This window comes from Burkholderia sp. EMB26, assembly GCF_024730645.1.
Classification (GTDB): Bacteria; Pseudomonadota; Gammaproteobacteria; order Burkholderiales; family Burkholderiaceae; genus Burkholderia; species Burkholderia cenocepacia.
Map to the genome: position 1 here is coordinate 1242556 of NZ_CP078070.1, position 112631 is coordinate 1355186.

Consider the following 112631-nt stretch of genomic DNA (forward strand, 5'->3'; position numbering starts at 1 on the left):
CCGGTGACGTCATCAGCATCATCGGCGCGAGCGGCTCGGGCAAGAGCACGTTCCTGCGCTGCATCAATTTTCTCGAGCGGCCGAATGCGGGGCAGATCGTCGTTGACGGCGAGGCCGTGCGCACCAAGACCGATCGCGCCGGCGCGCTCGAAGTCGCCGATCACAAGCAGTTGCAGCGCATCCGCACGAAGCTCGCGATGGTGTTCCAGCACTTCAACCTGTGGGCGCACATGAACGTGCTCGAGAACGTGATGGAAGCGCCCGTGCACGTGCTCGGCATTTCGAAGAAGGAAGCCGAGGACCGCGCACGCGAGTATCTCGAGAAGGTCGGTTTGCCGCCGCGCGTCGAGAAGCAATATCCGTCGCATCTGTCGGGCGGCCAGCAGCAGCGCGTGGCGATCGCGCGGGCGCTGGCGATGCATCCGGACGTGATGCTGTTCGACGAACCGACGTCCGCGCTCGATCCGGAGCTCGTCGGCGAAGTGCTGAAGGTCATGCAGAAGCTGGCCGAGGAAGGGCGCACGATGATCGTCGTCACGCATGAGATGGGTTTCGCGCGCAACGTGTCGAACCACGTGATGTTCCTGCATCAGGGGCGGACCGAGGAAGAGGGCGATCCGAAGGAAGTGCTGGTGCGGCCGCAGAGCGAGCGGCTCAAGCAATTCCTGTCGGGCAGTCTCAAGTAACGCGACAGGGCAGGTTTCAGCCGTGGTACCGGTGTCTCGTCCCGCAGGCGCCACCCGCACGACGCAGGTGGCGATCGTTGCATTGCCGCCCGTGTCGATGTCGGGCGTGGGGCCGATCGTCGATGCGCTGAATCTCGCGAACGAGATCGACGGGCGGCTTCTGTACCGCTGGCAGGTGTGTTCGTGGGACGGGCGGCCGGTGCCGCTCGCGGGTGGTGCGCAGTGGCATGCCGATGCGGCGTTCAACGACGCGATCGCGTGCGACTGGTTGATCGTCGTGTCCGAGCGGTTTCAGCAGTTCGCCGATTACCGGCTGTTTCTCGCGAGTCTCGCGCGGGTCGGGCAGCGCACGCCGGTCGTGACCGGCATTCATCACGGCGTGTGGTGGCTCGCGATGGCGGGGCAGCTTTCCGGGTATCGCGTGAGCGTGAACTGGGAGACGTATCAGCAGTTCGCCGAGCAGTTCGAGCGGTCGATCGTCACGCAGCAGATCTTCGAGATCGATCGCGATCGGGCGACCTGCGCCGGCGGGCAGGCGACCGTCGATTTCATGCTGGCCATGATTGGCCGGGAACATGGGGCGGATCTCGCGGAGCGGATTGCCGATGCGCTCGGGGTCGGCACGCTGCGCAGCGGCGAGGAGCGGCAGCGGATTCCCTTTGTTACTGCTCCGGGGGAGCGGCATCCTCGGTTGAATGACGCGTTGCTTTTGATGGAAGCCAATGTCGAGGATCCGCTTACTACCGATGAGATCGCCGGGTTGGTCGGCGTGTCGCGGCGGCAGTTGGAGCGGCTCTTTCGACAGTATCTCGGTGCGATGCCCTCCAAGTATTACCTCAATCTTCGGTTGCTCAAGGCTCGCACGCAGTTGCAGCGGACTAGTAAGTCCGTCGTTCAGGTTTCTCTCGCCTGTGGGTTTTCTTCTGCTGCGCACTTTTCTAACGCTTATCGCGAAAGGTTTGGGGTTACGCCTCGGGAAGATCGGCGGGCGTGGCTCGAGAAGCAGACCGGCGGGGGCAGTGAGCCTCGGGGTGGGGCGCTCGTCGAGCGCGGGAAAGATTGAGGTTGGGTTTTGACTTGGGTTTGTTTGGTGGTCCGCCCGCGGTTGGCGTGAAGCACCTGCAATCGTGTCGGTCTATTAGCGTCGCCCCTGCGCGGGGCAGCGGTCACTTTTCTTTGTCTTGCCAAAGAAAAGTAACCAAAAGAAAGGCGCTCAGATATCGCATGACCTCCCGGTGCCATGGCGTCCCAGGTGGTCCGCACAAAAGTGTCCGCGCCAGTCAGGAATCCGGAGTGGTTCGAGCAATGGTTCTGACACCACTCGCTACCCCACGGAGTGGTATACCGTCCGCTAGCTCCATCCTCGCTGCGCTCGGCTGCAAGGTACTTCAAGGCGGGCGGTGACTTTGCAGTGGCTTGCGCCAACGCGAGCGACACATGAGCGAGGCCGGCGCACACTTGATAAGCAAGAGTAGGGCCGCAGTCAGCCAGCAAGACCTATGTACGGTACGACGTACGGCTTGCTATAGAACAGCGCGGCGAGCAGCGTTACACCGAAAAATACGCTTCCCCAGCGACGGCCCGACCAGCGCTTGTACGCAATAGCGTTTAATGCCGCGCATGTGACAGCCGGCCACAGCAGCATGATTAACATGCCCGTCAAGAACTTCGCGTGAGACGTGCAGTGCTCCATGTCGTTGCAGCCTGTCGCATGCGATTTTGCTTCGGGCCAGTGGATGTGGTTGAGGGCGTAGATGGTCGCCCATGTGACGAGCAGGCCCCATGCGAACCCCAGTACAGCCAGCGCCATACGCTTCATTTCACTTCCCAGAAGAGGATTTCTTTGGAATTGGCAAGGTCGGAGAACCAGCTGTTGTTCGTCAGTGGGTTTCGGAATCGCGACATGCCGATGCGGAAGCGTAAGAAACTCACAACGGATGGCGTAAGTGTGTCTTTGTTCCAGAGATCGATATGTCCACCGCTCAGGGAGTCGGATGAGTCGCCATCCTGACGCCAGTAGCCGAAAAAGTAGATGATACCGGTTCGACCTTTTACCTTGTCTTGCCACTCCGGGCCGGTGATGTTTTCGGGTTTGCCCAGCCCGAGGAACGGCCGAAGTTTCAACCATTCAGCCAGCTCGTAAGCGCGCGTCGCCGTTGCTTTGCCGCCGAGTATCAGGCGGCCCAGTGTTTTCTTGCCGGGCATCGGCTTCAACACGTTTTGAGAAAACGACTTCATGTCGCTTCCGATGCCGTGAAACGTGACGCTCATGCGAATGGCGCATTGATTCTCATATTCGCCAGTGGGGTCGTCATAGGGGGCTTTCTTCGGATACGCGGTCCAGAGCTCCTGAAAGGACAGCGCTCGAAGCTGAACTGGCTTCGTTGATTTCGGTGTGTTGTTCGTGCGGACCTTGATAGGCGGATTAGGCATGGCGTACCCCGCTGTCCTTTTTTGCAATGGCTTCGTCGCCCCAATAGACGGTGTAATCTGCCGATCCGTCGCCGGTATGGACGCGCGGTAGCTCGCCACTTGCATCGAGGAAGCCGGAATGGATACGTCCGTCTGCCGTCTCGATGTAATAGGGATAGCCTTGTAGATCGTCGGTAATGCCGCTACTGATTTTTGCTTCGACCTGTTCGTCAAATGCGCCTTTCTTGACCGACGCGATGCCGCCCGTTGTCGTGCGGTTCGAAACGACTTCCCCGAAACCCTTCAACCCGTCATCACACCACGCTTCACCTGCAAGTAGCGCGATAATGCTGGGCGGAGTGGAGCAGTCACACACGACAATATCGTGATCGAGTGCGACTTCGCCCTGGAACTTGAGTCGGTATGGGCCGCCCGCCTTTGCGATGACACCGGTGCTCTGGCATGCGCTGCAGAAGGCACTACCGCCAATCAAGGCGGCCTGATGTCCGCGTACCAGGAACCGTGGTCCGCCATATGGGCTGATTGTTCCGCCGCTTGACAGGCTATCGCCGACGACTGCAATTCTTCTATTCATTGGTTGACTCCTCGGAAAGTCACGATCGTAATCGCGCGGTGCAAGAGGCCATCTCAAATTGTTAGAGATGCCGAGGTGGTTGAGTCGCGCATGCTGGGTACGTTGTTTGGGCGTTGCGCCATTGCTTGCAGGGCGTTGCCGAACTTGGTGCCTGAGCTGCCCCAATGGGGCTGTCCGTGTCGGCCGAGCGAAGCGAGGACGGAGCTAGGGGGCGGTATACCGCTCCGTGGGGTAGGCAGTGGTGTCAGAACCATTGCTCGAACCACTCCGGATTCCTGACTGGCGCGGACACTTTTGTGCGGACCACCTGGGACGCCATGGCACCGGGAGGTCATGCGATATCTGAGCGCCTTTCTTTTGGTTACTTTTCTTTGGCAAGACAAAGAAAAGTGACCGCTGCCCCGCGCAGGGGCGACGCTAATAGACCGACACGATCACAGGTACTTCACGACACCGGAAGCAACCCCCAGACAAGAGAGAAAAAGCCCCAAAATACCGACACGGCGCAGCCGCCCCGCCCGGCCCTAAAGGGCAAAACCAAAACCTTCCGATAGAACCCGTCGCAATTCCGCAAGACGCTTGCGTCACCCTTACCTAAACTTGATCCTGTTGAACCCTCTTACGAAACCGAAAGGAACGACCATGACGACCTCGACCGTGACCCGCCAGACATTCGACGAAGTGATGGTGCCGGTATTTTCTCCCGCCCCGTTCGTGCCGGATCGCGCAGAGGGCTCCCGCGTGTGGGACACGGCCGGCCGCGAGTACATCGATTTCGCGTGCGGCATCGCGGTGACGTCGCTCGGCCACGGCCACCCGGAACTGCTGAAGGTGCTGGACGAACAAGGCCGCAAGCTCTGGCACATCGGCAACGGCTACACGAACGAGCCGGTGCTGCGCCTCGCGAAGCGCCTGGAAGCGCTGACCTTCGCCGACCGTGCCTTCTTCGCGAACTCGGGCGCGGAAGCGAACGAAGCCGCACTGAAGCTCGCACGCCGCGTCGCGTTCGACCACCACGGCGCCGATAAGTACGAAATCGTGTCGTTCGTGCAGTCGTTCCACGGCCGCACGTTCTTCACGGTCAGCGTCGGCGGCCAGCCGAAATACTCGGAAGGCTTCGGCCCGGTGCCGCAAGGCATCAAGCACCTGCCGTTCAACGACATCGAAGCCGCGAAGGCCGCGATCGGCCCGAAAACCTGCGCGGTGATCGTCGAACCGGTGCAAGGCGAGGGCGGCGTGATCCCCGCCGATCCGGCGTTCCTGAAAGCGCTGCGCGAAGCGTGCGACGCCAACGACGCCCTGCTGATCTTCGACGAAGTGCAAACGGGCGTCGGCCGCACGGGCCAGTTCTACGCGTACATGGACACGGGCGTCACGCCGGACATCCTGACGACCGCCAAGGCGCTCGGCAACGGCTTCCCGATCGGCGCGATGCTGACGACGAACGAACTGGCCGCGCACTTCAAGGTCGGCGTGCACGGCACGACGTACGGCGGCAACCCGCTCGCATCGGCGATCGCGGACAAGGTCGTCGAACTGATCGGCGACCCGGCACTGCTCGAAGGCGTGCGCGAACGCAGCGTGCGCCTGAAGGGCGCGCTGGAACGCATCAACGCACGCTTCGGCATCTTCAAGGACGTGCGCGGCAAGGGCCTGCTGGTCGGCGCGGAACTCACCGCCGCCTTCGACGGCCGCGCGAAGGACTTCGTCACCGCCGCCGCGGAGAACGGGCTGATCATGCTGATCGCCGGCCCGAACGTGCTGCGCTTCGTCCCGTCGCTGGTGATTCCGTTCGACCTGCTCGACGAAGGCGTGAAGCGCTTCGAGAAGGCAGTCGAGCAGGTGCTCGCGGCCCAGGAAGCCACCGCGCGCTGATCGGCGCGCCCATCGCAGACAGGAACGACGATGCTATTTGTTCGCCCCGGCAAACTCACGGATCTCGATGCGCTCGCGCACATGGCGCGCACCGCGCAGCCGGTCCTGCACTCGCTGCCGCACGACCGCGCGGCGCTCGAAGCGCGTGTGGCGCTCTCCGAGGATTCGTTTCGCGCGGACGTCGATTTCGCCGGCGAGGAGTTCTACCTCTTCGTGCTCGAGGATTCGTCGACCGGCAAGCTGCTCGGCACGGCGAGCATCGTGGCCGCGGCCGGCTACTCGGAACCGTTCTACGCGTTTCGCAACGACGCGCTGATCCACGCGTCGCGCGAGCTGCACGTGAACCGCAAGATCCACGCGCTCACGATGTCGCACGAGCTGACCGGCAAGAGCCGGCTCGCGGGCTTCTACGTCGATCCGTCGCTGCGCGGCGATGCGGCCGCGCACCTGATCTCGCGCGCCCGGATGATGTACATCGCCGCGAACCGCCGCCGCTTCACGCCGGAAGTGTTCACGCTGCTGCTCGGCGTGAGCGATGGCAACGGCGCATCACCGTTCTGGGAAGCGGTGGGCCGCAAGTTCTTCGGCCGTAATTTCACCGACGTCGACATCGCCTCGGGCGGCCGCAGCCGCACGTTCATCGCGGAAGTGATGCCGGCCTATCCGCTCTACGTGCCGCTGCTGCCCGAAGCCGCGCAGCGCGTGCTCGGCGAGCCGAACGAAACGGCCCTGCTCGCGTACGACATCCATCTCGAGGAAGGCTTCGAGCCCGACCGCTTCGTCGACATCTTCGACGCGGGCCCGGTGCTGACCGCCCAGGTCGACCGCACCGCGTGCGTGAAGCAGGCGTCGGAGCGCGTCGTGCGCGAGGCCGCGCACCAGCGGGGCGACGTCGCGTACATGGTGTCGACGGGCAGCGGCGAGTCGTTCCGCTGCGTGCTGGCCGACCTGCCGGGCGACACGGCCGACGCGCGCGGCACCGACGCGCCGCTGGCCGGCGACGTGCGCGCGGCGCTCGATGTGAAGGAAGGCGATGTCGTGCGCTGCGTGCCGCTGCACCGCCGCGACGATGAAGATTTGAAGGGAGACGCAGCATGATCGTCGTTCGGGTCGTACAAACGGGCGACGTCGACGCGCTCGTGTCGCTCGCGCAGGAAACCGGGCCGGGCCTGACCACGTTCAAGCCCGACCGCGACGCGCTCGCCGCGCGCATCGAACGCTCGCGCCGCACGCTCGAGGGCAAGGCCGCACCGGGTGAGGCCGGCTACTTCTTCGTGATGGAAGAATCGAAGACGGGCGACATCGCGGGCGTGTGCGGGATCGAAACGCAGGTCGGCCTCGAGCAGCCGTTCTACAACTACCGCGTGAGCACGGTCGTGCATGCGAGCCAGGAACTCGGCGTGTGGACGCGGATGTCGGCGCTGAACATCTCGCACGACCTGACGGGCTACGCGGAAGTGTGCTCGCTGTTCCTGAGCCCGCGCTATCGCACGGGCGGCGTCGGCGGCTTGCTGTCGCGCTCGCGCTTCATGTTCATCGCGCAATTCCGCGACCGCTTTCCGGAGCGCATCTGCGCGGAACTGCGCGGCCACTTCGACGAGGACGGCACGTCGCCGTTCTGGCGCGCGGTCGGTTCGCACTTCTACCAGATCGATTTCAACGCGGCCGATTACCTCAGCTCGCACGGCCGCAAGTCGTTCCTCGCGGAACTGATGCCGCGTTACCCGGTGTACGTCGACCTGCTGCCGCAGGACGCGCAGGACGCGGTCGGCCTCACGCACCGCGATACGCTGCCGGCCCGCAAGATGCTCGAAGCGGAGGGGCTGCGTTACCAGAATCACGTCGACATCTTCGACGCGGGCCCCGTGCTCGAATGCCACGTCAACGACCTGCGCACGGTGCGCGAGAGCGTCGTCGTACCGGTCGCGATCGGCGTGCCCGACGCGCGGGACGATGCCCCCAAGTCGCTCGTGTCGAACACGTCGCTCGGCGACTTCCGCGTCGGCGTCGCGCCGGGCGTGGTCGCGAACGGCTCGTTCGTGCTGTCGGCCGACGATGCCGTCGCGCTCGACGTGAAGGCCGGCGATCCGGTCCGCGTGCTGCCGCTCAAAGTCAAACAGGGATAAACGAATCATGACGGAACTCTTCATCGACGGCGCCTGGGTCGCAGGCTCGGGCCCCGTCTTCGCTTCGCGCAACCCGGGCACCGACGCTGTGGCCTGGCAGGGCGACAGCGCATCGGCGGCCGACGTCGACCGTGCGGTCGCGAGCGCGCGCCGCGCGTTCGCCGGCTGGTCGGCGCTCGACTTCGAGGCACGCTGCGAAATCGTCAAGCGCTTCGCCGCGTTGCTCACCGAACGCAAGGAAGCGATCGCGACCGCGATCGGCCGCGAGACGGGCAAGCCGCTGTGGGAAGCGCGCACCGAAGTCGCATCGATGGCCGCGAAGGTCGGCATCTCGATCCAGGCGTATCAGGAGCGCACCGGCGAGAAGCGCCAGGACATGGCCGACGGCGTCGCGGTGCTGCGTCACCGCCCGCACGGCGTCGTCGCGGTGTTCGGCCCGTACAACTTCCCCGGCCACTTGCCGAACGGTCATATCGTGCCGGCGCTGATCGCCGGCAACACGGTCGTGTTCAAGCCGTCCGAACTTGCGCCGGGCGTCGCGCGCGCGACGGTCGAGGTGTGGCAGGCAGCCGGGTTGCCGCCCGGCGTGCTGAACCTCGTGCAGGGCGAGAAGGACACCGGCATCGCGCTCGCGAATCATCGGCAGATCGACGGGCTGTTCTTCACCGGCAGTTCGGACACCGGCACGCTGCTGCACAAGCAGTTCGGCGGCCGTCCGGAAATCGTGCTCGCGCTCGAGATGGGCGGCAACAACCCGCTCGTGATCGGCGAGGTCGAGGACGTCGACGCGGCCGTGCATCACACGATCCAGTCGGCGTTCCTGTCGGCTGGCCAGCGCTGCACGTGCGCACGCCGCATCTTCGTGCCGCAGGGCGCGTTCGGCGACCGCTTCCTCGCGCGTTTCGCCGACGTCACGTCGAAGATCACGGCCGACGTGTTCGACGCCGATCCGCAGCCGTTCATGGGCGCAGTGATCTCGGCCCGCGCGGCCGCGAAGCTGGTCGACGCGCAGTCGCGCCTCGTCGAGCGGGGCGCGAAGCCGATCATCGCGATGACGCAGCGCGATCCGCGCCTGGGCTTCGTGAACGCGGCGATCGTCGACGTGACGGGGGTCGCGAACCTGCCCGACGAAGAACATTTCGGCCCGCTCGCGCAGGTCGTCCGCTACACGACGCTCGACGACGCGATCGAGCGCGCGAACGACACGGCGTTCGGCCTGTCCGCCGGCCTGCTGGCCGACGACCCGAAGGTGTGGGAGCACTTCCGCCGCACGATCCGCGCCGGGATCGTCAACTGGAACCGCCCCACTAACGGCGCATCGTCCGCCGCGCCGTTCGGCGGCACGGGCCGCTCCGGCAACCATCGCCCGAGCGCGTACTACGCGGCCGACTATTGCGCGTATCCGATGGCGTCGGTGGAAAGCACGCAACTGACTTTGCCCGCGAGCCTGTCGCCGGGCCTGCATTTCTGATCGAGGGAACGACGATGAACGCACAAGAAGCCAATTTCGACGGGCTCGTCGGCCCGACCCACAACTACGCCGGGCTGTCGTTCGGCAACGTGGCGTCGCTGAACAACGAGAAGTCGGCCGCGAACCCGAAGGCCGCCGCGAAGCAGGGCCTGCGCAAGATGAAGCAGCTCGCGGATCTCGGTTTCGCGCAAGGCGTGCTGCCGCCGCAGGAGCGGCCGTCGCTGCGCCTGTTGCGCGAGCTCGGCTTCTCGGGCAAGGACGCGGACGTGATCGCGAAGGCCGCGAAGCAGGCGCCCGAACTGCTCGCCGCGGCGAGCTCGGCGTCGGCGATGTGGACCGCGAACGCGGCCACCGTCAGCCCGTCGGCGGACACCAGCGACGGCCGCGTGCACTTCACGCCGGCGAACCTGTGCAGCAAGCTGCATCGCGCGATCGAGCACGAAGCGACGCGCCGCACGCTGTCGACGCTGTTTGCGGACCCCGCGCACTTCGCGGTGCATGAAGCACTGACCGGCACGCCGGCGCTCGGCGACGAAGGCGCGGCGAACCACACGCGCTTCTGCGCCGAATACGGCAAGCCGGGCATCGAATTCTTCGTGTACGGCCGTGCCGAATACCGTCGCGGCCCCGAGCCGAAGCGTTTCCCGGCCCGCCAGACCTTCGAGGCGAGCCGCGCGGTCGCGCATCGCCACGGGCTCGCGGAGGAAGCGACGGTGTACGCACAGCAGGACCCGGACGTGATCGACGCGGGCGTGTTCCACAACGACGTGATCTCGGTCGGCAACCGCGACACGCTATTCACGCACGAACGCGCGTTCGTCAACAAGCAGGCGATCTACGACACGCTGACCGCCGCGCTCGACGCACGCGGTGCGCGCCTGAACGTGATCGAAGTGCCGGACGCGGCGGTGAGCGTGAACGACGCGGTGACGTCGTACCTGTTCAACAGCCAGCTGCTGTCGCGCGCGGACGGCTCGCAGGTACTCGTCGTGCCGCAGGAGTGCCGCGAGAACGCGAACGTCGCCGCCTATCTCGACCAGCTTGCCGCCGGCAACGGCCCGATTCACGACGTGCTCGTGTTCGACCTGCGCGAAAGCATGAAGAACGGCGGCGGCCCGGCGTGCCTGCGCCTGCGCGTCGTGCTGAACGAAGCGGAGCGCGCGGCCGTCACGTCGAACGTGTGGATCAACGACACGCTGTTCGCGTCGCTCGACGCGTGGATCGACAAGCACTATCGCGATCGCCTCGCACCGGAAGACCTCGCCGATCCGGCGCTGCTCGACGAATCGCGCACGGCGCTCGACGAGCTCACGCAGATCCTGCGCGTCGGTTCGCTGTATGACTTCCAGCGCTGAGGCACGGATGCCGGCCGCCGCGCTGCTCGACGACTTTCTCGCGTTCACGCTGGCCGGTGACGCGCCAGCCGAACGGGACGGCGCCTGCGCGGGCGGCGCGGTGCGCTGGCAATGGCTCGGCGACGGGCTGCTCGCGTTCGAACCGGCGGCGGCCGACGCCGCGGCGCGCGCGAGCGTGCTCGTGTCGGCCGGCGTGCATGGCGACGAGACGGCGCCGATCGAACTGCTGTCGATGCTGGTGCGCGATCTCGCCGCGGGTGCGCTGCCGCTCGCATGCCGGCTGCTCGTCGTGCTCGGCAACGTGCCGGCGATGCGCGCGGGCGAACGCTATCTCGACGACGACCTGAACCGCCTGTTCAGCGGCCGTCACGCGCAGGTGCCCGCGAGCCGCGAAGCGCCGCGCGCCGCGCAGCTCGAAGCGGCCGCGGCCGCGTTCTTCGCGGCGGCGCCGGCGGGCAGCGCACGCTGGCACATCGACATGCATACGGCGATTCGCGCATCGGTGTTCGAGCAGTTCGCGCTGCTGCCGCACACGGGCACGCCGCCGACGCGCGCGATGATCGAATGGCTCGGCGATGCACGCATCGCGGCCGTGCTGCTGCACACGGCGAAGGGCAATACGTATTCGCATTTCACGGCCGAGCATTGCGGCGCGCTCGCGTGCACGCTGGAACTCGGCAAGGTGCGGCCGTTCGGCCAGAACGACCTGGCGCGCTTCGCGCCGGCCGACCGCGCGGTGCGCAAGCTCGTGTCGGGTGGGCGGGCGGAAGTCGACGCCGGGGGCGGCCATCCGCGGGGCGGCCATCCGTCGCTGCCGCGCGTCTTCACGGTGATCGACCAGATCACGAAGCAGAGCGACGCGCTCGAGCTGTTCGTCGCGGCCGACGTCGCGAACTTCACCGCGTTCGCGCGCGGAACGGTGCTCGCGCAGGACGGCGACTACCGCTACACGGTGACGCACGACGAGGAACGGATCGTCTTTCCGAATCCGACCGTGAAGCCGGGCCTGCGCGCGGGCCTGCTCGTCGTCGATACGACACGCGACACGCTGGCCGCACTCGTCTGATCAGGGTGCGATCGGGCGGGCTGCGGCGACTCGCAGCCCGCGCATCGTCTCGCGGCCCATTCATTTTTTGCGATAACACCTGCCCGCCGCACGGCCGGCGCACGCGCCACGCTTGCGTATTTGCGACACCGTCTTGCAAGTTCGACGGGGCGCGCGGCGGCCGCCGGGCACGCAGCGCAGCATCGCGTCGCGCCGCCCGCTTTGCCATATCGGGCCGCGCGGATTGGTACAATCGCGGCCTTGCGGCTGTTGCGCCGCATCACGGCGCGGCAGCCGCATTGTCGTGGTCATCCGACCCTGCAATGATGCAAGCGCCCGTAGTTCCGGAACATTCGAGTATCGAGGAGAACACCAGATGAAGTTGGATTGGCGTAAAGTGGCCGCGCATGCGGTGGTGGCGGCATCGGCCGTGGCGGCAGGCAGCGCGTTTGCCGCGGATCTGAAGGAGATCCGGTTCGGCGTCGAGGCCTCGTACGCACCGTTCGAATACAAGACGCCCGACGGCAAGCTGACCGGCTTCGACATCGACATCGGCAACGCGGTGTGCGCGAAGCTGAAGACCAAGTGCGTGTGGGTCGAGAACGACTTCGACGGCCTGATCCCGGCGCTGCAGGCGCGCAAGTTCGACGCGATCAACTCGGACATGACGATCACCGACCAGCGCAAGCACGCGATCGCGTTCACCGATCCGATCTACACGATTCCGAACCAGCTGATCGCGAAGCAGGGCAGCGGCCTGCTGCCGACCCCGCAATCGCTGAAGGGCAAGCGCGTCGGCGTGCTGCAGGGCACGATCCAGGAAGCGTACGCGAAGAAGAAGTGGGCGCCGGCCGGCGTTGAAGTCGTGCCGTACCAGACGCAGGATCTGGCGTATGCCGACCTGAAGTCGGGCCGTCTCGACGCGACCTTCCAGGATTCGGAAGCCGGCTCGAAGGGCTTCCTGACGAAGCCGCAAGGCCAGGGTTTCGCGTTCGCGGGCGGCACGGTCAGCGACACCGAGATCCTCGGCTCGGGCGTCGGCTTCGGCCTGCGCAAGAACGACGCGGCGCTGAAGACGGCGCTCGATCAGGCGCTGAAGGAACTGAAGGCCGACGGCACGATCGACAACCTCGCGAAGAAGTATTTCAGCGTGCCCGTCACGCTCAAGTAAGCGTTGCGTTCGCGCGCATGCTGCAAAAAAACCGGCCGCTGATTGAACTGCACCCCAAAAGTTGGACTAGATCCAACCTTTGGGGTGTTTTTCATGACGAAGTACGACGAACGTTTTCGGCGTCGAGTGGTTCAGGCGTACCTGGCTGGAGAGGCCGGCACCAAGACACTTGCTCACCGTTACGGAGTGGGCAGGACGATGGTGCGACGTTGGGTGGCGAGCTATCGCGAGCATGGTGAACAGGGGCTGCGCAAGAAGCACAGCCACTACGACGCGCGATTCAAGTTGTCAGTCCTTCAGCGGATGCGGCGCGATGAGCTGTCGTATGCGCAGGTGGCAGCGCTATTCGGCATCCGCAATGAACGAAGCATCCCGATCTGGGAGCGTCTGTATCATGAGGGCGGTATAGATGCGTTGGCGCCTCGTCGCCGAGGGCGCCCCCCGAAAATGACCACCTCACCACCACCGAAATCCCTCGACGATACCGTGCAGAAAGAGCCGAGCCGCGAGGAACTGCTCAAGGAAATCGTGTATTTGCGCGCGGAGGTGGCATACCTAAAAAAGCTCGATGCGCTGCTGCAATCCAAGAAGCAGGCAGCGCCCAGGAAAAAGCGCAAATAGTGCGTGAGCTCAGGCAGTGTCATCCGGTAGCTGCGCTCCTGAAGGCGGCAGGCCTGGCGCGCAGCACGTTCTATTACCAGCTCAAGGCATTGGCTGCCGGCGATCGGTATGCGAATCTCAAAGCGAAGATCCAGACCGTATACGACCACCACAAGGGCCGTTACGGCTATCGGCGAATCACGGCGGCGATCCGGCAGACCGGAGATGCGATCAACCACAAGACCGTGCAACGGTTGATGGGACAGCTGCAATTGAAATCTCTGGTGCGCCCAAAGAGATATCGTTCCTGGCGAGGCGAAGTCGGCCGCGTTGCCCCGAATCTACTGCGGCGTCAGTTTGATGCTGAACGCCCGAATCAGAAGTGGGTGACCGACGTGACCGAATTCAATGTAGAGGGCCAAAAGCTCTATCTATCGCCGGTGATGGACTTGTACAACGGGGAGATCGTCGCTTACCAAATGGATGAGCGCCCGAGCTTCGAGTTGGTCAGCTGCATGTTGAAGAAGGCGTTGGCCAAGCTCGATGATGAAGGACGGCCGTTACTGCATTCGGATCAAGGCTGGCAGTATCAGATGCCCGCCTACCGTCGGCTGTTGAAGCAGCATGCGCTCACCCAGAGCATGTCGCGCAGAGGCAACTGCCTTGATAACGCAGCCATGGAGAGCTTCTTCGGCACGCTGAAATCCGAGTGCTATCGGCTGACGCGCTTTGCGAGCGTGGAGCAGTTGCGAGATGCGTTGAGCCGTTACATCCACTACTACAACCACGAACGCATCAAGCTGAAATTAAATGGGCTGAGTCCCGTGCAATACAGGACTCAGCCCTTGGCCGCTTAGCTTTTAACCGTCCAACTTCGTGGGGTCAGTTCAGATGCGGCCGGTTTGCTTTTGGGGAAGCGAAAACGCCGGAGGCGCGCCGGCCGTCAGCCGGCCGGCGCGGGAAAGAACCGCCCCAGTTCGCGCGCGAGTTCGTTGAGCACCGCCATCTCCTGCTGCGAGATCTTGCGCGCGGGTTGCGCGCCGGCCCAGTCGCCGTACAGCAGCGCGACGGTCGTCGTGCCGACCCGCACGGGCAGCAGCACGAACGCGCGCGTGTCGTCGAACGCGTCGAGATACCACGCGGGCAGGCGCTTCACCATCTTCGGCTCCTGCGCCTGCTCGATGAAGATGCCGACCGAGTTCGTGATCGCGAGATGAAACACGTCCGGCTCGAAGCGCTCGTCGAAGCGTAGCCGGTCGAGCGTCGTATCGACGCCGGGGCCGAAGCCGAGGCGCGCGGCGAACGTGCCGTCGTCGTGGCGCACGAACATCACGGTGCGCGTGAACGCGAGGCCGGCCAGCAGGCTTTCCGACGCGAGCGCGAGCACCGGCGTCAGCACGTGCTCGGACGGCAGCGCGCGCAGGTCGGCCAGGCCGGCTTCGAGGCAGGCCTCGGGTTCGGCCTGCGCGCGTGCGATCGCATCGGCGTTCGCACGCAGCTCGACGATCTCGCGCATCACGGTGTCGCTCGCTTCCTCGCGCGCGAGGCGCTCGGCGATCTCGACGAGCGCCTCGGATTCCATGTCCAGCTCGGCGCCGTAGTGCAGCGCGAGCGCCGCGATGCGCGCGTCGCGCTGCGGGCTGGCGGGCATGACGAGCGCGCCGGCGACGTCGGTCGAACAGCGACTGACCGCGCGCAGCCAGCGGATGCGCTCGGCCGGGCCGTCGTCGGCGGCCGGCTCCGGGTGGCGGGCGTCATCGTCTTCGTCGTCGAACGCGTCGGCGTGCGCCGCGTGATCGTCGTCGGCCATCCCGGCACGGATCACGTCGGGCAGCCGCCAGCGCGCGGCCGCCTCGAGGCCGATCTCGTCGAAGCCGACGCCGAGCACGTCGACGCAGGCCGCCGATTCGTCGCCGTTCAGCTCGGCCGCGCGGCGCCGGATGCGGTCCCACTCGCTGTCGAGATAGCAGACCACCAGCAGCTTGCCGACCTGGCGCATCAGCGTGCAGACGACGGCTTCCTCGCCCGAGCGCAGTTCGGCGCGCTCGGTGAGCTTGCGCGCGACGCAGCCGGACAGCAGCGCGCGGTTCAGCTCCAGCTTCGCGTCGATGCGCCGCGGCGTGCTCTGGTGGAAATGGTCGACGAGCTTCAGCCCGACCACGAGATGGCCGACGGCGTCCATGCCGAGCACCATCAGGGCGCGGGTCACGGTGGTGATGTTGCCGCCGAACGCCATGTACATCGCGGAGTTCGCGAGCCGCAACACTTTCTGCGTGAGCGCGAAGTCCGACAGCACGACGCGCACGAGCGCGGTGAAGTCGAGGTCGTCGTTCTTCATCGCGGCCATCGTCGCGCGCAGCGATTCCGACAGCAGCGGGAAATCGCCCCGTTCGTTCATCCGGGCCCACAGCTTGTCGAGCAGCGCGGTGCGGGGCAGGTATTCGGTGGTTGACATACGGATCTGTCCGGTTCGCCGCGCGTCAGGCGGCGGCGTGCAGGTGCAGCTGCTGCGCCTCGAAGCGCCGCGCGAGCTCCTCGGACGGCAGCGCCTGGCAGACGAGCCAGCCCTGGATGTGATTGCAGCCCATCTCCGTCAGCAGCTCGCGCTGCGCCTCGGTCTCGACGCCTTCGGCGACGAGCTCGAGATCCAGTGTCTGCGCGAGGCCGACCACCGCCGACACGATCGCGCGATCGTTGCGCGACGTCAGCAGGTTCTCGACGAAACTGCGGTCGATCTTCAGCTTCGCGAGCGGGAAGCGCTGCAGATAGGCGAGGCTCGAATAGCCGGTGCCGAAATCGTCGATCGCGAAGCGGATGCCGAGATCGGTCAGCTCCTCGAGCAGCACCTTCGCGTGCGCGGGGTCGTGCATCAGCAGGCTTTCGGTGATTTCGAGCACGATGCGGCGCGGGTCGATGCCCGTCAGCGCGATCGCCTCGCGCACGCTCTGCGTGAAGCGCGGATCGCGGAACTGCTGCGGCGACACGTTGACCGCCACGTATTGCAGCGCGAGCCCCTGGCCGTCCCAGGCGACGAGCTGCATGCACGCGGCCTTGAGCACCCAGTTGCCGAGGTAGTTGATCAGGCCGATCGATTCGGCGAGCGGGATGAAGGTGGCCGGCGGCACGAGGCCGTGCACCGGATGGCGCCAGCGGATCAGCGCCTCGACGCCGACCACCGCGCCCGACTGGCTGCGCGTGATCGGCTGGAAATGGAGCGAAAACTCGCCGTTGCGCACGCCGTCGTACAGGTCGGCTTCGAGCTTGAGGCGTTCGGCGTCGGCCGGATCGTCGACGGGCGCATGGAACGCGAGCGCGTTGCCGCCCGACGCCTTCGCCTGCGAGAGCGCGTGGTCGGCGCGGCGCAGCAGCGGGCTGTGGTGCTGTGCCCGATGCGGCGCGGCACGTTCGTCGGGGTAGAGCGCGATGCCGATGCTCGCGGACAGGTGCACGGTCTGCCCGTGGTACACGTAGGGCTCGCGCACCGCGGCCTGCAGCCGGCGCGCGAGCGCGTCGGCGGCCTGGCTCGCCTGCGCGCGGTCCGGTGCGTTCAGCACGACCGCGAACTTGTCGCTCGCGACGCGCGCGAGCCGTTCGTTCGGCGTGACGAGCGCCTTCAGCCGCTGCGCGGTCTCGCGCAGCAGCGTGTCGCCCGCGTCGTAGCCGAGCGCGCGGTTGATCCGCTGGTAGTCGTCGAGGTCGAGCAGCAGCAGCGCCGCGCAGGTGCCGTGCTCGTCGGCGGTCTGCTGCGCGCGCATCAGCGCCGGCACGAGCGCGGACAGGTTGTCGAGGCCCGTCATCGGGTCGTGGTGCATTTCGTACGTGAGGCGTGCCTCGAGCGCGCGCCACGACGACACGTCGAACGCCGCGATCGCGAAGCCGTCGACGCCGTGGTGGCGGCTCTTGAACGCGCGGATCTCGACGTCCAGCGGGTAGGTGAGCGACTTGACGATGCACATCGTCGCCTTCTCGACCTGGCCGGAACGGGCGGCGCGTGCAAGCAACCCTTCGAGCGCCGGGGTATCCTGTTCGGCGATCAGGTCGCGCAGCGTCAGCGTGTGCAGGTAGTCGCGGTGGTAGCCGATGAAGCGCAGGCTGGCGTCGGACACATACAGAAAGCGCAGCTCGCGGTCGACATGGGCGAGGAAATCCACCGTGCCGACCGTCTGTTCCAGCCAGTTGCGCACGGAATCGTCGCGGCGCGGCGCGACGGCGCGCGCGGGCATCAGCGCGCCGCCCGACCGAGCGAAGCGGCGCAGCGTATGCAAGGCGCTGCGCCAGGAGCCCTTGCGTGACGTCTGTTTCCTGTTGGCTTCCATGTTTCTCGCTGACGTGAAGGGCTGGAACCGGTTGTCCGGAAGGAATAACGGCAGACTGTCAGAAATCTTTAACGGGCCGGCCGCGCGCGGGGCTGTCGCGGTCCGGATCAACGAGGCAGGTGTTCGTCAGGCGAACGCCTGAGGGGCCTGCATCGAGGCTGACTTTATAAGAAATGAGGACGCAGATGAAGCGAAAACTGTTGCTGGGCGCCATGGCGGCGCTGATGGCCGGCCATGCGCTGCTGGCGCAGGCGGAACTGAAGCCGGGCGCCGCGGCGCCCGATTTCACGACGCAGGCGTCGCTGGGCGGCAAGACTTACACGTACTCGCTCGCGGACGCGCTGAAGCAGGGGCCGGTCGTGCTGTATTTCTATCCGGCGGCGTTCACGAAGGGTTGCACGATCGAGGCGCATGCGTTCGCGGACGCGGTCGACCGTTACAAGGCTTACGGCGCGACGGTGATCGGCGTGTCGGCCGACAACATCGACACGCTGACGAAGTTCTCGGTGAGCGAGTGCCGGAGCAAATTCCCGGTCGCGGCCGACCCGGACGCGAAGATCATCCGCGAATACGACGCGAAGCTGCCGGCGCTCGACCGGGCGAACCGCGTGTCCTACGTGATTTCGCCGGAAGGGAAGATTCTCTACGAATACACGAGCCTGTCGCCCGACAAGCATGTCGAGAACACGCTTGCCGCCGTGAAGGCGTGGGCCGACGCGCATCCGAAGCAGTAAGCGGCTGCCCCGCGCATGAAAACGGCCCGTCGTGCGGGCCGCGGGCACGGGCATGCGCCGCCTGCCGGCGGCGCGCAACGGGCCGTCATGCGCGCAACGCCTGCTCGATCGGCACGCTGCCGCCGACGAAGCCGACGATCTTGCGCGAAATGCCGAGCTTGATCGCCTCGATCGCGGCCCATGCCACGTCCTGGCGCGACACGGGCGGCGCGGGATCGAGCCACGTATCGGTCAGCGCGATCTTGCCGACGCCCGGATCGTCGGTGAGCGGGCCCGGGCGCAGGATCACGTAGTCGACGCCCGATGCGATCACGCGGTCGTCGCCTTCGCGCTTCATCTGCGAATAGTGGTGCAGCGCGTCCGGCCCCTGCTCGGGCCGGTACGCGGACAGCGAGCTGACCACCACGAGCTTCTGTGCGTTGTAGGCGAGCGCGTAGTCGGCCGCGCGGGCCACCGCGTCGCGGTCGACCTGCTCCTCTTCGGTCGCGCCGTCCGATTCGGCCGAGCCGGCCGCGTAGATCACGTGCGTGATGCCCTGGAAAGCGTGCGAGAAATCGTTCGTCAGATCGGCCTCGACGACCCGTGCGCCCGCCAGCGCATAGCCGTGCCGGCGCACGAGCGCCGTGACCTCGAACTCCGGCTGCTTGAGCAGCAGATCCGCGCAGGCCTGGCCCGTCCGGCCGGTCGCGCCAATCAGCAGTACCTTCGTCGTCATGAAACCGCTCCTTGCTCGATGCGTCATCCATCCAGATAGGGACGGACGACCGATAACTCAAGTGTAATGTCGAATTGACCCGGCGGCGGGCGCGTAATAAGGGGCATACCGGCAGTCGGGCGTACCGGCTCCCGGCGCACCGGCATGCGCGGCCGGCGGTCATTCATTCACATGGATGCGGGAATGACGCGCCGACCGGCTATCATGTGCGCGATGCATTTTTCGCCGCCACGTGTGAATAACGCGGCGGCCCACCGGTTGGAGTACACATGGCATTACCCCTGGACAACGTCAGCATGGCCGTGTTCTGCGACTTCGAGAACGTCGCGCTCGGCGTGCGCGACGCGAAGTACGAGAAATTCGACATCAAGCCCGTGCTGGAGCGCCTGCTGCTCAAAGGCAGCATCGTCGTGAAGAAGGCCTATTGCGACTGGGATCGCTACAAGGGCTTCAAGGCGTCGATGCACGAAGCGAGCTTCGAGCTGATCGAGATTCCGCACGTGCGCCAGTCGGGCAAGAATTCGGCTGACATCCGGCTCGTCGTGGACGCGCTCGACCTCTGCTACACGAAGTCGCACGTCGATACGTTCGTGATCATCAGCGGCGATTCGGATTTTTCGCCGCTCGTGTCGAAGCTGCGCGAGAACGCGAAGAAGGTGATCGGCGTCGGCGTGAAGAAATCGACGTCGGACCTGCTGGTCGCGAACTGCGACGAATTCATCTTCTACGACGATCTGGTGCGCGAGCAGCAGCGTGCGCTCGCGAAGCGCGAACAGCAGCAGCGCGCGGGCAACGGCGGCGCGAAGCGGCCGGACGAGCCGTCGCGCAAGCACGACATGGACGCGCGCAAGGCCGAGGCGATCGCGCTGGCGGTCGAGACCTTCGACGCGCTCGCGTCGGAGCGCGACGACGTCGGCAAGATCTGGGCGTCGGTGCTCAAGAGCGCGATCAAGCGCCGCAAGCCGGATTTCAACGAGTCGTATTACGGGTTCCGCGCGTTCGGCAACCTGCTGGACGAGGCGCAGGCGCGCGGCCTGCTCGAAGTGGGGCGCGACGACAAGTCGGGCGCGTTCGTGTCGCGGGCCCGCCAGTCGGCGGCCGCCGAGCACGTTGCGGCGGGTGGTGAGGGCGGCGCGGCGCACCACGGCGGCCACCATGGCACACGGGCGGCGGAGCCGGTACCGGCCGGCCGCGAGGCGCGCCGTCGCGGGCAGCGGGCGGAATCGGTCGTTCACGAAAGCGTGCAGGTCGAGGCGGAAGACGCGGAACTTGCCGAGGTCGCCGACGCGGCGCCGGCCGACACGCCCGAGACGCCCGAAGCACCCGCGGTGGCCGACGCGCACGGCGACGCGAAGGATGGGCGCAAGCGTGCGCGCAAGAGCGCGGCGAAGAAGACCGGCGCGAAGAAGGGCGCGGCCGCGAAGGCCGCCGGTCGCCACGCGGCCGGCAAGGCGGACACCGCCGCGCAGGGCGACACGCCGCATGGCGGCGATGCGCACGCGCACGGCCAGCATGCGGACGAACCGCATCGCGACGCGGCGCATGACGAGCGGCACGCCGAGCCGGCGCCTCGCGCTTCCGGCGCTCGGGACGACGCCGCGCAACCGTCGCACGGCGTGGCGTCGGTCGAAGCAACCGTCGACGCGACTCCCGAAGCACCGGCCGCCGCGAAGCCGAAGAAGCCGGCCCGCAAGGCGGCGCCGCGCGCGCGTCGTCCGCGCAAGACGACGGCCGCCGCCGAGTAACGGCAGCCGGCGGCAGCCGGGGCAGTCGTCCGGGTTTCGTCCGCAACCGGGCGAGACCCGCGCCGCGCCGTCCGGGCCGGCGCCATGCCGGCCTGTCGCGCTAGCCGTTCAGCACGTACGGCTGCGTCATCACTTCGAGGAAGTGACCGTCCGGGTCGTCGAAGTAGACGCCGCGTCCGCCGTTGTGGCGGTAGATGTCACCGGCTTGCCGCTTCGCCGGATCGGCCCAGTGCGGCAAGCCGCGTTCGCGAAGGCGCGCGAGCACGCGATCGAAGCCGGCCTCGTCGATCAGGAACGCGTAATGCTGCGATCGGATCTCCCCCGCCTGTTCGTAAAAATCGAGCGACACGCGATTGTCGAGCGCGACGACCAGCATCGCGCCGAACGGCGTTGGCGGCGGCAATTCCAGCAGTTCGGTGAGGAAGCGGCTCGACGCATGCTTGTCGCGGCACCAGACGATCGTGTGGTTGAGCTGGACGTTCATGGCGGGTTCCCGGGAAGGGGACGGCGGTGGGCATGGACACACGATAGCCGATCGCGGCCCGTCCGCAAGCCGGGGCCGCGGCGAACCGGGCGGCACGCGCCATTCGTCGGCTGAAACGATCTGGACGAACGGCTACTTTTTCGGGAGCAAAGGTCATTGGCGCCGCTTTTTGCGCCGCCAAGAATTCCTGTCAAGCCATCGCCGTCATCCGCCGGATGACGAACGGGCGATGCGCAACAGGGAGACAGACGATGCGCTTCATGCTGAACGGCCAGCCGTTCGATTTCGACGGCGATCCCGATACGCCGCTCCTGTGGGTCATTCGCGACTCGGCCAGACTGACGGGCACCAAATACGGCTGCGGCATCGGCGCGTGCGGCGCCTGCACCGTGCATCTCGACGGCGAAGCCGCGCGCGCGTGCGTGCTGCCGGCGGCGAGCGTCGCGGGCCGCGCGATCACGACGATCGAAGGGCTGTCGCACGACCGCTCGCATCCGGTGCAGCGCGCGTGGATCGAGAAGGACGTGCCGCAATGCGGCTATTGCCAGTCGGGGATGGTGATGGCGACGGCCGCGCTGCTTGCGCGCCACCGCAAGCCGATCGACGCGCAGATCGACGCGGCCGTCACGAACCTGTGCCGCTGCGCGACCTATCAACGCATTCGCGAGGCGATCCATGTCGCGGCCGGCTGACGCGGTGCGGGCGCAGCCCGTGCCGAACGCGGCGCGACGCGTGTTCCTGAAGGGCGGCGTCGCGCTGGCGGGCAGCCTGCTGCTGCCGCTGGCATTCGGCGACGTCGTGCAGGCGGCCGGCGACGGCGCGCGCTTTCGCGAGATCAACGACTGGGTTCGCGTCGACGCGGACGGCCGGACGATCATCGGCTTGTCGCAGGCGGAAGTCGGGCAGGGCGTCCATACCGGGCTGCCGCAGGTGCTGGCCGACGAGATGGATGCCGACTGGCGCAGCGTGACGGTCGAGTTCGTCACGGGACGCGACGCGTACCGGATCGATGCCGCGAACGAGGCGCCGCAGCAATTCGTCGGCGCATCGATGTCGGCGACGATGTTCTACATGCGGTTGCGGATCGCGGGGGCGCAGGCGCGCTCGGCGTTCCTGCGGGCCGGCGCCGCGCGGCTCGGCGTGCGCGACACGCAGTGCGTGACGCGCGACGGCCGCGTCATCCATCCGCCGAGCGGGCGTTCGCTGTCGTACGGCGCGCTCGTCGACGACGCGGCCAGGCTGCCGCACGATCCGCAGCCGCGCCTGAAACCGGCTTCCGCGCACACGCTGATCGGCCGTCCGCTGCACAAGCTCGACGTGCCCGCGAAGGTCGACGGCAGCGCGATCTTCGGCATCGACGTGCAGGTGCCCGACATGCTGGTCGGCGCGCTGACGATGGCGCCGACGCTGAACGGCAAGCCGAGCGCGGTGAAGAACCGCGACGCATTGCGCGCGATGCCGGGCGTGGCGGACGTCGTGGTCGCGAAGGACGCGGTGATCGTCGTCGCGCAGACCTACTGGCAGGCGAAGAAGGCGTGCGACGCGGCGGACATCGTGTGGGACGCGGGCCCGACGCCGGCATTCGACAGCACGACGATCCTCGCGCAGCGCAAGGGCGCGCTGCAGGCGGAGCACGCGGTGGTCGCGACGCAGGTCGGCGAGCCCGGGCGCCATCTCGCCGAGTCCGGCAACGTCGTCGAAGCCGACTACCACACGCCGTACATCGCTCACGCGACGATGGAGCCCGTCAATGCGACCGTGCACGTGCGGGCCGGCGAGATCGAGGTCTGGGGGCCGATCCAGGGGCAGGACAAGGTGCGCTGGACGCTGTCGGCGCTGTTCGGCGTGCCGGCCGAGCGCGTGATCGTCAACACGACGTTTCTCGGCGGCAGCTTCGGCCGCAAGTACGTGCCCGATTTCGTCGTGCATGCGGCCGTCGCGTCGAAGGCGGTCGGGCGGCCCGTGAAGGTGATCCGCTCGCGCGAGGACGACATCCGTCACGGCTTCTACCGGCCGTGCGCGTCCGCGCGGTTTCGCGCGGCGCTCGGCCGCGACGGCCTGCCGGTCGCGCTGCATGCGCGCGTCGCCGGCCATTCGCTGTATGCGGCGATCAAGCGCGACCGCTACGACAAGGCGGGCGGCTGGGACGAGACGATGCTCGACGGCCTGTACGACCTTTGCTACGACGTGCCGAACCTGCTGGTCGATTCCGTCACGGTGATGCAGCCGATCCCGGTCAGCTTCATGCGCAGCGTCGGCAGCACGTCGACCGTGTTCTTCCTCGAAAGCTTCGTGAACGAGCTCGCGCATACGGTGCGGGCCGACCCGGTGCAATACCGGCGCGCGTTGCTGAAGCACGATGCGCTCGCGCTGCGCGTGCTCGATGCGACGGCCGCGCGCGCGAACTGGTTCGGCCGCGCGCCGGCCGGCCTGTCGCGCGGGGTCGCGTATTCGCTGTACACCGGGCGCGGCGGCGCGTTCAGCACGTACGTCGCGGCGGTCGCCGAGGTGCGCGTGACGCGCGGCAACGTGAAGCTCGAGCGGATCGTGTGCGGGATCGACTGCGGCCGCGCGATCAATCCGCTGCTGATTCGCGAGATGGTCGAGGGCGGCGTCGGCTTTGCGCTCACCAACACGTTCAGGAGCGAAATCACGTTCGAGCACGGCGCGGTCGTGCAGCGCAATTTCGCCGACTATCCGCTGCTTGGCCTGGCCGCGATGCCGAAGATCGAGGTGGTGATCGTCGACAGCGACCGCGATCCGCAGGGCTGCGGCGAGGTCGCGTTGCCGCCCGTCGCGCCGGCGGTGGCGGATGCGATCTGGCGCGCGACCGGCGAGCGGCCGCGTTCGATGCCGTTCGATACGCCGCTCGCGACCTGAACGACCCGATATCCCCCACCGGCCGGCGGCGCCCCGCGCGTCGCCGGTCAATATCAAGCATAACTACACGATTGGTCTGGAGACTTCGATGAAAACCTTTCGCACGGCCGCGACGGCCGTCTCGTTCGCGGCCGCCGCCGCATCGCCGGGCGCGCAGGCGCAGGGCAGCGTGACGCTGTACGGCATCGTCGACACCGGCGTGCAGTACTACAACCATGCGGCCGGCGGCGGCGCGGTCGCCGGCATGCCGTCGCTGACCGGCGAAGTGCCGTCGCGCTTCGGGTTGCGCGGCGTCGAGGCGCTCGGCGGCGGCTACCGCACGTTCTTCGTGCTCGAAAACGGCTTCGCGCTGAACTCGGGCGCGCTGAACTACGGCGGCCGCCTGTTCGGCCGGCAGGCGAACGTCGGCATCGATTCGCCGTACGGCACGCTCACGCTCGGGCGGCAGATGAACATGTCGATGCTCGTGCTGCTCAACGCCGACGTGATCGGCCCGTCGATTCATTCGATGGCGAGCTTCGACAGCTATCTGCCGAACGCGCGCAGCGACAGCGCGATCGGCTATCTCGGCCACTTCGGCGGCGTGACGCTCGGCGGTACGTACAGCACCGGGCGCGATGCGGCGGGCCCGGCCGGCCCGTCGGCCACGAACTGCGCGGGCAACGTGCCGGGCGACCCCGTCGCCTGCCGGCAATACACGATGATGGTCGCGTACGACGCGCCGCAGTTCGGCGTGGCCGCATCGTACGACGTGATGCACGGCGGCACGGGCGCGTCGGCGCCGCTGTCGAGCCCAGGCTATACGGACACGCGCACGATCGTCGATGCGTACGTCAAGCTCGGCATCGCGAAGCTCGGCGCGGGCTGGATCCGCCGCAACACGGCGGCCGCGGCCCACAGCCAGTCGGACCTCTTTTTCGCGGGCGGCACGGTCTACGCGACGCCGGCGCTATCATTCGACGCACAGGCCGTGCGCTATCTGCTGCGCGGCCGCTACGACTCGAACCTGTTCGTCGGGCGCGCGAATTACAGCCTGTCGAAGCGCACGCTGGTCTATACGTCCGTCGGTTACATGACGAACAGCGCGTTCGGCACGTCGGCGGTGGCGGCAGGCGGCACGGTCGGCACCGGCCGCAACCAGGTCGGCGCGATGGCGGGCATCCAGCAGCGCTTCTGACGCGGCGGCGCGCTCCACGGAGACTTCGACGATGACGACCGATCTTCTCAGCGACGTGCTGACCGACCTGCGGGCCGATGCGGTCGTCACCGGACGCTTCACGCTGAGCGCGCCGTGGGCGATCCGCAAGCCGGCCGTCGCGGGCGCGCCGTTTCGCACCTGCTCGGGCAGCCCGTTCTTCCTGGCGGTCGCGGGCGCCGCGCCCGTGCACGTCGAGCCGGGCGACTTCGTGCTGCTGCCGCACGGCGACGAGCACGTGATGGCGTCGTCGCTCGACGTGCCGCCCGTGCCGTTCGACACGCTGATGGCCGACAAGGGCATCCGGCCGCGCTTCGATACGCCGCTCGAGTTCGTCGCGGGCGGCGGCGGCGCGACCAGCGAGCTCTATACGGGGATCGTCGTGTATCGCGACATCGTGCGCAGCCCGCTGTTCTCGGTGTTGCCGACGCTGATCCACGTGCGCGCCAACGATGCGGCCGTCGCGCCGTGGCTCGCGAGCACGCTGCAGAGCTTCATCCAGGAATCGATGGCGTGCCAGCCGGGCTGGGCGGTCGCCGCGACGCGCCTGGCCGACGTGCTGTTCGTGCAGCTGCTGCGCGCGCATCTGCAATCGTCGGCGAATCACACGGGCTGGCTGCGTGGCCTCACCGATCCGCAGATCGGCCGCGCGATGGCGCTGATGCATCGCGACCCGCGGCGCAACTGGCAGCTCGCGAGCCTCGCGGCCGAGGCCGGCATGTCGCGTTCGCGCTTTTGCGCGCATTTCGCCGAACTCGTCGGCGAGACGCCGATCGGTCATCTGACCGCCTACCGGATGTATCTGGCGAGCGGCGAGCTCGCGAACGGCAAGCTGCGCCTGATCGAGATCGCCGAGCGGGTCGGCTACACGTCGGAGAAGGCGTTCGCGCGCGCGTTCCATCGCTGGTCGGGGATGGCGCCGCGCCGCTATGCGCGCAACGCACGGGACCTGTATGACCTTGCACGACATGGATGACCGCGCGTTGCGCCATCGGGTGCCGGCGCTCGCGCGCGGGCTCGCGATTCTCGAAGCGGTCGCGGCCGGGCCGTCGCTCCCGACCGCCGCGGACCTGGCGACGCGGCTCGACGTGCCGCGCAACTCGATCGCGCGGTTGCTGAGGACGCTGGTCCGGCATGCGTTTCTGGTCGTCGATCCGCACGGCCGCTATCGGCCGGGGCCGGCCGCCGCGCGGGTCGCGGCCGCGTATCTCGGCGCGCGGCCGGAGGTCGCGCACGCGCAGCCGGTGCTGGACGCGTTGTGTGCGCGCAGCGGGCTCGCCGCGCAGTTGCTCGGGCGGGATGGCGCGGAAGTCGTCGTGCTCGCGCAGGCGGCGCCCGACGGGGCCGCGTGCCTCGTCACGCGCGTCGGCGCGCGGTTCGCGGGGCGGATAGAGGACGCTGCGGACGACCAAAGCGACGCGGCCGACACGGGTGGTCGGCCCGTCCGGCGGTTTGGCCGGCAACGCGCGTCGTGGCAGGAGGCTGGCATCGTCGCGATGCCGGTGGATGCGGGCGGGGCGCTCGCGATCGGCGTCGCGCTCGATGTGCCGGGCGACGCACGATGGCGGCGGATACCGGCAATGATCGACGACGCGGCCCGGCGCCTGGCGGACGCGCTGGCCGATCCGGCCGAGGCCGAGCGCCGCTGAGCGCCGTCGGCCGTCGTCGCGGCCCACCGGCGTGGATGCCGGCTGCGCGCGACCTTCGCGGCGGCGCGGGCCGACGGCCGGAGCGGGGCGGTACGACATGCCCCGCCCCGTTCGCGTCCGGCCGCTCGTCGCTACTCGCCGCTACTTGCCGTTACTCGCCGGCGACGGCCGGCCCGCCGGTATTGCCGCGGCGGTTGCGGCGCTTCTCGGCCCATACGCGGAACCGGTCCATGTACAGGTAGACGACCGGCGTCGTATAGAGCGTCAGCACCTGCGACATGACCAGGCCGCCGGCGATCGCGATCCCGAGCGGCGCGCGCAATTCGGCGCCGTCGCCGTTGCCGAATGCGAGCGGCAGCGCGCCGAGCAGCGCCGCCATCGTCGTCATCATGATCGGGCGAAAGCGCAGCAGGCACGCCTCGTGGATCGCGTCGAACGACGACTTCCCTTGGTTGCGCGTCTGGTCGATCGCGAAGTCGACCATCATGATCGCGTTCTTCTTCACGATGCCGATCAGCAGGATCACGCCGATCAGCGCGATGATGCTGAACTCGGTCTTGAACAGCAGCAGCGCGAGCAGCGCGCCGACGCCGGCCGACGGCAGCGTCGACAGGATCGTGATCGGATGGATGTAGCTCTCGTACAGGATCCCGAGCACGATGTAGACGGCCAGCAGCGCGGCGAGGATCAGGATCGGCTGATCGTTCATCGACTGCTGGAACGCCTGCGCGGTGCCCTGGAAGCTGCCGACGATCGTCGGCGGAACCCCGACCTGCGCCATCGTCTGGTAGATCACCTGCGTCGCCTGCGACAGCGACACGCCCGGCGGCAGGTTGAACGAGATCGTCGTCGCGACGAACAGCCCCTGGTGGTTGACCGACAGCGGCGTCGTGCTCGGCCCGAAGGTCGCGATCGCCGACAGCGGGATCATCGTCGACTTCGACGTCGACACCGACGCGCCCGACGACGCGCTCGACTTGCCGCTCGCCGCGATCGAGTTGAGCGCCTGGTTGCGCGCGGAGTCGGACGCGATCGCCGCGGCGCTTTGCGCGGCCGTGCCGGCGCTCGACGTGCCGGCCGAGGTCGCGACGAAGGTGCCGGCGGCCGCGTTGGTGGTCTGCGAGCCGTTCGCGCTGCCGCCCGACGTGCTGATCCACACCTGGTTCAGCATCTCCGGGCTCTGCCAGTATTTCGGCGCGACTTCCATCACGACGTGGTACTGGTTCAGCGGGTTGTAGATCGTCGAGACCTGGCGCTGGCCGAACGCGTCGTACAGCGTGTTGTCGATCTGCGCGGGCTTGATGCCGAACCGTGCGGCCGTCGCGCGGTCGATCGTCACCATGGCCTCCATGCCGCCTTGCTGCTGGTCGGAGTTCACGTCGGTCAGCTCGGGGCGCTTCTGCAGCGCCTCGGTCAGCAGCGGCCCCCACTTGTACAGGTCGGCGGTCGAATCGCCGAGCAGCGTGAACTGGTACTGCGCGTTGCTCTGCCGGCCGCCGACGCGAATGTCCTGCGCGGCCTGCAGGAACGTGCTCGCGCCGGCCACGTCCGCCAGCCGCGGGCGCAGCTGCTGGATCACCTGGTCGGCCGACAGCTTGCGCTCGGTGCGGTCCTTCAGCGTGACGAACATGAAGCCGGAGTTGGTTTGCGTGCCGCCGGTGAAGCCCGCGACGCTCTTCACGTTCGGGTTGGCCTGCACGATCCGCATCATCTCGGAGAACTTCAGCTTCATCGCCTGGAACGACGTGGACTGGTCGGCCCGAATGCCGCCGATCATCAGCCCGGTGTCCTGCTGCGGGAAGAAGCCCTTCGGCACGACGACGTACAGGTACACGTTCAGCCCGATCGTCGCGAACAGCGTCAGCAGGATCAGGAGCGGCCGGCGCAGCGCCCACGACAGCGAGCGCTCGTAGCCGCGCTGCAGGCGCGCGAAACCGCGTTCGAGGAAACGCCCGAAGCGGCCCTCGCTTTGCGGGTCGTGCTGTTCGGGCAGCAGGCGCGCGCACATCATCGGCGTGACCGTGAGCGACACCGCGAGCGACACGGCGATCGCGAGCGACAGCGTCAGCGCGAACTCGCGGAACAACCGCCCGACGATTCCGCCCATCAGCAGGATCGGCAGGAACACCGCGACGAGCGAGATGCTCATCGACAGCACCGTGAAGCCGACTTCGCGCGCGCCGTCGAACGCGGCCTGCATCCGCGGCTTGCCGTTCTCGATGTGCCGCGAGATGTTCTCGAGCACGACGATCGCATCGTCGACGACGAAGCCGGTCGCGACGATCAGCGCCATCAGCGACAGGTTGTCGATCGAGAAGCCGAGCAGGTACATCGCGCCGAACGTGCCGATGATCGAGATCGGCACCGCGACGCTCGGGATCAGCGTCGCGCGCCAGTTGCGCAGGAACAGGAACACGACCATCACGACGAGGCTGACCGCGATCAGTAGCGTATGCTCGGTGTCCTTCAGCGATGCGCGGATGGTGGTCGAGCGGTCGAGCACCGGCGTGACCGTGATGTCGGCCGGCAGCGACGCGGTGAGCTGCGGCAGCGCCGCGCGCACGCGGTCGATCGTGTCGATGATGTTCGCGCCGGGCGAGCGATAGAGGATCACGAGCACCGCGCGCTTGCCGTTCGACAGGCCGAGGTTGCGCAGATCCTCGACCGAATCGACGACGTCCGACAGGTCGGACAGCCGCACGGCCGAGCCGTTGCGGTAGGCGACGACGAGGTCGCGGTATTGCGACGCCTGGGACGCCTGGTCGTTCGTGTAGAGCTGGTAGTGCTGCGGGCCGAATTCGATCGCGCCCTTCGGCGCGTTGGCGTTCGCGGACGCCAGCGCCGCGCGCACGTCCTCGAGGCCGATCCCGTAGTGGAACAGCGACTGCGGTTCGAGCTCGACGCGCACGGCCGGGTTCGCGGAGCCGCTCACGGTGACCTGGCCGATCCCGTCGATCTGCGACAGCGACTGCTGCAGCACCGTGGACGCGGCGTCGTACAGCTTCGCGGGCGACGACGTCTCCGACGTCAGCGACACGATCATGATCGGCGAATCGGCCGGGTTGACCTTGCGGTACGTCGGGTTGCTCTTCAGCGCGGCGGGCAGGTCGGCGCGCGCCGCGTTGATCGCGGCCTGCACGTCGCGCGCGGCGCCGTCGATGTCGCGGTTCAGGCCGAACTGCAGGATGATCCGCGCATTGCCGACCGTGCTCGTCGACGTCATTTCGGAGACGTCCGCGATCGAGCCGAGGTGCCGCTCGAGCGGGCTCGTCACGCTGGTCGCGACCGTTTCCGGGCTCGCGCCCGGCAGCGACGCCTGCACCGAGATCGTCGGGAAGTCCACCTGCGGCAGCGGCGACACCGGCAGCTTGATGAACGCGAACAGGCCCGCGAGCGCGACGCCGAGCGCGAGCAGCGTCGTCGCGACGGGGCGGGTGATGAAGGGGCGCGACAGGTTCATCGGTTACGCATCCGTGCGCGTGCCGGCCTGGGGGCCGTGCCGTTCGAACCAGCCGCGCACGCGGCGCGCGAGCGAATCGAAGCCGAGGTAGATCACGGGCGTCGTGAACAGCGTCAGCACCTGCGACACGATCAGGCCGCCGGCGATCGCGATCCCGAGCGGCTGGCGCAGCTCGGAGCCCGCGCCGGAGCCGACGATCAGCGGCACCGCGCCGAGCAGCGCGGCGAGCGTCGTCATCAGGATCGGCCGGAAGCGCAGCAGGCAGGCCTGGTAGATCGCCTCGCGCGGCGGCTTGCCTTCGACGCGTTCGGCCTCGAGCGCGAAGTCGATCATCATGATCGCGTTCTTCTTCACGATGCCGATCAGCAGCACGATGCCGATGATCCCGATGATGTCGAGGTCGTGCCCGGTGATCATCAGCGCGAGCAGCGCGCCGACGCCGGCCGACGGCAGCGTCGACAGGATCGTGATCGGGTGGATGTAGCTCTCGTACAGCACGCCAAGCACGATGTACATCGTGACGACCGCCGCGAGGATCAGGAACAGCTGGTTCGACAGCGACGCCTGGAACGCGAGCGCCGCGCCCTGGAAGCGCGTCTGGAACGAGCCGGGCAGGCCGATGTCCTTCTCGGCGGCCTCGATCGCCTTGACCGCTTCGCCGAGCGACGCGCCCGGTGCGAGGTTGAACGAGATCGTCGTCGACGGGAACTGCGATAGGTGCGCGACCAGCAGCGGCGACGGCCGCTCGTGGAACGACGCGATCGACGACAGCGGCACCTGGCCGCCGCCGGCCGACGGCAGGTAGATGTCGTTCAGCGATTGCGCGTAGTGCTGCTCCTTCGGCTCCGATTCGAGAATCACGCGGTACTGGTTCGACTGCGTGAAGATCGTCGACACGATGCGCTGGCCGAACGCGTCGTACAGCGCGTTGTCGACGGTCGCCGGCGTGATGCCGAAGCGCGCGGCGCTCGGGCGGTCGATCTCGATGTACACCGACTGGCCGTTGCTCTGCAGGTCGGTCGCGACGTCGGCGAGCGACGGCTCCTGCTGCAGCCGCGCGACGAGTTTCGGCACCCAGGTCGCGAATTCTTCCGAGTTGGGGCTCGTCAGCATGAACTGGTACTGCGTCGGGCTGACCGTCGAGTCGATCGTCAGGTCCTGCACCGGCTGCATGAACAGCGAGATGCCGGTGATGTTCGACACGCGCTGCTGCAGGTCGCGGATGATCTGCGCGGCGGTTTCGGTGCGTTCGTCGCGGGCCTTCAGGTTGATCAGCATCCGGCCGCTGTTCAGCGTGATGTTGCTGCCGTCGACGCCGATGAACGACGTGAGGCTGTCGACGTTCGGATCCTTCAGGATTGCGGCCGCGAGCGCCTGCTGGCGTTCGGCCATCGCGCCGTACGAGATCGACTGCGGCGCCTGCGTGATCGCCTGGATCACGCCGGTGTCCTGCGCGGGGAAGAAGCCCTTCGGCACGAACACATAGAGCAGGGCGGTCAGCCCGAGCGTCAGCAGCGCGACGACGAGCGTCGAGCGCTGGCGGTTCAGCACCCATTCGAGCGCGACCGCGTAGCGCGCGATCACCCAGTCGATTGCCCGGTGCACGCGCGCCTCGAAGCGGTGGCTCTCCGGCGGCGGCGAATGGCGCAGCAGCTTCGCGCACATCATCGGCACGAGCGTGAGCGACACGATCGCCGAGATCACGATCGTCACCGCGAGCGTGATCGCGAATTCGTGGAAGAGGCGCCCGACCACGTCGCCCATGAACAGCAGCGGGATCAGCACCGCGATCAGCGAGACCGTCAGCGAGATGATCGTGAAGCCGATCTGCCGCGAGCCCTTCAGCGCGGCCTCGAGTCCCGATTCGCCTTCCTCGACGTAGCGCGCGATGTTCTCGATCATCACGATCGCATCGTCGACGACGAAGCCGGTCGCGATGGTGAGCGCCATCAGCGACAGGTTGTTCAGCGAGAAGCCGGCCATGTACATCACCGCGAGCGTGCCGATCAGCGACAGCGGCACCGACAGGCTCGGGATGATCGTCGCGTAGACGTTCGCGAGGAACAGGTACATCACCAGCACGACCAGCGCGACCGCGAGCAGCAGCTCGAACTGCACGTCGCGCACGGCCGCGCGGATCATCGTCGTGCGATCGGTGACGATCTCGACGTCGAGCGCGGCCGGCAGCGTTTCCTGCAGCTTCGGCAACTGCGCCTTGATCGCGTCGACGGTCGCGATCACGTTCGCGCCCGGCTGGCGCTGCACGTTCAGGATGATCGCCGGGTCCGCATTCACCCACGCGCCGAGCTTGGTGTTCTCCGAGCCGGCGACGACCGTCGCGACGTCGGTCAGCATCACCGGGCGGCCGTTCTTGTACGCGACGACCGCGCTGTTGTACTGGTCGGCGCTCGTCAGCTGGTCGTTCGCGTTGATCGTGTACGCGCGCGTCGGGCCGTCGAAGTTGCCCTTCGGCGTGTTGACGTTCAGGTTCGAGATCGTCGTGCGCAGGTCGTCGAGGTTCATCCCGTACTGCGCGAGCGCGGTCGGGTTCGCCTGGATCCGCACGGCCGGGCGGTTGCCGCCCGACAGGCTGACGAGGCCGACGCCGGCGATCTGCGAGATCTTCATCGCGAGGCGCGTGTCGGCCAGGTCCTGCACCTGCGTGAGCGGCAGCGTCTTCGACTTGACGGCGAGCGTCAGCACCGGTGCATCGGCCGGGTTCACCTTCGCGTAGATCGGCGGAGCCGGCAGGTCGGACGGCAGCAGGTTGCCGGCCGCGTTGATCGCGGCCTGCACTTCCTGTTCGGCGATGTCGAGCGGCAGGTCGAGCGAGAACTGCAGCGTGATCACCGACGCACCGGCGGAGCTTTGCGACGACATCTGGTTCAGCGACGGCATCTGCCCGAACTGGCGTTCGAGCGGCGCGGTGACCGACGACGTCATTACCTCCGGGCTCGCGCCCGGGTAGAAGGTCTGGACCTGGATCGTCGGGTAGTCGACCTCGGGCAGCGCGGCGAGCGGCAGAAAGCGCAGCGCGACGAGGCCGGCCAGCATGATCGCCGCCATCAGGAGGGCGGTGCCGACCGGCCGGAGAATGAAGAGGCGGGATGGATTCATCGAGCGGCCCGCGCGTTACTGGGCCGCGGGGGCCGCGGCTTGCGACGCGCCGTGCCGGTGTCCGCCGCGATGGCCGGCTGCACCGGACGCAGCCGATGCGCCCGACGCCGCGCCGGCGCCGTGCACGCCCGAGGCGCCTTTCGGCTTGTCGGCCGGAATCGAGATCTTCGAGCCTTCGCGCAGGCGGTCCGAGCCGTCGGTCACCACGCGCTCGCCGAGCGTCACGCCGCTGACGATGCTCGTGCGTTCGCCGTCGACCGGGCCGATCGTGACCTTGCGCACGGTCACCGTGTTGTCGGGCTTCACGACGTACACGAACTGGCCGATCGAGCCGGTCAGCACCGCGGAGGTCGGCACGATCGTCGCGTTGCGCAGCACGTCGACGAGCAGCCGCGTGTTCACGAACTGATTCGGGAACAGCATGCCTTCCTTGTTATCGAAGTTCGCGCGCAGCTTGACCGTGCCGGTGCTCGTGTCGATCTGGTTGTCGAGCGTCGCGAGCGAACCCGTCTCGAGCGGCACCGTGTTGTTGCGGTTGTACGCGGTGACCGACAGCTTCCGGCCCGCGTTCACCTGCTTGAGGATCTGCGGCAGGTTGTCTTCCGACGTCGTGAAGATCACGCTCATCGGCTGCAACTGCGTGATCACGACGATGCCGTTGGTGTCGCCCGGCGTCACGTAGTTGCCCGGGTCGACCTGGCGCAGGCCGACGCGGCCCGACACCGGCGCCGTGATGCGCGCATACGTGAGGTTCAGTTTCGCGGAATCGATCGCGGCCTGGTCGGTCTTCACCGCGCCTTCGTACTGCTTGACGAGCGACGCCTGCGTATCGACGGTTTGCGACGCGATCGAGTCCTGCGACAGCAGCGTCTGGTAGCGCTTCAGGTCGAGGCGGGCCGTCGCGAGCAGCGCCGCGTCGCGCGCATGCGTGCCTTCGGCGTTCTCGAGCGCGACCTGGTACGGACGCGGGTCGATCTGCGCGAGCACGTCGCCCTTCTTGACGATCTGGCCTTCCTGGAACGACACCGATTGCAGATAGCCCGACAGTTGCGTCTTCACCGTCACGTTCGCGAGCGGCGTGACGGTGCCGAGCGCGGACAGCACGATCGGCATTTCGCCCTGCGTCGCGGTGGCGACCTGCACCGGCTGCGGAACGTTCGCCATCGCGGCGGGGCCGCCGCGGCCGCGATGGCTGCCAGCGGCCGCGCTGGCGCCCGCGCCTTGCGCTGAACTGCCTGCCGCGGGCGTGCGGTTCCACGGATGCCACCACAGCAGGCCGCCGATGACGACGACCGCGACGGTGCCGAGCAGCAGCGTGCGGCGCGGGCGCCGTGCGGCGGCGGGCGCGGGGTCTTTCGAAGGGGGCGTGGGCTTTTGTTCGTTATCCATCGTGTTCTGTCAGGAAGACGGCGCGGCGTGCCGGAAATCGGACTGCTGGGCTGCGCGTGGGCGTGCGGGTGACGGGACGGGGCGGCCCGGCTCGGTCCGGGGCCCCGCCGATCCGCGCGGGAAAAGAGCGGTGCGCGCCGCGAATGCGGCGCGACGATGGGCATGATCCTACGTGCCGTCCCCGTTACAGTCCAGCGGTCTATCTTTCAACGGGTTACGGTCGTTACAGAACGCGACACGGCGATGACGAAACGATTACACGCCGATGCGCCGGGCCGGCGCGCCGCCGATTTCGCGGGTGATTTTCGCGATGCATTCCTGCAGCGCGGGCACCACGTGTTCCTGCAGCCATTCGGGCGGGCACTGGTGCGACGCGCCGCCGCAATTCACCGAATAGCGTTGACCCGACGGGCCGACGAAACCGGCCGCGACCGCATTGAGGCCCTCGCGCCATTCGCCGATCGCGATCGCATGGCCGTCGCGCATCGCTTCGTCGAGCGCGGGCGTGAGGCGAGCGGACACGTGCGGCCAGTCGTCGCCGGCGGTGGTGCGCAGCGATTCGAGCAGCAGGCGACGCTCGTCGTCCTCCAGCGCGGCGAGATACGCGCGGCCGACGGCCGTACGCGCGATGTCCATCCGCGAGCCGATCTCGAGGCGCGTGACGAGCACGGCCGAGCGCGGGCGGATCACGTCGATCGCGACCATGTCGAGGCGGTCGCGCACCGCGAGGTGCACGGACAGCGACGTGCGTTCGGCCAGCTCGATCATGAACGGCCGCGAACGCGCGCGGATGTCGAAGTTGCGCAGGAAGCCGTGGCTCAGTTCGAGCACCGACGCGGTGAGCACGAAGCGCTCGCTGTCGGGCAACTGGAACAGGAAGCCGGCGCTGACGAGCGTCGCGGTGATGCGCGAGACGGTCGGCTTCGGGATGCCGGTCAATTCGGTCAGTTCGCGGTTGCTGACGGGCGCGTCGGCAGCCGCGATACGGCGCAGCACGGCGAGGCCGCGGGCGAGGGCGGTGATCTCGTCGGGTGACGATTCACGGTCCCGCGACGCGGGAGGGGTTACAGTTGTCGACACGAGGGATTCTCTCTAATTCCGAAACTCGATTTCAATTTTGTTGGTATTGTAGGAATATTGTCAAAAGATGCATGTTCCGTGGGTGAACCGGTCATTGGATGAGATTTTACGGGTTCACCCTTGGTTTATTAGGAAAACGCTCAAATGAGCGTTGCCGGAAAGTGCATGAACCGGTGCAAATACCGCTTGACTTGTCGGGCGGAAACGGAAAGAATGTCTCACGTTTTCGAAACATCGTTTCAAGAGTTTAACCGGCAACGATGTTTCGCGCAGTCTCTCAGGTTCTAGCACGGCCCTCGGAATGGCTAGAACTTTTTTAGCGCCACGGTCTCCGTGGCGCTTTTTTTTGCCTGTCTTCCGACGGTCCGCCCGGACGCGTCGGCCCGTATTATCTCCTGATCGCCACAAATGCCCGTCCGGGCCAGTTTCGCGCGTGCTGGCACGCGCGATGGGCGCCGTCTGTACGCTTCCCGCACGCAAAAAAAAGCGCGACGCCCGCAGTGGGCATCGCGCGTGAAACGGCGTGGAGCGCCGACGAATGAACGGTGATGAAGAAAGGACGCCCGGTTAGGGACGCCCGGTCAGGGACGCCCGGTCAGGGACGCCCTGCAGGGCGCAACGCCCCCTCGCGCGAGGCGGTCAGTCCTTCGCGAGCTTGATGCTGGTCTGCTCGGCCGTCAGGTAGCCGACGCTGGCGCCGAAGCGATCCTTGTAGTTCGCGCGCACGAGCGGGTCGAGCGTCGGCTTGACCTTGTCGTGCAGCGGCGCTTCCCAGTCGCCCGCATGCTGGAAGTTGCTCATGATGTAGGTCCAGCCGTTGATCTCGTCGACCGCGTGCAGGCCTGTCGATTCGGCGCCGGCCGGGCACGACAGCACGCGCGCGAGCGACTTCGTGTCGACGTTGTAGGCCCACAGGAAGTTATTCACGTGCATGCCCGAGTCTTCGCCGATGAACAGCGTGCGCAGCTTTTCGGAGAACTTCAGGTTGTCGGGGTTCGCGATCTTGTCCGGGTTCGCGAGGTTGCCGAGCGCATCGGCTGCGGCGAGGTCCTCGCCGACCAGCGCGGCCGGCGCGCCCATGTCGACCGGCACCCATTCGCTGTCGATCGCGCCGCCCGTCGTGTCGCGCTGGCCGGCCTTCAGGTTCAGCGCGTAGACGGCGCCCGCGGCGATCTTCTTGTCGACCGCGACGTCGCGCGACACCGCGTTGCCCTTGACCATCGACGTTTCGATCCGCGACATCGCCGTGTAGACGATCTTGTCCTTCGCGTTCACGGTCGTGCCTTCGAGCTTCGTGAACGCCATGCTGCCGCCGAGCAGCGCCGCGTAGCGGTGCGTCTCGAGGAACGCGGCCGCCTTTTCCATTCCCGGCTTCACGCGCATCCAGTTGAACTTGCCGCCGAAGTGGATCTTCGTGTAGCTCGCATCGTTCGGATCGGTGGTCACCAGGTCCATGATGTCCGACGCCTTCAGCGTGTTCGCGAGCGTCTCGATCTCGCTGCTGGTCGCGTGGCCGATCTTGATCCACGTCAGCGTCGCGGTACCCGCGCCGGCGGACGACGTCTGCGTCCACTTCGCGACGTACAGCGTGCCGGCCGACAGGTCGGCCGCCTTGTCGGCGACGAACATGAACAGGCCGCCGTTGGTCGCGTCGTCGCCCATCATCACGGTGCGCTGGTCGGGCATCACCTGGATCAGCTCGTGCGAGATGCGGCCGAGGCAGTAGTGCTTCTTCACGGTGCCGGTGCCGTCCGGGTTCACGGTGATCTCGGGCAGGTGGCCGTAGTGGTAGGGGTTCGCCTTCGTCTCGTCGCCGAACGTGTTCTTGCTGAACGCCTTGAACTGCGCGTCGGTCGCGGCCTTCGTCGCGTCCGGCTCGTATTCCTCGCTCGACAGGTGCGTGCCCCACGGCGACAGGCTCGCGCCGCAGGTGATCCACAGGCCGTGCGCCTTCGACGTGTCGACGTTGTGGTACTTCACGACCTTCAGCGCGCCGGTGGCCGGGTCCTGGTCGAGCGTGAGCACGGCGATTGGCGACGGCAGCTGGCCGTACTGCGACGCGCTCGCCTGGTCGCGTGTCGTGTATTCGAACTGCACGACCGCGAACACCGTGTTGCCCTTCACGCCCGGCACGTTCGCGTTCTTCAGCGTCAGGAGCGAGCTGCCGTCCGGGCAGTCGGAATAGAACTGGCGCTCCTTGCCGGCGACCGAGCGATCGATGATCGGCTGGTTGTTGATGTCGTAGTAGCCGCCCGCGAGCGTCGTGCCGCCCTTGCCGTCCGGCACCATGTCGCCCGTCACGAAGAACGGCCGGTACGCGAGCTTGAAGTTGCGCGACGAGCCGTCCGAGAACGACACCGACAGCGTCGAGCCGACCGTCGTCGTGGCCATCGCGGCCGCGTTGTCGAGCGTCGGCGCGGCCATCGCCGAGAATGCCGCCGACGTATAGGCAGCGGCGACCGGGGCCGGCGTCGACGCGGGATCGTCGTCGCCGCCGCAACCCGTCAGCAGGGCCGGCAGCGCGAGGCCGGAAAGGGGAAGCATCGGCGCGCCGGCGAGGATCTTCAGGGCCTGACGACGGGAAGCATTGGGCAACGCGGGCATGTGGAGTCCAGTTTCGGTTGTTGGAAGAATGGCCTTCGCGAAGCGGGCGAGCGGCAAGCTCCGCGAAGGCATATTGAAAACTGGACGGAAGTGTAAGGACGCTAGATGAAAGTTTTTTGAATTGAAAACGTAATGACGCGTCCGGGGGCGTTCAGCGGGTCAATCGCGCTCGGGCGTGGCCGAGATGCGGTGGATCGACAGGTCGGCGCCGTCGAATTCGGCTTCGCGGTCGAGACGCAGGCCGACGGTCGCCTTCAGCGCGCCGTAGACGAGCGTGCCGCCCGCGCTCGCGAGTGCGATGCCGCCGAGCGTGCCGACGAGCTGCGACAGGAACGACACGCCGCCGAGGCCGCCGAGCGCCGGCTGCCCGAACACGCCGGCCGCGATGCCGCCGAGCGCGCCGCACATCCCGTGCAGCGGCCAGACGCCGAGCACGTCGTCGATGCGCCAGCGGTTCTGCACGCAGGTGAACATCGCGACGAACAGCGCACCGGCGGCGGCGCCCGTGACGAGCGCGCCGATCGGGTGCATCACGTCGGAGCCCGCGCATACCGCGACGAGGCCAGCGAGCGGCCCGTTGTACGTGAAGCCCGGGTCGTTGCGGCCGGCCATCCATGCCGCGAGCGTGCCGCCGACCATCGCCATCAGCGAGTTCACCGCGACGAGGCCGCTGATCTTGTCGAGCGTCTGCGCGCTCATCACGTTGAAGCCGAACCAGCCGACCGCAAGCACCCAGGCGCCGAGCGCGAGGAACGGGATGTTCGACGGCGGGTGCGCGGCGATCCGGCCGTCCTTCGCGTAGCGGCCGTGGCGCGCGCCGAGCAGCAGCACGGCCGGCAGCGCGACCCAGCCGCCGAACGCATGCACGACGACCGAGCCCGCGAAGTCGTGGAACGGCGCGCCGAACGCGTGCGTGAGCCAGGCTTGCACGCCGAAGCGCTCGTTCCACGCGATCCCTTCGAAGAACGGATAGATGAAGCCGACGATGATCAGCGTCGCGACGAGCTGCGGGTTGAACTTCGCGCGCTCCGCGATGCCGCCGGACACGATCGCCGGGATCGCCGCGGCGAACGTCAGCAGGAAGAAGAAGCGCACGAGCGCGTAGCCGTTGTGCTGCGACAGCGTGCCGATGTCGTCGAAGAATTCGACGCCGTACGCGATCGTGTAGCCGATGAAGAAATACGCGAGTGTCGACACCGAGAAGTCGACCAGGATCTTCACGAGCGCGTTGACCTGGTTCTTCTTGCGGACCGTGCCGAGTTCGAGAAATGCGAAGCCCGCATGCATCGCGAGCACCATGACGGCGCCGATCAACAGGAACAGGGTGTCGACGCCGGATTTCAGACCATCCATGCCGTTACTTCCTTGCGCAAAAAACGGGCAAGGAATGCAAGTATCGAGCCAAGCTGGTGAACGACTGCGTGAAATTGGTGCCCGGTTGCCGCGCGATGCGGCATTCCGGTGAATCGCGCACGGGATCGGGGCGTGATCGAGGGCGAGCGACGGCGGTGCCGGCTGCACGCACGTGGTGCGGCGCGTGCTGAACTGGTGCGTACGACGAACGAAGCGGTGCGCGGCGTGCGCGGTCACGCACCGATCTGGCGCGTCAGTGGCGCGCGAACAGCGCGGGCGGCCGGCGCAGCCGCAGCGCGCACGCCGACCAGTAGGCGGCGACGGTCGCCAGCCCGAGCGCGGCGAACGCGAGCGCCGCGAAGCCCGCGAGCGACTGGCCGTCGCCGTCGGCGCCGAGGATGCCTTGCGCGACGATCAGCGCGGCCGTCCAGAAGCCGATCACGGCCTGCGTGAGCAGACGCGCGCACGCGATGCGGCGCGGACGCCCCGATTCGGCGAGGCGGCGCGCCGACGGCGCACGCAGGCACAGGAACAGGGTGGCGGCGAGCAGCGCGGCCAGGACGATGAGCCAGTCGACGAGGAAAGCCATAACGAGGAAAAGTGGGGGACACGTACGAAGCGGATTGAAGCGTGCCCACTTTAGAGGCATGGCGCGTGCGATTGAATCAGACGAATCCGAAATTGAAAGGCATTTTTAATGCCGGGTCGTGATTGGGCCTGTTCCACAGGCGGTATCATCGACACCGGTCCAACCACGAGGTCGTGCAACGCGCGGCCGGAGATTGCTGATGAACATGAAGACATCGCGGGCGCGTCGCGTGCCCGGGTCCGTGCTGGCGGCCGTGGCCGCCGGTGCGCTGCTGTTGCTCGCGGGCTGCGAGAAGTCCGGTACGCCGGTCGCGCAACCCGATACGGCCGCGAGCGCGGCCGCCGACGCCGCGAACAATGCGGCAAAGGCGCTCGACCAGGTGGCGAGCACCGTCAACCAGCAGATCAACGCGGCGAAGGCCGGTATCGCGTCCGCGGCGTCGGCCGTGCCGCCGTTGTCCGCGAGCGGCCTCGCGTCGGCCGCGCAGGCGCAGATCGACGCGGCGGCGTCCGCGGTCGTCGCGCATGCGGCTTCCGAAGCGGGCGCGAAGATCGCCGAAGCCGGCAAGAAACTCCAGCAGTGGAGCCAGCAGAGCGCCGCGGGGGCCAAACCCGCGAGCGGTGAATGACGCGGGCTTGCACGATCCGCAAAATGTAATTATTATGGTTACACATGTCGCCGGTTGCGGGTCGGGCCGGCGTCGCCGAGTGAGTCAGGAATGAATACCAGCAGCCGGTTCGCGTTTGCCGTTCACGTGCTTGCCTTGCTGTCGATGCAGGAAGGCGTACCGTTGTCGTCCGACATCATCGCGGGCAGCGTGAATACGAATCCGGCGCTGATTCGCCGGCTGCTGTCGATGCTGGCGGCCGCAGGCCTGACCACGTCGCAGCTCGGCGCGGGCGGCGGCGCGCTGCTGGCGCGCGAGCCCGGCGAGATCACGCTGCTCGACGTGTATCGCGCGGTCGACGATGCGCAACTGTTCGCGCTGCATCGCGAGGCGCCGAATCCGGCATGTCTCGTCGGGCGGCACATTCAGAGCGCGCTGACCGGCTATATCGGCGACGCGCAGCGCGCGATGGAGGCGTCGCTCGCCACGCGCACGCTGGCCGACGTGACGGCCGACATGCTGGATCTGGAGCAGCGCACGCAACGGGCGGCGCGCGCCGGCGGGTGACCGGCGCCGGGTGCCACGGGTATCCGGCGGCAGGCAGGGCGGGAAGCCGGACGGCGCGTACGCGCGGCGATCGGCACGACGGGGGCTTCGCCCCGTTTTTTTCGGTCTTATATGTAATTGAGTGTGTTACATATTTTCATTTCTGGAGAATCGATATGACGCAACGTTCATTGAATATCGCGCTGTTCGGCGCCACCGGCATGATCGGCACGCGCATCGCGGCGGAAGCCGTGCGGCGCGGCCACCGCGTCACGGCGCTGTCGCGCCATCCGCGCGCATCCGTCGAAGGCATCACCGCGAAGGCGGCCGACCTGTTCGACGCGGCCAGCATCGCGGCCGCGCTGCCGGGCCATGACGTCGTCGCCAGCGCGTACGGCCCGAAGCAGGAAGATGCGGCGCAGGTCGTCGCGGCCGCGAAGGCGCTGGTCGCCGGCACGCGCCAGGCCGGCCTGAAGCGGCTCGTCGTGGTGGGCGGCGCCGGTTCGCTCGAAGTCGCGCCGGGCAAGCAGCTCGTCGACACCGAAGGATTCCCGGAGGCATACAAGGCGCAGGCGCTCGCGCACCGCGATGCGCTCGACTACCTGAAGACGGTCGCCGATCTCGACTGGACCTTCTTCGCGCCGGCCGCGCTGATCGCGCCGGGCGAGCGCACCGGCACGTTCCGCACGGGCGTCGGCAAGCTGATCGTCGACGCGCAGGGCAACAGCAAGATCTCGGTGGAAGACTACGCGGTCGCGTTCGTCGACGCACTCGAGCAGGACAGCTTCGTGCGCGAGATCGCGACGGTCGCGTATTGAGCGGCATGACGGCCGGCGGCCGGTGAGCGCCGGCCGGCCCGGCGCGACGTGCGAGCCGCGACGCGCAATCAATTTCAGGCGATGCCACCCCGGCGGTGGCGTCGCCTGTTTCTTTTGGCGCGGCGGACGAATCGTCTGCGTGCCGGATCGGTATTTACACCGGTCGACGCGCCGCGGCAGTTTTCATATCGTTCCCCGTTGGGCAGGATGAATAGAATAAATTTCTATCGACGAGGGAATGGAGAAATGGACGCCATCGATCGCAAGCTGCTGGAGCTGCTGCAGGCGGATGCCACGCTGCCGATCGCGGAGCTGGCACAGCGCGTGAACCTGTCGCAGACGCCATGCTGGAAGCGCGTGCAGCGGCTGAAGGAAACCGGCGCGATTCGCGCGCAGGTCGCGCTGTGCGATCCGCGCAAGCTCGGGGTCGGCACGACGGTGTTCGTCGCGATCCGCACGAACCAGCACACCGAGGAATGGGCGCAGCGTTTCACGCAGGCGGTGCGCGACATGCCGGAAGTGGTCGAGGTCTACCGGATGAGCGGCGAGACCGATTACCTGCTGCGCGTCGTGGTGGCCGGCATCGACGACTACGACCGCGTCTACAAGCAACTGATTCGCACGGTGCCGCTGTTCGACGTCAGCTCGTCGTTCGCGATGGAGCAGATCAAGTATTCGACCGCGCTGCCCGTGCGCGATCTGGCCGAGCCCGCCTGACGGGCACCCCGCCGCGCCGGCCGCGCGGCTTCAGCGGCCGCGCGCGAGCGCGCGTGCGCGTTCGTCGGCCAGCGCGTCGCGGCGCACGAAATCCGCGACGAACGGGCTGGCCGGATGATGGTGCAGCGCATACGGCGTATCCCATTGCGCGAGCTGCCCGTCCTTCATCACGCCGATCCGGTCGGCGATCGCGAACGCTTCCGCCTGATTGTGCGTGACCAGGATCGCGGTGTGGCCCGTGTGCTTCAGGATGTCGCGCAGCTCGAATGCGAGCCGCTCGCGCGTATCGACGTCGAGATTCGAGAACGGCTCGTCGAGCAGCAGCAATTCCGGCGACGGCGCAAGTGCGCGCGCGAGGGCGACGCGCTGCTGCTGGCCGCCCGACAGTTCGTGCGGATACGCATCGCCGGAATCGGCGAGGCCGACGAGCTCGAGCATCTCCGCGACGCGCAGGCGCCGGTCGGCCTTCGGCAGGCGCCGCAGGCCGAACGCGACGTTGTCGGCCGCGCTCAGGTGCGGAAACAGCGCGTAATCCTGGAACATCATGCCGATGCGCCGGCGCTCGGGCGGCACGTCGAGCGCCGGCGCCGCGACGGGCGTGCCGTCCAGCACGATGCGTCCCATGCGCACCGGTTCGAAGCCGGCGATCGCGCGCAGGACGGTGGTCTTGCCGCAGCCGGACGCGCCGAGCAGGCAGCCGATGTCGCCGCGCGGCAGCGCGAGGCTCAGGCCGTCGACCACGGTGCGGCGGCCGTGCGGCGTGTCGTAGGCGACGCAGAGGTCGTCGAGTTCGAGCAGGTTCACGGTGTCAGGCTCCGATCTTGTGGCGGGTGCGGGCGAGCAGGATCACGGGCACGAGCCCGGCCAGCACGATCGCGAGCGCGGCGACCGCGCCTTCTTCATAGGTGCCGCGCGCGGCTTCCGCATACAGCCAGGTCGCGAGCGTGTCGAAATTCAACGGGCGCAGCAGCAGCGTCGCCGGCAATTCCTTCATCGCGTCGACGAACACCAGCAGCGCGCTCGTCGTGAGCGCGGGCCGCAACAGCGGCAGGTGAACGCGGCGCAGCGTGCCGCCGGCCGTCTCGCCGAGCGAGCGCGCGGCCTGTTCGAGCGACGGCGGAATGCGCGCGAGGCCGGCCTCGATGCCGCCGGCCGGGATCGCGAGGAAACGCACGGTATAGGCGATCACGAGCGCGGTGGCCGAGCCCATCAGCAGCAGCCCGTCGCGGCCGAGCGCCGCGCCGAACAGCCGGTCGGCCGCCGCGAACGGAATCAGCAGGCCGATCGCGAGCACGGTGCCCGGCACCGCGTAGCCGAGGCTCGCGATCCGCGCGCACAGGCGGGCAGGGCCCGCACGGGCGCTGTCACGTTGCGCGCGGGCGGCCCACGCGACGACGAGCCCGCATGCGAGCGTCGTGGCGGTGGCGGCGGTCGCGATCGTCAGCGTGTTCGCGAGCCCGGTCATCAGTTGCGCGGAGACGCCGCCGACGAGGTGCAGCCGCTTGGCCGTTTCGACCGCGAGGTACGCGGCCGGCGCGCCGAAGCCGAGCAGGACGGGCAGCCAGCCGAGCACGGCGGCGCCCAGCGCAGCCGCGCCGGTCAGGCGGCGCGGCGCGATCGGCCGCATGCGCCGGCCGTGCGCATAGCGCTGGCGGCGGCGCCCGTAGCGTTCGAGCGCGATCGTGCCGACGACGATCGCGAGCATCGCGAGCGCGATCTGCGCGGCGCCGGCGAGATCGGAACGCGTGATCCACGTCGTATAGACGGACACGGTCAACGTCTGCACGCCGAGAAATTCCGACGCGCCGATATCGTTCAGCGTTTCGAGCAGCGCGAGGCTCACGCCGACCGCGATCGCCGGGCGGGCCAGCGGCACGACGACGCGCCAGAACGTCGCGAGGCGGCCCGCGCCGAGCGTGCGCGCGGCTTCGAGCAGGCTCGCGGACTGCGTGACGAACATCGCGCGCGTGCTCAGATAGACATAGGGATACAGCACGAAGCCGAGCACGAAGATCGCGCCGGGCAGCGAGCGCAAATCGGGCAGGCGGAACTGGCGCGGGCTGTCGAAGCCGAGCAGCCAGCGGATCGCGCCCTGCACGGGGCCGATCGGATGCAGCAGGTCGAGATACGCGAACGCGACGATGTAGGTGGGGACCGCGAGCGGCAGCAGCAGCGCCCAGGTCAGGATCCGGCGGCCGGGAAAATCGTAGGCGGTGACGAGCCATGCGCAGCCCGTACCGACAATCGACACGATCGCGCCGACGCCGGCGAGCAGCAGCAGCGTATTGACGAGCGCGTGCGGCAGCACGAATTTGGCGAGATGCCGCCAGTGCGCGAGATCGGCGTCGAACGCGGCGGCCACGAGCACCGCGAGCGGCGCCGCGACCGCCGCGGCGATCGTCAGCGCCCCGAGCAGCCACAGGCTGCCCGCGCGCGGCCGCAGACGCGGCCACGGACGCGGGCCGCGCGGCTCGCGGCAGGCGTCGGCGGGCGAGGCGTCAGTTGTCAAAGCCGACCTTGTCGACGAGCTGGCTTGCCTGCTTGCGATGCTTCGCGATATCCGCCAGCGGCAGCGGATCGACCTTCAGCGTGCCGAAGCTCGCGATCACCGGGTCGAGCTTCACGTTCGCGCGCACCGGGTATTCGTAGTTCGCCTGCGCATACAGCGCCTGCGCTTCCGGCGACACCAGGTATTCGAGCAGTTTCACCGCGTTGGCCTTGTGCGGCGCATGCTTCGCCACCGTCGCGCCGCTGATGTTCACGTGCGTGCCGCCGCTCTTCGCGTTCGCGAAGGTCGGGCGCACGACCTTGATCGCGTCGCCCCATTTGCGCGCATCGCTGCCCGGTTCCGCGTGCTTCATGTGGCCGACGTAGTAAGCGTTCGCGAGGCCGACGTCGCAGATTCCGCCGAGAATGTCGCGCGCGACGTCGCGGTCGCCGCCGGTCGCCTTGCGCGCGAGGTTCGCCTTCACGCCGCGCAGCCATGTCTCGGTTGCGGCCTCGCCGTCGTGCGCGATCATCGCCGCGACGAGCGCGGTGTTGTACGGATGCTGGCCCGAGCGGATGCAGACCTTGCCCTTCCATTTCGGATCGGCGAGATCCTCGTAACGGAACGCATCGACCTTCAGGTCTTTTTCGACGTACAGCACGCGGTCGCGTAGCGACAGCGCGTACCAGTCGCCGTTCGTGGCGCGCAGGTTCGCGGGAATCGCGTCGTCGAGCGCCTTCGAGCGCACCGGCTGCGTGACGCCGCCGTCGACGAGGTCGAGCAGGTTGCCGACGTCGACCGTCATCAGCACGTCGGCCGGCGACTGCGCGCCTTCCGCCTTCACGCGTTCGAGCAGGCCGTCCTTCACGAACACCGTGTTGACCTTGACGCCGCTCTGCTTCGTGAACGCGTCGATGAGCGGCTGGATCAGCTTCGGCTCGCGGGTGGTGTACAGGCTCACTTCCTCGGCCGCCTGGGCAAGCGGCGCGAAGGCGGCTGCAGCCAGGGCGAGGGCGCCGGCGAGCGGCAGCAGGCGGGTGCGCGGATTCGACATGAAGACTCCGGTGGGGCAGGTGGACGAGGGAGCGTTCCGGGGCGCGCCTGCCGCCCGAGCGATCCGGAACATTACAAAATGAAAGACTCAGGATTCTAGATCGAAATGGGAACGATTAACAAACGAAAGCTTGCGGAAAGCGGCGGGGAGGACAGGGACGGGCGATCGGAACACCGGGCGGCGCAGCGCGGGCGCAAGCGCGTAGAATGCCCGCTTCGACGAATTTGACGGAGCAGCACCGACCATGAACGATCAGCGCAAGAAGAACCCAGTCCGCAACGTGAGCATCCTGATCGTCGTGGCCGTGCTGCTCGTGATCGGGACGATCCTGTACAACGCGATTTCGCAGAAGCACGCGTACGACGAGGCCCATCCGGCCGAGGCCGCGAGCGCCGCATCGCACTGACGTGCCGGGGCGCGGGCCGGTCGGGCCGCGCGTGCGGGGAGGCGAACGGGGTCGATCCGCGGTTCTCGCGCGACGGGCGCCGCGCGGAACCGGGACAGTAGAAAGCGCGCCGGAACCGACGCGCCGCACTCGCAGGTCAGCCGTGCGTCAACGTGACGCAGCGGCGAATTTCGGGCGGATCCGTGCGTAGAACACGGCCGCGAGCAGCGCGAGCCACGCCGCGCCGACATACAGCGCCACGCGCGTATCGTCGAACCAGCCGAGCATCACGATCACGAAGCCCATGAATGCGATCGTCAGCGCCGGCGCGACCGGCCACAGCGGCACCTTGAACTTCAGCGCGGCGACTTCGGCGCTCGACAGACGGCGACGCATCGCCACCTGCGACAGCAGGATCATCAGCCAGACCCACACGGTCGCGAACGTCGCGATCGCGGCGACCACCAGGAACACGTCCTTCGGCATCAGGTAGTTGAGCAGCACGCCCACCAGCAGCGCGCCGGCCATCACGAGCACCGTGACCCACGGCACGCCGTGGCGCGACGTCGTCATCAGCACGCGCGGCGCCTGACCCTGCCGCGCCATCCCGAACATCATCCGGCCCGCGCCGAAGATGTCGCTGTTGATCGCCGAAATCGCCGCGCTGATCACGACGAGGTTCAGGATCGTCGCGGCCGACTTCACGCCGAGCGCCGAGAAGATCTGGACGAACGGGCTGCCGTCGCTGCCGACGCCGGTCCACGGGCTGATCGACATCAGCACGACCATCGTCAGCACGTAGAACAGCAGGATGCGGGCGGGCACCGCGTTGATCGCGCGCGGAATCACGCGTTCCGGGTCCTTCGCTTCGCCGGCGCTCATCCCGATCACCTCGATGCCGCCGTACGCGAAGATCACGACCGACAGCGACGCGATCAGCCCGCCGACGCCGTTCGGCAAGAAGCCGCCGTGATTCCACAGGTTCGCGAACGTCGGCATGTCGGCCGAATGGCCGAAGTGCATGCCGGTGAGCAGGATCGCGACGCCGCCGCCGATCATCGCGACGATCGCGCCGACCTTGATGATCGACAGCCAGAATTCGAGCTCGCCGAACACCTTCACGTGGCACAGGTTCAGCCCGCAGATGATCGCGACGACGCCGAGCACCCAGATCCATTGCGGGACATCCGGAAACCAGAAGCCCATGTAGATGCCGAACGCGGTGATGTCGGCGATCGCGACGATCACCATTTCGAGCGTATAGGTCCAGCCCGTGACGAAGCCCGCGAACGGGCCGAGGTTCTCGGTCGCGTAGTGGCCGAACGAACCCGCGACGGGCTCGCGCACGGCCATTTCGCCGAGCGCGCGCATCACCATGTAGACGGCCGCGCCGCCGAGGACGTACGCGAGGATCACGGCCGGGCCCGCGAGCTGGATCGCGGACGCCGAACCGTAGAACAGGCCCGTGCCGATCGCCGAGCCCAGCGCGAGAAAGCGGATGTGCCGCGCGCTGAGATGGCGCTGCAAGTTTTTCATCGAGTCTCCGATATCGTTATGCGACGAACCGGGCGAGCAGGGCCGGCCCGATTGGCTCAAGTTGTATATACAACTTGAATGTGAACGAATGATAACAAGCCGGACCCGGTGACCGGAATCGGGTATTCCCTGACTGGCGCGTCGAACGGAATGGGGCGTGGGGCGCTCGCGCGCCGGATGCGCGGGCCGCGTGGAGCGGGTGGGGCATGCTTCGGGGAATCGTTGAACCGGAGTGCGCCGGTGGCCGATCCGCGGCGCGCGGGTCGGCCTGGCGGCGCGGGGATGTGGGGTCAGGCGGGCAGGCGGATCACGCTCGCATCCTTGCGGATCAGCAGCGATGACGCGAGCATCTGCTTGCACTGGTGCGCGAGCACCTTCAGGTCGTGCGTGAGCTCCGCGCCGACCGCGTCGGATTGCTCCGCGGACACGACCATCGCATCGAGATCGCGCGTGATCTGCTTCGACGCTTCGAGCTGATCGGCCGGCGGCGGCTCGCCGGCTTCCGCCTTCTCGAGATTGTCGAGCACGGCGGCGAGGCCGCGCTGCAATGCGTCGTCGTGCACCAGGCCGCCATCGGCCGCGCATGCGCTGCGGATCAGCGGCGCGGCGGCCGTGATCTGCGCGCCGAGCACGTGCGTCTGCACGAGCAGGTCGTTCAGTTCGGGCACGAAGCGCTGGTGCGCCTTCGGCTCGATCATCATCCGCTGGAATGCCTGCCCGAGATTCGCGAACGCGATGTGCACGTCCTTGCGGGCGAGGCGGTAGCGGTAGTCGTCGTCGAGGCTGGTCACGGGCGCCTCGACCGCGGCGGCCACGCCCGCGACGACGGCCGCGCCGTCGGCGGCCGGCACCGGCGGCGGCGACATGCCGCGCCCCGCGCGCCACACGGCCTCGAAATACTTGCGCGTGGACGTCAGCATGTCGGTGACGAGCTTGCCCATCAGCCGGTATTCCCAGTACGGGAACAGCCGGCTCGCGGCGATCGCGATCATGCAGCCGACCACCGTGTCGATCGCGCGCTCGCCGATGATCCGCATGCTGCCCGGCGCGAGCAGGTGGAACATCAGCAGCACGTACGACGACGTGAACACGACGCTCGCCGCGTAGTTGAACAGCAGCAGGCTGTAGCTCATCACCATCGATCCGAACATGATCGCGATCAGCAGGTGCGGCTCCTTCACCGTGTAGATCAGCGCGATGCTCGCCGCGCAGCCGATCAGCGTGCCGATGATCCGCTGCGCGTTGCGCTGCTTGGTCAGCGAGTAGCCGGGCTTCAGGATGATGATGGTGGTCATCACGATCCAGTAGGCGTTCGTGAGCGGCAGCAGCCGGCCGATCCAGAAGCCGACCGCCACGGCGATCGTCACGCGCAGCGCATGGCGAAAGCTCGGCGAACGCATGTTCAGGTTCGAGAAAATCAGCAGCGGCGACATGCGGCGGCGCTGCAGAAAGCGCGTGAGCGCCTTGTCGATCTTCAGTTCGGTCTGCTGCGGATCGGCGTGGCCCGACAGGTTGCGGCGCATCCGGTCGATCAGGCGCGTCGCGCTCCAGATGCGCCGGAACGTCGCGAGCACGGCCGCATACGCTTCCGCGTTGGTGGCCGCGAAGTTCTTCTTGCGCATCAGCTCGATCTCGTACTCGATCGCGCGCAGTTCGGCCTTCACGCTGATGCGCGAATGCGGCGCGCGGTTTTCGAGCACCGCGAGGCCGATTTCCTCGAGATCGGCGGCGGCCTTGCGGATCAGGTCGCGGTAGAAAATGATCAGGTCCGTGCCGCCGAACGTGTTGCGCACCAGCGGGTAATCGGTGTGCGCGCCGACGAACAGCTCGTGCAGGTCGACGCTGTTGATGAACAGGTTGTACATCGTCGTGCGGCCGGGATCGAGCTTGCCGCGCCGCAGCTTCGGCAGGTTGCGCAGCACGATGTCGCGCGCGGTTTCCTGCGTTTCGACCGCGGTGATCTGCCGGGCGACGAGATTGCGGTAGCACTCGTCGAGATCGGCGTCGAGATCGTAGAACTGCGCGCGGGCGAGCAGGTAGTCGGCGCACGCGAACAGGCTTTCGGCCAGCGCCTGCTGCTCGATCCGGCGCGCCTGCCATTGCGACACGAGCGTGGCCCAGTACGTGTACCAGAGGCCGCCCGCGAGAATCCAGCCGGCGTTGACGAACGCCTGCAGCGGCGTGAACTTCTCCTCGAGCGTCATCACCATCATGAACAGCGTCGCGAAGCTGATCTGCGGCCAGCGGTTGCCGTAGACGACGATCAGCGACAGCACGAACGTAAGCGGCACGATCGTGAGCCACAGCGCGAAGATGTTCGGTGTCGCGAGGCCGGTGGCGAGCGCGGCCAGGAAGCCGATCACGCTGCACGCGAGCATTTCGTTGTGTTTGTACTTCAGCGGGCCCGGCATGTCGACGACGCATGCGCCGAGCGCGCCCGTCGAGATCGTGAAGCCGAGCTCCCGGTTGTGAAACACGATCAGGCACAACACGGCCGGCAGCGACACGCCGACCGCGATCCGCAGGCCGCCGAAAAAGTACTGGCTGTAGAAAAACTTTCTGATTTCGACCGAATAGCGCATCGATGGGCTGAATGGCAGACGAAGACGCCCGGGGGCGGCGTATTGACTGGCGACGAGTCTATCGTATTTCGCGGCTCGCAAAAGCTGGCTTTCCGGACGATGGTCGCGGCTGCAGCCCTTTGCTATCCTTGGTCATTGTGTTCGCCCGGCCCCGTCGGTGCGAGGTTCCGACGCCCGCCTCATGCTCCATCTCTTCTATTCGAACCGTCACGAAACGCTGGCCGACGCGCTGCTCGAGGATCTGGCCGCGTTCCCGGCCCGCAACGGCCCGTGGGCGCCGCAACAGGTCATCGTGCCGAGCGCGGCGCTGCGTCGCCGCCTCGAGCTCGACATCGCCGCGCGCAATGGCGTGTGCGCGAACGTCGAGTTCACCTATCTCGCGCAGTGGCTGTGGGCGCAGATCGGCCGTGTGCTGACGGTGCCCGCGCGCTCGCCGTTCGCGCCCGACCGGCTGGTGTGGCGCTGCTACCGGCTGTTCGCGCAGTCGGCCGATGATGCGCCGTGGCTCGCATCGCCGCGGCTCGCCGCCTATCTGTCGGCGTCCGACGACGCGATGCGCTACGAGCTGGCCCATCGTGTCGCGGCCGTGCTCGATCACTACCTGACCTATCGCCCCGAATGGCTGGCCGCGTGGCAGGCCGGCGAGTCGGTGCTCGCGGGCGACGGCGCGCCGCGCGGGATCAGCGATGCCGCGCGCGACGACGAGCGCTGGCAGGCCGCGCTGTGGCGCGCGCTGCTCGCCGAGCTGAGCGACAGCGGCACGCCGCCGGCGCACCGCTTCCTCGTCGAAGCGCGCCATCTCGATGCCGATACGGTTGCGCGCGCCGACTGGCCCGAATCGGTCAGCGTGTTCGCGCTGCCGACGATGCCGCCGCTGCACGTCGCGCTGTTGCGCGAACTGTCGCGCTGGATCGACGTGCGCGTCTATGCGCTGAACCCGTGCCGCGAATTCTGGTTCGACATCGTGACCGCCGCGCATGCCGAGGCGCTCGATGCGGCCGGGCGGCTCGACTATCAGGAAGTCGGTCATCCGCTGCTCGCCGAATGGGGCAGACAGACACAGGCGCAATTGCACATGCTGCACGAGCTGACTGAAAGCGCGGCGTCGGGCGATGCGTCGCGGTTCGTCGAGAATCCCGCGCCCACCTGGCTCGCGCGCGTGCAGAACGCGATCCTCGAATTGCAGCCGGAGGCCGAAACCGGCGACACGCCGGTCGAGCGCGGGATCGAGGTGCATGTGTGCCACAGCCTCGCGCGCCAGCTCGAGGTGCTGCACGACCGGCTGCTCGCGTGGTTCGACGCCGATGCGAGCCTGCAGCCGTCCGACGTGCTCGTCGCGGTGGCCGATCTGGCCGCGGCCGGGCCGCTGATCGACGCGGTGTTCGGCACGGCCGGCGCCGGCGGCGCGCGGGTGCCTTACCGGATCACCGGCCTGCCGCCGTCGCAGGCGAACCCGGTCGCGCGCGTGCTGCTCGACTGGCTCGCATTGCCGGAGCGGCAGGTCGGCGCGCCGGAGCTGGTCGAATGGCTGCGCGTGGATGCGGTGGCCGCGCGCTACGACATCGACGCGGCCGCGCTCGAAACGGTGCAGACCTGGCTCGCGGCCGCCGGCGCGCGGCGCGGGCTGTCGCCGCGCGCGAGCGACGACGCGGCCGTGCCCGCGCCGCGCCATACGTTCTCCGATGCGCTCGCGCGGCTCTTTCTCGGCTATGCGATGCCCGAAGGCGCGGCGCCGATCGGTGCGTGGTTGCCGATCGAGGCGGCCACGGGCAGCGAGGCCGAACTGCTCGGCCGGCTTGCACGGTTCACCGACGATCTCGACGGCTTCGCGCGGCGGCTCGAGGAGTCGCACACGCCGCGCGGCTGGAGCGAACTGTTCGCCGACACGCTCGCGCGCTTCTTCGATTCGGGCGCCGCGTATGCCGACGCGCTGGCCGGCGTGCGCGACGCGCTCGATGCGATGCTGGCCGCGATGACGGAGGGCGCGCCCGACGAGGCGTTGCCGGCGGCCGTCGTCCGCGCGGGGCTCGCCGCGGCGCTCGACGATCCGGCCCGCGGCGGGGTGCCGTGGGGCGGCGTCACGTTCTCGTCGCTGACGAGCTTGCGCGGGCTGCCGTATCGCGTCGTCTGCCTGCTCGGGATGGACGACGGCGTGCTGCCGAGTCTCGCGCGCGCGGACGAATTCGACCTGATGGCCGTGCTGCCGAAGCTGGGCGACCGGCAGCGCCGCGACGACGAGCGCAATCTGTTCCTCGACCTGCTGCTGGCTGCCCGCGACCGGTTGCTGATCGCCTATACGGGCCGCAGCATCCGCGACAATGCGCCGTTGCCGCCCGCGGCGCTCGTCGACGAGCTGCTCGATCATCTGGCGCTCGTCACGGCCGGGCCCGACGCCGCACCGGATGCGGTCGAAGCCGCGCGGCGCGCGTTCATCGTCGAGCATCCGCTGCAACCGTTCGCGGCCGCGTATTTCGAGCCGGGCAGCGAACTCGTTTCGTACGACGCCGAGCGGGCCACGCTCGCGTCGCTGCTGGCCGCCGAAGCATCGCGCGATGGGCCGCGCGAGCAGCCGTTCTTCGCGCAGCCGCTGCCGGCCGAACCGGTCGAGCCCGTTGCGTTCAGCGAATTCGAACGTTTCTGGCGGCATCCGGCACGCGCATTGCTGCGCGGCCGGCTCGGCATCGTGCTGGCCGACGCGCAGGCCGAACTGCTCGATACCGAGCCGTTCGCGCTGGATTTTGCCGGCAGCGACGCGCTGGCCGAGCGTGTGCTGCCGCTGCTGATCGAAGCGGGCGACGGCGGCGTGCACGATCACGCGCTGCGCATCGCGGACGCGAGCCCCGAACTGCCCGGCGGCGCGACGGGCGCGGTGTGGCGCGACCAGGCGCTCGGTTCGATGACGCAGCTTGCGTCGAACGTGCGTCGTGCGCTGGCCGACGGCATCGAGCGGCGGCCGTTCTCGCTCACCGTCGTGCCGAAGTGGCCCGACGCCGAACAGGCGCTGTTCGGCGCCGACGACGCGATGCTGGCGGCCGACGCGGTGAGTGCGCCGCTCGAACTGCACGGCACGCTGAACCGGCTGACGCCGGCCGGGCAGGTCATCTATCGCTATGCGCGGCCGAGTGCGCGCGACTACCTGTCCGCGTGGCTCGCGCATCTCGTCTACTGTGCGATCGAGCCGGGCGGTCCGCGCCGCACGCTGTGGTTCGGCAGCGGCGGTGCGTTCGAGCTGACGCCCGTCGCGGCGCCGCTCGAACGGCTCGCGCCGCTTGCCGCGCTGTTTCGCGCGGGGCGGCGCATGCCGCTGCGGTTTTTCCCGCGCAGTGCATGGGCGCGGGTGTCCGACGGCGAGGCGAAGGCCGCGAGCGTGTGGATCAACGAGCGGGTCGTGAGCGAAGCCGACGATCCGGCCATCGCGATCGCGTGGCGTGGCGCGCATCCGTCGCTCGACGAACCGTTCGGCACGCTCGCGCGGCTCGTGTTCGAGCCGCTCGTCGAGCATCTGAAGGAGGTCGCATGAGCGCCGTGTCGCAGCCGCAGGCGCTCGAACTCGACGTGTTCGCGTGTCCGCTCGACGGCGTCAATCAGATCGAGGCGTCGGCCGGCACCGGCAAGACCTGGAACATCTGCGCGCTGTATGTGCGCCTGCTGCTCGAAAAGGATCTCGGTGCCGACGAAATCCTTGTCGTGACCTTCACGAAAGCGGCGACGGCCGAACTGCACGAGCGGATTCGCGGCCGGCTCGCGCAGCTCGCGCATGCGCTCGATACGGGCGACGACGGCGGCGATCCGTTCATCGCGCGCCTGCTCGAGACCACGCTCGGCGACGGCGGCGCGCTCGATCCCGAGACGGCCGCGAAGCGAATCCGGCGCGCGCTGCGCGCGTTCGACCAGGCCGCGATCCATACGATCCACGCGTTCTGCCAGCGCGCGCTGCAGGAAGCGCCGTTCGCGGCGGCGATGCCGTTCGCGTTCGACATGGAGGCCGACGATGCGTCGCTGCGCTTCGAGCTCGCGGCGGATTTCTGGCGCACGCGTGTCGAACCGGCGGCCGCGCGCTGGCCGGGCTTCGCGACCTGGCTCGTCGAATCGGGGGCCGGCCCGGCCGCGCTCGATGCGCAGCTCGCACGCCGGCTGAAGAAGCCGCTCGCCGCGCTGCGCTGGGACGGCGTGGCCGAGCCGGACGAAGCGGCGGAAGCGGCCGCAGCCGAATGCTTCGCGGAGGCCGCGCGGATGTGGGCGGCCGAGCGTGACGCGATCGATGCGTTGCTGCGCGCCGCGCAGCCCGTGCTGAATCAACGCTCGCACAAGCCGGACGCGGTCGCTGACGCGCTCGCCGCGTGGACGGTGCATTTCGAGCAGGGCGACGCGACGGCCGCGCTGCCGAAGGCCGCGCTGAAGCTCACGCAAACCGCGCTGACGAAGGCGACCAAGAAAGGCGGCACGACGCCCGCGCACGCGTTCTTCGACGTGGCCGACGCGCTCGAAGCGGCCGTGGCCGCGGCCGAGGCCGCGCAGCGCGCCCGCTGGCTCGCGCTGATCGCCGAATGGCTCGACATGGCGCCGGCCGAGCTGGCCGAGCGCAAGCGCACGCGACGCGTCGTGTCGTTCGACGATCTGCTCGCGAACCTGTATCACGCACTGCACGCGCATCCGTGGCTTGCCGAGACGCTGCGCGCGCGCTATCCGGCCGCGCTGATCGACGAGTTCCAGGATACCGATCCGCTGCAGTTCGCGATCTTCGACCGGATCTTCGCGCCGGGCGGCCCGCTGTTCCTCGTCGGCGATCCGAAGCAGGCGATCTACAGTTTCCGCGCGGCCGATCTGCATACCTATCTCGCCGCGCGCGCACGGGCGAGCGCGTGCTACACGCTCGCGGTCAACCAGCGCTCGACGCCTGCGATCGTCGACGCGTGCAACCGCTTCTTCCTGTCGAATCCGCGCGCGTTCGTGCTCGACGGGCTCGACTACTACGCGGTGCGCGCCGGCACGCGCGTGCGCGCGCCGTTCGTCGACGAAACCGATCCGGGCCCGGCCGGCGATTTCCGGGTGTGGGCGCTGCCGGGCGGCGAAGGCACGCTGCTCAAGCGCGAAGCGCAGGCGCAGGCCGCGCAGGCTTGCGCGGCCGAGATCGCGCGGCTGATGCGCGGCGCACGCGAAGGGCGCGTGCGGTTGGGCGACACGCCGTTGTCGCCGGGCGATATCGCAGTGCTCGTGCAGACGCACCGGCAGGGTAGCCTCGTGAAGCGCGTGCTGGCGACGTGGGGCATCGGCAGCGTCGAGCTCGCGCAGGCGTCGGTGTTCTCGACCGGCGACGCCGAGCAGCTCGAACGCGTGCTGGCGGCGATCGATGCGCCGGGCGACCTGCGGCGTTTGCGCGCGGCGCTCGCCTCCGACTGGTTCGGCCTCGATGCCGGTGCGCTGTGGCGCATGGAGCAGGGCGACGGCGGCGCGCCACCCGGCGCGTCGGCGGCCGACAGTGCCGATGCGATGAGCTGGGTCGAGCGCTTCTCGCGGTATCGGTTGCTGTGGCGCGAACGCGGCTTCGCGGTGATGTGGCGCACGTTCACGCGCGAGCTGCGGATCGCCGAACGGCTGATGGCCGGCGCGGACGGCGAGCGCCGCGTGACCGACATCAACCATCTGGCCGAGTTGACGCAGGCGCGTGCGTCCGCGCAGCCCGGCATCGCACCGACGCTGCGCTGGCTCGCCGCGCAACGGCTCGACGGCGGCGGCGAGGAAGCGCAATTGCGGCTCGAATCCGATCGCAATCTCGTGCAGATCGTCACGGTGCACAAGTCGAAGGGGCTCGAGTACGCGATCGTGTTCTGTCCGTTCCTGAACGACGGTGCGCTGCGTGAGCCGCCGTCGTCCGCGTTGCCCGATGCGCGCGAGTATCACGACGAGGCGGGCGATGCGGTGCTGCATTACGGGTGCGATGACGAAGCGGCCGCGCACGCGGCGCGGCAGGCATTGCGCGAGCAGGCCGCGGAACGCGCACGGCTCGTCTACGTCGCGCTCACGCGCGCCGTGTATCGCTGCTATGTCGTCGCCGGGCCTTACCTGTCGTCGCGCTCGACGCGCGAAGCGCGGCGCAGCGTGCTCAACTGGCTCGTCGCCGGTGCCGGCCATGCGTTCGACGCGTGGCTCGACGAGCCGCCCGACGAAGCCGCGCTCGAGGCGGCATGGCGCGCGCTCGCCGGCGGCCCCGTGTGCGTCGCGCCGCTACCCGTGCCGGCGCGCCGCGAGCGTGTCGCGGCCGGGCACGACGCATCGCAGACGCTCGCCGCGCGTCATGCGACGCGCGTGCTGCGCGATGCGTGGCGGATGGCGAGCTTCAGTTCGTTGACCGCATCGATGGCGCGCGAGGAGGCGGGCGTCGCGGCCGTGCCCGACGACGAACTGCGGCCCGATCACGATGCGCTGGCCGCGGTGACGCCGGACGGCGAACTGATATTGGCCGATACGGTCGCGGCCGAGCCGCCGGATGACGACATCCTCGTGTTCCCGCGCGGCGCGGCGGCCGGCGAATGCCTGCACCGCCTGTTCGAGCTCAGCCGGTTCACGGAGCCCGAGTCGTGGCACAAGGCCGCGCTCGGCGCGCTGCACGACCGGCCGGTCGAGGCCGAGCCGGCGCTTGCCGCGCGCCTGCCGGCGATGATGGCGCGGCTCGTCGACGACGTCGTGCACACCGAGCTGGTGCCGGGCATGCGGCTCGTCGATCTCGATCCGGCGAAGCGGCTCGACGAAATGGGTTTCCTGTTTCCGGCGCCGTCGCTCGACCTGATGGCGCTGCGCCGGCTGCTGGTCGCGCACGGCTATCCGGACGTTGCACTGGAGGCGGGCACGCTCGCCGGTTTCATCAAGGGTTTCATCGACATGATCGTCGAACACGACGGCCGTTTCTGGATCGTCGACTGGAAGTCGAACCACCTCGGCACGACGCCGGACGCCTATGGCCCGCGCGCGCTCGACATTGCGATGGCCGATCACGCGTATCACCTGCAGGCGCTGCTCTATACGGTCGCGCTGCATCGCTACCTGCGTGGCCGGCTGCCCGATTACGACTACGACACGCACATCGCGGGTTACCTGTACCTGTTCGTGCGGGGCGTGCGGCCCGGCTGGCGCAGTGGCGGCGAACCGGCGGGCGTGCATGCGCGGCGGCCCGCCCGCGCGCTGGTCGACGCACTCGACCGGATGATGGAAGGAGGCCGCGCATGACCGCATCCGACGACATGCTCGAATTTACCGGCGGCCTCGTCGCGCGGTTGCCCGAGCCGGCCGATTTCGGCATCGCGCTCGCGGAAGGCTTCGCGCGCCGCATCGGCGATCTCGCGCGGCGTGCCGGTGCGCCGTCCGCATCGGCACGCTGGGCGGCGCGCGCCGCGTTCGCGACGAGCCGCGCGACCGCCGGTGGCCACGTGTGCGTCGCGCTTGCTGCGCTCGCGCAGCGTTACGAAGCGCCGCTCGACGAGGTCCGCGCGGCGCTTGCCGCGAGCGGCGTGGTCGCGTTCGGCACGCTGGCACGCGGCGACGAACGGCCGCTGATCGTCGACCGGCACGATCATCTGTACCTGTCGCGCTATTTCGATTACGAACGGCGGCTCGCCGATGCGCTCGTCGCGCAGGCGGGCGTCGCCGCACCGGACGAAGGCCTGTCGCCCGACCGGTTGCGCGACAGTCTCGCCCGTTACTTCGGGCCGGCTACCGGCGAAGTCGACTGGCAGCGCGTCGCGGCGATCGTCGCGCTGACCGGCCGCGTGACGATCGTCAGCGGCGGGCCGGGCACGGGCAAGACGACGACCGTCGTCGGCGTGCTCGCCTGTCTGCTCGACGCGCATCCGGGGCTGCGCATCGCGCTGGCCGCACCGACCGGCAAGGCCGCGCAGCGGATGCAGGAGGCGCTGCACGCGCGTGCCGGCGATCTGCCGCCCGAGCTCGCGGCGCGCCTGCCCGACACGTCGTACACGCTGCATCGGTTGCTGGGCGGCGGCGGGGCGGCCGGCTTCCGGCATCATCGCGACAATCCGTTGCCGTACGACCTGATCGTCGTCGACGAGGCGTCGATGATCGACGTCGCGCTCGCCGCGCATCTGCTCGACGCGCTCGCGCCGGGTGCGCGGCTCGTATTGCTGGGCGACAAGGACCAACTGGCCGCGGTCGAGGCCGGCGCCGTATTCGCGGAGCTGAGCGCGCGGCCGGCGTTCACCGCCGCGGCGCGCACGCGCATCGCGCAGGCGCTGGGCGTCGACGAGGCGGCGTTCGTCGCCGCGTTGCCGGTGCCGGACGAAGCGGCGCCGGCAGCGGTTCCCGTTGCGAATCCGGTGCCCGCTGCCGCACGGGCACCGGCGCCGCCATCGGCATCCGCTCCTGTTTCGCGCAGATCGGCGTCTCGGTCGAAAATCGATACGCGGCAGGCATCGCTGTTCGACGACGAACCGCAGGACGATGAAGTGTCGTCGACCGACATCGCGCCGCCGCCACCCACCGAGTCGGCACCGCTCCTCGATGCCAGCGCATCGGACGATACGCCCGCCTGGATCGAGGCCGACGAACTCGCGTGGCTCGACGCCGTCGAGCTGCCGCCGTTCGATGCGGGCGACGCGGCGCTCGCATCGGTGACTGCTGCATCGCCGTCGGCAGGCGAAGCCGCCGCGGCTGCCGCGTCCGCCATCGCGCCCGCTGCGGCGCCGCTCGCGGACTGCGTCGTGTGGCTCGAACGCAATTACCGCTTCGGGCTCGATTCGCCGATCGGACGGCTGTCGCTCGCGATCCGCCGCGGCGACGTGCAGGCGGCGCTCGATGCGCTGCCCGCCGACGATTCGGCGGCCGCATCGTTTCACGACGATGCGGGCGACACGCTGGCGTCGTCGACGGTCGAGCGGCTCGCCCGGCGCTTCGGCGCATACCTCGACGCATTGCGCGACGCGCTGGCCGCACCGGTGCCCGATCCGTTGCCGCTGTTCGACGCGCTCAACCGGTTCCGGATCCTGTGCGCGACCCGCAGCGGTTCACGCGGCGCGGAGCACGTCAATGCGCTGGTGGCCGCGCACGTCAGGCATGCGGCGCGCGTGCCGCTCGCGGTCGGTGCGCACTGGTTCACCGGGCGGCCGATCATGGTCACGCGCAACGACTATGCGCTCGGGCTGTTCAACGGCGACATCGGCATTGCATTGCCCGACGTGCACGGTGTGCTGCGCGTGTGGTTCCGGCGCGCGGACGGCACCGCGCGCGCGGTGTCGCCGGCCGCGCTGCCGCCGCACGAAACGGCGTTCGCGCTGACGGTGCACAAGTCGCAGGGCTCGGAATTCGACGAAGCGGCGCTCGTGTTGCCCGCGTCGTTCGGCCGGGTGCTCACGCGCGAGCTGGTCTATACGGCCGTCACGCGCGCCCGCACGCGCGTGCAGGTAATCGGGCCGCGGCGCGTGCTGGCGCAGGCGGTCGCGACGCGCACGCAGCGCGATTCGGGGCTCGCGGCTCGCGTCGACGAGGCGCTCGCCCGGCGCCGCACGGAGGCTTCGCGATGATGATCCGCTACACGCTCGATCCGGCCGAGGTCGAATGGACGGCCGTGCGCGCGCAGGGCGCGGGCGGCCAGAACGTGAACAAGGTATCGAGCGCGATTCACCTGCGCTTCGACATTCGCGCGTCGTCGCTGCCGCCGGTCCTCAAGGAGCGGTTGCTCGCGCTGTCGGACCAGCGCATCACGCGCGATGGCATCGTCGTGATCAAGTCGCAGGAATACCGGACCCAGGAGAAAAACCGCGAGGCCGCGCTGGCCCGGCTCGATACGCTGATCGGCAGCGTCGCGTACACGCCGCGCGCCCGGGTCGCCACGCGGCCGACGCGCGCGTCGAAGGAGCGGCGGCTCGAGCACAAGTCACGCCGCAGCGTGGTGAAGTCGGGACGCGGGAAGGTGATCGACTGACGAGCGAGGGGCCAGTGCCAGTCGCCGGCGACCCTGCGACGCGCGCGCTAAGTGCGCCGGCTAGCGCATCACGGTTCCCGCGCTGTCGAGCACGAAATCGACGCAGAACACGACGAGCCGGCTCTGCGCGCGGATCGCGACGGCGGCCGTATAGCAGTCGCGGCCTTCCGTCAGCGAGAAGTGCGGGCCCATCAGCGCGACGCGTCCCGGCGCGGCGATCGCACGCTGGAAATACGGGCGCCGCGACCAGTTGCTGTGGGTTTCCGGGAACAGCGGCGCGAGACGGGTGACGCTCGCCTGGCTGTCGTCGAGCGGGGCGCCGATCGACGGCAGGAACTGTTCGCCGGTCTCGTCCGTGACGAACACGCGGCGCGCGGCCGGCACCGCGAACACGCGTTGCGCGGCGTCGTGCAGGTTGCCGCTTGCCGAAAACGCGGCTGCGCCGCCGAGCACCAGCCGTTCGATCGCGTCGAAGCCGGGCTGTTCGGCGACCGCCGGCGTGTGCCGGCGCGCGATGAAGCGTCGCCACGCGGCGTCGAGCATCGCGGGCGCCGCCGCGCTCGCGTGCGCGATCGACGCATCGGGCTGGCCGAACTGGAAACCCTGCACGAAATCGATGTCGGCTTCCATCAGCGCCTGCAGTGCGTCGTCGCTTTCGACGCCTTCGGCCAGCACCATCGCGCCGGCCTGGTGCAGCATCGACACGAGGTGATGCATGATGCGGCGATCGTCGGCCGAGCCGGTCGAACGCTCGACCAGCGAGCGGTCGAGCTTCACGATGTCGGGCCGTGCGCGCCACACGCGGTCGAAGTTCGAGAAGCCGGTGCCGAAGTCGTCGATCGCGATCAGGAAATCGCGATGCTGGATCATGTCGATCGTGCGGGCGAGCGCGGCTTCGTCGCGCGCCGGCTGCTCGACCACTTCCAGTACGATGCGATTCGGCGGCAGCGCGAAATGCCGGCATAGCGCTTCGACGAACTCGCGCTGCACGAGGCCCGTATCGAGCACGCGCGGCGTCACGTTCAGGAACAGCCAGCCGTCGCCGATGCCTTGCGCGACGAAGTTGGCCGTGTGCAGGCAGCGCGCGAGCCGGTCGAGCAGCAGCGCGTCGGCGTCGCCGCGCGTCTTGTCGAACAGCGCGGTGGGCGACACCAGCGTGCCGTTCCCGTCGACGACGCGCAGCAGCGCCTCGTAGCCGACGACGCGCTTGTGCGTGATCGAGAGCACGGGCTGGAACACGCTGCGCAAGGTCGTGGTGCGATAGGTGGCGAGCCAGCCCTGGGGTGTCGGCGTGAGGCGTTCGAGCAGGGCGTCGAGCGACAGGTCGCGGGTGGACTTCATGTCAACGGTGCCCGGGAGCGGGCGGCGGGGCGGCGGCGCATCGCCACGCCGATGCAGCCGCATGCGCAGGCGGACGCAAAAGAACGTGGGGCATCGAGACCGCCTTCTGCGGATGAGTTTTCCGAGTGTAACGGGATTGCCGCGGCGCGCGTATCAGGGTAACTCCAGACGCAAACGGTACACCGCGATTCCGGCCCGTGCCCGGCGGTGCAGCGGGGGGCGCCGCGTGCATGCGCGCGGTGCATGACCGTCGCGAAACGAAGCGCGCCGCAGCGGCAGATGACAATCTCGCGACAGGGCCTCGGCATGACCGTGCGTCGCTGCGGCGCGACGCGCAGGCTGATGCGGGAAATCCCGGCGGCGGCCGCCGCCGTCAGACGAATGGGGCGAATGTGCGCGCGTCACGATGCGATTCGCAGCCCGTCGGCACACCCGCGTCGCTTCGCCGCCGGCATTACCGCGTGACGGGCGGCCGGCGGCAGTTCGTGCGCCCGGCGCGCCGATCGTCAGGCCGCTTCGCCGCCGCGCGGGCGCACGCCGGGGATCCGCTTGATCACGCCGGTTGCGAGCGCGGTGCCGACGAGCACGATCGCACAGCCTTCGATCATCACGGCCGACACGTGTTCGCCGAGGAACAGCGCCCCCCACAGCAGCCCGAACACGGGGATCACGAACGTCACGGTAATCGCGCGGGCCGGCCCGATATGCGCGATCAGGTAGAAGAAGATGAAATATGCGATGCCCGTGCATGCGACGCCGAGGGCGAGCACCGCGCTCCATGCGTGCACGCCGACCGGCGCGGCCGGCCACGTCGCGATCGCGAACGGCAGCAGCAGGATGGTCGAGCCGATCATGCTGCCGGCCGCGTTGACGAGCGGATCGACGCCGCTGAGCTTGCGTTTCGTATAGTTGGCCGCGATGCCGTACAGCAGCGTCGCGCCGAGGGCGGCCGCGGCGGCGAGCGCGGTCGCGCCGGCGCCCGTGTCGCCGTGCGCATTCGCGATCTGGTTCCACACGAGCGTGAGCACGCCCGCAAACCCGATGACGAGACCGAGCGCGCGCGGCAGAGACAGCTTGTCCTTCAGCCACAGGTAGGCGACGAGCGCGCCCCACAGCGGCGTGGTCGCGTTGATCACCGACGTGACGCCAGCCGACAGCGTCAGTTCGGCGAACGCAAACAGGCAGAACGGGATGCCGGAATTCAGCGCGCCGACGACAAACAGCGGCCACGCATGGCGGCGCAACCGGGCGCCGAGATCGGCCGGTTTGAAGCGCGTCAGCGCGAAGCCCGCGAGAAACAGCGCGCCGATACCCACGCGCAGTGCCATCAGCGGCGCGACGCCGAAATCGACCACGCCGATCCGGATGAACAGGAAGGAGGCGCCCCACAGGGCGGCGAGCACGGTCAGCAGGAAAGCGTTCTTGGGCGACATCGATCGGCGGGGCGGGGACGGGATGCGAGGAATCTTACACCGCGTTACCGCATCGTCGTTTCACGATCGGATGAAACGACAAGAAACGGGAATTTCGCCGCTTCCCGGGGGGCGGATAGCCGGCCGCGCGTGGCGCGGCCGATCAGATCAGTGATGACGCCAGCTGCCGCGTCCGCCGAAACCGAAATTGAGCGACAGCGCCGGCCCCCAATAACCGCCCCATGCAGGCGCATACGCTGGCGCCGGATAGTAATAGGCGGGGGCCGGATCGACATACACGGGTGCGGGCTGTACCGGCACCGGCGCCGCCGTGTAATAGCCGCCCGGATAGTAGCCGTAGGGGTAGTAGCAGCCGGCAAGCGTCGTGCAGGCAAGCGCCGCGGCGACGAAGGTCCTGTTCATGATGTGTCTCCGGCGGAAGCCGGCCATCGGCAGATGCTTCAAGCTTAGGCCGAGTCCCGATGACACGGTATGAAAAACGGTAACCGATCATTTCCGGGCAGAGCGGCAGCGCCTGTTGCGGCACACATACGAAAACGGCGCTTCCGCATCGCGGAAACGCCGTTGAACCGACCGGCCTGCAGGTGGGCGACGCCCAACCGGCCGGTGTCGCGTTCGTTACTTGCCGACCTGGTTACCGATGATGCCGCCGGCCGCCGCGCCGCCCAGCGTCGACAGCGCGTTGCCGCCGATCGCCGCGCCGGCGACGCCGCCGACACCCGCACCGATTGCCGTATCGCGCTGGCGTCGCGACATCGAATCGCAGGCCGACAGGCTGGCCACGGTCGCGACGAGCAGCGCGCATACCCCAAAACGCCGAATCGAGTTCATGATCGTTGTCCTTGTGGTAGTGAACGGAAGGCGCACGACCGGCTGGCGGCCGCGCATGTCCCCAATCTACGCGCCGTCCCATGACGCTGCTGTAAGGACTTGTTAAGGCTCGCGCGGTTTCGTAATCAATTGTTTCGCATGGCCCCGCAGGCACACGGGATGCGCAAAAAAGCCCGCTCGAAAGCGGGCTCCGTGCATCGCGATGCAAGCCGGTGCGGCTCGCCGCGCGCGCTTACTGACGGTGGTAGATCTCGGCGCCGGTCTTCACGAACTCGACCGCCTTGACCTCCATCCCCTTCTTCAGCGCTTCGGTTTCCGACACGCCTTGCTGCGCCGCGAATTCGCGCACGTCCTGCGTGATCTTCATCGAGCAGAAGTGCGGGCCGCACATCGAGCAGAAGTGCGCGACCTTGGCCGAATCCTTCGGCAGCGTCTCGTCGTGGAATTCGCGCGCCTTGTCCGGGTCGAGACCGATGTTGAACTGGTCTTCCCAGCGGAACTCGAAGCGCGCCTTCGACAGCGCGTTGTCGCGCACCTGCGCGCCCGGGTGACCCTTCGCGAGGTCGGCGGCGTGCGCGGCGAGCTTGTACGTGATGATGCCTTCCTTCACGTCGTCCTTGTTCGGCAGGCCGAGGTGTTCCTTCGGCGTCACGTAGCACAGCATCGCGGTGCCGAACCAGCCGATCATCGCGGCGCCGATGCCGGACGTGATGTGGTCGTAACCCGGCGCGATGTCGGTGGTCAGCGGCCCGAGCGTGTAGAACGGCGCTTCCTTGCACCAGTCGAGCTGGAGATCCATGTTCTCCTTGATCAACTGCATCGGCACATGGCCGGGGCCTTCGATCATCACCTGCACGTCGTGCTTCCACGCGATCTGCGTGAGTTCGCCGAGCGTCTTCAGTTCGCCGAGCTGCGCTTCGTCGTTCGCGTCGTAGATCGAGCCGGGACGCAGGCCGTCGCCGAGCGAGAAGCTCACGTCGTACGCCTTCATGATCTCGCAGATCTCTTCGAAGTGTTCGTACAGGAAGCTTTCCTTGTGATGCGCGAGACACCACTTCGCCATGATCGAGCCGCCGCGCGACACGATGCCCGTCATCCGGTTCGCGGTGAGCGGCACGTACTGCAGGCGCACGCCCGCATGGATCGTGAAGTAGTCGACGCCTTGCTCGGCCTGTTCGATCAGCGTGTCGCGGAAGATTTCCCAGGTGAGATCTTCGGCCTTGCCGTTGACCTTTTCGAGCGCCTGGTAGATCGGCACCGTGCCGATCGGCACCGGGCTGTTGCGGATGATCCACTCGCGCGTTTCATGGATGTGCTTGCCGGTCGACAGGTCCATCACCGTGTCGCCGCCCCAGCGGATCGCCCACGTCATCTTGTCGACTTCCTCGCCGATCGACGACGTGACGGCCGAGTTGCCGATGTTCGCGTTGATCTTCACGAGGAAGTTGCGGCCGATGATCATCGGCTCGGATTCCGGATGGTTGATGTTCGCCGGGATGATCGCGCGGCCGCGCGCGACTTCGTCGCGCACGAATTCCGGCGTGATCTCGGCCAGCGCGTTCGCGCCGAAGGCCGCGGCGCCGAATGCCTGGCCCGGGTGCTGGCGGCCCATCATCGCGGCGAGCTTCGCGCCGTTCGGGCCGCTCGACTTCAGGCTCTCGATGTACTCGGCGCGGCGCTGGTTCTCGCGGATCGCGATGTATTCCATTTCCGGCGTGATGATGCCCTGGCGCGCATAGTGCATCTGCGTGACGTTCTTGCCGGCCTGCGCGCGGCGCGGGTTGCGGTGCAGGCCCGGGAAACGCAGCTCGGCCGTGGCCGGATCGGCCGCGCGCTCGAGGCCGTACTGGCTCGACAGGCCGGGGAGCACTTCGGTGTCGCCGCGCGCTTCGATCCAGCGCTGGCGCAGCGCCGGCAGGCCCGCGCGGATGTCGATCTTCGCGTCCGGATCGGTGTACGGGCCCGACGTGTCGTACACGTAGATCGGCGGATTCTTCTCGCCGCCGAAGCCGGTCGGCGTGTCGGCCTGCGTGATTTCGCGCATCGGCACGCGGATGTCGGGTTGCGAACCGGTCACATACACCTTGCGCGAATTGGGCAGCGGCGCGACAGCAGCGGCATCGACGTGGGCGTCGGCGGACAGAAACTTCGGATTGGCGTTCATGCAATCTCCTGATGTGGGGCGCTAGCTAAGCAGGAGACGAGATTCGTGAGGCGGCGGGTTTCGTCAGAGGGATGGCGGCGAAATCCGTACGCTTCCCTGCGCTGGCATTATCCAGATCAGGTTCAAAGGGTATTTCTCACCCGCAATGCCGGTTGTTTGACCGAACGCATTGCAGGACCCCCGCGTTAGCAAGGGCACACGATACACCGGCTTGGCGGCGGTTTCAACCGGGTGCGGCGCGGATGCCGCCGGGCGATGGCCCGCTCGTGGCCGCCGCCGTGCGCACGGTGCGCCGCAGCAAGCGTTGCCGTCGACCCGCCACGCGGCCCGGACACAAGCGGCGCGCAGTGCAGCATTTCCTTCCCTTATTCCCGGCTTCGAAAAAATTTTCGCAAGCGCTGTCATTTCCGGCCGCGTGCTCCGTCTATTCGACTCCTAAACCCATGTATCGGAGAGATGTCATGAAAAACGTATTCGTCGCCGCCTGTGTCGCCGCACTCGCCACGATTGCCACGGGGGCCTACGCGCAGAACGATGCGATGTCGAAGGACGGCATGTCGATGTCGAAGGACGCGATGGGCCACGACGCGATGGCGAAGGACGGCGCGATGAAGAAGGACGGCATGAAGAAGCATGCGATGAAGAAGGATGCGATGGGCCACGACGCGATGAAGAAGGGCGACGCGATGAAGAAGGACGCGATGAGCCCGTCGAACTGACGAATGCGGGCGGGGCGCGGCCGCCCGGTTACCGGCGCGCGTCGCGTCCCGCTGCATCATCCCGGGAGTCTTCATCATGCAAACGGTTCCTGTCACGGATCGCGCGGGCGCGCCGCCGCCCGCGCCGACGATCCATCCACGCTGGGTGCGCGCGAGCCATTGGCTCAACGCGCTCGCGGCGGTCCTGATGGCGTTGTCCGGCTGGCGCATCTACGACGCGTCGCCGATCTATCCGTCGTTCACGTTCGCGCACGGCATCACGCTGGGCGGCTGGCTCGGCGGTGCGCTGCAATGGCATTTCGCGGCGATGTGGCTGCTGTTCGGCAACGGGCTGTTCTATCTCGCGATGTCGATCGCGACCGGGCGCTTCGCGCGCAAGTTGCTGCCCGTGACGCCCGCGTCGGTGTGGCGCGACGTACGCGCCGCGCTCGGCGGACGGCTGTCGCACGACGACCTGAGCGTCTACAACGCAGTGCAGCGTGCCGCATACCTGACCGCGATCGTCGATCTCGTCGTGCTGGTGCTGTCGGGGCTCACGATCTGGAAGTCCGTGCAGTTCCCGCTGTTGCGCGAATTGTTCGGCGGTTACGACAACGCGCGCATCGTGCACTTCTGGGCGATGGGGCTGCTAGTCGCATTCGTGGTCGTCCACGTCGCGATGGCGTTGCTGGTGCCGCGCTCGCTGCTCGCGATGCTGCGCGGCCGCTGACCCGCGCGTCGCGGGCGAAGGAAATCATCATGTCGGAATCCGAAAAAAACCGGAGCGCGCCGCGCTGGACGCTCGATCGGCAATCGCTCGAACTCGACGTGCGCCGCACGCTCGAGATGCCGTCGCGACGCCTCTTCAACCGGCGCGTGCTGACGCTCGGCGGCCTCGCGATGCTGACCGGCTGCACGCTGCAGGACGACGCGTCGGTCAACACGTTCCTCGAGAAAGTGTCGCGCATGAACGATCGCGTGCAGGCCTGGCTGTTCAATCCCGACCGGCTCGCGCCGACCTATGCCGAAGCCGACATCACGCGACCGTTTCCGTTCAACGCGTACTACGGGATCGACGACGTGCCGCACGTCGACGAATCGACGTATCGGCTCGTGTTGTCCGGCCGTGTAACGGGCAAGCGCGTGTGGACGCTCGACGAGCTTCGCGCGCTGCCGCACGCGGAACAGATCACGCGGCACATCTGCGTGGAAGGGTGGAGTGCGATCGGCCGCTGGGGCGGCACGCCGTTCGGCGCATTCCTCGCGCGCGCCGGCGCCGACACGCAGGCGAAATACGTCGGCTTCAAGTGCGCGGACGACTACTACGAAAGCATCGACATGCCGACCGCGCTGCATCCGCAGACGCTGCTCGCGTTCGAATACGACGGCCGTCGGCTGCCGCCCGAATACGGTTTCCCGATGAAGCTGCGGATGCCGACCAAGCTCGGCTACAAGAACCCGAAGCACATCATGGAAATCTTCGTGACCGATACGTTCCCGGGCGGCTACTGGGTCGATCAGGGCTACAACTGGTTCGGCGGATCGTGAGCGGTGCGCGCGGCGTGCACCGCGTGCGTATGCGTCACGCGGAATCGCGCACCTGCAGATCGACGCGCAGGCCGACTGCCGAGGCCATGTTCACGAGCGCGTCGAGCCCGAACAGGTTGATCTTGCCGCGCATCAGGTCGGAGACGCGCGGCTGCGTGACGCCCAGCTGCTTCGCGGCCTCGGCCTGACTCAGTTCGAGCCGCGCGATGCGCTGCTTGAGCGCGATCATCAGTTCGGAGCGCAGCTTCATGTTCGCGGCTTCCGGCGGCTCGCGCTCGATTGCGTCCCAGACGTTCGCGTAACGTTCATCGGTCATCGTTTCAACTCCATCATCAGCGTCCGATAGCGGCGGGCGGCGAGGTCGATATCGGTCTTGTTCGTGCGCGTCGATTGCTTGCGCAAGCAGTGCAGGACGTAGACCGCCTCGGTGAAAGTTGCGACGTAGACGATCCGGAATGCGCCGCTTGCATCGCGCAGGCGAATTTCCCGCACGCCGACGCCGATCGTGCGCATCGGTTTCCAGTCGTCGGGTGCGAGGCCGCGCTGCACCTGATCGATCGGGTGGCCGGCTTCGCGTCGCGCAGGCAACGGAAAGCCGCGGAGATCGGCCAGCGCGCTGCCGACGAAAACGACGGGCTTCGGCGGAAGAATGTCTGGATTATACAAAATTTTGTATGGTCTATGCAGGTGTCGGAAAGAAGCCGCGGGCGCCACCAGGAGCGCGCGCCGTCCGTCACGATAGGCGCGTCACGACGCGCCGACGCACAAACTGGTCGTCAGGCCGATGCTGGATCAAGGGGGGCGAATGGCGGCGCCGGCGCTCCGCGCCTTGCGTATCCGGCCCCGGATTTCGCCGCACCGCCGCGCGAAAAATGTCGCGCCGAAACATCAGTCGATAGGCTTTCAGACAGGTCCGACGATGCTTTCGAATCCTTGATGCCATAATGCCGAGCGTGTGCAGCCGACGCGGGTGCGCACGTTTTTTTTGCCCGTTTTTGTCCCTTTGCCGCCGCTTGCCGGTTCTCTTTCGTCGCCGTTCGCACTGCCATGTCGTTCCGCACGTTCGCTCTGCCTTCCCGGTCCCGCGTGGACCGTTTGCCGGCATCGCCGGCGTCTTTCAGCGGAGCACGCGGCGTGACGTGCAGGCAGGTGGTTCGATGACGCCGCTCGACCGCCTCCTCGATTTCCTTGCCCGCTTTTCGTTCCGGATCCGCCTGCCGCAAAGCCGCGGCGGCCGCGTGGCGCTCGCGCTCGTCTTCATCTATTTCGTCTGGGGCTCGACCTACAGCGGGCTGCATTTCGCGCTGCAGTCGTTCCCGCCGCTGCTGCTGTCGGGGCTGCGCAACCTGCTCGGCGGGATCGGCCTGTTCATCTTCGCGCTGCGGCGCAAGCCCGAATGGCCGACGCTGCTGGAAATCCGCAACTCGGCGATCGTCGGCACGATGCTCGTCGCGCTGTCGTCCGGCACGATCGCGCTCGGCATGCGCACGGTCAGCAGCGGTTCGGCCGCGGTGATGGTGGCCACGGTGCCGCTGTTCGCGACCGTGATCGCGGCGGTGGCGGGGCGGCCGGTGACGAAGGGCGAATGGGCGGCCGTCGCGCTCGGGATGGTCGGCATCGTCGTGCTGAATTCGGGCGGCGCGGCCGCCGCGAATTCGGCGCTCGGCACGATCTGCGTGCTGGCCGGCGCACTGTTCTGGGCGGGCGGCGCGCATCTCGCGACGCGCCTCAAGCTGCCGTCCGACCTGTTCCTGTCGACGTCGCTGCAGATCGGCCTCGGCGGGCTGATGTCGACGATCGTCGCGTGGCTGCTCGGCGAACGCGTCGAGCAACTGGCCGTCGGGCCCGTGTTCGCGTTCGCGTACCTGATGGTGTTCTGCACGATGGCCGCGTACGTCGCGTACGGCTACCTGATCCGCCACACGAGCCCGATCATCGCGAGCAGCTGCATGTACGTGAACCCGATCGTCGCGGTCGCGCTCGGCGCGCTGCTGCTGGGCGAGCCGGTGACGATGGCGACCGTGGTCGCGACCGTCGCGATCCTCGGCAGCGTCGGGTTGTCGTTCGTGTTCGATCCGGCGCGCCGGCCCGCGGCGGCGGCGACCAGTTCGCCGGCCGTGGCGGCCGAGCAGGCGCCGACGGCGGACGCTTCGCCCGTCGTCGAGCCGATCGCCGCGCCGGAGGCGGCGCCGATCCTCGCGCCTTCCGCTGTTCCGCTCGCGGTGCCGACGCCCGCAGCGGTGATGGATCCCGCCGCGGTGATCGATCCGGCCCCGGCGTTCGCGCCGCCGCCCGCCGCCGTCGAGCCGGCCGCGTCGCGCACCGACGCGTGACGCCGCCGTGGCCGGTCGCGCTCAGCCGCGCCGGCCGCCGCGATGGTGGAACCAGCCGGCGAGCGCCGTAAACAGCAGGCCGGCCGCGCACATGCCGGTCCAGCCGAACGCGCGCCATGCGGCGACGCCGGCCGACGAGCCGAGCGCGCCGCCGATGAAATAGCACACCATGTACACCGTGTTGACGCGGCTGCGCGCCTCGGGCTTCAGCGCATAGATGCGCGACTGGTTCGAGATCTGCGCGGCCTGTACGCCCACGTCCAGCACGATCACGCCGATCACGAGCCCGACGAGGCTCGATCCCGACAGCGCGAAGATCACGAACGACAGCGCGAGCAGCGCGATCGCGAGCGAGATGATCGCGCGCGGGCCGCGCCGGTCCGCGAAGCGGCCCGCATACGGCGCGGCGAGCGCGCCCGCGGCGCCGACGATCCCGAACAGGCCGGCCGCCTGCGGGCCGAGATGGAACGGCGCGCCGGCGAGCAGCAGCGTGAGCACCGGCCAGAACGCGCTGAACGCCGCGAACAGCGCGGCGCCCGTCAGCGACGCCTCGCGCAGCCCGCGCAGTTCGACGGCCAGATGCCACATCGAGCCGAGCAGCTTGCCGTACGACAGCGTCGACGTCGGCGAACTGCGCGGCAGCCGCAGCACGATCACGACGGCGAGTGCGACGAGCGCCGCGACCGACGCGGCGAACACCGCGCGCCAGCCGAAATACTCGGCGACGAAGCCGGCGGCGGTACGCGCGAGCAGGATGCCGAGCAGCAGGCCGCTCATCACGGTGCCGACCGCGTGGCCGCGTTCGGCCGGCGGCGCGATTTCGGCGGCGAACGGCACGGCCTGCTGCGCGATGGTCGCGAGGATGCCGATCGCGAGGCTGGCGACCGCGAGCACGGCCAGCGACGGCGCGGCGGCCGCCACGATCAGCGCGATCGAGAGCCCGGCGATCTGCAGCAGGATCAGCCCGCGGCGATCGAAACGGTCGCCGAGCGGCGCGAGCAGGAACATGCCGGCCGCGTAACCCAGCTGCGTCGCGGTCGGTACCGCGCCGATCCACGATGCGCCGTCCGGAAAGGCCGAACGGAAGCTGTCGAGCAGCGGCTGGTTGTAGTAGATGTTCGCGACCGACACGCCCGCGATCGTCGCGAGCAGCAACAGCAGGCTGCGCGAGTAGTGGGGCGAGGCGGCGTCGGTCGGACGGTCGGTGGAGGAAGTGGACATGGCGGCAGGCACGGAGTTGGGCGGCCCGGCAGGCGGCGCACGCATCAGGTGCGCCGGCGAGCCGGGCGCCGGTCGAGGCTGCCGATCATACCGGAGCGACGTGAATCCTGCCGGCGGCAGCCGGCGCGACGGGCCAGCTACCGCCCGTCACGGCACGCGCCGCGCGTCGCGTGGTCAGTCGACCAGCTCGCCCGTCGGCTCGTAGAACGGATACGGCCCCGCGCCTTCGTCCACATAGACGTGATGCGACGTCATTCCCGTATCGGGTGCATGGTGGTGGACCGCGAACGCCGGCGGTTCGAGCCGGAACGCGGATGGCCCATCGGCCCGCAGGTCGAAGGCGACCTGGTGCGCGGGCGACGGCACCGCGGACGCGAGCGTGCCGCCGAAGCGCGTGAACATCGTGCGGTGCACGTGACCGCACAGTACGCGCTCGACGTTCGGATGACCGCGCAGCAGCGCGTCGAGTTTCGCGGCGGCGGCGGGCGCGAGACGCAGCTTGTCCATGTGGCCGATGCCCGACACGAACGGCGGGTGATGCAGCGCGACGATCACCGGCCGCTCGCGTGCGGCGTCGAGCTGTGCGGCAAGCCACGCGAGCCGTGCGTCGCACAGGTCGCCGTGGCTCGCGCCCGGCACCTGCGAATCGAGCGCGAGCACGCGCACCGCGCCGACGTCGAGCGCGTATTGCACGAATTCGCCGTCCTGCAACTCGGCGCGATCGGCGAACGCGCGGCGCAATCCGGCGCGGTCGTCGTGATTGCCGATCATCAGGTAGTACGGGATCTCGAGCGCCGCGAGCAGCCCGCGCAGGTTGCCGTATTCGTCGTCATGGCCGAAGTCGGTCAGGTCGCCGGTGACGAGCACGGCGTCGGGCCGCGGCACGAGCGCATTCAGCTTCGCGATGCAGCGCGCGAGCGCGGCCGCCGTGTCGACGCGCCGGTACGCGAGCTGGCCCGGACGCTTGATGTGGAGATCGCTGATTTGAGCAAGCAGCATCGTCGTTCCTCGGAATCGTCTGGTTGTTGTCGCGGCGGTGTGCGCCGCCGTGGGGTGCTGCATGAATGATGCCCGATCGACGCCTTACGCGCCGAGCGCGATCAGACCTTCCGGCGCGATCGCGAGGCCGACCGCCGTGCCGCGTGCGAGCGCGATGCGGCCCGGCACGTCGATCACGAGCGCGTCGGGTGCCGCATGCTCGATCGTGAGGCGCGTGCGCTCGCCGAGGAACGCGCACGCGCCGACCGCGCCGCGCAGCGGCGCATGCGCGGGATCGGCGAGCTGCGCGTCCTCGGGGCGGAAGAACCATTCGTCGGCCGCATGCGGCGTGACGATCGCGCCGCCGGTCGTTTCGAGCGCGCCGTCGCGCCACTGGCCCGCCAGCCGGTTCAGTGTGCCGATGAACTGCGCGACCGTGCGGTTCGCGGGGTGGTAGTAGATCTCGCGCGGCGTGCCGATCTGCTCGATGCGGCCCGCACCCATCACGACGATCCGGTCGCCGAGTTCCATCGCTTCGGCCTGGTCGTGCGTGACGTAGACGGTCGTCACGCCGAGCGTGCGCAGCAGCGTGTTCATGTCGCGGCGCAGCACGTCGCGCAGCTTCGCGTCGAGCGCGGTCAGCGGTTCGTCGAGCAGCAGCACGCGCGGCCGCACCGCGAGCGCGCGCGCCAGCGCGACGCGCTGACGCTGGCCGCCCGACAGTTGATCGACCGGTTTGTCCGCGTGCGCGTCGAGTCGCATCATCGCGAGCAGCTCGTCGACGCGTTCGCGCAACGCACGCGGCTCGGTCTTGCGGATCTTCAGCCCGTAGCCGACGTTGCCGCGCACCGTCAGGTTCGGAAACAGCGCGTAGTTCTGGAACACCATGCCGACCTGCCGGCGCTCGATCGGAAGCAGGGTGACGTCGTCGTCGCCGAACGCGATGGTGCCGCCGGCATCGGGTGTGTCGAGGCCCGCGATCAGGCGCAGCGTGGTCGTCTTGCCGCAGCCCGACGGCCCGAGCAGCACGAGCGTTTCGCCGGCGCCGATCGACAGGTCGAGCGGTTCGAGCACGCGTGTGCCGCGGAAGGTCTTCGCGCAGCCGGTCAGGGTGATGGGAGTGGAATCGAGTTTCATGTCTGCGAAAAAATCAGCGCGGGCGCTGCTTCGGCGCGCGCGTACCGGACGGATCGACGCCGAGCCACTGCATCGCGACGAGCAGCGGCAGCGTCATCAGCAGGAACAGGATCGTGTACGCGCTGCCGACTTCGAGCCGCAGCGACGCATACGTATCGGCGAGCCCGACCGGCAGCGTCTTGGTGTCGGGCGTGTGCAGCATCCACGTGAGGTTGAATTCGCCGATCGACAGCGTGAGCACCGCGAGCGCGCCCGCGACGATGCCGGGCCGCAGGTTCGGCAGCACGATCGTGACGAAGCGCGTGACGAACGGCGCGCCGAGGCTCGCCGCGCCTTCCTCGAGCGTGCGCAGGTCGGCGCCGGCCGCGACGGCCGCGACCGCGCGCACCATGAACGGCAGCGTGAACACGACGTGGCCGACGACGATGAACCACAGGCTCATCCGGAACGCGGTGAAGCCGCCGTACACGACCAGCAGCGCGAGCGCCGAAGCAAGCCCCGGCAGCGCGACCGGCAGCACCAGCGCTTCCTCGATCGCACGCGCGATGCGGTGCTTGCTGCGCGCGAGCGCATAGCCGGCCGGCACGCCGACCGCGAGCACGATCGCGAGCGTCGCGAACGCGACGTAGAGCGACAGCGCGACCGAGCCGTGATACTGCTGCCACACCTGCTCGAGCCAGCGCAGCGTGAGGCCGCTCGACAGGCCGCGGAAATAGTTGACGGTCAGCCCCGCGAGCACCGACATCACGACGGGCACGATCAGGAACGCGCACAGCAGCAGCGTGACGCCCCATTGCAGCGCGGCGATCGCGCGTGCTCCCGCGACGCGCGGTGCGTGCCGGGCGGCAGGCTTCGCGGGCAAGGAAGCCGGAACAGGGGCCGGGGCGGGCGCGGACGAGCCGGAAAGCGATGGCATGCGGAAATCCTCAGGCCGCGGCGGCGGCGGTATGGCCGGTGAAGCGCCGCGCGAGCGCGAGCACGGCCCAGGTGACGATGCCGAGCACGATCGACAGCCCGGCCGCCGTCGCGATGTTCGCGTTCAGCGTGAATTCGGTATAGATCGTCATCGGCAACACGTTCAGGTCGGTGGCGAGCGTAAACGCCGTGCCGAACGCGCCCATCGCGGTCGCGAAGCAGATCGCGCCGGCCGCGATCAGGCCCGGCGCGAGCGCCGGCAGCACGATGTCGACGAAGATGCGCCACGGCGACGCGCCGAGCGAACGTGCGGCCTCCTCGAGCGACGCGTCGAGCTTCGACGCGGCCGCGATCACGGTGACGATCACGCGCGGGATCGAGAAGTACAGGTAGCCGATGAACAGGCCCGCCACCGAGTATGCGAAGACCCACTTGTCGCCCGTGAGCTTCGCCGACAGCATGCCGATCAGCCCCTGGCGCCCGGCGAGCATGATCACCATGAAGCCGACGACGACGCCCGGGAACGCGAGCGGAAACGTGAGCAGCGCGAGCAGCACGCGCTTGCCGGCGAATTCGCGGCGCGCGAGCAGCAGGCCCGAGATCGTCGACAGCGCGAGCGTCGCGAGCGTGACGCCCGCGGACAGCGCGACCGTCTCGCCGAGGCTCTTCATGTAGCGCGCATTGCCGAGCAGCGCCGCATAGTGCGAGAAGAACGCGCCGTCGGCGGACACCTGCACGAGCGACGCCATCGGCAACAGCCAGAACGCGACGAATACCGCCAGCGCCGGCGCGACGAGCGCGACGCGCCAGCGCAGCGGAAAAGTCAGGTCGAGCATGACGTGGGGCCGGCCGCTTACTGCATCACCTGCAGGTATTGCTGGCCGAACGCCTGCTGCCCGGCCGCCATCTTGCCGAAGTCGACCGACTTCGCCCGCGCGTATTCGCTCGCCGGCAGGAACTTCGCGGCGACGTCGGCGCCGAGCGTCTGTGCGCGCACCGGACGCAGGTACGCGTTGGCCCACAGCTTCTGGCCTTCGTCGGACAGCACGAAATCGAGGACCTTCTTGCCGTTCGCATCGTGCGGCGCACCCTTCACGAGGCTCATCACGTACGGCACCGCGATCGTGCCTTCCTTCGGAATCACGAACTCGACGTTCGCGTTGTCCTTGTATTTCGCGCGATACGCGTCGAAGTCGTAGTCGAGCAGGATCGGAATCTCGCCGGACAGCACGCGCGCATAGGCCGTCTGCTTCGGCACGATCGGCGCGTTCGCCTTCAGCTTGCGGAACCAGTCGAGCGCCGGCTTGAAGTTGTCGAGACTGCCGCCGAGCGCCTGGTTGACGGCGACCGCGCCCGCGTAGCCGACGAACGCGCTCGACGGATCGAGATAGCCGACCATGCCCTTGTATTCGGGCTTCAGCAGATCGGCCCACGAGCGCGGCACGGGCTTGCCGTCGAGTGCGTCCTTGTTCACGAAGAAGCCGAGCGTGCCCGAGTGGATCGCGAACCAGTAGCCTTGCGGGTCCTTCAAGTTCGCGGGAATGTCGTTCCAGTGCGCGGGCTTGTACGGCGCGATCACGCCCTTGTCCTTCGCCTGGAACGCCGACGACACGCCGAGGTAGACGACGTCGGCCACCGGGCTTTTCTGCTCGGCGATCAGCTGCGCGATCGACTGGCCGGAGTTCTTGTTGTCGAACGGCACGCGGATGCCGGTCTTCTGCTTGATCGCCGCGATCTGCGCGGCCCAGTCGGCCCATTCGGGCGGGCAGTTGTAGCAGATCGCCGTTTCGTCGGCGTGGGCCGCGGGGGCGCCGGCGACGAGCACGGCAACGGCGAGCGGCGCGGCGAGCGCGCGCAGCAGCGAGGTCAGGCGAAAGGACACGGTGGGTCTCCGGACGAGTGGGGTAGCGCTGGGGTAGCGGGGGGATCGGCGGGCGTGACGCGTGCGTTCTGCGATCACGCCTTGCGCAGTTGCAGCTCGGTGGCCGGCGGTGCGATCGTCGCACCGTCGCGCACCGCGTGCGGCAGGATCATCGACGTGCGCTCGATCGCCGCGCCGCCGATGGATTCGACGAGACGCTGCCATGCGTGGCGGCCGATGTCGCGGTTCGGCGTCGCGACGCTCGCGAGCGGCGGCGCGAGCAACTCGCCGATCGCGATGCCGTCGAAGCCGAGCACCGACAGGTCGTCGGGGATCGAGAAGCCCGCGCGGCGCAGGCCGCGCATCACGACCATCGCGAGCAGGTCGTTGCTGCAGAACAGGGCGGTCGGCCGCGTGGCGTGCGCGGTGAGATGCGCGAGCACCGCATCGGGCAACTCGGGCGCGTTGAAGTCGACTTCGACGGGCGGCAGCGTGGCCACGCCGCTTTCCTCGAGTGCCTGCGCATAACCGAGATGGCGCTGGCGGGCGCGATCCGACGCGGCGAGCGAACCGGCCAGCATCAGCACGCGGCGATGGCCGCGCGCGGTCAGCAGCTGCACGCCGTCGTACGCGGCGCGGCGGTTGTCGACCGACACCGACGGACGGCGCTGCGTGTCGTTGTGCATCAGCACGTAGTGCGAGCCGTCGCGGTCGAGCATGTCGAGCAGCGGGTGTGTGTCTGCATCGGCGACGGTGAGGATCAGCCCTTCGACGCGCTGCTCGCGCAGCGTCTCGATCGCATGACGCTCGCGCGCCGCGTCGTATTCGGTCGTCATCAGGATCAGCTTGAAACCGGCCGCGGTCGCGAGCGCGTCGATGCCTTGCAGGCAGTCGGCGAACACCGGGTTCGACAGCGTCGGCACGACGACGCCGACGAGCCGCGTGCGCTCGCCGCGCAGTTGCCGGCCGAGCGGGCTCGGGCGGAACTGCAGCGTATCGATCGCGGTGCGGATCGTCTGCAGCGTGGCGGGGCTGACGGTATGCGGCGCGTTGATCGCACGCGAGACGGTGGCGATCGAGAAGCCCGCGAGGGCAGCGACGTCCTTGATGGTCGAGGTCATGAAATAACGCGATGTAAACGTTTTCGGCCGGGGAATTATCGAAAACGTTTGTGACTTCGCGATGACGCACGCGACGCTTGTTTCGCGACAAGCACGACACAAACGTCAGACGGTTGGGGCCGTCGGACGACGCGCGGTCGATTGTATCGGGGGATGTTGCGGCGCGGGACGAAATCGTCGGCCGTGTCGTATCGGTGTCGAATGCGCGGGTAGGCGCAATGCGACGATGAGCGGTGTCGCGATGCGGCGCGGCGGAATGAGGGAACGCATGCGCAAGCAATGGTAGAATCGCGTCCGCCCTCTTGCCGGGGTGATGAAATTGGTAAACATAGCGGACTTAAACGATTGAGTGCCCGGTCGGAAACGGTCGGTGCAGAACCCTTCAAATTCGGCGAAACCCCTGATGTGCGCATCGAGGCAACGCCGAGCCAAGCCTCGCGGCATCCGCGAGGAAGGTGTAGAGACTAGACGGGGGGCGCCTAAGGCGCACGGGCAGCGGTCAAGCCCGCGCGCGACGGTGAAGGCATAGTCCAGCGCACGAACGGTTCGCGCACGCGACGCCGGCTTTGAAAGAAGCAGTGTGACGAAAATCCGCCGCCTTAACTGGCTTGCCGGTTCGAGTCCGGTCCCCGGCACCACGACGATTCAACAGGTACTTTCGCGAAAAGTTGAATCGTGTAGAAACAACAGGTTAGCGCCGCGCACCTGTTGATCCATACAGGTATTTCTCCACTCGTTGTGGGGAGAGTTGTAGAATGGATTCCCCATCCGTTACACACGATTCTCCCCACAATGGCATCGATCACCCCCCACAAGGACGGCTTCCGCGTGCAGGTCTACGTCGGCGGCACGCGCGATTCGAAGGTGCTGCGCACGCGTCGCGAAGCGAACGCATGGGGCGCTGCGCGCGAGGCCGAACTGAAGCGCCTGCGCGACATGCCGGTCGCCGATCGGTATACGCTCGGCGAGGCTCTAACCGAGTACTCGAACCGCGTGTCGACGAAGAAGGGCGGCACGAAGTGGGAACAGAATCGCATCGCTTCGTTCATCAAGCAGTTCCCGGAGTACGCTGAGCGGACGCTGTCGCAGGCCGATACGCCGATGTGGGCCGAGTGGCGTGACCGACGGCTTGCGGGATACATCGCGCCGGACGGCACGAAGGTTCGCGGCATCACGAATGGCTCGGTGCTGCGCGAGATCAACCTCTACCGCAACGTCTACACGATCGCGCGGCGCGAATGGAAGTGGACTGATTCGAACCCGTTCACCGATCTCGGAATCCCGCCCGACAATGCAGCGCGCACGCGGCGCGTGGATCCGTGGAAAGAGGTCCGGCCGATCGTACGCTGGCTCGGGTATCGGACGGGGCAGGAGCCGACGACGAAGAATCAGGAGGTCGCGCTCGCATGGTTGGTTGCGCTACGCAGCGGCATGCGTGCGAAGGAATTGCGCGGGCTCGGGAAGAAGACGTTGAACATGAAGACCGGCGTTGCGCGGCTCGATCACAAGATGCAATACCTGACGGGCAAGCCGCGCGAGATCCCGCTGCCGCGGCCCGCGCTTCGCCTGTTGAAGGCCGTCGCGCACCGCGAGCAGTGCTTTACCGTCGACGCTGATTCGCTCAGCACGCTCTTTCGAAAAGCGAAGATCGCGCTACTGATCACGGGGATGACGTTCCATGACTCGCGAGGCGAGGCGCTGACGCGCCTGGCTCGCAAGGTTGATGTGCTGACGCTGTCGCGCATCAGCGGTATCAAGGATCTGAAGCTGTTGCAGGATCACTACTACCGCGAGACGTCTGAGCAGATCGCCGCGCGACTCTAAACGTGCGCCTCACGCGCCTTGTCGATTTCCTCGATCGGAATCAGGCCGCACCGGTTCAGCCTTAGATCGCCGGCTTTCACCATCTTGCTCACGGTCCAGCGGCTGATGCCGAGCATCTCAGCCGCCTGCATCTGCGTGACGTGCGTCGGTCGCGGGTGCGTCTCGATGTATTCCTTCACGGCAAGACGCACGATCTGTTTCACTTCGTTCATTTCCATCATCGTGCCCTCGTGGTCATGGCGAGCTCGACGCGGCGACTGATCTCGCGATCGTAGCCGGCGAGCGTGGATTGCAGGTTGGGTGCGAGGCGCGGCCCGGCGGCCGGCGTGTCGAGCGGCACGCGCGGTAGTGCGGCCGGCGCCACCTCGTACGCCGTGTCCGTGCGCACGCGCCGATCGATCCGGATGCGGCCGGCGTAGAACAGCGTGTCGAGGAAGCACTGGACGACGGCGGTCGACGTCCCGAGTTCGCTCGCGATTTGGCATGCGGTGCGCGTGCCGCCGCGCAGGACGTCGAACACCGCGGTGCTGTTGATGCGGCGGCTGGTCATGATTGGCCTCCAATCGCACGGAGTTCAGCCAAAAATGCCGCAACGAACTTCTGCTCATCGCTGGTCCATGTCTCCGGTTTCTTCTCTCCGATTCGAAGCAGTCGGTCGCGAAGCTCTCCGACTTTGTGCTCGGGGCAGAAATGCGCCGGAGCGGGCAGATAGCCGTGAAACCAATCCCAGCCCTTAGAAGCCGGCATCGTTTTCTCCGGGCAGCGCTTTCTGCAGACAAGGCATTTTTCGGGGAATCGCTCACGTTGTGCGCGCGTCTTTTTCATGATGAGGCTCCGGTGCGGGCGGCGTCTCGGTCGAGTCGCTCGATCTCGGCGAGGATCAGCGCGCCGGCCTTCACGAGGTTGCGGCGCGGCGTGGTCGGCTTCCACCAGAGCTTATCCCAAGGCCACGTGATCGGCGGGTCACCGTGCTTCAACTCGCTCACGGCATAGTTGCTAGCTGCGTACGCCAGTTCGCGCTTGGTGTATTTGTCGTCACGCTCCGGGGTCCAGCCTTCGGCTGTAACTTGCCGATGGCGTTCGGCGAGCACGTCGCGCACTGCGTCCGTCACCTCGGCGCGCGGCTCCGGCTGGCCCGGATGGGAAAGAAGAACGCGCGCGGCTTTGAGGAGCTGAGCATGCTGGCCGCGAACGGCATAAAGCATGTTGGTCGTCGCGTTCAGGTCGAGGCCAGCGTCACGGAACACGTCGAGGATCTGTTCGTCCGTCAGCACGTTGTCATTCGGCATGGCATACCTCTTTCGTTCCGTGGTTGGCGAATTCGCCGTGCAACATGACGGCTGCTAGGCAGTAGACTTCGTGCGCTTCTTCTGCCGATTCGAAAAGGCCGAGACGCTTTCGCTTTCCCCGGTATCGGATGTGCGAGGCCCATTTGCCGCTGGCACTGTGGTAATGCGCACCCTTCAGGCCGACCGAGTTGTTGCGGTTGAGGCTCTTATTCCATTGATTCTCAGCATGGCCGACCTCGCGTAAATTGCAGATTCTGTTGTCTGTCCGGTCGTTGTTGATGTGATCGAGAAATTCCTTCGGCCACTTGCCGTGCACCCAGAACCAGGCGAGACGATGGGCGCGAAAGATGAACCCTCCAACACCGAGACGGAGATAGCCGTGAGCGGAGACGTAGCCAGCCACAGACCCGCGCCGGATTCCACCAGATGCGGCCAGTCTCGTGAACTGGCCAGTCTCTGCGTCATATTGCACAATCTGCTTCAGCCGTTCGTGTGTGAGTACCGATTCGCCCTTGCAGCGCTGGAAATTGTCCATGGATGCCTCACTTAGCGGACGAGCGGGAGAGCGCGGCTTTCCAGGTGTTCCACGCATCGTCAACGCCGATCAGGTGGTACCCCTCGCCATCCCGCGTCGGGAGTGCCGCGAGCGCAAACTCGCCCATCGCCCACGCTTCGAAACGCTCGCGCATGGTCACCCCTTCCGCCCCCGTCTCGTTGGCAGATGCGGCGCGGGCTGGCGCAGTTTCGTCTGCGGGAAGAAACGCGCGAACTTGTCGCAGCAGATCACCGGACGCGATCGTAACGGCTTTGCCGATTGCGGCAGCTTCAAGAATCGGCTCCGCAATCTCCAATAACCGGATTGCGCGTGCCGCCCGCTCGTCCGCCGGCGAGGGTGCGGGAGTTTCGGCGCTGGGCCACCGATACTCGTCATCGGTGTCGCATTCCTTGATCGACTCTTCTCCGGACTGATTCGGAAGGAATGCCATGTCTAAGTCTGCGGCAGTCCCGTGTTCCCAGTTATCTCGCAACACACGAACAGCTTCGTCGACAGCATGTCGCTGCTCGTCCGTCAGCGCATCAGCGCGGCTATTTTCGGTGGTCATGGTGTCGTCCTCAGGTGGTCAGGCGAGCGCGAGCCCAGGCTGACGCAGCCGGTCGCGTTGCAGGGATTCGTAGTCGGGATTCAGTTCGCAGCCGAGGAAGCGGCGGCCGAGCCGCTGCGCGACCTGGCCGACGGTGCCGCTGCCGAAGAACGGATCGAGCACAATGTCGCCCGGCCGGCTGCCGGCGAGCACGCAGGGCTCGACCAGCGCTTCCGGAAACGTGGCAAAGTGCGCGCCGCTGTACGACTGCGTCGGGATGGTCCAAACGGAACGACGGTTGCGCTCGGTCGGCATGATCGCCATCGCCTCGTCGAAGCTGGCGTTGTTCTTCGCGCCGCCGCCTTCGTCAGCCAGCTTCCGCTTCACGCGGCCGCGCGAACGCTCATCGGCGTCGGTGCCGTGTCCCCAGCCAACGCCGCGGCCGACGGCCTTCATGTTGCCGTTCGTCTTCGCTCCGCCGTTCGCGCGCTCGCTGCCGATCTGAGCCTGCACGTTCTGCGAAAGGCGCGCGTGCGTGTTCGGACTGACCGGTTCGAGAATCGCGGCCTGGTCGAAGTAGTACCGCTCGCTCTTGCTGAGCAGGAACAGGTATTCGTGCGCTTTCGTGCATCGATCGCGCACGCTCTCGGGCATCGGGTTCGGCTTATGCCAGATGATGTCCTGCCGGAGATACCAGCCGGCGTCCTGAAGCGCGAACGCAAGGCGCCACGGCTGTCCGACCAGGTCTTTCGGTTTCAGCCCATCGATACGCACGTCGGAGCGAGGCACCGGCACGTCGTCGCGCCGGCGGCTCGCCGTCATGGCGCGGTTCGCCTCGGCCTGATTGCGGCGCGTGCCGTTCAGCGTCGATGCCGTTTCCGGCCCGCTGCGCGATCCGGCGTAGCTGTCGCCCATGTTCAGCCACAACGTGCCGTCGTCCGCGAGCAGCTCGCGCGCGAGGTCGAACACGCCGACCAGCGTGTCGATGAACTCGCGCAGCGTCGGCTCCTGGCCGATCTCGCGATGCTTATCCGGATGGCCTTCTGGCAGGTACGAGCGCAGGCCCCAGTACGGTGGCGAGGTCACGATCGTCTGCACGCGCACACCGTCGGCGATCATCGCGCGCATCAGGTCGCGGCAGTCGCCGCGGTGGGAGTGGTCGATCCAGTCTGTCATCATTGGCCTTCAACGATCAGTTGTTTTGCATTCGCCGCGAACACTGCGCGTGCGAATCCCATCGGCGTAGCAGAGCGGATGTCGCCGCGGTCATCGGACGGGGGGGCAGCGTGGATCCGGTTGTCGGGTGCGCCGAGCCCATCGGCGCGATTCGGCGCCGGCATTTCGAATCCGCCGCCGGCCCAGATGCAGGTCTTCTTCGTGTAGTTATCGGACAGCTCGAAGCCGGTGAACTCGTACGGGTGGAACGTGTAGTCGGGCTTGCGCCAGTGCGACGAGATCACGCTCACCGGGTTCTCGATGCCGTATGGCACCCCAAGCGAAAGCAGGAACTCGTCGGCGACCGCAACCATCTCGATCGCCTGGGCGAGCCGGCGCAGACCCTTTTCCTTGAACCAGCGCGCGCCGCTGACAGCGAGATCCGTGCACGGCGGGAACGCGAAGCCGAACACGACGGTCGAGTCGGCCGGGATCGACGGCGCGCCGAGCAGCGCATCCCATTGCTGGAAGATGATCCCGTCACGCACCGAGCGGCCGACGTGCTGGATGTCATAGCAGATGCAGCGATAGCCGGCGTCCGCCCACGGCCGAGCCATGTTGCCGGTGCGGTCGAACAGGAAAATCGCGGTCGGTACCATCGTCATCCTCTAAATCAGTAGATCAAGCCTCAATGGCTGGGTGCTCGGCTCGCATATGGCAGCGTTCAATATGAAGGCGCCGCGCTGCAGACCTTGGCTTTGTGACGGCGCCCACCCGTCACACCGAGCACCCACCAGTGAAGCCTGGGTTGCCGCGCGACGGATGCCGCGCGGCTGGTTGGTCACTCTTCGCTCTGCGTTTCGAGGTCAGAGCCCGCAAACGGCACGTAGTCATCGGCCGGCGGCGCATCGCCGAACAGCCCCGGCTCGACGTAGTTGTCAGGCGGCGTCAACGTGATACCGATCTCCTGCTGCACGCGACGCGCGATCTTGCCGTGGTCCTCGTCGTCCTTCGGGTGCGCAGTGATCTTGAAGTGCACGCCGACGGAGCCGCCTTCCTGCGTGGTAAACCGGATGTCCTTCAGGCCGCACTCGGCGAGCAGCACGTCCTCGGCGCCGCTCGCGCCGATGTGGAAGCGCAGCAGGTATCCCTCGTAATTCCGGTCCCACACGAGGTTGCGCATGAACGGGAAGCGCAGCTCGGTCAGGCCGTCGTGCTCCATTTCGAGTTCGCCGGGCTTCGGCAGCGGCCGGCGGTAAAGCATGCCGCGCAGCGCCGGGTCGAACATGTCGAGCAGATCGCCGCCGCCGACGATGTAGAGGCCGACCGAGATTGCTGGAACGCGCTCGGCGCCGTGCTTCTCGGAAACGTTCGTGCAGCTGACGATCTTCGCGAGGGTGCTGTCTTTGATTTCGAACATGGTTGCTCCGGGTGGTGAGGGAGTGGGTTACGCGTCGAGCAGCGTTTCGCGGCGACGGTTGTACGCTTCGGTCAGGCGTTCGAGCACGTCGGCCGGGTATTCGCGGAAGCCATCGAGGCACGCGTCGAGCGTATCGACGTCGGTGCATGCTTCGATCTGCGCAAGCGCGGCCGCTTCTTCGGTGCTCGGGCCGTCGGTCGACGGCTGATCGGCAGGCTTGCGCATCGCCGCGCCGCGCAGTTCCTTCATGCGCGCGTTGTACGCGTCCTGCGCGGCCTGTGCCTGATCGCCCGGCGGCAGCTTCATCGCCAGCGCGCGCGCCGCGTTCATGCCGTTGCGGTCGGTCGCCGTCGCGATCGCCTTCAGCACGTCGTCGAGCCGCACGACTTCGAGCGGCAACACCGTGTGCATGGCCTTCTTGCCCTTCGTCGCGGTCAGCGATAGCGAGATCTCGCGCTCGATGTCGCTCAGGTGACGGTGATGGTCAGGTCGCCTGCGAGCAGCTGCTCCGCGTTCAGCTGGTCGGATTTCGGCACGATGGTGCCGCGGAGGTCGGTGATATCAGACATATGCGATCTCGATTTCTTGGGAGGTGAAGGCGTAAGGGGGAAGGTCGATCTGCGTGCTCTTGTTCGAGTAGCCGGGCCAGCGCTTCAGGCGCACGCATTCCTCGTAGACGTCGAGCAGTCGGCGGCATTCGAGAAACCCTTCTTCGCGGCTTTCCGGGCCGAGCGTGTACGACGCGGCCGCGTACGGCCATTCGGTCTCGACTGCGATGAAGGTGAATTTCTCGACGGTGACGCCGGCCGCCGCGCTGTAGCCGGCCGAGTAGAACGCGTCCTGCACGTGGTAGCGCTTGCGCGCGATCTGGCGGCGGAACTCGTCGGCCGACGCGCAGCTGTACGTCTTCAGGTCGAGCAGCTCGACCGACTTGCGCGACACCGGATGCACCCAGTCGGGCCGGCAGCGGCATTCGACGCCGGTCATTTCGTCCGTCCAGAACGCGGACACCTCGGCGCGGCCGCACGACAGCGCGTCCTGGATCTCGGGCAGCGCGCGCACGGCCTCAGCCTGGCGCATGGCGACCTCGTACTGCTCGACCGAGATCACGCGCTTGTTGCCGCACGCGTCGAGGAATTCGCGCCACCATTCCATCGCCGCGACGCTGTCCGGCGAAGGCTTCTTCGCGTTCCACTGCGCGTCCGTCGGCTTGCGCGGTGCGCCCTTCGGCGCCCAGACGTAGCGCGCGTCGAACTGGTCCGGCTCGAACACGGCGCAGTGTGCGAGGTGCCCTTCGAGCTGGCCGGCCCTCTCGACGCGCGGCGGCCGCAGTGGATTGCGATGCCGGCTGTAGAAGTGGAACGGCGACAGCGCGAGGTCGTCGAGCTGCGATTTGCTCACGGGCGCGAGTGCGTGATACGCCTCGATCGACAGGTCGTACTTGAGCATCACGCACCCCACACGCCGCGCGGCGCTTCCTGCGTTGTGCCGAGATACGCGATGCCGATCGCACATGCGAACGCGATCGCCGAGGCAACGAGGGTCGCAGTGACGGGCCGGCGCTCGAACAGCCGGTCGAGCGCGCCGCACAGGTAGGTGATCGGGTTCATCGAGCAATCCCCGCGAGAAGTTCATAGGCCGGCGCTACGCTGCTGGCAATCAGCCACAGCGCGAAGATCAGCGCCGGCTTGAACCAGTCGCGCGATACAACCGATCGGCTGTAACCGCGCAATACAGGCGTCAGGCTGTTGAGAGGGGCGCGCATGTCAGTCCCCCATCGCGCCGTCGCCGGAGCATTCGCCATTGCAATCTGCCTCGAAGCAGAACGAGCAGTACCTCGGAGGATCGCGATCCACCCCCGCGATCGTCACGACCCGCACCGGCTCCGGCGCAGCCTTGCGGCCGGCCTTGATGAGGGCGGTGTCGATGGTCAGGCGCAGGTCGGACGGGATCATGACCTTGCCCGAGTCGGCTTCGGCGGCGAGCAGTTCGAGGACTTCGGCCATGTCGGGCGCGGCGGCGATCAGATCGCCATTTGCATTTCTCCCCCAGATGCCGTGAGGTTCTCTGGCTGCCAATGCAGCGATTGCTGATCCTTCGAGCATGCAAACTTCCGTATCACGATCGCCGCCGACGATATGTCGCGGATACACGCCGCCGTCTTCCAAAATTTCGCGCTCGATGATGCGCCACGGTCCCGGCGTATGCTTGATCTCGCTCATGCTTCACCTCGCGCGCGGAGCATTTCATCGGCCATGTCGTAGGCGTGCTTCGCAACGTTCTTGTGCTCGGGCCAGTCGTCATCCACGTTGTGAGTGAGCATTGCCGCCATCGCCTTCGCCGCGAAGTAGTCGCGGAGCGTCATGCCGAATCCATCGGCGCGCGTGCTGTTTTCGAAGGTCACCGGAAACGCCGGGCCGCCGTCTTTGATCTCGCTCATGGTCTATCCTCGGTGTGGTGTGAGGCCGGCGTTACGCGCGTGATGTGGCGAGCCACGCGGCGAGGCGCGTCATGGCGCTGTGCTCGACGTACGTCTCGTCGTTCCGCTTCTTGATCGCGCCGGGCAGCGCATCGAGAAACGCGTGGATCTGATCGGCTTCAGCCTTCGCAGCGTCGCGAGCTTCGCGCACATACTTCGAGCTGTTCTTTTCCGTTTCGAGCTGCTTCTCCAGTTCCGCGACGCGGGCTTGGGCTTGTTTCAGGAGCGTCGAAACGGCGGGCTTGCGTTGGGCCATGATGGTCTCCGGGTGGTGGTGTGGTGCGGGGCTCAGCCCCGGTGGTGGTCGTCTTTCTGGATGCGCCCGATCGAGCGCCAGATCACGACAGCGGCAAGGATCAGCACCGCAGCGGCGCCGATCAGGAGGCGGGTGGTGGTCATGCTCAATACCCCTTGCGGCGGGCGATGCCCTCGGCCGCCGCGTTGAACGCGTCTTCGAACAGGATTTCGAGCAGGTAGACGAAGTGCGCGTGGTCGCTCTTGTCGAGGAAGGCGTTCATCACCTTCGCGCGGAAGCTCGCGGGCAGCTCGGCCATCGCGTTGATCACGTCGTCGATCTCGACCTCGGCCGACGCGCGCTCGACAGCTCGGTCGAACGCGTCGATCTGGTCGTCGCGGTCTGCTTGCGCACTGTCCGCATGGCTGTCGACCAGCGACGGCAGCGCGCGGGGTGTGATCGGGTGGTGGTGGAGCATGGTTGGCCTCTCGCTAAGGTTTCGCCTTAGTTGCAAGATTAGGGCATGCCTTAGTTGCTTGTCAAGGCGTTGCCTTAGTTTTTATTCGAGCGCCACGTGGAAAGAGGGAGAGGAGCTGTCAGTCTTGGCCGCGAATGGCCTTTACGAGCTCAGGCCAACCGAGATAGAAGAAGGGGAGCGGGCCGGCAACAATGAAGATTGCACCGAAAATGATGGTTGGGATAAGGCCGTTTTTCTCCCATGAAAGGGAGAACCCATAGATCGGAGCCGCGGTCACAAGCAGCATCCACATACCAAGAAATGCAATTTTGCATGCGCGTGGAAACCAGTCTGTTTTGACGGCCAAATACATCGCGCCGGCGAGGATGCCGCTCCCGACCACAAGGTCTATTACTACGTAACCGATGTTTCTCGCAAATTCATCCACGATAATACGTGTTGCGCACGCGCTTCGATCTTGCGAAATATGCATGCCACGCGCCGGCGACGATGACGGCGGCGACGAGACCTCCGACGGCCTGAGCCGCGACGTTCGGGCTCAAGGAGATGCCGAGGACCAACGGCAGAAGTACGAAGCTGTCGATGATGTTGGAAATCGGGCCCGCGATCCACAGCACCCACTTCGTGAGGCGAACGCTGCTCGGGACTTTACGTGTTGCGAGACAGATGCCGGCCGCAATGGTCAGGCAGATACGGATCACAACCAACGTCCAGGCCGCAGTCTTGTATGAGGCCCACGGCTCATATGAAAGCAGTGCGGGATTCCCGAATTCGGCTTGCGAAATGCTGCCAGAAGTGCCGCCAGCCGAGAACAGGGGGCCGAGGAAGATTGCTGAGACGATGAAGAACTGCAGCCACCCGCCGACACCGCGCGGGCCGTCTGCGACGGCGGTAGTTTCTAGACTGGTACCCATTTTCCGATCACCGTCCCCATGATGGTCGCATTGCCGTTGATGTATATCCACTGCTCGGGCCAGCTCGGATTGAGCGGGTGCAGTAGCTTTTTATCACCCTCAATGATCAGTTGCTTGAACGTCGCTTCGCGGTCGTCGTCGAGCCGCACAATCACGCAGCTACGGTGATCGGCGCCGCGGTCGGGATCAACAAAGATGATCTCGCCCTCGCTGAACGACGGCGCGCCGTTCGGGTTGAACATGCTCTGCCCGCGCACGCGGAGACAGAACGTGTCCTTGCTATGGCCGGCCGGACAAGGGATCCAGTCCTCGGCATCGCACACATCGAAATTCTTCGAAATCTCGGCCCACTGGCCAGCCTGCACCCACGAAATCAACGGCACCGTCCCCCTGATAGCTGGACCTGGCTCGATCGATAAGTCGTGGGCCGCTGCCTTCGCATCGCGGCCAGACAGCAGATAGTCAACGGACGTTCGCAGCAGGCGTGCGAGATCGTCGAGCTTCGCCTGATCGGGTCGGGAGACGTCGCGTTCCCACTCCGATACCGAGACGCCCGTGATGCCGAAATGGTCGCCGATCTGCTTCTGGGTCAGGCCGCGAGCCTTCCGCTTTTCTTTGATTCGAGTTCCCAAGGTCATAAGGAATAGCCTAACACTTGCAACTAAGGCAACGCCTGATATACTCCGCTAAGGCATAACCTCAATTTTGGTGAAATATGGACGACGCACCGATCCTCGAACAGGCCATCAAGCGTGCCGGCGGCGCAGCGGCGGTCGCGCGCGCCTTCGGCATTTCCCCAGTTTCGGTGGGCGAGTGGCTGAAGAAGCAGAAGCTGCCCGCCGACCGCGTGATCCCGGTTTCTGGCCTGACCGACTGGGAATACACCCCGCACATGCTCGATTCGAAGCTGTACCCGAACGAGCGCGACGGCATGCCGCTGTCGCTTCAACCCGCCCAGGTGGCCGCATGAGCACCGTCGAAACAGTTTCGTCTGACGAGATCGAAAACACCCGCAAGCTCGGTGCACGCATCGAAGGCGAGGTGTTGCGCGCGATTGCGCGGGCCACGCAGGCGCATGCAGCGGAATGCCTGGGCGTGTCGGCGAGCACGGTGAGCCGGATGCTGGAGGACTTGCCGCGGTGGGCCGTGCTGTTCGCTGCGGTCGGCCTGCAGCCGGCGCCGGTCGACGCGATCGTGGTCGAGCAGAAGGAGTTGCAGTCGCTCGAACTGATGGCGCTCAAGTACCTGCAGTCGAAGCATCAGCAGTGGTGAGCGCGATGGCCGATCTCCCGAATCCTCTCACCCCCGCCGACTGCGACCTGACCGGCTATCGCTGGATGCCGCTCGACGTGATCCGCGTCATCGACAGCGACACGTTCGGGATCTCGACCGGCGACGAGTTCAAGACGGCGTTCCGTCTCTGGGCGAAGTGCTGGCAGCAGGTGCCGGCCGCGAGCCTGCCCGATGACGACCGCGTGCTCGCGCATCTGGCCGGCCTGTCCGAGAACCTGCCGAAGTGGCGCAAGGTCCGCGACGTCGCGCTGCGTGGCTTCGTGAAGTGCAACGACGGGCGCCTGTATCACCCGGTGATCGCCGAGAAGGCGATCGAGGCGATGGGCAAGCGCGAGCAGCACGTCGAGCGCGAAGAGAACGAGCAGACGCGCCAGCAGCGCCTGCGCGCGCGGCGCAAGACGATGTTCGAGCAGCTTCGCGCCCATGGAATCGTCCCCGCATACAACACGAAAACGGACGAACTGGAACGCCTGATCGAGACGCTACCCGTAACGGAAAGCGTCACGCCTGTTACGCAAAGCGTCACCGGTGTTACGTCACCAAGCGTAACGCGTGACGCACCTGCAACGGCTATAGAGAAGGACATAGACCAGACAAGGACAGTAAACCCCGTAGTAGGGGCGGACGCAGGTGGTGAACCCCGCGCGACCGTCCGCCCGTCCGAGCTTTCAGCCGTGATGCGGCAGCACTCGATCGAGGCATCCCCACATGACCCGCGAATCATCGCCGCTGCGCAACGCGGCATCGCGCCCGAAACGATGGCCGCCGCATGCGTCGAGGCTCGCGCCTCCGACCCGAATGGCCGCATCAAGCCCGGCTACGTGATCGCGATCGCCGAGCGCTGGACGGCGGAAGCGTCGCGGCCGCCACGCGCGCCACGTGCCAATGGCCACGCCGAATCCCGTGACGCGTTCAACGAACGCGAGAACGCCCGCGCGAAAGCGCTCCTCTTCGGACCGGAGGTCTGACCGTGCAAGCTGAGGATTTCGACAACTTCGCCGGCGTGCTGGACGCCGCGTACTCGCTGCACAGCAAGTCGCTGACGGCCGATGCTCGCGCGCTGTTCTTCGCCGCGCTCGGCCGCTACTCGCTCGCCGAGGTGCGCAAGGCGATGTCCGCGCACATCAGCGATCCGCACCGCGGCCAGTACCCGCCGAAGCCGGCGGACATCATCGCGCAGCTGGTCGGCGATGCCGCGAAGGACGGCCGGCCCGATGCCAACGAGGCATGGGCGATCGCGCTGCGCAGCCGCGACGAGCGCGATACGGTCGTCTGGACGCAGGAGTGCGCCGAGGCGTTCGCGGTCGCCACGCCCGTGCTCGAAGGCGGCGACGAGGTCGGCGCGCGCATGGCGTTCAAGGCCGCGTACGAGCGTCTCGTCGAGCGTCACCGCGCGGATGGCACGCCAGCGCAGTGGGTCAAGTCGCTCGGGCACGATCCCGACCTGCGCGAGGCCGTGCTGACCGAGGCCGTGCGCTCTGGTCGGCTGCAGCTGGCCGACGTACGCAGCGTCGCGCCGCAGCTCGCCGCGCCCGAGGAACGCTTCGATCCGAACGTCGCCGAAGCCGGTCTCGCGCGTCTTCGCGCGCTGGTCGGCGGCATCCCGAGCACGCGCGAAAAGCTAGACCGCATCCGCGCTGCGCACGTGGCGCACGACGCCGCGGCGACCGCTGATGCGAAGCGTCGCACGGCTGCCCGCGTGGCCGAGTACCAGGCGGCGCACGCGTGACCATGGACGGCGTGACCGGCGAAACGTGTGCAGCCCAGGGCTGCCCGATGCTCGGCTCGTTCGGCGTCTCCGGAAAGTGGTTCTGCTGCTGCCACTTCCGCGGCTCATCGGCGAGCTCGCCCGCCGTCACGTCCGTCCTGATCCAACACGCCGCGACCGTCGACCGTGTGAAGTTCCTGCGTCGAACCGGCGCAGGCTACGCGGCGATCCTCGCGGCCGAGAACGAACTGATCGAGCTGACCCGCGAAGTGGGGAGGCAGTACGAGATTGGAGGGAGTGAGGGATGACGCACCACACGAACGACGCGCGCGCGGGCGCGCATTTGGGGCCGTGCCCGTTCTGCGGCATGAAGGCGCGGCTATTTCCGATGTGGACGAGTGGCTTCTCGGTCTCGTGCCTGCACTGCGAGGCCGAGGGACCGATGCGGCGCACCGAACCTGAAGCTATCGAGGCGTGGAACAGCCGCGCGCCGATCAAGGCGCAGGAGGTCGCATGCTGACCATCGGAATCGACCCAGGCATTTCCGGCGCGCTGGCGGCGCTCGACCACACGGGCCAGCTGCGCGTGCTCGACATGCCGACCCGCGCGAAGCCTGGCAACGGCAAGGTACGCAACGAGGTGTGCCCGACGTCGCTGCGCCTGTCGCTGCGCATGCTGATCCCGCCCGGCGAGAGCGCGGTCGTCGTCATGGAGGCGCTGAACACGTTCGCGGGCGGCTCGGTGCAGACGATGGCGTCGCTCGAAGCGACGAAGGCCGTGATCGCGACCGTGTGCGAGCTGTGCGGCCATCCTGTCGAACTCGTTTCGCCGCAGAAGTGGCAGGGCTTCTTCGGCATCAAGCGCACGGCGACCGAGGACACGAAGCGCCAGAGCCTGCGCATCGCGCGCGAGCTGTACGGCACCGAGTTCTGCCCGCTGCAGAAGCACGACGGCCGCGCCGACGCGATCCTGATCGCCCGATGGGCGCAGAGGAACCTGACGTGAACCTCGTCCAACTCGCCGGCATCCTCCCGCGCGATCCGCAGTTCCGCGAATGGGTCGGCGGCTTCGTTAACGGCGATCCCGTCACCGTCGATGAGGCCGCGCGCTTCGTGCGCATCGTCTGCAAGGTCGAGTCGCGGCGCGAACTCGCAACCGATCAGCACGCGGCCGACCGCTTCAACCACTTCCTGCGCCGGCCGTTCCTCGACTGGCGCGATTCGCAGTACCAACCCGCATAGGAGCGCATCGTGACCCAGCACTACATCGGATCGAAACAGGTTGTTGCATGGCCGGAAGAACGCGACGGAAAGCCCGGCTATGCCGTGAAGTATCCCGACGGCTACATCTCATGGAGCCCGCGGGAAACGTTCGAGGCAGCGTATCTGCCGCAGGGCCACGACGGCTCGCGCATCACCGAGCAGATGGTCGACGACTTCATCGTCGGCCATGAATCGACGCGGCTCGGCAATCACACGGTCGTGCTGGTGAAGCTGCGCAACGGCTTCACGCTGATCGAGGAATCAGCGTGCGTCGATCCGGCGAACTACGACCAGGCGATCGGCGAGCGATACGCGCTCGACAAAGCGAAGAAGCACGTGTGGAACAACCTCGGCTTCTTGCTCGCGACTGCGCGCAACGGCATCACCGCGTAACGAACACGCGTCGGCCAAGTGGCTGGCGCGACAACCAGCAGCACCAACGGAGAGCAGCATGACCGACATCAACGCAGCACCGAGCAGCACCGAGCCCTCGAACGAGGCGGAGAAAACGGACATGCAGGAGGCTGGCGCGGCCGCAGCGGGGGAGTCTGTCCTCTCTGCGGAGACGGCTTCCGATGCCGCCACTGGCGCGAGCGAATCTGGATCGATTCCGATGGTCAGCTCCGGATCGAGCATGACTGGCTCGCAGTCCTCTGGTGACGCGCCGGCGGTCGCGGCGTCGGGGGAGTCTGCGAGCGGTGCGGAGGGGATGGAATCCGCCCAAGCTTCCGACCTCTCGGCAGCATCGAAATCTGCGGATGCTTCGCAGGGCAGCGATTCCTCGACGCTATCCACAACCGAATCAGCCGAGTCGACGGACGCTGACGACGCGGGAAACGCCGGTGCGTCGCCTGCGGCCGGCCAATCCGCAAGCGACACTGCATCGTCTGCGCAGGGTGCATCGCAAGGCGACGGCACCGCGGCGGGTGCCTTGCGCGCTGAACTCGACGCTGCCAATGCGCGGATCGCCGCGCTTGAGCAGCAGGTGACGGACGAGCAGGAACGCGTCATCAAGTGGCAGAGCATGTACAACGCTGCGTGTTCCGCGAAGCCGCACGCCGAGTCGCTGCTGCAGAAGCTCGAAGCCGGCGAGGCGATCGTGCTCGGCGACCTGCAATCGCGCCTGCGCGCCTTCGTGGATGCTCTGTAACGCATGACCCGAGTCGAGCCCGCCCGCGCCGTCGATTGGTTCCGCGTCCTCGAAGACGTGCGGCGGGCCGACTATACCCTCGCGGAGATCGCGCAGTACACGCAGATCCCGCGCACGACGCTGCTCGGGTATCGCAATCTCGGCGCCGAGCCGAAGCATTACGCGGGCGTCACGCTCCTGAAGCTCTGGGCCCAGGTCACTGGCCGCCAGCCCGACGACGCGCCCACCGTGCAGCGCATGCCCTCCGTCTCCGAATCCCTGCGATAGACGGGAATCCGACACCCCCCGCACCCGATACTCGCCTGCACCATCCATGGAGGTGCAGGAATGTCCAAACGAACCTATGCAACGCAGGTGCCCGGAGCGGCCGCCGTTACGCCGACCGACGACGGCCCCGCGCCGATCGTCGGCGCCGACACCGATGCGGTGCTGACCATCGCAGGCCGCGAGGTGCCGCTCGCCGAGATCGTGATCGGTGCCTTCGAGACGAGCGGCATGTCGGCCGAGGAATGGGCTGCCGTCGATCCGGAGGTGCGCGACGACCTCGTCGGCAAGAAGCGCAAGGAATTGGAGCAATCGCTCGCTGGCGCAGGCGAACTACCGTCGCAGGAAGCCGCGCGCAAGGCTGCTGTCGCCGCTGTCACCGCGCGCCGCGAGCAGCGCCAGGCTCTTGCCGCTGGAACGTCGAAGGCCGGCGGCCCGGCTGAGCGCAAGCTGCCGCACCGCGACGAGATCGACCCGATGGACATCGCCGGGCCCGTGCTCACGCAGCAGGGCTGGATCGTGCCGTCGGCGCCGCGCGAGCTGCCGCGCAACTTCAAGTAACGGTGCGACCATGTGTGACGTTCTCGGCGCAATCGGCAGTCTTTTCGGCGGTGGTAACCGCGGCAGCATCGTGCCGACGGCAACCACGACGGCCGCATCGAGTGCGGGCAGCACGGCAGATGCTCAGGCGGCGCAGGCCGCTCAGGAACAGGCGGCGGCCGACAAGAAGCGCCGCGCCTCGCAGAGCCTGCTGTCGACCGGTGCAGGGACGGGCTCGGGCGGTACCGGCTCGTCGTCCGTCCTCGCCTCCGCGAAATCCTCTCTCGGCCAGTAAGCCATGATCGACAGCCTTGGCGAAACCCTCGCGAAGCGTCTCGAAACCCTGAAGTCGAAACGTCAGGTGCACGAACTCGTCTGGCGTAACTGCTTCATGCTCACCGATCCGGTACGCGCGTCCGGGCTCGACGGCCCGATGATGGACGCGAACCAGATCGCGCAAGCGGTTTCGCTGATCTTCGACTCGACCGCGACCGATGCAAAGCGCACGCTGGAGGCGTCGATCATGTCCGGCATGACGCCGGCCAACTCGCTCTGGTTCACGATGACGGTGAACGGTACCGACGACGAGGGCGAGCGCTGGCTCGACGAGGCGAGCGAGGTGCTGTGGCAGAACATCCACAGCGCGAACTTCGACAGCGAGGCGGCGGACGGCATCGCCGACTGTATGGCCGGATGGTTCGCGCTGTACGTCGACGAGAACCGCGACACCGGCGGCTTGTACTTCGAGCATTGGCCGATGGCCGGCGTCTACTGCGCGGCATCGAAGCAGGGTGGCCCGGTCGACATCGTGTTCCGCTGCTACCAGCTGACCGCCGAGCAGTGCGTGACCGACTTCAAACAGCGCGGCGACTCGCTGCCGCCCGAGATCGTCGACAAGGCGAAGACGAAGCCCGACGAGCTGATCGACCTGTGCCAGGCGATCTACCCGCGCGACGTGTACATCGTCGGTGCGCTGCGCGCGAAGAACATGCCGATCGCATCGGTGACGTTCGCGTGCAACCACAAGTACGTCATCCGCGAGTCGGGCTATCACGAAATGCCGGTGATCGTCGCGCGCTGGAAGAAGATCCCGAACAGCGTCTACGGCGTCGGCCCGCTGCTCGACGCGCTGCCGGACATCCGCACGCTCAACGACATCGTGAAGCTCGAATACGCGAACCTCGACCTTGCCGTGTCGGGCATGTGGATCGCCGAGGACGACGGCGTGCTGAACCCGCGCACGGTGAAGGTCGGTCCGCGCAAGGTGATCGTCGCAAACAGCGTCGACAGCATGAAGCCGCTGCAGCCGTCGTCGAACTTCCAGCTTGCCGAGACGCGCATCGAGAAGCTGCAGGCGCAGATCCGCAAGACGCTGATGGCGGACCAGCTGCAGCCGCAGGACGGCCCGGCCATGACCGCGACCGAAGTGCACGTGCGCGTCGACCTGATCCGCCAGCTTCTCGGCCCGATCTACGGTCGCCTGCAGGCTGAATACCTGCAGCCGCTGATCGCGCGGTGCTTCGGTCTCGCGTACCGCGCGGGCGTCTTCCCGCCGCCGCCCGATTCGCTCGGCGGCCAGAACTTCGCGGTGCAGTACCAGTCGCCGCTGGCGCGCGCGCAGAAGCTGGAGGAAGTCTCCGCGATCGAGCGCCTGATGGGCGACCTGACCGTGATTGCGCAAGTCGACCAGACCGCCATCGACAACGTCGACACCGACGAGGCCGTACGGCAGACCGCGAAGAACCTCGGCGTGCCGGACGCGATCATGCGGCCCGTCAAGGACGTCGCTGCATTCCGCCAGAAGAAGCAGGCGGCCGCCGCGCAGCAGGCGCAGCAGCAGATGGGCATGGAGGTGCAGGGCGACGTCATGAAGTCGATGGGTAGCGCGGCAGCAGGCCGCATGGTGGCGAACCAGTGAAGGCGCATATTGAAGGCGCGCCGGTCGAGCAGCGCGCGACGCCCGACGACTACCGCGTCGTGTTCGAGAGTCCGGTCGGCGCGCTTGTGCTCGATGACCTCGTGCGGCGCTTCACCGGCGCCGTGTTCGTCTCCGGCGGCCAGGAAGGCGAGCGCGAGACCACATTCCGCCTCGGCCGTCGCGAGACCGTCGAGCACATTTTGCGAATGATCAACCGCGCCAACGGCGCAGAACCCGAAGGAGAGTGACATGTCCGGCACCTCGCAACTTACCGGCAGCGGCTGGATCGCCTACGGCGCGCCGCGCACCGACGACAAACCGTACGGCGTGCCGTACTACAGCGGCAAGCCGCAGGATCAGGTCGGCGAGAACGGCGACGTGACGATCGATCCCGTGACGCTCGTCGTCTACAAGAAGACGGCTGGCGCGTGGGCTGCGCTCGCGCCGAGCGGCGCCGTGACCGTGCAGAACTCGGCGGGCACCGTGACGCGCAGCCTGACCGCGACGAACGGTGTCGTGACGCTGGCCGCTACCGACGCGATCGTCGCGAACGGCAACACGATGACGCTGCAGAAGTCGGACGGCACGACGTCGAGCGGCAACGCAACCCTCAACAGCCCGGCCACGGCGATCGTCGCTGCCGGCGCGCTCACCGCCGTGAAGGCCGCGGCATAACGGAGGTCTCATGTTCTTCAGGAAATTCGTGCTGATGGATGGCGCGGCTGGCGATGGCGGTGGTGCTGGCGGTGGTGGTGCAGCAGCCGGTGGCGGTGAAGGTGGCAGCGGCGCAGGTGCCGCGGCTGCCGGCGGTGGGTCCGCACTCGCTGCCGGTGCCGCCGCTGGTGCCGGCGGTGAAGGCGGCGCTGCCGCTGGTGGGGCTGCCGCTGGCGGTACCGGCAACTTCGACTGGCTGCCCGAGAAGTACCGCGTGAATGGCGCGGACGGCACTGTCGACCTGAGCGCGTCCGCGCAGAAGCTGGCCGGCGGCTACGGCGAGCTGTCGAAGCGCATGGTCGATGGTGGCGCGCCGCCGGCAGCCGCTACCGAGTATCAGGTGACGATTCCCGAGCAGTTCAAGGATGCGGTCGGCGACCTGAACAACGACAAGCTGTTCACCGAGTTCCGCGCGGACATGCACGCGCTTGGTCTTTCGCAGAAGCAGTTCGACGGCGTCATGGCGAAGTACTTCTCCGTCGTGCCGGGCCTCGTGGCCGGTGGTCAGCAGTACAGCAGCGAGTCGGCAACGGCAGATCTGCGCAAGACCTGGAGCGACGACGCGAGCTTCCAGAAGAACGTGGGTCTCGCGTTCCGCGCGAGCACGGCAGTGGCGAAGGCCGCGAGCATGTCGTTCGACGATCTCGAAAAGGCCGGGCTCGCGAACAATCCGACGTTCATCCGGATCATGGCCGCGCTCGGCCCTGAGTTCGCCGAGGACACGTCGAGCAACGGTAACGGCGGGGGCTTCATGTCGGAAGACGACGTGAAGAAGCTGATGATCTCCGAGGCGAACACGAACCCGAAACACCCCGACCACAAGGCGACGCGGGCGCGGATCGACGCGTACTACAACCGCAAATACGGCGACACGCCGATCGTCTGACGACAAACAGCAGCAGCCAGCTTGCCCCGCTTCGGCGGGGCTTTTTTTTGCGCGCTCGATTTGGTCGGGATTCCGACAGGCACGTCGGCCGAAGATGCAACGCATTCGGCCCGCAGTGGCGCGCGGAACACCCGATGAGCCCGGTAGCACACGTTCGCCGACGTGAGCACGTAACAGGCCCGCGTAACGCGGAACACCCTGAAGGCGAGAAGACAAATCCAAACCTTTGGGAGTTCTCTCACCATGAGCACGAACAACGAAACGATCACGCAAGCCTTCGTGCAGCAGTTCGCCGACGGCTACATCATGGCCGCGCAGCAGAAGGAATCGCGCCTGCAGGCGACGGTCAGCAACTACGGCGACGTCACGGGCTCCAGCTTCACTGCGAACAACATGGGCGCGACCGAGGCGAACGACGTCACGTCGCGCCTGTCGGATACCGTGTGGAACGACAACCCGAACGACACGCGCGTTGCTCTGATGCAGGACAAGGACTGGTCGACGCCGATCGACAAGTACGACCTGCCGAAGCTGAAGGCGAACCCGCAGGGCACGTACATGCAGAACGGCTTGGCCGCGCTCAACCGCAAGAAGGACGCCGTGATCTACCAGTCGCTGATCGGCACGTCGATCACGCGCGCAGGCGAAGAGCTGCCGTACGGCTCGATCGCGCTGCCGTCCTCGCAGAAGATCCTCGACGGCGGCGTCGGCATGACGAAGGCGAAGCTGATCACGGCGAAGAAGCTCTTCCGCAAGAACGAGGCCGACGAGCAGAACGGCGAAGACCTCTACATGCTGTACGACGCCGAAATGCTGGAGGACATCCTGAGCGATACGACGCTCACGTCGGCCGACTTCATGGCCGTGCAGATGCTGCAGGACGGCAAGCTGTCGGGTCACTGGCTCGGCTTCACGTGGGTGCCGTACGAAGCACTCGCGACGAGCGGCACGGTGAAGACCACGTGCGCGTACGCGAAGTCGTCGACGCAGTTCGGTGTCGGCCTGAACCGCGACATCGACATCGGTCCGCGCCGCGACAAGCGCAACGCGATCCAGATCTACATCGGCGAATCGTACGGTGCCGTGCGCACCGACGAGAAGAAGGTCGTCACGATCGACTACCAGTTCTGAGCGTGATGTGACGGGCGGCGCCGCGCGCCGCTCCCCATCGATCTCGAAACGAAACAGGAGCACATCATGGCAGAAACCAACTCGGTACAGATGGCGAAGGTGCTCGGCGCGCCGAACGCGAAGCTGCAGCCGAACGAAACCGGCGGCCGTTCGCGGATCATGTTCGGCCAAGTCACGTCCATCGCGGGTGCAATCAACGACACGATCTACTTCGGCCGCATCCCCGGTGGCTCGCGCATCACGGGCGTGACGATCAACAATGCGGCGGGCACGGCGTCGTCCACGCTCGCGATCGGCGTGCGCAAGACGAGCGACAAGTCGGGCGCGGTGCCGGCCGGCCTGTCGGCGGCGACCGCGATCAACGCGGCGCAGGGCGTGCCGGCGCTGACTGGCTCGCTCGTGAACGCCGGTCAGACGTATGTGACGCCGTACGAGGTGGACGTCTACGGCACGATCGCGGGCGCCGCGACGCCGGCCTCGCCGGGTCAGCTGATCTCGGTCACGGTGCACTACGTGAACGACTGATCCGCGCCATTCCCGGCGCGGTGTGGGACGTATGCCGGGGGCGCTTGCTCCCGGCTTTTTTGTTTGAGGACCGACCATGACCAGCAGCATTTCGATCTGCTCGAACGCACTGCTTCAGCTCGGCGACAAGCCGATCGCCTCGTTCAACGAACCGACGGACCGTGCGAGGGTGTGCTCGAACCTCTATTCGGAAGTGCGCGATGCGATGCTGCGCGCGCATCCGTGGAATTCGTGCACGAAGCGCGTCGTGCTGGCGCCGCTGGCTGAAACGCCGGCTTTCGACTATCCATATCAGTTCCAGCTGCCCGCCGACTGGTTGAAGACGCTGCAGGTCGGGAGCGCGCGGTGTCCGATGAACTTCACGGCAGAGGGACAGCGCATCCTCGCTTTCGTGAACGCGCTCCCATTCGTCTACATTTTCCGCAACGAGATCGAAACCACGTGGGAGTCGACGCTCGTCGACGTGGTAACGGCTGCGATGAAGATGCGCCTTGCGTATCCGATCACGCAGTCGGCCGCGATGGCGCAGACCGCAGCGGCCGAGTTCACCACGCTCCTGAAGCAGGCAAAGGCTATCAACGGGCAGGACGACGACACCGAGACGATCGGCGACTTTCCTCTGCTGGAGTCGCGCCTGTCGAGCTACACGACTGCGCCGGGCCGCGCGCCGGGACGATAAGCCATGGCGAAAGTCACCACGATCCAGTCGAATTTCAACGCCGGCGAGCTGTCGCCGCCGCTCGAAGGGCACATCGATCTCGACCGTTACGCGAACGGCGTGAAGACCATGCTGAACGCGATTCCGCAGATCGAAGGCGGATCGCGACGCCGCTCCGGGTTTCGGCAGATGGCCGCGACGAAGACCACTGGCACGACGCGGCTCATTCCGTTCGTGTTTAGCAAGTCGCAGGCGTATTTCGTCGAACTCGGCGACTCGTATGCTCGCTTCTATTCGGTCGACGGCCAGATCCAGCAGAGCGGCACGCCGATCGAAATCGCGACGCCTTGGACCGCCGACAAGCTGTTCGAACTCGAATACGCGCAGGGCAGCGACACGATGTTCGTCGCGCACCCGTCCATGCCGATGAAACGGCTTGTGCGCATCCTGCAGACCGCATGGACGATCAGCGATGCACCGTTCGACCCGGGCCCGATCGACGAGATCGGCACACGGCCGCCAGCGTCGATCGTACTGTCGTCGACGTCTCCCGGCGCGGCCACAGTCACGGCCAGCACCGACACCTTCCTGCGCGGCGACATCGGTCGCAACATCCTTGCCGGCCCGGGTGTGGCCGCGATCACCGGCATCACGAGTTTGACCACTGCAACCGTGACGATCACGAGCGCTTTCACGGCGTCGTCGTTCGGCGTGAATGGGTGGAAGATCGACGGATCGCCGCAGGCGCCGATTACGCCGAGCAACGCAAAACCGGTGGATGGCGCGGTGACGCTCGTCGCCGATGGGCCGGCAATCGGTGTGCAGAGCATTTCGCAGACCGGCACGACGATGACCCTTGAGAGCGTGAATCCGCACGGGCTGTCGGTGGGGCAGGAAATCGTTCTGTCGGGCTTCGAGTCGGCCGGGCTGGATGGGCTTTATCGCGTTGCTACCGTACCTGACGCCACGCACATCACGTTCAATTTCTCGGGCACGCTGCTCGAAGGCAGCGTGCTTGGCGCGATGTACCTGCACGGCGGCGGTGAGGCGTGGCGCACGACCGACGTCGGCTCGTACGTCTCCATCAATGGCGGCCTCGTCGAGCTTACCGAAGTCGTCAACCCATCGAAGGCGTATGGACGCATCGTTCGAACTCTATCGGCGACGATCACGGCGCCGTCGAACGGCTGGTCGCTGAAGTCGTTCATGTGGAACCCGACAGACGGCTATCCGTGTGCCGTGAGCCTCTACCAACAGCGGCTGTACTCGGCTGGCTCCAGCGGCTTCCCCGAGCGTATCTGGGCGAGCGGCATCGGCCTCTACTACGATTACACGCCGGGCACGAACGACAGCGACGGCTTTTCGTACGACGTCGCATCCGACCAGGTGAACCAGATCATGCACCTGGCGTCGTCGCGCATCCTTACGGTGCTGACGCAGGGCGAGGAATTCACGATCGACGGCGGCTCGGCCGGCGCCATCACGCCGACGAACATCAATGTGCGCAGTCAGTCGATCTACGGGTGCGCACGGCCGCGCCCCGTGCGCGTCGGCAATGAGCTGATCTTCCCGCAGCGTGCCGCGAAAAAGATCCGCTCGATGGCGTACGACTTCAACACCGATTCGTTCCGCTCACAGAACCTCACGCGGCTCGCCGCGCACGTTACCGAATCTGGGATCGTCGACATTGCGTTCCAGGCCGAGCCGACGCCGGTCGTCTGGATGGTGCGTGGCGATGGCGTGCTCGTGTCCATGACCTACGACCGTGACGAGAACGTGTGCGGGTTCGCGCGTCACACGACGGACGGCCTTTTTAAGTCCGTGTGCTGCATTCCGGGCGACGAGGGTGACGTGCTGTTCGCGGTCGTCCAGCGCACCGTGAACGGCAACACGGTGCAGTACGTCGAGCGGCTCGACGCCAGCGTGCAGACCGATGCAGCGATCGTCGGCACGAGCGACGCGGGCGGCACGGTGTGGGTGAATCTGGGCTCGCTGGAGGGCAAGACGTGCGATGTGAAGGCCGACGGCGTCTACATGGGCGAGTTCACGGTGACCGGCGGCCAAGTCACGCTGCCGCGGCCGGCGAAGAAATTCGAGATCGGCCTGCACTACGACAGCACGATCGTCGCGCTGACGCCGAACCTGTCCGGCGGCCTTGGCACGTCGCAGGGCAACCAGCAGCGCACGGGCCGCGTGATCCTGCGCGTGCTCAACACGATCCGATGCCTGGTCAACGGCCAGATCATCCCTTTCCGCGAGTTCGGCGAGAACGTGCTCAACAAGCCGCCTGAGCCGTTCACGGGCGACAAGGACATCACGGAATTCGGGTGGGATTCATCATCCGAAATCACCATCACGCAGGACCAGCCGTACGACTGGTACGTGCTCGCGCTCCTGCGCCAGTTCACCGTCAACACGGGCTGACCATGATCCGCAACGCTACCCTTGATGATGTGCCCGCGCTGGTCGACCTCGGCGCGCTGATGGCCGCCGAGTCGCCGCGCTACCGGCGGTATCGGTTTTCCGCGCCTAAGCTCGCCGCGCTATTCGAGCGGCTGATCGCGAGCGACGACGGTTTCCTGATGATGGCCGAGCGCGACGGCGCGCCGATCGGCGTCATGGCTGCGACCGTCATGGAGCACTGGATGTCCGAGGACAGGATCGCGTGCGACTTCGGCCTGTTCATCGATCCGGAGCACCGCGGCGGCATGCTCGCTGCACGCTTCGTGCGCACGTATCGGCAGTGGGCTCGCGCGCGCGGCGCGATCGATACGTTCCTCGGGATTTCCACTGGCGTGCATGTCGAACAAACGGCACGCTTCTACAAAACGCTCGGCCTCATCGAGGCTTCAATCACTTTCGAGGTGCCGCATGTGTGACCCGATTTCGATCATGGGGGCAGTGACAGCCGGCGCGAAAGCGCTGCCCGCCGTCGCATCCGTGCTGACGTCCGCGAGCGGCGCGGCGCAGCAGGGCACGGCTGCCGAGCAGGCCGCGCAGTTCAACGCGCAGCAGCAGCTGATGCAGGCGGACCAGACGCAGGCCGCCGGCTACCAGCAGGCGAAGCGCATCCGCGAGCAGGGGCAGACGACGACCGGGCAGGCGACCGCCGCGCTCGCCGCATCGGGCGTGAACGTCGGCACGGGCACCTCGAACGACGTGCGCCAGCGCATCGGCCAGAACACCGAGACGGACGCTCTGAACACGATCCTGAGCGCCGACACGAAGGCGCAGGCGATGCGCGGGCAGGCGCAGATGACGCTGGCCGCCGGGCAACAGCAGCAGCGCGCCGGCAACATGGGCGCGCTCGGGTCGGTGCTGTCCGGCGCGTCGAAGTTCATCGATAACTGGCAGCGGTTGAGTAAATCGTAACCTGGAGGAAACATGGCACGAATTCCACTCGGCGATCCGGCAAGCGCGGTTGCGCAGCCCGCGCCGGCAGTCCAGGCTGACCCGAATGCTTTCGGCGCCGCGACCGGGCGTGCTCAACAGGCAGTCGGTGAAGCTGGAACGCAGATCGCAGCGGAAGTCTTTCAGCGTCAGCAGAAGCTCGACGAAGACCTCGCGCGCACCAACGCGGCAGTCGCATACCAGTCGCATGCGACGAACGTGCAGTCGGCGATGAAGACGGCCGGCGAGCAGCTGGCTAGCGGCGCGATTGACCAGCCGACCTACCAGCAACAGCTGGCCGACGCGCAGAAGCAGTCGTTCGACTCGACGATCGGCGCGCTGCCGGGCGGCCACTACAAGAACATCGCGACGACGCAGTCGGCTGGCCTTGATCGCACGGTCGCGCTCGGCATGCAGGAGGCGCTGACGAAGAACACGCAGCAGCTGATCGCGACGAACGCGGCGACGCTGCTTGACACCGCCGGCAAGAGCATCGCGACGAACCCGGCCAGCATCGAGGGCACTGTCGCGAGCACGAAGCAGGCATACCTGAGCGCGGCCGCCGCCGCCGGCATTCCGCAGCCGCGCGCGGCGCAGGTGGCGCAGGACTGGGCCGACAGCCAGTACGCGGCGCATGCGCAGTCGGCGGCAATCGCGGCGCGCGGCACGGGCGATCTCGCCGCGCTCTCGCAGCTGGAGAAGGATCTCACGTCTCCGGACGGCTACTACGCGGGCAAGCTCGACGCAGGCAAGCGCAACCAGGTGCTCGCGTCGGTCGTGTCGAACCGCCTGTCGCTCGAAAACCAGATGAACAGCGAGCAGCAGGCACGCGAGCGCGAGGCCGTGACCGCGTTCAACCAGGGCACCGACCTGATGACGCAGGGCAAGCGCTTCAGCCCGGAATACATCCAGCAGCTCACGGCGGCCACGCGCGGCACGGAACTGGAGGGGCAGACGCAGCAGCTGATCGCGCGCGCGGCGGCCGGCGCCGGCTTCTCGACGCTCTCTCTGCCACAGATGCGCGCCGCGGTGCAGGCGAACGAGGGGCGGCAGATCAGCGCGGGCACGGACCCCGTCGAGGCAGCCGCGATCAAGCAGCAAAAGCAGATCCTGACGGCGACCGATCAGGCGTACAAATCCGACCCGTGGAACGCGGCACTTGAACGCGGCGCCATCGCTGGCGTGCCGGCGATCGATACGTCGGGCATCACGCAGCTCGCATCGTCGCTCGCGGCCCGCGCGCAGCTCGCGCCGGTCGTCGAGGACAAGGCCGGGCGCCGCGTGTCGCTGCTGACGCCCGACGAGGCGCGCAGCGTGCTCCAGACGGTCGACGCGCTGCCGACGAACACGAAGGCACAGGCGCTCGCGATGCTCGGGCGGTCGATGGGGAATGCCGCGCGCATCAACGACCTAGCCGAGCAGTGGAAGGACAAGAGTCCGGCGGCCGCGCTCGCGATGAAGGCCGGCGCGGCCGATCCGTCCGGCGGTCCGCTGATGATGCAGAGCGGCATGCCCGTCGCGCAGTACATCCTCGACGGACAGGACGCGCTGTCGAACAAGCTGGTGAAGGTCGACCCGGCGGCCGCGACCGGCATGCAGGCCACGATCGCGAAGCAGATCGGCGACGCGCTGCCGCCGCAGCAACTCGGTGACGCGCGCGAGACCGCGTATTTCGCGGCGGTAGCGAGCGCCCGGAAGAACGGCCGCGACGTGCCGAACTCGACGGACATCCTGACCGGCGTCAACGTGGCGACCGGCGGCCTGTCGAAGACCGGTGGCGTCGATCCGCGCGGCGACCGGTACATGGCCGCGAAGCCTTGGGGATGGTCCGACGACGATTTCGATGGTGGCGTCAAGCAGGCGTCGATCGGCAACATCGAGAACCAACCCGGCGGCCGGCCCATCGACAGCGTGATCGCGAACGGCATGAAAATCCCGGTCGATCAGTTCATGGAGAAATTCGCCAGCTATCGGCTGCAGCGCGTCGGCATCGGCGGCACCTACACGGTGCTGACCGGTGCGCGGCCCGTCACGGACACGTCCGGCGCGCCGCTGCTCATCCACCTCACGAAGCCCGTATCGAAGCGTTGACATGCCAATCGATCCCCTCTACGAAGATACGACGAGCGCCTACCTGTCCGGTCAGGGCAACGTTCAACTGCCGCCCGAACCGAAGCCGCAGCCGTCGACCGGGCTCGGCTCGCTCGGTACGGCGGTCAGCCTCGGCGCCGTGCAAGGTGCGGCGCGCCTCGCTGGCGCTGCTGCGGACCTGACGGCCGGCGCGAGCCAGATGGTCACCGACCCGAGCGAGCTGCTGCTCAATCCGCAGCTTCAGGCGGAAAACGATCGACGGCTCAACGAGACCCTGCAGAAGCAGCGCGCCGGCACGCTGTACACGTCGGCGGCCGGCCAGCGCCTGTACAGCCTGTCCGACATGCTCCGGCCCGATCCGCAGAACACGACGACCACGGACCAGATCGTGCAGGGCGCAGTCAGCGGCCTGACGCAGATCGTGCCGGCGGCGGTGCTCGGCGGCCCGCTGGCCGGCGCGGCGGTGGGCGGCACGTCGATCGGCCTCGGGCGCGCCGAGGAACTGAAGCGCGAGGGCGTCGACGTCGGCACGCGGACGGTGGTCGGTGCAGTCGAGGGCGCGCTCGGCGCGGCCGGTGCCGTGCTGCCGGCCGGTGGATCGACGATCGCGCGCACGCTCGGGCTCGTCGCGGTTGGCGGCCCGGGTATGGCGATCAGCCAAGCAACTGCCGAGAAGGCGATTCTGCGGAATGCCGGATACGGCCATCTCAGTGACCAGATGGGTGATCCTCTCGATCCGCTGAACTGGGGGCCGGCGACACTGATGGCAGGTTTTTTCGGAGGACTGCATGCGGGCGGCATGGCGATGACCGCCCGCGCGGCGCGCGCCGCCGACCCGGCCACGCCGCTGCCGACCCTCGACGTCGCCGTGCGCAAGCAACTGCCGTACGACTCGCCAATCCTGTCCTCGTACATCACGACGGCCGCGCAGCGCGAGGGCGTGCCGCCGGGCCTGATGCTGGCGCTGATCCACGCGGGCGAGCGCTCGAACTCGAACCAGGTGTCGCGCAAGGGCGCGGCGGGCGTCGCTCAGATGATGCCGGAGAACCTGAAGAAGTTCGGCGTGACCGATCCGACCGACCCGGTGCAGTCGATCGACGGGATGGCACGCTACCTGAAGGCCACGCAGGACCAGTACGGCGGCAACGTGCAGGCAATGATCGCCGACTACAACGGCGGCCCGCGGCAAGCTGCTGCCGTGCTGCGCGGCGAGCGGCCGCCCGCCGCCGAAACGGCCGCGTACATCGACCGAGTGAACGACTACCTGACGAACCGTGTTGGGGACGATCTGCGCTTCAACCCATCCCCGCAGGAGGTCGACGCCGCGCTGATGGCGCGCGGGCAGCGCATCGTCGACGACGCGTACGTGTTCGGCACGCCGGACGACGTGAACGGCATGGCCGCGCACCAGGACGCTTTCGAGCTTGCCGCGCGCCAGATGGATGACGGCGGTTATCCGGACGTCTCACGCTACTTCATGCCGGACGACGTCACGCGCGCGAACGCGCTCGAAGGGCTGATCTCCGACGCCGAGTCGTACCGCGGCGATCTGGCCTCGACGGCGTCGAATCTGGCCGAGCCGGGAGCCGTCGCGCAGGCGCGCGCGGAACTCGACCAGCTGCGCGCGAACGCACCGGACACGTCGCCCGAAGGCGTCAAGGAACTGACGCGCCAGCTGCAGGCGCAGGGCACGAAGTACAAGGCAGCGGCGGCCGAGGCGCAGCGCCGCATCGACGCGGCGCAGGCCGACCACGAGGCGCAGGTCGCGCGGCTGGAGGGCATGATCCGACAGAACGCCGAAGCGCAGCGCGCGAGCGACCAGCTGCTGACGCTCGACTCGCAGATCGAGCAGATGCGCACCGCGCGCGCCGGCATCGACGTGCCGGCCACGCGTCGCACGCAGATCGCCGACTTCGTGTCGAGCCTCGCGCGCGCGCAGCGCGAGGCTGACCGCGCGCCGGCCGTGCGGCGTGACGAGGCGGCGCAGCGGAACGCTGATGTGACCGCGGCGACCGCCGAGCAGACGCCGTCGATTTCGCCAAGTGCGGCCGCTTCTGCTGCGCGCGCGCCGTCGAGCGCCGACATTCTGGCCGCTGCAGTGCGCGACCTGACTGGCACGGGGGAGCCGGCCGCGCGACCAGCGTCTGCCATCGAATCGAACCTGCGCGAGGCCGCAGCGGCGACGCCGGATCGACAGGTGCACGTCGATGTCACTGCCGACCTCGAGACCTTTGCACGCACTGGCGAGCGCACGGTCGAATTCAACGGCTCTTTGCGCGACGCTCTCGATAAAGTCGATGAGCAGTATGACGCGACGATGGCCGACGCGAAGCTATTCGAGGTGGCGGCTAATTGCTTTATCACGACACTGGGGTAATCCATGCATGCAAAATGCGCAGCGGCGGTCGCACAGGCGGCCGGCCGAGACCTGACGAAGGCCGAACTCGACGGCATCGAGAACCGTGTGCGCGCTGGCATGCGTGCCGTGTCGCGGCAGGACCGCGCCGCGTGGAATTCGATGACCGAAGCGGAGCGTGTGCAGGCGGGCGCCGACTGGGCTCGGCAGCAGCTCGAAGGCGAGGCGAATCTCGATAAGGCCCGCAAGCAGCTGCAGATCGCGAAGCAGATCGAGACGACCGACCGGATTCAGGAGGCGCTGTTCGCCGATCCTGAGCGCGCGTATGCGAAGGGGGCACGTTCGAAGGCAGTCAAGTCGGACATCGAGCGCACGTATGAGCTGGCGGGCGGCATCAAGGCCGACTACATGCGGCAGACGATGGGCGCGATCGAGTCGATGAAGGAGGGGCAGAACTTCCTCGCGCGTGCCTTCGATGTGGACAATCCGGCGATGGAGCGCGACATCATCCGCGAGATCTACCGCGGCGCCGACGGGTCGACCGGAAACGAGGTGGCGAAGGCTGCGGCCGAGCAGATCAGCAGCACGTCGAACGCGATGCGCGAGCGCTTCAACCGGGCGGGCGGCAACGTCGGCCAGCTCGACTACGGCTACGTGCCGATCCGCCACTCGCAGGCGAAGATCCTCGGCAACGGTTCGGACGCCGCGCGTCATGCGTGGGCCGACTTCGTGCTGCCGCGCCTCGATCGCTCGCAGTATCTGGATGACGCTGGCAACCCGCTGGACGATGCCGCGCTGCGCCGCGTGCTGACCGGCGAGGATCGTGAGGCATGGGAAGCCCGCAATATCGCCGCGCGCGGCATGGGTGTCGAGCCGCGTAAGCAGGGCGTCTGGGACACGATCGCGTACGGCGGCGTCAACAAGATCGTGCCCGGCGAGACCACGGGGGGCGCCGCGCGCGCGAACGCCGGCTCGCAGCATCGCGTCCTGCACTTCCAGAACGCTGACGCGCACATCGAGTACAACCGCGCATACGGTGAGGGCTCGCTGCTGAACGCGCTGATCGACCACGTAGGTGGCATGTCGAAAAATATCGCGCTTGTCGAGCGCTACGGTCCGAACCCGACGCGCAACATGCGCACGCAGATGCAGCTTACGGCGCTACACGACAACACGGAAATGCGCACGCTCGAAGGCGGCATGACTTCGATCGGCGCGTACTGGAACTACGTGACCGGTGTGACCAACACGCCGGTCAATCCCGCAGTCGCGCGTCGGATGGAGACAATCCGCACGACGGTCAGCGCGATCAAACTGCAGAGCACGATCCTTGCCGCGCTCGGCGATGTCGGCACGATGTTTGTGACCGCCGGCTATAACCGCGTGCCATTCTTCAAGACGCTCGGCACGGCCACGCGCCTGATGGTGCCCGGCTCGAAGGAATACCGCAGCTGGCTCACGTCGCAGGGGCTGATAGCGGAAACGCTGGAGCACGGCATGAACCGGTGGGGCACGGATCACCTTGCGACGACGTGGGCGAAATGGCTGTCGGCACAAACGATGAAGTTTGGCGGCGTCACGGGATGGACGGATGCGATGCGCACCGCGTTCCAGGCGCAGATGATGCGCGGCCTCGCCGATATCGGTGGCACGGAGTGGGGCAAGCTCACCGAGTGGGATCGCCGTTCGCTGACGCGCTCGGGCATCACGGCCGACGACTGGGCGCTCGTGAACCGCGCCACGCCCGGCGAGTACAACGGCTCGAAATACCTGACTCCGGATGCGCTGTACGGAACCGGCGACGCGCGTGCCGCCGACGTCGTGCCGAAGTTGCTCGGCATGATCCGCGATGAAGGCGAGTTCGCCGTGCTGAACCCTGACCTTCGAACGAAGGTGCTCGCCGCAGCAACGCCCGGAACTTTGCAGGGGGAATTGCAGAAGACATTCCTGCAGTTCAAGTCGTTTCCGCTCGCTATGGTCACCAGGCACTGGGGGCGCGTCAACGAAATGCGACGCTCGGGCGACTATCGCGTCGAGGGCGCGCCGACGCTCGCGAGCCCGATGGTGTACGGAACTGCCCTTGTCGTCAGCACGACGCTGCTCGGCGCGCTCGCCGTCCAGTTGCAGAACCTGCTGCTGGGGAAAGATCCGGAGCCGATGGCCGACGACGTGAAGCATGGCGGTGCATTCTGGTTCCGCGCATTCACGAAGGGCGGCGGCGCAGGCTTCGCGGGCGACATGCTCGCGGCGATGCTCACCGGGAAGAATCCGGCGGAGGCAGTCGGTAGTGTGTTCGGTGGCCCACTGGTGTCGACTGCAATTCAGGCCGTCACGCCATTCTCGAATAACGCGATGGCGGCGGCCGAAGAGAAGGACACGCATCTATCCGCCGATCTGCTAAAGGTCGCGCAGTCGAACATGCCGCTCGTGAATCTCTGGTTCTGGAAAACGGTGTGGAACCGGCTGATCTGGGACAACATCGCCGAGAACCTGTCGCCGGGCGTGACGTCGCGAAACGTGGCGAAGTCGCGCCAGCAATACCACAATGACTACTTCTGGGAGCCGGGCACGAGCGCACCGCAGCGTGCTCCGGATCTCAGCAACGCGTTCCAGGGGGGATGATGCGGCAGGATCAATACGAGCGCCTGCAGGCGCTGTCGGAGAAGCTGACCGACGTGTTTCTCGATGAGGCCGACCCGGACCGCTGGCCGGGCGCGGGCGTCGCGCTGGCGACGATGGAGAAGGCGACGCGCGGCGATCGGTACTGGTCGAAGAAGAACGCGGCCGCGACGGTGATGCTGATCGGCCGCGTGCACTCGCTGGTCAGTGTGATCCAGCTCGCGAGCAAAGGCGGCGAAGGCGCAGCTGCCGGCGGTGTGAGCGAAACCGAGGCCGAGCTCGACGCGGAAGTCGCGGCTGCCGAGAAGGAGGCCGAGCGGCTGCTCGACCAGGTGCAGCAGCGAGCGCGAAAGGCCGAA

113 protein-coding genes and 1 riboswitch (2 of these 114 only partly in view) are annotated in these 112631 nt (G+C 67.5%); of the genes, 60 read left to right on the forward strand and 53 right to left on the reverse strand.

From position 1 onward, the window contains the following. Together KU887_RS05930 and KU887_RS05935 are read left to right on the forward strand one after the other, a co-directional pair. Positions 1-686, forward strand: the 3' portion of a protein-coding gene (locus tag KU887_RS05930; RefSeq protein ID WP_006476442.1) for an ABC transporter ATP-binding protein. It extends 115 nt beyond the left edge of the window; the window shows 686 of its 801 coding nt (coding positions 116-801); its start codon lies beyond the left edge, outside the window; the stop codon is at positions 684-686. Positions 687-708: 22 nt separating this feature from the next. After that, positions 709-1749 carry a GlxA family transcriptional regulator gene (locus tag KU887_RS05935; RefSeq protein WP_006488743.1) on the forward strand — a complete coding sequence of 347 codons (1041 nt, stop codon included), beginning with the start codon at positions 709-711 and terminating at the stop codon, positions 1747-1749. Between the two features lie 420 nt (positions 1750-2169). On the opposite strand, the gene KU887_RS05940 is transcribed toward KU887_RS05935, so the two are convergent. From KU887_RS05940 to KU887_RS05950, 3 genes are read right to left on the reverse strand one after another with little or no spacing between them, the layout of a single operon-like run. Then, positions 2170-2505, reverse strand: coding sequence for a hypothetical protein (locus KU887_RS05940; protein ID WP_059721516.1), 336 nt, complete (start codon positions 2503-2505; stop codon positions 2170-2172). Further along, positions 2502-3119 carry a type VI secretion system amidase effector protein Tae4 gene (locus tag KU887_RS05945; RefSeq protein WP_258255192.1) on the reverse strand — a complete coding sequence of 206 codons (618 nt, stop codon included), beginning with the start codon at positions 3117-3119 and terminating at the stop codon, positions 2502-2504. The genes KU887_RS05940 and KU887_RS05945 overlap by 4 nt, the downstream gene beginning before the upstream one ends. After that, the gene (locus KU887_RS05950) at positions 3112-3693 is read right to left on the reverse strand and encodes a PAAR domain-containing protein (protein WP_125333252.1); all 582 of its coding nucleotides are present in this window, start codon (positions 3691-3693) and stop codon (positions 3112-3114) included. The genes KU887_RS05945 and KU887_RS05950 overlap by 8 nt, the downstream gene beginning before the upstream one ends. A gap of 642 nt (positions 3694-4335) precedes the next feature. On the opposite strand from KU887_RS05950, the gene KU887_RS05955 reads away from it, so the two are divergent. The 8 genes from KU887_RS05955 (at position 4336) to KU887_RS05990 (ending at position 14193) form a co-directional block, all read left to right on the forward strand. Continuing rightward, positions 4336-5568, forward strand: coding sequence for an aspartate aminotransferase family protein (locus tag KU887_RS05955; protein WP_258255193.1), 1233 nt, complete (start codon positions 4336-4338; stop codon positions 5566-5568). A 30-nt stretch (positions 5569-5598) separates the two neighbouring features. Beyond that, a complete protein-coding gene (aruF, locus tag KU887_RS05960; protein ID WP_006488738.1) occupies positions 5599-6666 on the forward strand; it encodes an arginine/ornithine succinyltransferase subunit alpha in 1068 nt (355 codons plus the stop codon). After that, positions 6663-7694: an arginine N-succinyltransferase gene (gene astA, locus KU887_RS05965; protein ID WP_006488741.1), complete on the forward strand. Its 1032-nt coding sequence runs from the start codon at positions 6663-6665 to the stop codon at positions 7692-7694. The genes aruF and astA overlap by 4 nt, the downstream gene beginning before the upstream one ends. Before the next feature lie 7 nt (positions 7695-7701). After that, positions 7702-9165: a succinylglutamate-semialdehyde dehydrogenase gene (gene astD, locus KU887_RS05970; RefSeq protein WP_194131212.1), complete on the forward strand. Its 1464-nt coding sequence runs from the start codon at positions 7702-7704 to the stop codon at positions 9163-9165. Positions 9166-9179: 14 nt separating this feature from the next. Then, positions 9180-10520, forward strand: coding sequence for an N-succinylarginine dihydrolase (astB, locus tag KU887_RS05975; RefSeq protein ID WP_006488742.1), 1341 nt, complete (start codon positions 9180-9182; stop codon positions 10518-10520). 7 nt (positions 10521-10527) lie between these two features. Continuing rightward, a complete protein-coding gene (gene astE / locus KU887_RS05980; protein WP_258255550.1) occupies positions 10528-11586 on the forward strand; it encodes a succinylglutamate desuccinylase in 1059 nt (352 codons plus the stop codon). A 355-nt stretch (positions 11587-11941) separates the two neighbouring features. After that, positions 11942-12736, forward strand: a complete 795-nt coding sequence (locus tag KU887_RS05985; RefSeq protein WP_006490898.1) for an ABC transporter substrate-binding protein — start codon at positions 11942-11944, stop codon at positions 12734-12736. Positions 12737-12829: 93 nt separating this feature from the next. Further along, a protein-coding gene (locus KU887_RS05990) for an IS3-like element ISBcen10 family transposase (RefSeq protein WP_258250486.1) occupies positions 12830-14193 on the forward strand; the annotation gives its coding sequence in 2 pieces (ribosomal slippage) (positions 12830-13292 and positions 13292-14193; 1365 coding nt in all). Between the two features lie 86 nt (positions 14194-14279). On the opposite strand, the gene KU887_RS05995 is transcribed toward KU887_RS05990, so the two are convergent. Together KU887_RS05995 and cdpA are read right to left on the reverse strand one after the other, a co-directional pair. Then, the gene (locus KU887_RS05995; RefSeq protein ID WP_258255194.1) at positions 14280-15791 is read right to left on the reverse strand and encodes an HDOD domain-containing protein; all 1512 of its coding nucleotides are present in this window, start codon (positions 15789-15791) and stop codon (positions 14280-14282) included. Positions 15792-15816: 25 nt separating this feature from the next. Beyond that, positions 15817-17559 (reverse strand): cyclic di-GMP phosphodiesterase CdpA, encoded by a 1743-nt coding sequence (gene cdpA, locus KU887_RS06000; RefSeq protein WP_012492445.1) that lies wholly within the window; start codon positions 17557-17559, stop codon positions 15817-15819. Between the two features lie 278 nt (positions 17560-17837). Here cdpA and KU887_RS06005 point away from each other — a divergent pair, with 278 nt between their 5' ends. Continuing rightward, positions 17838-18386 carry a peroxiredoxin gene (locus KU887_RS06005; RefSeq protein WP_006497688.1) on the forward strand — a complete coding sequence of 183 codons (549 nt, stop codon included), beginning with the start codon at positions 17838-17840 and terminating at the stop codon, positions 18384-18386. Between the two features lie 85 nt (positions 18387-18471). Here the strand turns inward: KU887_RS06005 and KU887_RS06010 are convergent, their stop codons facing one another. Then, on the reverse strand, positions 18472-19101 hold the full coding sequence (locus tag KU887_RS06010; protein WP_034200810.1) for an SDR family oxidoreductase: 630 nt from the start codon (positions 19099-19101) through the stop codon (positions 18472-18474). Between the two features lie 269 nt (positions 19102-19370). Between KU887_RS06010 and KU887_RS06015 the strand changes: the two genes are divergently transcribed. Beyond that, complete coding sequence (locus KU887_RS06015; RefSeq protein ID WP_111442403.1) at positions 19371-20846, forward strand: NYN domain-containing protein; 1476 nt, start codon at positions 19371-19373, stop codon at positions 20844-20846. Between the two features lie 100 nt (positions 20847-20946). Here KU887_RS06015 and KU887_RS06020 read toward each other — a convergent pair whose 3' ends face one another. Next, a complete protein-coding gene (locus KU887_RS06020; protein ID WP_006491250.1) occupies positions 20947-21330 on the reverse strand; it encodes a VOC family protein in 384 nt (127 codons plus the stop codon). A 251-nt stretch (positions 21331-21581) separates the two neighbouring features. Between KU887_RS06020 and KU887_RS06025 the strand changes: the two genes are divergently transcribed. The 5 genes from KU887_RS06025 to KU887_RS06045 all read left to right on the forward strand — a co-directional run bounded on the left by KU887_RS06025 (position 21582) and on the right by KU887_RS06045 (position 27054). After that, the gene (locus tag KU887_RS06025) at positions 21582-22022 is read left to right on the forward strand and encodes a (2Fe-2S)-binding protein (RefSeq protein WP_258255195.1); all 441 of its coding nucleotides are present in this window, start codon (positions 21582-21584) and stop codon (positions 22020-22022) included. Next, complete coding sequence (locus KU887_RS06030) at positions 22006-24210, forward strand: molybdopterin cofactor-binding domain-containing protein (protein ID WP_034200807.1); 2205 nt, start codon at positions 22006-22008, stop codon at positions 24208-24210. The genes KU887_RS06025 and KU887_RS06030 overlap by 17 nt, the downstream gene beginning before the upstream one ends. An 88-nt stretch (positions 24211-24298) precedes the next feature. Continuing rightward, on the forward strand, positions 24299-25387 hold the full coding sequence (locus KU887_RS06035) for a porin (protein WP_006491251.1): 1089 nt from the start codon (positions 24299-24301) through the stop codon (positions 25385-25387). Positions 25388-25418: 31 nt separating this feature from the next. Then, the gene (locus KU887_RS06040) at positions 25419-26381 is read left to right on the forward strand and encodes an AraC family transcriptional regulator (protein ID WP_048989224.1); all 963 of its coding nucleotides are present in this window, start codon (positions 25419-25421) and stop codon (positions 26379-26381) included. Then, positions 26359-27054: a helix-turn-helix domain-containing protein gene (locus tag KU887_RS06045; protein ID WP_034200805.1), complete on the forward strand. Its 696-nt coding sequence runs from the start codon at positions 26359-26361 to the stop codon at positions 27052-27054. The genes KU887_RS06040 and KU887_RS06045 overlap by 23 nt, the downstream gene beginning before the upstream one ends. Positions 27055-27205: 151 nt before the next feature. Here the strand turns inward: KU887_RS06045 and KU887_RS06050 are convergent, their stop codons facing one another. From KU887_RS06050 to KU887_RS06080, 7 genes are all read right to left on the reverse strand, one after another. After that, the gene (locus KU887_RS06050; RefSeq protein ID WP_006490735.1) at positions 27206-30514 is read right to left on the reverse strand and encodes an efflux RND transporter permease subunit; all 3309 of its coding nucleotides are present in this window, start codon (positions 30512-30514) and stop codon (positions 27206-27208) included. Between the two features lie 3 nt (positions 30515-30517). Further along, positions 30518-33631, reverse strand: coding sequence for an MdtB/MuxB family multidrug efflux RND transporter permease subunit (locus KU887_RS06055; RefSeq protein ID WP_258255197.1), 3114 nt, complete (start codon positions 33629-33631; stop codon positions 30518-30520). A 15-nt stretch (positions 33632-33646) separates the two neighbouring features. Then, positions 33647-35020, reverse strand: a complete 1374-nt coding sequence (locus KU887_RS06060) for an MdtA/MuxA family multidrug efflux RND transporter periplasmic adaptor subunit (RefSeq protein ID WP_048989222.1) — start codon at positions 35018-35020, stop codon at positions 33647-33649. Between the two features lie 255 nt (positions 35021-35275). Further along, entirely contained in the window at positions 35276-36100 is an 825-nt protein-coding gene (locus KU887_RS06065; protein ID WP_006497679.1) for an IclR family transcriptional regulator, read from the reverse strand. A gap of 639 nt (positions 36101-36739) precedes the next feature. After that, entirely contained in the window at positions 36740-38704 is a 1965-nt protein-coding gene (locus KU887_RS06070) for a PhoX family phosphatase (RefSeq protein WP_034200802.1), read from the reverse strand. Between the two features lie 159 nt (positions 38705-38863). Continuing rightward, positions 38864-40057: an ammonium transporter gene (locus KU887_RS06075; RefSeq protein ID WP_006483862.1), complete on the reverse strand. Its 1194-nt coding sequence runs from the start codon at positions 40055-40057 to the stop codon at positions 38864-38866. Positions 40058-40310: 253 nt separating this feature from the next. After that, positions 40311-40646, reverse strand: a complete 336-nt coding sequence (locus tag KU887_RS06080; RefSeq protein ID WP_006493329.1) for a hypothetical protein — start codon at positions 40644-40646, stop codon at positions 40311-40313. A 199-nt stretch (positions 40647-40845) separates the two neighbouring features. On the opposite strand from KU887_RS06080, the gene KU887_RS06085 reads away from it, so the two are divergent. From KU887_RS06085 to KU887_RS06100, 4 genes are all read left to right on the forward strand, one after another. Further along, positions 40846-41274 (forward strand): hypothetical protein, encoded by a 429-nt coding sequence (locus KU887_RS06085; protein WP_006484403.1) that lies wholly within the window; start codon positions 40846-40848, stop codon positions 41272-41274. Positions 41275-41364: 90 nt separating this feature from the next. Beyond that, a complete protein-coding gene (locus KU887_RS06090) occupies positions 41365-41820 on the forward strand; it encodes an Rrf2 family transcriptional regulator (RefSeq protein ID WP_006484400.1) in 456 nt (151 codons plus the stop codon). 155 nt (positions 41821-41975) lie between these two features. Then, positions 41976-42617 carry an NAD(P)-dependent oxidoreductase gene (locus tag KU887_RS06095; RefSeq protein WP_006484404.1) on the forward strand — a complete coding sequence of 214 codons (642 nt, stop codon included), beginning with the start codon at positions 41976-41978 and terminating at the stop codon, positions 42615-42617. A 246-nt stretch (positions 42618-42863) separates the two neighbouring features. Further along, positions 42864-43334: an Lrp/AsnC family transcriptional regulator gene (locus KU887_RS06100; RefSeq protein ID WP_006484401.1), complete on the forward strand. Its 471-nt coding sequence runs from the start codon at positions 42864-42866 to the stop codon at positions 43332-43334. A gap of 30 nt (positions 43335-43364) precedes the next feature. Here KU887_RS06100 and KU887_RS06105 read toward each other — a convergent pair whose 3' ends face one another. From KU887_RS06105 to KU887_RS06115, 3 genes are read right to left on the reverse strand one after another with little or no spacing between them, the layout of a single operon-like run. Continuing rightward, positions 43365-44138: an ABC transporter ATP-binding protein gene (locus tag KU887_RS06105; RefSeq protein WP_006497675.1), complete on the reverse strand. Its 774-nt coding sequence runs from the start codon at positions 44136-44138 to the stop codon at positions 43365-43367. Between the two features lie 4 nt (positions 44139-44142). Next, on the reverse strand, positions 44143-45843 hold the full coding sequence (locus KU887_RS06110; RefSeq protein ID WP_059721232.1) for an iron ABC transporter permease: 1701 nt from the start codon (positions 45841-45843) through the stop codon (positions 44143-44145). Next, positions 45833-46876 (reverse strand): Fe(3+) ABC transporter substrate-binding protein, encoded by a 1044-nt coding sequence (locus tag KU887_RS06115; protein ID WP_006490794.1) that lies wholly within the window; start codon positions 46874-46876, stop codon positions 45833-45835. The genes KU887_RS06110 and KU887_RS06115 overlap by 11 nt, the downstream gene beginning before the upstream one ends. 244 nt (positions 46877-47120) lie before the next feature. On the opposite strand from KU887_RS06115, the gene KU887_RS06120 reads away from it, so the two are divergent. After that, entirely contained in the window at positions 47121-47282 is a 162-nt protein-coding gene (locus KU887_RS06120) for a hypothetical protein (RefSeq protein WP_006476417.1), read from the forward strand. 147 nt (positions 47283-47429) lie between these two features. Here the strand turns inward: KU887_RS06120 and KU887_RS06125 are convergent, their stop codons facing one another. Continuing rightward, a complete protein-coding gene (locus tag KU887_RS06125; protein WP_006497673.1) occupies positions 47430-48797 on the reverse strand; it encodes an amino acid permease in 1368 nt (455 codons plus the stop codon). A 290-nt stretch (positions 48798-49087) separates the two neighbouring features. Continuing rightward, a complete protein-coding gene (locus KU887_RS06130; RefSeq protein WP_006493074.1) occupies positions 49088-51379 on the reverse strand; it encodes an FUSC family membrane protein in 2292 nt (763 codons plus the stop codon). A gap of 181 nt (positions 51380-51560) precedes the next feature. Here KU887_RS06130 and recC point away from each other — a divergent pair, with 181 nt between their 5' ends. The 4 genes from recC to arfB are packed head-to-tail and all read left to right on the forward strand — an operon-like array spanning position 51561 to position 61310. After that, a complete protein-coding gene (gene recC, locus KU887_RS06135; RefSeq protein ID WP_258255198.1) occupies positions 51561-54899 on the forward strand; it encodes an exodeoxyribonuclease V subunit gamma in 3339 nt (1112 codons plus the stop codon). Continuing rightward, on the forward strand, positions 54896-58603 hold the full coding sequence (gene recB / locus KU887_RS06140) for an exodeoxyribonuclease V subunit beta (protein ID WP_258255200.1): 3708 nt from the start codon (positions 54896-54898) through the stop codon (positions 58601-58603). The genes recC and recB overlap by 4 nt, the downstream gene beginning before the upstream one ends. Further along, complete coding sequence (locus KU887_RS06145) at positions 58600-60909, forward strand: AAA family ATPase (protein ID WP_258255202.1); 2310 nt, start codon at positions 58600-58602, stop codon at positions 60907-60909. The genes recB and KU887_RS06145 overlap by 4 nt, the downstream gene beginning before the upstream one ends. Further along, entirely contained in the window at positions 60906-61310 is a 405-nt protein-coding gene (gene arfB / locus KU887_RS06150; RefSeq protein WP_006483724.1) for an alternative ribosome rescue aminoacyl-tRNA hydrolase ArfB, read from the forward strand. The genes KU887_RS06145 and arfB overlap by 4 nt, the downstream gene beginning before the upstream one ends. A 60-nt stretch (positions 61311-61370) precedes the next feature. Here arfB and KU887_RS06155 read toward each other — a convergent pair whose 3' ends face one another. Next, positions 61371-62651: an EAL domain-containing protein gene (locus KU887_RS06155; protein WP_006483719.1), complete on the reverse strand. Its 1281-nt coding sequence runs from the start codon at positions 62649-62651 to the stop codon at positions 61371-61373. Between the two features lie 243 nt (positions 62652-62894). Here KU887_RS06155 and KU887_RS06160 point away from each other — a divergent pair, with 243 nt between their 5' ends. Next, positions 62895-63116 carry a hypothetical protein gene (locus KU887_RS06160; RefSeq protein WP_258255210.1) on the forward strand — a complete coding sequence of 74 codons (222 nt, stop codon included), beginning with the start codon at positions 62895-62897 and terminating at the stop codon, positions 63114-63116. A gap of 41 nt (positions 63117-63157) precedes the next feature. Here the strand turns inward: KU887_RS06160 and KU887_RS06165 are convergent, their stop codons facing one another. The 4 genes from KU887_RS06165 to thiC form a co-directional block, all read right to left on the reverse strand. Further along, positions 63158-64084 (reverse strand): DMT family transporter, encoded by a 927-nt coding sequence (locus KU887_RS06165; protein ID WP_006483721.1) that lies wholly within the window; start codon positions 64082-64084, stop codon positions 63158-63160. A 147-nt stretch (positions 64085-64231) separates the two neighbouring features. Beyond that, positions 64232-64486 (reverse strand): hypothetical protein, encoded by a 255-nt coding sequence (locus KU887_RS06170; RefSeq protein ID WP_059721330.1) that lies wholly within the window; start codon positions 64484-64486, stop codon positions 64232-64234. Positions 64487-64702: 216 nt separating this feature from the next. Beyond that, positions 64703-64915: a glycine zipper 2TM domain-containing protein gene (locus KU887_RS06175; protein ID WP_011545020.1), complete on the reverse strand. Its 213-nt coding sequence runs from the start codon at positions 64913-64915 to the stop codon at positions 64703-64705. A 232-nt stretch (positions 64916-65147) separates the two neighbouring features. After that, on the reverse strand, positions 65148-67079 hold the full coding sequence (thiC, locus tag KU887_RS06180; protein WP_006483722.1) for a phosphomethylpyrimidine synthase ThiC: 1932 nt from the start codon (positions 67077-67079) through the stop codon (positions 65148-65150). A 75-nt stretch (positions 67080-67154) separates the two neighbouring features. Then, positions 67155-67271: riboswitch (TPP riboswitch) on the reverse strand. 269 nt (positions 67272-67540) lie between these two features. On the opposite strand from thiC, the gene KU887_RS06185 reads away from it, so the two are divergent. From KU887_RS06185 to KU887_RS06195, 3 genes are all read left to right on the forward strand, one after another. Beyond that, positions 67541-67798, forward strand: a complete 258-nt coding sequence (locus tag KU887_RS06185; RefSeq protein ID WP_006483713.1) for a pentapeptide MXKDX repeat protein — start codon at positions 67541-67543, stop codon at positions 67796-67798. A 76-nt stretch (positions 67799-67874) separates the two neighbouring features. Next, positions 67875-68507, forward strand: coding sequence for a cytochrome b/b6 domain-containing protein (locus KU887_RS06190; RefSeq protein WP_048989213.1), 633 nt, complete (start codon positions 67875-67877; stop codon positions 68505-68507). 29 nt (positions 68508-68536) lie between these two features. Further along, positions 68537-69325, forward strand: coding sequence for a molybdopterin-dependent oxidoreductase (locus KU887_RS06195; RefSeq protein WP_006497663.1), 789 nt, complete (start codon positions 68537-68539; stop codon positions 69323-69325). Positions 69326-69359: 34 nt separating this feature from the next. Here KU887_RS06195 and KU887_RS06200 read toward each other — a convergent pair whose 3' ends face one another. Together KU887_RS06200 and KU887_RS06205 are read right to left on the reverse strand one after the other, a co-directional pair. Next, a complete protein-coding gene (locus tag KU887_RS06200; protein ID WP_058901296.1) occupies positions 69360-69641 on the reverse strand; it encodes a helix-turn-helix domain-containing protein in 282 nt (93 codons plus the stop codon). Next, complete coding sequence (locus KU887_RS06205; protein WP_258255554.1) at positions 69638-69991, reverse strand: type II toxin-antitoxin system RelE/ParE family toxin; 354 nt, start codon at positions 69989-69991, stop codon at positions 69638-69640. The genes KU887_RS06200 and KU887_RS06205 overlap by 4 nt, the downstream gene beginning before the upstream one ends. A 491-nt stretch (positions 69992-70482) precedes the next feature. Here KU887_RS06205 and KU887_RS06210 point away from each other — a divergent pair, with 491 nt between their 5' ends. After that, the gene (locus KU887_RS06210; protein ID WP_048989211.1) at positions 70483-71658 is read left to right on the forward strand and encodes an EamA family transporter; all 1176 of its coding nucleotides are present in this window, start codon (positions 70483-70485) and stop codon (positions 71656-71658) included. Positions 71659-71679: 21 nt separating this feature from the next. Here KU887_RS06210 and KU887_RS06215 read toward each other — a convergent pair whose 3' ends face one another. From KU887_RS06215 to KU887_RS06245, 7 genes are all read right to left on the reverse strand, one after another. Continuing rightward, on the reverse strand, positions 71680-72879 hold the full coding sequence (locus KU887_RS06215; protein WP_012492453.1) for an MFS transporter: 1200 nt from the start codon (positions 72877-72879) through the stop codon (positions 71680-71682). Between the two features lie 174 nt (positions 72880-73053). Further along, positions 73054-73878, reverse strand: a complete 825-nt coding sequence (locus KU887_RS06220) for a phosphodiesterase (protein ID WP_006497657.1) — start codon at positions 73876-73878, stop codon at positions 73054-73056. A gap of 84 nt (positions 73879-73962) precedes the next feature. Then, the gene (locus KU887_RS06225; RefSeq protein WP_058901298.1) at positions 73963-74994 is read right to left on the reverse strand and encodes an ABC transporter ATP-binding protein; all 1032 of its coding nucleotides are present in this window, start codon (positions 74992-74994) and stop codon (positions 73963-73965) included. Positions 74995-75007: 13 nt separating this feature from the next. Continuing rightward, positions 75008-75910 (reverse strand): ABC transporter permease, encoded by a 903-nt coding sequence (locus KU887_RS06230; RefSeq protein ID WP_034200789.1) that lies wholly within the window; start codon positions 75908-75910, stop codon positions 75008-75010. 10 nt (positions 75911-75920) lie between these two features. Continuing rightward, a complete protein-coding gene (locus KU887_RS06235) occupies positions 75921-76745 on the reverse strand; it encodes an ABC transporter permease (RefSeq protein WP_006481841.1) in 825 nt (274 codons plus the stop codon). 17 nt (positions 76746-76762) lie between these two features. Continuing rightward, positions 76763-77791, reverse strand: coding sequence for an ABC transporter substrate-binding protein (locus KU887_RS06240; RefSeq protein ID WP_258255229.1), 1029 nt, complete (start codon positions 77789-77791; stop codon positions 76763-76765). Positions 77792-77865: 74 nt separating this feature from the next. Then, a complete protein-coding gene (locus KU887_RS06245; protein WP_006497652.1) occupies positions 77866-78891 on the reverse strand; it encodes a substrate-binding domain-containing protein in 1026 nt (341 codons plus the stop codon). 792 nt (positions 78892-79683) lie between these two features. Here KU887_RS06245 and KU887_RS06250 point away from each other — a divergent pair. Beyond that, positions 79684-80715: a tyrosine-type recombinase/integrase gene (locus KU887_RS06250; protein ID WP_258255230.1), complete on the forward strand. Its 1032-nt coding sequence runs from the start codon at positions 79684-79686 to the stop codon at positions 80713-80715. On the opposite strand, the gene KU887_RS06255 is transcribed toward KU887_RS06250, so the two are convergent. The 20 genes from KU887_RS06255 to KU887_RS06350 form a co-directional block, all read right to left on the reverse strand. Then, positions 80712-80927, reverse strand: a complete 216-nt coding sequence (locus tag KU887_RS06255; RefSeq protein WP_258255231.1) for a DNA-binding protein — start codon at positions 80925-80927, stop codon at positions 80712-80714. The genes KU887_RS06250 and KU887_RS06255 overlap by 4 nt on opposite strands. Positions 80928-80932: 5 nt before the next feature. Further along, a complete protein-coding gene (locus tag KU887_RS06260; RefSeq protein WP_185920816.1) occupies positions 80933-81265 on the reverse strand; it encodes a DNA-binding protein in 333 nt (110 codons plus the stop codon). Continuing rightward, the gene (locus tag KU887_RS06265) at positions 81262-81540 is read right to left on the reverse strand and encodes a hypothetical protein (protein WP_258255235.1); all 279 of its coding nucleotides are present in this window, start codon (positions 81538-81540) and stop codon (positions 81262-81264) included. Before KU887_RS06265 ends, KU887_RS06260 begins: the two co-directional genes overlap by 4 nt. Then, the gene (locus KU887_RS06270) at positions 81537-82004 is read right to left on the reverse strand and encodes a hypothetical protein (protein WP_258255236.1); all 468 of its coding nucleotides are present in this window, start codon (positions 82002-82004) and stop codon (positions 81537-81539) included. Before KU887_RS06270 ends, KU887_RS06265 begins: the two co-directional genes overlap by 4 nt. Continuing rightward, positions 81994-82539, reverse strand: a complete 546-nt coding sequence (locus KU887_RS06275; RefSeq protein ID WP_258255237.1) for an HNH endonuclease — start codon at positions 82537-82539, stop codon at positions 81994-81996. The genes KU887_RS06270 and KU887_RS06275 overlap by 11 nt, the downstream gene beginning before the upstream one ends. Positions 82540-82546: 7 nt before the next feature. Continuing rightward, entirely contained in the window at positions 82547-83107 is a 561-nt protein-coding gene (locus KU887_RS06280) for a hypothetical protein (protein ID WP_258255239.1), read from the reverse strand. Between the two features lie 18 nt (positions 83108-83125). Beyond that, a complete protein-coding gene (locus KU887_RS06285) occupies positions 83126-84262 on the reverse strand; it encodes a site-specific DNA-methyltransferase (protein WP_258255240.1) in 1137 nt (378 codons plus the stop codon). After that, positions 84262-84906, reverse strand: a complete 645-nt coding sequence (locus tag KU887_RS06290; RefSeq protein WP_258255241.1) for a hypothetical protein — start codon at positions 84904-84906, stop codon at positions 84262-84264. The genes KU887_RS06285 and KU887_RS06290 overlap by 1 nt, the downstream gene beginning before the upstream one ends. Before the next feature lie 176 nt (positions 84907-85082). Further along, a complete protein-coding gene (locus tag KU887_RS06295) occupies positions 85083-85661 on the reverse strand; it encodes a hypothetical protein (RefSeq protein ID WP_258255242.1) in 579 nt (192 codons plus the stop codon). A 27-nt stretch (positions 85662-85688) separates the two neighbouring features. After that, positions 85689-86072, reverse strand: coding sequence for a hypothetical protein (locus KU887_RS06300; RefSeq protein WP_258255243.1), 384 nt, complete (start codon positions 86070-86072; stop codon positions 85689-85691). Positions 86073-86222: 150 nt separating this feature from the next. After that, positions 86223-87110: a PD-(D/E)XK nuclease-like domain-containing protein gene (locus tag KU887_RS06305; RefSeq protein ID WP_258255244.1), complete on the reverse strand. Its 888-nt coding sequence runs from the start codon at positions 87108-87110 to the stop codon at positions 86223-86225. Continuing rightward, positions 87110-87271, reverse strand: a complete 162-nt coding sequence (locus KU887_RS06310; protein ID WP_258255246.1) for a hypothetical protein — start codon at positions 87269-87271, stop codon at positions 87110-87112. Before KU887_RS06310 ends, KU887_RS06305 begins: the two co-directional genes overlap by 1 nt. After that, positions 87268-87426 (reverse strand): hypothetical protein, encoded by a 159-nt coding sequence (locus KU887_RS06315; protein WP_258255248.1) that lies wholly within the window; start codon positions 87424-87426, stop codon positions 87268-87270. The genes KU887_RS06310 and KU887_RS06315 overlap by 4 nt, the downstream gene beginning before the upstream one ends. A gap of 1 nt (position 87427) precedes the next feature. After that, complete coding sequence (locus KU887_RS06320) at positions 87428-87883, reverse strand: hypothetical protein (RefSeq protein ID WP_258255249.1); 456 nt, start codon at positions 87881-87883, stop codon at positions 87428-87430. After that, positions 87880-88101, reverse strand: coding sequence for a hypothetical protein (locus tag KU887_RS06325; protein WP_258255250.1), 222 nt, complete (start codon positions 88099-88101; stop codon positions 87880-87882). The genes KU887_RS06320 and KU887_RS06325 overlap by 4 nt, the downstream gene beginning before the upstream one ends. 31 nt (positions 88102-88132) lie before the next feature. Continuing rightward, complete coding sequence (locus tag KU887_RS06330; protein ID WP_258255251.1) at positions 88133-88396, reverse strand: hypothetical protein; 264 nt, start codon at positions 88394-88396, stop codon at positions 88133-88135. 145 nt (positions 88397-88541) lie between these two features. Continuing rightward, complete coding sequence (locus KU887_RS06335) at positions 88542-88853, reverse strand: hypothetical protein (protein ID WP_258255252.1); 312 nt, start codon at positions 88851-88853, stop codon at positions 88542-88544. A 118-nt stretch (positions 88854-88971) separates the two neighbouring features. Further along, positions 88972-89280 (reverse strand): hypothetical protein, encoded by a 309-nt coding sequence (locus tag KU887_RS06340; RefSeq protein ID WP_258255254.1) that lies wholly within the window; start codon positions 89278-89280, stop codon positions 88972-88974. Then, positions 89273-89767, reverse strand: a complete 495-nt coding sequence (locus tag KU887_RS06345) for a DUF2569 family protein (RefSeq protein ID WP_258255255.1) — start codon at positions 89765-89767, stop codon at positions 89273-89275. Before KU887_RS06345 ends, KU887_RS06340 begins: the two co-directional genes overlap by 8 nt. Continuing rightward, a complete protein-coding gene (locus KU887_RS06350; protein WP_258255256.1) occupies positions 89752-90405 on the reverse strand; it encodes a LexA family transcriptional regulator in 654 nt (217 codons plus the stop codon). Before KU887_RS06350 ends, KU887_RS06345 begins: the two co-directional genes overlap by 16 nt. A gap of 77 nt (positions 90406-90482) precedes the next feature. Here KU887_RS06350 and KU887_RS06355 point away from each other — a divergent pair, with 77 nt between their 5' ends. The 28 genes from KU887_RS06355 to KU887_RS06490 form a co-directional block, all read left to right on the forward strand. After that, complete coding sequence (locus KU887_RS06355) at positions 90483-90737, forward strand: YdaS family helix-turn-helix protein (RefSeq protein ID WP_212262546.1); 255 nt, start codon at positions 90483-90485, stop codon at positions 90735-90737. Beyond that, positions 90734-91039, forward strand: a complete 306-nt coding sequence (locus KU887_RS06360) for a CII family transcriptional regulator (protein WP_200038319.1) — start codon at positions 90734-90736, stop codon at positions 91037-91039. The genes KU887_RS06355 and KU887_RS06360 overlap by 4 nt, the downstream gene beginning before the upstream one ends. Before the next feature lie 5 nt (positions 91040-91044). Further along, positions 91045-92028: a YdaU family protein gene (locus tag KU887_RS06365; protein WP_258255259.1), complete on the forward strand. Its 984-nt coding sequence runs from the start codon at positions 91045-91047 to the stop codon at positions 92026-92028. 2 nt (positions 92029-92030) lie between these two features. Further along, a complete protein-coding gene (locus KU887_RS06370) occupies positions 92031-92789 on the forward strand; it encodes a hypothetical protein (protein WP_258255260.1) in 759 nt (252 codons plus the stop codon). 2 nt (positions 92790-92791) lie between these two features. Next, positions 92792-93076 (forward strand): hypothetical protein, encoded by a 285-nt coding sequence (locus KU887_RS06375; protein ID WP_258255262.1) that lies wholly within the window; start codon positions 92792-92794, stop codon positions 93074-93076. Then, on the forward strand, positions 93073-93288 hold the full coding sequence (locus KU887_RS06380; RefSeq protein WP_258255263.1) for a Lar family restriction alleviation protein: 216 nt from the start codon (positions 93073-93075) through the stop codon (positions 93286-93288). Before KU887_RS06375 ends, KU887_RS06380 begins: the two co-directional genes overlap by 4 nt. Next, on the forward strand, positions 93282-93773 hold the full coding sequence (locus KU887_RS06385; protein WP_258255264.1) for a hypothetical protein: 492 nt from the start codon (positions 93282-93284) through the stop codon (positions 93771-93773). Before KU887_RS06380 ends, KU887_RS06385 begins: the two co-directional genes overlap by 7 nt. Further along, complete coding sequence (locus tag KU887_RS06390; RefSeq protein ID WP_258255265.1) at positions 93770-94009, forward strand: hypothetical protein; 240 nt, start codon at positions 93770-93772, stop codon at positions 94007-94009. The genes KU887_RS06385 and KU887_RS06390 overlap by 4 nt, the downstream gene beginning before the upstream one ends. Before the next feature lie 9 nt (positions 94010-94018). After that, positions 94019-94423 (forward strand): Gp49 family protein, encoded by a 405-nt coding sequence (locus KU887_RS06395; RefSeq protein ID WP_258255266.1) that lies wholly within the window; start codon positions 94019-94021, stop codon positions 94421-94423. Between the two features lie 58 nt (positions 94424-94481). Beyond that, complete coding sequence (locus KU887_RS06400) at positions 94482-95180, forward strand: hypothetical protein (RefSeq protein ID WP_258255267.1); 699 nt, start codon at positions 94482-94484, stop codon at positions 95178-95180. 3 nt (positions 95181-95183) lie between these two features. Further along, the gene (locus KU887_RS06405) at positions 95184-95447 is read left to right on the forward strand and encodes a hypothetical protein (protein WP_185921161.1); all 264 of its coding nucleotides are present in this window, start codon (positions 95184-95186) and stop codon (positions 95445-95447) included. A 60-nt stretch (positions 95448-95507) separates the two neighbouring features. After that, positions 95508-96005, forward strand: coding sequence for a hypothetical protein (locus KU887_RS06410; protein WP_258255269.1), 498 nt, complete (start codon positions 95508-95510; stop codon positions 96003-96005). 10 nt (positions 96006-96015) lie between these two features. After that, entirely contained in the window at positions 96016-96279 is a 264-nt protein-coding gene (locus KU887_RS06415) for a hypothetical protein (protein ID WP_258255270.1), read from the forward strand. Between the two features lie 3 nt (positions 96280-96282). Beyond that, entirely contained in the window at positions 96283-97902 is a 1620-nt protein-coding gene (locus tag KU887_RS06420; protein ID WP_258255271.1) for a portal protein, read from the forward strand. Further along, entirely contained in the window at positions 97899-98150 is a 252-nt protein-coding gene (locus tag KU887_RS06425) for a hypothetical protein (protein ID WP_233634504.1), read from the forward strand. The genes KU887_RS06420 and KU887_RS06425 overlap by 4 nt, the downstream gene beginning before the upstream one ends. A gap of 1 nt (position 98151) precedes the next feature. Continuing rightward, positions 98152-98577 carry a hypothetical protein gene (locus KU887_RS06430; protein ID WP_258255272.1) on the forward strand — a complete coding sequence of 142 codons (426 nt, stop codon included), beginning with the start codon at positions 98152-98154 and terminating at the stop codon, positions 98575-98577. Positions 98578-98615: 38 nt separating this feature from the next. Continuing rightward, entirely contained in the window at positions 98616-98834 is a 219-nt protein-coding gene (locus tag KU887_RS06435; protein WP_258255273.1) for a hypothetical protein, read from the forward strand. Further along, positions 98831-99502 carry a hypothetical protein gene (locus tag KU887_RS06440; RefSeq protein ID WP_258255274.1) on the forward strand — a complete coding sequence of 224 codons (672 nt, stop codon included), beginning with the start codon at positions 98831-98833 and terminating at the stop codon, positions 99500-99502. The genes KU887_RS06435 and KU887_RS06440 overlap by 4 nt, the downstream gene beginning before the upstream one ends. A 243-nt stretch (positions 99503-99745) precedes the next feature. Next, a complete protein-coding gene (locus KU887_RS06445; protein WP_258255275.1) occupies positions 99746-100633 on the forward strand; it encodes a phage capsid protein in 888 nt (295 codons plus the stop codon). 66 nt (positions 100634-100699) lie between these two features. After that, complete coding sequence (locus tag KU887_RS06450; RefSeq protein WP_258255276.1) at positions 100700-101158, forward strand: hypothetical protein; 459 nt, start codon at positions 100700-100702, stop codon at positions 101156-101158. A gap of 76 nt (positions 101159-101234) precedes the next feature. After that, a complete protein-coding gene (locus tag KU887_RS06455; RefSeq protein WP_258255277.1) occupies positions 101235-101837 on the forward strand; it encodes a hypothetical protein in 603 nt (200 codons plus the stop codon). Positions 101838-101840: 3 nt separating this feature from the next. Then, positions 101841-104240, forward strand: a complete 2400-nt coding sequence (locus KU887_RS06460; protein ID WP_258255278.1) for a hypothetical protein — start codon at positions 101841-101843, stop codon at positions 104238-104240. A 2-nt stretch (positions 104241-104242) separates the two neighbouring features. Beyond that, a complete protein-coding gene (locus tag KU887_RS06465; protein ID WP_258255279.1) occupies positions 104243-104695 on the forward strand; it encodes a GNAT family N-acetyltransferase in 453 nt (150 codons plus the stop codon). Next, positions 104688-105188: a hypothetical protein gene (locus tag KU887_RS06470; RefSeq protein WP_258255280.1), complete on the forward strand. Its 501-nt coding sequence runs from the start codon at positions 104688-104690 to the stop codon at positions 105186-105188. Before KU887_RS06465 ends, KU887_RS06470 begins: the two co-directional genes overlap by 8 nt. A gap of 12 nt (positions 105189-105200) precedes the next feature. Beyond that, positions 105201-107297 (forward strand): hypothetical protein, encoded by a 2097-nt coding sequence (locus tag KU887_RS06475; protein WP_258255281.1) that lies wholly within the window; start codon positions 105201-105203, stop codon positions 107295-107297. 1 nt (position 107298) lies between these two features. After that, complete coding sequence (locus KU887_RS06480) at positions 107299-109674, forward strand: transglycosylase SLT domain-containing protein (RefSeq protein WP_258255282.1); 2376 nt, start codon at positions 107299-107301, stop codon at positions 109672-109674. 3 nt (positions 109675-109677) lie between these two features. After that, positions 109678-112275, forward strand: coding sequence for a hypothetical protein (locus KU887_RS06485; RefSeq protein ID WP_258255283.1), 2598 nt, complete (start codon positions 109678-109680; stop codon positions 112273-112275). Beyond that, positions 112275-112631 carry the 5' portion of a hypothetical protein gene (locus KU887_RS06490; protein ID WP_258255284.1) on the forward strand. Its footprint extends 30 nt past the window's final position, so only the first 357 of its 387 coding nucleotides appear in the window; its start codon is at positions 112275-112277; its stop codon lies off the right edge, out of view. The genes KU887_RS06485 and KU887_RS06490 overlap by 1 nt, the downstream gene beginning before the upstream one ends.

Excerpts from the sequence above, each read along its gene's own strand:
- KU887_RS05940 (WP_059721516.1), bottom strand. The coding sequence starts at position 2,505 with ATGAAGCGTATGGCGCTGGCTGTACTGGGGTTCGCATGGGGCCTGCTC.
- KU887_RS05945 (WP_258255192.1), bottom strand. The coding sequence starts at position 3,119 with ATGCCTAATCCGCCTATCAAGGTCCGCACGAACAACACACCGAAATCA.
- KU887_RS05950 (WP_125333252.1), bottom strand. The coding sequence starts at position 3,693 with ATGAATAGAAGAATTGCAGTCGTCGGCGATAGCCTGTCAAGCGGCGGA.
- KU887_RS05955 (WP_258255193.1), top strand. The coding sequence starts at position 4,336 with ATGACGACCTCGACCGTGACCCGCCAGACATTCGACGAAGTGATGGTG.
- aruF (WP_006488738.1), top strand. The coding sequence starts at position 5,599 with ATGCTATTTGTTCGCCCCGGCAAACTCACGGATCTCGATGCGCTCGCG.
- astA (WP_006488741.1), top strand. The coding sequence starts at position 6,663 with ATGATCGTCGTTCGGGTCGTACAAACGGGCGACGTCGACGCGCTCGTG.
- astD (WP_194131212.1), top strand. The coding sequence starts at position 7,702 with ATGACGGAACTCTTCATCGACGGCGCCTGGGTCGCAGGCTCGGGCCCC.
- astB (WP_006488742.1), top strand. The coding sequence starts at position 9,180 with ATGAACGCACAAGAAGCCAATTTCGACGGGCTCGTCGGCCCGACCCAC.
- astE (WP_258255550.1), top strand. The coding sequence starts at position 10,528 with ATGCCGGCCGCCGCGCTGCTCGACGACTTTCTCGCGTTCACGCTGGCC.
- KU887_RS05985 (WP_006490898.1), top strand. The coding sequence starts at position 11,942 with ATGAAGTTGGATTGGCGTAAAGTGGCCGCGCATGCGGTGGTGGCGGCA.
- KU887_RS05995 (WP_258255194.1), bottom strand. The coding sequence starts at position 15,791 with ATGTCAACCACCGAATACCTGCCCCGCACCGCGCTGCTCGACAAGCTG.
- cdpA (WP_012492445.1), bottom strand. The coding sequence starts at position 17,559 with ATGCCCGCGCGCGCCGTCGCGCCGCGCCGCGACGATTCCGTGCGCAAC.
- KU887_RS06005 (WP_006497688.1), top strand. The coding sequence starts at position 17,838 with ATGAAGCGAAAACTGTTGCTGGGCGCCATGGCGGCGCTGATGGCCGGC.
- KU887_RS06010 (WP_034200810.1), bottom strand. The coding sequence starts at position 19,101 with ATGACGACGAAGGTACTGCTGATTGGCGCGACCGGCCGGACGGGCCAG.
- KU887_RS06015 (WP_111442403.1), top strand. The coding sequence starts at position 19,371 with ATGGCATTACCCCTGGACAACGTCAGCATGGCCGTGTTCTGCGACTTC.
- KU887_RS06020 (WP_006491250.1), bottom strand. The coding sequence starts at position 21,330 with ATGAACGTCCAGCTCAACCACACGATCGTCTGGTGCCGCGACAAGCAT.
- KU887_RS06025 (WP_258255195.1), top strand. The coding sequence starts at position 21,582 with ATGCGCTTCATGCTGAACGGCCAGCCGTTCGATTTCGACGGCGATCCC.
- KU887_RS06030 (WP_034200807.1), top strand. The coding sequence starts at position 22,006 with ATGTCGCGGCCGGCTGACGCGGTGCGGGCGCAGCCCGTGCCGAACGCG.
- KU887_RS06035 (WP_006491251.1), top strand. The coding sequence starts at position 24,299 with ATGAAAACCTTTCGCACGGCCGCGACGGCCGTCTCGTTCGCGGCCGCC.
- KU887_RS06040 (WP_048989224.1), top strand. The coding sequence starts at position 25,419 with ATGACGACCGATCTTCTCAGCGACGTGCTGACCGACCTGCGGGCCGAT.
- KU887_RS06045 (WP_034200805.1), top strand. The coding sequence starts at position 26,359 with ATGACCTTGCACGACATGGATGACCGCGCGTTGCGCCATCGGGTGCCG.
- KU887_RS06050 (WP_006490735.1), bottom strand. The coding sequence starts at position 30,514 with ATGAACCTGTCGCGCCCCTTCATCACCCGCCCCGTCGCGACGACGCTG.
- KU887_RS06055 (WP_258255197.1), bottom strand. The coding sequence starts at position 33,631 with ATGAATCCATCCCGCCTCTTCATTCTCCGGCCGGTCGGCACCGCCCTC.
- KU887_RS06060 (WP_048989222.1), bottom strand. The coding sequence starts at position 35,020 with ATGGATAACGAACAAAAGCCCACGCCCCCTTCGAAAGACCCCGCGCCC.
- KU887_RS06070 (WP_034200802.1), bottom strand. The coding sequence starts at position 38,704 with ATGCCCGCGTTGCCCAATGCTTCCCGTCGTCAGGCCCTGAAGATCCTC.
- KU887_RS06075 (WP_006483862.1), bottom strand. The coding sequence starts at position 40,057 with ATGGATGGTCTGAAATCCGGCGTCGACACCCTGTTCCTGTTGATCGGC.
- KU887_RS06080 (WP_006493329.1), bottom strand. The coding sequence starts at position 40,646 with ATGGCTTTCCTCGTCGACTGGCTCATCGTCCTGGCCGCGCTGCTCGCC.
- KU887_RS06085 (WP_006484403.1), top strand. The coding sequence starts at position 40,846 with ATGAACATGAAGACATCGCGGGCGCGTCGCGTGCCCGGGTCCGTGCTG.
- KU887_RS06090 (WP_006484400.1), top strand. The coding sequence starts at position 41,365 with ATGAATACCAGCAGCCGGTTCGCGTTTGCCGTTCACGTGCTTGCCTTG.
- KU887_RS06095 (WP_006484404.1), top strand. The coding sequence starts at position 41,976 with ATGACGCAACGTTCATTGAATATCGCGCTGTTCGGCGCCACCGGCATG.
- KU887_RS06100 (WP_006484401.1), top strand. The coding sequence starts at position 42,864 with ATGGACGCCATCGATCGCAAGCTGCTGGAGCTGCTGCAGGCGGATGCC.
- KU887_RS06115 (WP_006490794.1), bottom strand. The coding sequence starts at position 46,876 with ATGTCGAATCCGCGCACCCGCCTGCTGCCGCTCGCCGGCGCCCTCGCC.
- KU887_RS06120 (WP_006476417.1), top strand. The coding sequence starts at position 47,121 with ATGAACGATCAGCGCAAGAAGAACCCAGTCCGCAACGTGAGCATCCTG.
- KU887_RS06125 (WP_006497673.1), bottom strand. The coding sequence starts at position 48,797 with ATGAAAAACTTGCAGCGCCATCTCAGCGCGCGGCACATCCGCTTTCTC.
- KU887_RS06130 (WP_006493074.1), bottom strand. The coding sequence starts at position 51,379 with ATGCGCTATTCGGTCGAAATCAGAAAGTTTTTCTACAGCCAGTACTTT.
- recC (WP_258255198.1), top strand. The coding sequence starts at position 51,561 with ATGCTCCATCTCTTCTATTCGAACCGTCACGAAACGCTGGCCGACGCG.
- recB (WP_258255200.1), top strand. The coding sequence starts at position 54,896 with ATGAGCGCCGTGTCGCAGCCGCAGGCGCTCGAACTCGACGTGTTCGCG.
- KU887_RS06145 (WP_258255202.1), top strand. The coding sequence starts at position 58,600 with ATGACCGCATCCGACGACATGCTCGAATTTACCGGCGGCCTCGTCGCG.
- arfB (WP_006483724.1), top strand. The coding sequence starts at position 60,906 with ATGATGATCCGCTACACGCTCGATCCGGCCGAGGTCGAATGGACGGCC.
- KU887_RS06155 (WP_006483719.1), bottom strand. The coding sequence starts at position 62,651 with ATGAAGTCCACCCGCGACCTGTCGCTCGACGCCCTGCTCGAACGCCTC.
- KU887_RS06160 (WP_258255210.1), top strand. The coding sequence starts at position 62,895 with ATGACCGTCGCGAAACGAAGCGCGCCGCAGCGGCAGATGACAATCTCG.
- KU887_RS06165 (WP_006483721.1), bottom strand. The coding sequence starts at position 64,084 with ATGTCGCCCAAGAACGCTTTCCTGCTGACCGTGCTCGCCGCCCTGTGG.
- KU887_RS06170 (WP_059721330.1), bottom strand. The coding sequence starts at position 64,486 with ATGAACAGGACCTTCGTCGCCGCGGCGCTTGCCTGCACGACGCTTGCC.
- KU887_RS06175 (WP_011545020.1), bottom strand. The coding sequence starts at position 64,915 with ATGAACTCGATTCGGCGTTTTGGGGTATGCGCGCTGCTCGTCGCGACC.
- thiC (WP_006483722.1), bottom strand. The coding sequence starts at position 67,079 with ATGAACGCCAATCCGAAGTTTCTGTCCGCCGACGCCCACGTCGATGCC.
- KU887_RS06185 (WP_006483713.1), top strand. The coding sequence starts at position 67,541 with ATGAAAAACGTATTCGTCGCCGCCTGTGTCGCCGCACTCGCCACGATT.
- KU887_RS06190 (WP_048989213.1), top strand. The coding sequence starts at position 67,875 with ATGCAAACGGTTCCTGTCACGGATCGCGCGGGCGCGCCGCCGCCCGCG.
- KU887_RS06195 (WP_006497663.1), top strand. The coding sequence starts at position 68,537 with ATGTCGGAATCCGAAAAAAACCGGAGCGCGCCGCGCTGGACGCTCGAT.
- KU887_RS06200 (WP_058901296.1), bottom strand. The coding sequence starts at position 69,641 with ATGACCGATGAACGTTACGCGAACGTCTGGGACGCAATCGAGCGCGAG.
- KU887_RS06210 (WP_048989211.1), top strand. The coding sequence starts at position 70,483 with ATGACGCCGCTCGACCGCCTCCTCGATTTCCTTGCCCGCTTTTCGTTC.
- KU887_RS06215 (WP_012492453.1), bottom strand. The coding sequence starts at position 72,879 with ATGTCCACTTCCTCCACCGACCGTCCGACCGACGCCGCCTCGCCCCAC.
- KU887_RS06220 (WP_006497657.1), bottom strand. The coding sequence starts at position 73,878 with ATGCTGCTTGCTCAAATCAGCGATCTCCACATCAAGCGTCCGGGCCAG.
- KU887_RS06225 (WP_058901298.1), bottom strand. The coding sequence starts at position 74,994 with ATGAAACTCGATTCCACTCCCATCACCCTGACCGGCTGCGCGAAGACC.
- KU887_RS06230 (WP_034200789.1), bottom strand. The coding sequence starts at position 75,910 with ATGCCATCGCTTTCCGGCTCGTCCGCGCCCGCCCCGGCCCCTGTTCCG.
- KU887_RS06235 (WP_006481841.1), bottom strand. The coding sequence starts at position 76,745 with ATGCTCGACCTGACTTTTCCGCTGCGCTGGCGCGTCGCGCTCGTCGCG.
- KU887_RS06245 (WP_006497652.1), bottom strand. The coding sequence starts at position 78,891 with ATGACCTCGACCATCAAGGACGTCGCTGCCCTCGCGGGCTTCTCGATC.
- KU887_RS06250 (WP_258255230.1), top strand. The coding sequence starts at position 79,684 with ATGGCATCGATCACCCCCCACAAGGACGGCTTCCGCGTGCAGGTCTAC.
- KU887_RS06255 (WP_258255231.1), bottom strand. The coding sequence starts at position 80,927 with ATGAACGAAGTGAAACAGATCGTGCGTCTTGCCGTGAAGGAATACATC.
- KU887_RS06260 (WP_185920816.1), bottom strand. The coding sequence starts at position 81,265 with ATGACCAGCCGCCGCATCAACAGCACCGCGGTGTTCGACGTCCTGCGC.
- KU887_RS06265 (WP_258255235.1), bottom strand. The coding sequence starts at position 81,540 with ATGAAAAAGACGCGCGCACAACGTGAGCGATTCCCCGAAAAATGCCTT.
- KU887_RS06270 (WP_258255236.1), bottom strand. The coding sequence starts at position 82,004 with ATGCCGAATGACAACGTGCTGACGGACGAACAGATCCTCGACGTGTTC.
- KU887_RS06275 (WP_258255237.1), bottom strand. The coding sequence starts at position 82,539 with ATGGACAATTTCCAGCGCTGCAAGGGCGAATCGGTACTCACACACGAA.
- KU887_RS06280 (WP_258255239.1), bottom strand. The coding sequence starts at position 83,107 with ATGACCACCGAAAATAGCCGCGCTGATGCGCTGACGGACGAGCAGCGA.
- KU887_RS06285 (WP_258255240.1), bottom strand. The coding sequence starts at position 84,262 with ATGACAGACTGGATCGACCACTCCCACCGCGGCGACTGCCGCGACCTG.
- KU887_RS06290 (WP_258255241.1), bottom strand. The coding sequence starts at position 84,906 with ATGACGATGGTACCGACCGCGATTTTCCTGTTCGACCGCACCGGCAAC.
- KU887_RS06295 (WP_258255242.1), bottom strand. The coding sequence starts at position 85,661 with ATGTTCGAAATCAAAGACAGCACCCTCGCGAAGATCGTCAGCTGCACG.
- KU887_RS06300 (WP_258255243.1), bottom strand. The coding sequence starts at position 86,072 with ATGCACACGGTGTTGCCGCTCGAAGTCGTGCGGCTCGACGACGTGCTG.
- KU887_RS06305 (WP_258255244.1), bottom strand. The coding sequence starts at position 87,110 with ATGCTCAAGTACGACCTGTCGATCGAGGCGTATCACGCACTCGCGCCC.
- KU887_RS06310 (WP_258255246.1), bottom strand. The coding sequence starts at position 87,271 with ATGAACCCGATCACCTACCTGTGCGGCGCGCTCGACCGGCTGTTCGAG.
- KU887_RS06315 (WP_258255248.1), bottom strand. The coding sequence starts at position 87,426 with ATGCGCGCCCCTCTCAACAGCCTGACGCCTGTATTGCGCGGTTACAGC.
- KU887_RS06320 (WP_258255249.1), bottom strand. The coding sequence starts at position 87,883 with ATGAGCGAGATCAAGCATACGCCGGGACCGTGGCGCATCATCGAGCGC.
- KU887_RS06325 (WP_258255250.1), bottom strand. The coding sequence starts at position 88,101 with ATGAGCGAGATCAAAGACGGCGGCCCGGCGTTTCCGGTGACCTTCGAA.
- KU887_RS06330 (WP_258255251.1), bottom strand. The coding sequence starts at position 88,396 with ATGGCCCAACGCAAGCCCGCCGTTTCGACGCTCCTGAAACAAGCCCAA.
- KU887_RS06335 (WP_258255252.1), bottom strand. The coding sequence starts at position 88,853 with ATGCTCCACCACCACCCGATCACACCCCGCGCGCTGCCGTCGCTGGTC.
- KU887_RS06345 (WP_258255255.1), bottom strand. The coding sequence starts at position 89,767 with ATGGGTACCAGTCTAGAAACTACCGCCGTCGCAGACGGCCCGCGCGGT.
- KU887_RS06350 (WP_258255256.1), bottom strand. The coding sequence starts at position 90,405 with ATGACCTTGGGAACTCGAATCAAAGAAAAGCGGAAGGCTCGCGGCCTG.
- KU887_RS06355 (WP_212262546.1), top strand. The coding sequence starts at position 90,483 with ATGGACGACGCACCGATCCTCGAACAGGCCATCAAGCGTGCCGGCGGC.
- KU887_RS06360 (WP_200038319.1), top strand. The coding sequence starts at position 90,734 with ATGAGCACCGTCGAAACAGTTTCGTCTGACGAGATCGAAAACACCCGC.
- KU887_RS06365 (WP_258255259.1), top strand. The coding sequence starts at position 91,045 with ATGGCCGATCTCCCGAATCCTCTCACCCCCGCCGACTGCGACCTGACC.
- KU887_RS06375 (WP_258255262.1), top strand. The coding sequence starts at position 92,792 with ATGGACGGCGTGACCGGCGAAACGTGTGCAGCCCAGGGCTGCCCGATG.
- KU887_RS06380 (WP_258255263.1), top strand. The coding sequence starts at position 93,073 with ATGACGCACCACACGAACGACGCGCGCGCGGGCGCGCATTTGGGGCCG.
- KU887_RS06385 (WP_258255264.1), top strand. The coding sequence starts at position 93,282 with ATGCTGACCATCGGAATCGACCCAGGCATTTCCGGCGCGCTGGCGGCG.
- KU887_RS06400 (WP_258255267.1), top strand. The coding sequence starts at position 94,482 with ATGACCGACATCAACGCAGCACCGAGCAGCACCGAGCCCTCGAACGAG.
- KU887_RS06405 (WP_185921161.1), top strand. The coding sequence starts at position 95,184 with ATGACCCGAGTCGAGCCCGCCCGCGCCGTCGATTGGTTCCGCGTCCTC.
- KU887_RS06410 (WP_258255269.1), top strand. The coding sequence starts at position 95,508 with ATGTCCAAACGAACCTATGCAACGCAGGTGCCCGGAGCGGCCGCCGTT.
- KU887_RS06415 (WP_258255270.1), top strand. The coding sequence starts at position 96,016 with ATGTGTGACGTTCTCGGCGCAATCGGCAGTCTTTTCGGCGGTGGTAAC.
- KU887_RS06420 (WP_258255271.1), top strand. The coding sequence starts at position 96,283 with ATGATCGACAGCCTTGGCGAAACCCTCGCGAAGCGTCTCGAAACCCTG.
- KU887_RS06430 (WP_258255272.1), top strand. The coding sequence starts at position 98,152 with ATGTCCGGCACCTCGCAACTTACCGGCAGCGGCTGGATCGCCTACGGC.
- KU887_RS06435 (WP_258255273.1), top strand. The coding sequence starts at position 98,616 with ATGGCGCGGCTGGCGATGGCGGTGGTGCTGGCGGTGGTGGTGCAGCAG.
- KU887_RS06445 (WP_258255275.1), top strand. The coding sequence starts at position 99,746 with ATGAGCACGAACAACGAAACGATCACGCAAGCCTTCGTGCAGCAGTTC.
- KU887_RS06450 (WP_258255276.1), top strand. The coding sequence starts at position 100,700 with ATGGCAGAAACCAACTCGGTACAGATGGCGAAGGTGCTCGGCGCGCCG.
- KU887_RS06455 (WP_258255277.1), top strand. The coding sequence starts at position 101,235 with ATGACCAGCAGCATTTCGATCTGCTCGAACGCACTGCTTCAGCTCGGC.
- KU887_RS06460 (WP_258255278.1), top strand. The coding sequence starts at position 101,841 with ATGGCGAAAGTCACCACGATCCAGTCGAATTTCAACGCCGGCGAGCTG.
- KU887_RS06465 (WP_258255279.1), top strand. The coding sequence starts at position 104,243 with ATGATCCGCAACGCTACCCTTGATGATGTGCCCGCGCTGGTCGACCTC.
- KU887_RS06470 (WP_258255280.1), top strand. The coding sequence starts at position 104,688 with ATGTGTGACCCGATTTCGATCATGGGGGCAGTGACAGCCGGCGCGAAA.
- KU887_RS06475 (WP_258255281.1), top strand. The coding sequence starts at position 105,201 with ATGGCACGAATTCCACTCGGCGATCCGGCAAGCGCGGTTGCGCAGCCC.
- KU887_RS06480 (WP_258255282.1), top strand. The coding sequence starts at position 107,299 with ATGCCAATCGATCCCCTCTACGAAGATACGACGAGCGCCTACCTGTCC.
- KU887_RS06485 (WP_258255283.1), top strand. The coding sequence starts at position 109,678 with ATGCATGCAAAATGCGCAGCGGCGGTCGCACAGGCGGCCGGCCGAGAC.